Below are 94,283 nucleotides of genomic sequence, written 5' to 3'. Positions count from 1 at the left end.
ACTCGTCCTCGAGGCCATGAAAATGGAGAATGAAATCCCCGCGCCAAAGGACGGCGTAGTAAAGAAAATCCTCGTCAAAGAAGGCCAAACCGTCGACACAGGACAAGCACTCATAGAAATAGGGTGACGGGAGGAGCTCTTTTCTACCCCCTTTTTCCAGTTACGCTCTGCTTAAAGTTTTTTTCCGTCGAGTTGAGAGCAATATTTCCAACTTTTAGTTAAAAGTCGAAAAACTTTCAGCCCATCGCCGAAAAGCATTTATATGAACACAATTTTACACTACTCCGAAAACTTTCGTGGAGGTGCAACCATGAACTCCGCTGTAATAATCTTGATAGCAGCTGCAATATACGCCGGCATGTACGTTACCTACGGAAGGGGTCTCCAGAACAAGGTCGTTAAGGCCGACCCCAACAGACCAACCCCGGCACACAGGCTCTACGACGGCGTTGACTACGTCCCGGCACACCCAATGGTTCTTTACGGCCACCACTTCGCGAGCATAGCCGGAGCAGGACCAATCGTCGGTCCAGCAGTTGCTATGGCCTGGGGATGGCTGCCAGGACTCATCTGGGTCTGGTTTGGAAACGTCTTCATAGGTGCCGTCCATGACTACCTGGCTCTGATGTCATCTGTCCGCTACGATGGAAAGTCCATCCAGTGGATCGCAGGAAAGCTCATGAGCAAGAGGACGAGCATGGCCTTCGAGCTCTACGTCTGGTTCGCGCTGGTTCTCGTCATAGCCGCTTTCGCCGCGGTCATTTCAGGAATATTCGTCAGCACTCCAGAAGCAGCAACCGCTTCGCTGCTCTTCTTAGGCGTTGCAGTAATTCTCGGATACCTGCTTTACAAGGTGCAGATTGACTTCAAGCTGGGTACAATAATCGGAATAGTGCTCCTCATCATAGCAATATGGATTGGCTTCCAGTACCCGCTCGTCGCGAGTAAGGAGACCTGGTACATCGCCCTTGGAGTCTATGTCATTATAGCCTCATCGCTCCCGGTATGGATCCTCCTGCAGCCCAGGGACTACCTCAACGCCTACATCCTTTGGTTCGGCCTCATAGTAGGTGGTCTAGCGTTCATCGTCGTCGGCCTCAAGGGTGTTGGAACCTTCACCGCCCCAGCCTTCACCACCTGGTCCGCCAACGTAGTCGGCGGTAAGCCATCACCGTTCTGGCCAACGATACCGCTTGTCATCGCCTGTGGAGCGCTGAGTGGATTCCACTCCATAGTTGGCTCCGGAACCTCAAGCAAGCAGCTCGACAACGAGCTCCATGGCCTTATGGTCGGCTACGGCGGAATGTTCACCGAGGGTCTCCTCTCGACCATCGTCATCGCATCCATAGCCATCTACGGATACCAGGTCTTCGCCGATGCGGGAGTTAGCATAACCGCCTCCAACTGGGGTCAGATATACGCTCCACAAGTGGCGGGAACCATCGGTAAGGTGACCATCTTCTCCAAGAGCTACGCCTACGGTCTCAACGACGCCTTCGGCGTAGACGTCAAGACCGGAACCATCTTCGCCAGCCTCTGGGTCTCGGCCTTTGCCCTCACGACCCTAGACACGGCGACGAGGCTTGGAAGGTTCGCCTGGCAGGAGATTATAGAGATGGTCAACGGACCTGAGATCCTCAAGAACAAGTGGATTGCATCGTTTATTCTCGCCATCTTCGGTATCTACCTGGCCTGGGGCGGAAGCTGGCTCATCATATGGCCTGCCTTCAGCGGCATGAACCAGATGCTCGCGAGCATAGCCATGATGACGGCTTCGCTCTGGGTAGCAAAGGTTCAGAGGCCAGAGGGAGCCTGGAAATGGGCCGTCCTCATCCCAGCGCTCTTCCTGTGGATTACAGTTACGGCAGCACTGGCCTGGTTCCTCGTCGTCATCAAGCCAGGGTTCTGGGTGTCCCTCATAACCGTCGTTGGCCTGATCCTCAACGTGCTCCTCGTCTTCGACTGGTACGCGGCCTGGAAGAAGCCGGCCGAGGAGTATGCCACCGCTTGAACCTTTCCTTTTTAATTTTGTTTTTTCGGAGGTGTGAACATTGGAGCCAATAAAGCAGTTTCTCAAGGGGTTTATGGAGTCCCTCAGGCATCAGTCCACGGAATACATAGAGTTCGAGCTCAGGGAGCTGGAGAACGTCTTCGCCCTCGTCCTTATGGGAGCCTTCGTTGGCATACCCTCACCCCCAACGACGCTTGTGATTAGGCTTATGCCCCACATGGTCAAGGAGATGCACGTGATGCAACAGAGGGCAATAAATATGGATGACATATTTGCAGAGATAGCCGGGATGTTCGACATAGACTGAGGTGGTAGCATGAGGGAATATCTAATTCCAAAGGGAAAGTTTAGGACGGTGTTCGTCATCGGAAAAGGGGGAGTGGGCAAAACCACGACGAGTGCAGCCCTGTCCGTGGCCCTCGCTAAAAGGGGCTACAAAACGCTCATAGTCTCCCTCGATCCGGCACACAACCTGGGCGACGTCTTCATGGTGAAGCTCAACGACAAACCGAAGAAGCTGATGGAGAACCTCTACGCGAGCGAGCTGGACATGGAGAAGCTCATAAAGTCCTATCTCAAGCACCTGGAGAAGAACCTCAAGCACATGTACCGCTATCTGACCGTCATAAACCTCGAGAAGTATTTTGAGGTGCTCAGCTTTTCCCCGGGCATAGAGGAGTATGCCACGCTCGAAGCTATTAGGGAGATACTCTCTAATGGTGAGGAATGGGACGTCATAATCTTTGACACACCCCCCACAGGTCTAACACTGAGGGTTTTAGCTTTGCCAAAGATTTCCCTCATCTGGGCGGACAAGCTAATAGAGATAAGGAGAAAGATTTTGGAGCGCAGGAGGGCCGTTGCAAAGATACACGGAGAGCAGAAGTTCGTGCTTGAAGGTGAGGAGTTCACCCTGCCCAAGGAGGAGGAAGAGGATCCAGTTATGAGGGAGCTGAGGACTTACCGCGAGGAGGTTGCTTTCGTTGAGAAGGTCATAACCGATCCAGACAGGACGAGCGTAGTTGCAGTTATGAACCCAGAGATGCTACCGCTCTACGAAACAGAGAGGGCCTACGAGAGCCTCAAGAAGTTCAAGGTGCCCTTCAACATGATAGTCATAAACAAGGTCATCACGCTGGAGAGGGATATACCCGAACTTAAGGTCAGACTCGAGGCCCAGGAAAGGGTTCTGAGGGAGGTCGAAAAGAAGTTCAGGGGCGTTGATGTCGTGAAGGTCCCCATGTTCGCGGAGGAGCCGAGGGGGATGAAGTGGCTCGAAGAGCTTGGAGGAATGGTGCTTGAGGGCTGAGGAGATACTCAAACTGCTGAAGGAGGTGAAGAACCCCTTCACAGAGATGGACATAGTAAGTGAGGGCCTCGTGACAAAGATTATCGTCGAGGAAGATAAGACCGTCATATACGTGGCCTTCGCCCGCTTTACTCCTCGCAAACCTTTCGCAATGGCCGTCACCTGGCCGATCCAAGCGCGTATTGTGAGAGACATGGCAAAGGTTTTAGAGGACAAGTTGGGATACTTTGAAATAGTCGATGATATGACGTTCCAACGGTATTACCCACCCGAGGAGGTTTAATCATGGAGATAACATCCGGAGTTATACTCGCTTTGATGGTGCTCGCGGCCGTTTCGTCGATACAGTTCTTCAAGGGGAGGAAGCTGAACCTAGCGCTCATGCAGCACTACCTACGCTCCATAGAGGACGTCGTCAAGCCAGAGGACAAAGAATACATATGGCTCGGCGGCTATGTCGGTTTTAGGGCATTCTACAAGATAAACCGCGACAACATCAGAAAGTTCGAGTATACACTGACGCTTTTGCCGAGGCAGAGCATCCTCTACTTCCCGATAGCGCTCCTCACGAGCAGGCACGACAAGCTGTACATCATCATCAAGCCTCTCTCACAGATAAAGCACGAAGCGCACCTGATACAGAAGGGCTACTACAGAATGAAGCCCAAGATAGAGAACGAAGAGTTCCTCCAAAGGGAAATCGTCGAAATAGCCGGGAAGAAGTACGAGGCGCTCTACGAAAAGAAGAGGGACGTGGAGCTACTCAAATATCTCGTCGAGAGTCTCTCCAAGCCGCACAACGTCAAGCATGTTTCACTTACTCCCAAGACCAACGTTTTTTATATCTTCATGAAGCCCGAGCCAGACACTATAGAAGAGGACATCAAGAAAATCGTCGAGTTCGCAAAGAGGAAACTGAAAGAAAGCCCATTCACAAGCTAACCCTTTTCTTCTTTTCCGAAAGGTTAATGACTTAACCTGAGCATAATTAGGGGAAGGTGACCCCCCTATGGTATACACTGCCAAGTTTGGAGAGCCGATGCTCGGCTGGGTGGTTCTCGTTCACGGTCTTGGGGAGCACAGTGGGAGATACAGGCAACTCATTGCAATGCTGAACGAGGCGGGTTTTGCCGTATACACATTCGACTGGCCCGGCCACGGGAGGAGCGGGGGCAAGAGGGGACATACAAGTGTCGAAGAGGCCCTGGAAATAATTGATGAAATCATAGACGAAATCGGGGGGAGGCCATTCCTCTTTGGACACAGTCTAGGTGGCCTGGCGGTTATCAGATACGCCGAGACCAGACCGAATAGGATAAGGGGAGTAATAGCTTCCTCCCCAGCGCTGGCGAAGAGTCCCAAGACGCCAGGTTTTCTCGTGACCCTCGCAAAGCTGCTCGGAGATGTTCTTTCCAGCATCACCATAAGCAACGGTCTCGATCCGGAGCTTCTCTCCAGGTGTCCCGCGGCTGTTGTAGCATACATAAACGACCCCCTCGTCCACGACAGGATATCCTTCAAGCTCGGGAAGAGCATCTTCGTCAACATGGAGAAGGCTCACGAAGAAGCAGATAAGGTAACCGTGCCCGTTCTCCTCGTAGTTGGCACCGGCGACCAGATAACTCCACCGGAAGGCTCCAGAAGGCTTTTTGAGAGGCTGACTGTCAGAGACAAAACCCTTACGGAGTTCGAGGGGGCCTATCACGAGATATTCGATGACCCCGAATGGGGGGATGAGTTTCACATGCTCGTGGTGGAGTGGCTGAAGGCCCATGCAGAAAACGAAAAAAGGAAGGAATTGCTTATCACAATGGAGCAGGGACTCCAGAGGAGTCCAGCTCATCCTAAAAAAGAGGCTGGGTGAGTGAAGAGGACGAGTTCTGAGACGACCCCTTGTTCTTTCCTTCGTGGCTGTCCTTGGGAGTAAAAAGTAAAGAGTAGTCTTCAGATGTTCTCCCTCAGGTCTATTATGTGCTCCATCTCAGGACCGGTCTTTATCAGCCCGACCGGGACACCAACGCGCTCCTCAACCTCCTCGACGAACTCCTTAGCTTTCATGGGCAGCTTATCGTAGTCCGTAACGCCGAAGGCCTCTTTATCGTATTTATCGAGCATTGTGATGGCCAGCATTGTGGCCCCGTTGATTCTGGCCGAATAGCGGGCAAACTCGAAATCGAACCAGCCCACTCTTCTCCTCCTACCAGTTACAGTGCCGTACTCCACCAGGCCCAGCTTTTCCGCTTCCTCTTCGCTCATCTCCGTGGGGAACGGTCCCTCTCCAACGCGCGTCGGAAAGCTTTTGAAGACGACTATGACGTCATCGACCCTCGTTGGCCCGATTCCAACGTCGCTTGCTATGGCAGATGCCGTTGTGTCCTTGGAAGTAACGTATGGATAGGTTCCGTAGTAGAGGCTCAAGCCGAAGCCCTGCGTCCCCTCGACGAGAACTAGCTCCCCATCGTCGAGCGCGTCGTTTACTTCCTGAGCCACGTCGGTCAGATAGGGCTCGAGCTCCCTTATGTTCTTGGCCTGCTTTGCCACGCGCATTACCCTGTCGGCGTTTGCCGGCCCGCAGCCTGAGCCGGTGGTTCCTATTTTATCGTGCAGGTGGATGTTTTTCCTGTCGCGCTCCTTGTGATTGGGCTCTATAATGGCGCAGCGGTAGTCTATCCCAACCCTGTTGGCAACATTGAAATCCTTTAGTTGCTCGAGCTCGTGGAAGAAAACCTCTGGATCTACGAGAACTCCAGCCCCAACGAGAAGCCTGGCATTCCTCTGCATGAAACCCGTCGGCAACTGCCTCACCGCGTACTTCCTGCCGTTAATGAAGACACTGTGTCCTGCATTCGTTCCAACGCCGCCCCTCGCTATGATTTGGGGCCTGTCCTTCATGGCCAGATAGGCTATGAGGGAACCCTTGCCCTCGTCTCCCCATTGACCGCCAACAACGATGTAGCTCGGCATGGCTCCTTACCCATGTTTAAGTCAATAGGGGGCTTATAATGGTTTCGAATTAAACAGGTATATGCCAAAAAGTGGAGGAGAGAAACGGCAAAAGGTTAAAACCCACGGCAAACACTACTTACGGAGGTAGGGGAGATGAAAAACAAGCTGGTCGTCGTTACTGGTGGGGCAGGTTTCATAGGCTCGCATATTGCATGGGAGCTAAGCATGGACAATGACGTGGTGATTATTGACAACCTCTACATGGGAAAGAGGGAGAACGTCCCACCTGCGGCAAAGTTCGTTCAAGCTGACATCAGGGACTACGAGTCGATAGCCGAGCTGATAAGCCACGCAGATTACGTTTTTCACGAGGCTGCCCAGGTCAGCGTCGTCGAGAGCGTTAGGGATCCGGTTTTCACGGAGGAGGTCAACGTTATAGGCACACTCAACATTTTGAGAGCCCTGATGGAAGGTCATGGAAAGCTGATTTTCGCATCTTCCGCCGCTGTTTATGGTGACAATCCGAATCTGCCGCTCAAAGAGACGGAAACGCCAAAACCACTCTCTCCCTATGGCGTCACGAAGCTAACGGCCGAGCAGTACCTTAGAGTTTTCAACGAGCTCTACGGCATCCCAACGGTTTCCCTACGCTACTTCAACGTCTTCGGCCCGAGGCAGAGTGCCAACCAGTATGCGGGAGTTATAAGCATATTCATCAACCGTGCGCTGAAGAACGAGCCGCTTGTAATCTTCGGCGACGGGAAGCAGACGAGGGACTTCATTTACGTCAAGGACGTCGTTAAGGCCAACGTTTTAGCCGCTGAGAGTTCAAGGGCTAACGGTAGGATATTCAACGTCGCAACTGGGAGGCAGACAACGATTCTGGAGCTGGCGATGAAAATCATTGAGATAACTGGCACGACCAGCTCGATAATCTTCGACAAGCCGAGGCCGGGGGACATAAGGCACAGCCAGGCGGATATAAGCGAGATTAGAAAGCTCGGCTTCGAGCCAGAGTGGACGCTAGAAGAGGGGCTGAAGAAAACGGTGGAGTGGTATTCAGTTGGAATGAAGACCTAACTACTACGGCCTGAAGACTAAGTCAGCATAAACCCACCCAATAGACACCGCTGGTTCGGGATCAACGTACTTCCTCACCAGTATCCAGTCATACTGACTTGGCCCACCCGTGGCCTGTCCAAGTCCAATACTGCCATCCTCAAGGGAAGGAACAGTGTATGTACTAATTGGATTTCCATCTTGGTACGTCTGGATATTTCCTCTATCTACGACGATACTTATGATGCTCCAAGTGCCCATCGTGTAGAGGTTCCAGGCAGTTATCGTCCAAGTTCCCGAGCCGTTGTTAACGTTTATCTGGAGGAGTCCAATGACCGGCAGAGAATAATATATACCTATGCCCTCACCGTAGCCATCTCCCGTTGAATTTATGTACCAGAGGAAGAATGGACCCACGGCATATCCATAATTCTGGGCTATCCTCAAATCTGCATCGGCCAGACTGGTGTTCATCTCAATAACATACGAAACAGGGAATGTATTTACTGTCCATATCCACGTTGCCTGACCTCTTATGTTCCTACCCTGAGCGCGATATCCTTGGAGTGAAAGTATTCCTCCAGAAACAGTTGGGGTTCCGTATATGTTCCATTTTGACGTATCAAGATAGGTGCCAGTAAAGTCATCAAAAAATAGGAAAACTTTGGCGGGATTCATGTACGATAAGTAGGGATTCACCGACCCCCCATAGTGCAGGAATATTGTTGTCTTACTGTTAGCGGAGAGGTATGGTATTTTAACCCAGAATATCGTAAAACTACCGTCGTAGACATACCAGTAATATAGAGGGTTGCCATTTAGGTCTGTAAAATATGCGTTTGTGTATTGTCCGCCAAGAACAATTCTGACAGTATAATTGTAGAGATCAGTCCCACTCTGTTCGGTAATGTTTATGGGCCTCCTAAGACTCCCGACCCAGACTCCTTCTCCCACCGCTTGGATCTTGAGAGATATTGGTCCAGAAAAAGATGTGGTAAAATTGGGGCTTTTTATCACCACAGTTACATTACTAAACCGGTTCCAGGTAAAAGACACATTCACCCTCACGTCCTCACCTGCGGGGAGTGATGCCTGAAGGGTTGTGTTTCCAAGTGCCACAATGTTGCCTCTAGAGTCATATATTTTGACAATGATCGCTGTATATGCAGGTAGCGACCTGGAAACATGAACTAGTGAGTAATCTACTTGTGTCAATGTAGCAAAGTGAAAAGTAACTCCCCCCTCGGTGGCAGGGCTTTGCACTGGGCCTGCCCCCCAGCCCAGTCCCTGCACAGAAACGTTGATATTAGGCACGGCTAACCCAAACGTCGCGAGGAGAAGCATCAATGAAATTATCAATGGGGTCAGCTTCAACTTCCTCATCTTAAAATGCAATGTAGCGTGAAAAGTTTAAAATGTTATCTCTAAGTTTCGCTTTTCAAACTTCCAAAAGTGGGGAGAAAAGAAACTCAAAGGACATCACTTCTTCAAGCTGAAGCCCATTGCGGCCTCCTGCTGGAGCTTCTGGGCCTTCTGGGCGAGCTCCTGGAGCTGGCCCTCAAGCCTCTGAAGACCCTCCTGGGTCTTCCTTATCGCCTCGTCGTACTCCTTTATGCGGGCCTCGAGGTAGGCTATAGCGTCGTCGAGGCTCTTTTCGATAGCGTAGCCCGAGCCAACGCTGACTATCGCGTTGTTCTTATCCACTATCATTCCCCTGAGGAAGGAGCCAGCACCAATTGGCACGAGGATTTCAGGCTTCTCGTCTTCAACCTTCTTGAGCTCCTCAAGGGTCTCTTTTACCACCTGGAACTCGTTCCTTCCGAGGGTTAGGAGCTCGAGGTTCTGGGCTAAAAGCTGAGCCTGAGCCTGCAGGAGCTGGTACTCGTAAGCGAGCCTTTCGAGCTGCTCGTTTCTCTCCGCCATTTCGCACCACCGATTGGATTTGGGTGGGAGGCTTTTAAGGTTTGGGTTGCCTTTGCCACAAACTATGCGGAAGGTTACAGAACCAGCCCGCGCACGAGCTCAACAAGGATAAGAAATGGGAAGAGGGAATTCCGAAACTGTGGATTCATTTCAGTATTTCAACCTTAACCCTCTCGGCAATTTCTTTTATCGCCTGGGATGCCTTTGAGTCTGGGAAGACCTCTACGACAGGCTTAAGCATCGCCATGCTCCTCGGTATCGCCCTGTCATAGGGAACCTCGCCGAGTATCGGAATTCCCTCGCTCTCTGCCCACTCGTGGAGGGCTTTGAATCCAGGGTTGAAGTCGGCCTTGTTGATTATGAGGTAAGCCGGCTGCCTGAAGTGCTGGACGACCCTGTAAGCCCTCTGAACGTCGCTGAGAGATGCTGGCGTCGGCTCGGCAATGAGTATTGTCAAATCTGCACCGCCGATGCTCGCTATAACCTGACAGCCTATTCCCGCTGCGCTGTCCACTATCATGTGCTCCAGGTCGAGCTCGGCCATGAGCTTCTTGGCCCACTCCTTCTCTTCGGTTACCAGCTTACCGCTGTTCGGCCTTCCAACGTCGAGCTGGGCAGAGATGAGCGGAAAACCATAGGGTGTTGTGGTCTTGCGTACGATACCTGAGCGGACTTCCTCGAGGGTTATGGTTCCTGGCACTGGACAGACAAGCCCGCAGACGTTGCAGCCCTCACAGGTGAGCTCGCTCACGACGTAGTTGCCGTCTACGAACTTAATGCAGTCGTAGGGACACCTCTCATAGCAGATGCCGCAGTGGATGCAGCTGTCCTGATTGATGTGCGCAACCTTTGCTCCAACTAGCTCCCTCTCCTCTTCCCAGCGCTCGACGCCAAGAAGGAGGTCGAGGTTCGGCGCATCTGCGTCCGCATCCACAGCCACGAAGTTGTATTCATCCTTCAGAAGGTAGAGGAGCGAAGCAGTTACGGTGCTCTTTCCAACGCCGCCCTTGCCACTCGCAATTACGAGCTGCATCACTCACCACCTCCCAGGAACCCGACGATCCTCTCGGCGATTCTCCTGAGTATCTCGGCCTCGGGGTAATTGGTCAGGACTATCGGCCTTCCTTCCACGTAGCTCCGTATGATGTTCTCGCTGTAGGGAATCTCGGCAATTATCTCGGCGTTGTAGCGCTCGGCGATTTCCCTCACCCTTCCCACATCTCCGAGGTCGGAACGGTTGACAACTATCATCACCGGAATGTCCATGAGCTGGGCAAGCCTGAGAATCAGCTCGCCGTCGTGCAGACCGAGGGGAGTCGGCTCCGTAACGGCTATGATGAGTTTGGAATCCTCAAGTGCCTTCGAAACAGTATTGCTCGTACCTGCTGCGGTGTCCACCATGAGGAGCTCCTTGTTTAGGCTTTGGGCCCTCTTCTTGGCTCTGGAGACGACGGGCATGGCCCTCTCCTCGCCCTCCAAAAGCCTGCCCGTAACGAGTGGGAAGCCGTAGGGTGTCTCCGTTAGATAGGTGTGGCCCATAAGCTTCTTCCCCGGAAGTATCGCTCCGGGAACCGGGCAGACTATCTCACAGGCGGTGCAGCCGGAGCAGAGGTTGGGCATCAGGAACGGTGTCCCATCGCGCATGGTTATTATTGCGTGCTCCTCACAAACTTCCGCGCACTTCCTGCAGCGGGTGCACTTGGAGTAGTCGAAGCGCGGCATGAAGAGCTCCACCGGCTCCTCGTTCTGGAGCTCAACTCCAAGGAGCAGATGGTCGTTTGGTGCCTCAACGTCCAAATCGGCCAGCACCAGGTCAAAGTACTCGCTGAGGGCTATCGCGAGATTTATCGCAATGGTGGATTTTCCGGTGCCTCCTTTTCCACCGCTCACTGCAATCTGCATTACCTCACCTCCAGAATTAGGCTAACCTAAAAGTTTTTAAGCTTTGTGCATATGCTCACACGGTGGTGTAGATGAAGTGCCTGAAGGTTGCCTTTGGGATGGAGAACGATGAGACGCTCATCGATGCTCACTACGGCGATTCTAAGTTCTTCGCCATCTACGAGGTCTGTGAAGACGGGAGCGTCAAGCTCCTTGAGAAGAGGCACAACAAAGCCAAGGATATGCAGGAGCACGACGAGGGCCACGGCGACCCCAGGAAGTTCAAACTGATAGTGGGCCAGCTAATGGACGTTGACGTTCTAGCGGCATTCAGGATGGGGCCAAACTTTCTGAGGATAAGGGATCAGAGCGACAAGGTTGCCTTCTTCACGAGGACGAGGGACTTAAAGCTCGCCCTCCAGAGGGTTGCCGAGAACTTCGATGACCTCTGGGAGCAGGTGCAGGAAAAGAAAGCCAAGGCGGGAGGATGAGCTTCCGGGGAATAGCCCCGAGGGTCGGAAAAATTGTCCTCTCCTACGCGGCCCTCGCGCTTTTCCTCGATTTTCACCTAAACCTACTGACGTTTAAGTGCTACGCCGTAGGCCTGGCCGCTTTCCTCGTGGGGATTTCCCTATGGCTCCTCCGCTACTCCCAGATCAAAAGGGCATATGAAACGGAAAAGCTCCTGACTTCGGGCTGCTATTCTAGGGTCAGGCATCCAATATACTCCATTTGGGGGTTTCTTTATCGCTCCGGGATTTTCGCTGATGCTTGCGGAACCTCCCCCTTACAGTTCATATATCATATTGGCTCACGGTAGTGAGATTAATAGGTGAAGAGGAGAAGGAACTAGAGGGGCGGTTCGGGAATGAGTGGAGAGAATACACATCAAGAACGCCAAAGTTCATACCGCGGATTTGAACTCCTGCCAGTTCACCTCTACGTCCTGCTCCACCTGAAGAGGGCCGGGGTTGACTACGCCAAGATGATGGCCAGGATGACAGAGCTCGACGTTCAGACGATTAATGACGCCATAAGGGACCTCATAGAGCTCGGACTGGTTGAGAGGGACTCTGGGAGTGCGATAAAGAGGAGCAAGGCGCGCTTTAAGAAGGCCTTCGAAGTTCACAAACATCACACCTATTACAGACTCTCGAGGAGGGGCGATCTCCTCGTTCGCTCCATCGACGAGAGGTGGTTAAAAAGCTATTTCAACGGCCTCTTCACCGATGGGTGGAGGGTCTTCCGCGCCCTTGCCGAGAGTTCGAACTTTGGCGAAGCATGCAGGAGGTCTGGGCTGGAAGAATGCGACTGGCTCAGGGAGGAGCTTCTCATCCATCACTTCATAACGCCCGCTGGAAGGAAAACCAGCTTCTTCAAGCTCCTCTGCGAGTTTTTAGGATTATAACTCTATGATGCTACCAGTTCTTAGCCCGCAGATGGTTAGTAGTTCCCCTCGCCACTTACTGGATGCCCTCCCACTTATCCACATCAAGGATGTCTTCTGCTGACTGGTTCAACTTAAAACCCTGGCATCTAGTTACAGAAAGGGCAGGGAACATGCTAATTGATAACGACGAGGTATCAGGGTTTGAAGGTTCTCATAGGGCGCTTAGGTAAACAAAATCATTTTAATCTACGCCGAGCACTTGTCATTCTTCCAAAGGAGGAAGGAAAAAGCATAAATCCATTAAATACTCCCAAAAAACGGTGATACCATGCTTGGACTCAGATACTATGGAAGGGGTGATCTGAGACTCGAAGAGGTTGAAGAACCGAAAATCAAGCCAGGCTTTCTCAAGATAAGGGTTAGAACCTGCGGAATATGTGGAACCGACCTGAATGAATACTTAAGCGGACCAATCTTCGTGCCCAAAGATAAGCCCCATCCACTCACCGGAAGAACCGCACCGGTAATACTCGGCCACGAGTTCTCAGGAGAGGTAGTGGAAGTGGGAGCAGGAGTCAAGGGATTCAAAGAGGGTGATAGAGTAGCGGTTTTTCCCGTCATCCATTGTGGTGAGTGCTACTTCTGTCGCAGGGGGATGGAAAACCTCTGTGTTAACTTCGGCGTTACTGGACTGAGTGAGGATGGAGGATTCGCGGAGTACGCGCTGGTAAGGCCCAATCAGGCATACAAACTCCCGGAGAGTGTTTCGTTTGAAGAAGGGGCTCTCGTTGAACCTCTATCCGTTGGAGTGAGGGCTGTCAAGAAGGCCGAAATAATGCCTGGAGACAGCGTTGTAATAGTGGGCGCTGGGCCGATAGGGTTGTGCGTCCTTCTCGTGGCAAAGGCGAGCGGAGCTGGAAAGATAATCGTCGTTGAACCCTCAAAAGTGAGGAGAGAAAAGGCCAAAGAGCTCGGAGCAGACATCGTTATCGACCCCACAGGAAAGACCACTGAAGATGTTGTAGGGGAGATAGTGTCTGAGACAGATATTGGGGTAGATGTGAGTTTTGAGTGCGTTGGGATAAACGAGACGTTCAGGACAGCAGTTGAATGCCTCAGGAAGGGTGGGAAGGCCGTTATGCTCGGGGTCTTTAAATGTCTGACTCCCTTTGATGCCAAGGGACTAGTGGTCGGCGAGAAGGTGATAACCGGGTCGGTTTCCCACAGTGCTGACGATTTCCTCAGGGGGATCTCTCTGATCTCCTCGAATAGGGTTGACGTTAGACCGCTGATAACCTCGCGCGTCAGGCTTGGTGACATAATTGAAAAGGGGTTTGAAGAGCTTGTGAAGAACAAAGAAAAACACGTTAAGATACTCGCAACGATGGAGGGGTCAGCATGAGGGTGCTGGATTATGCCAGAGTTATCAGCATTATAGCCTCCTTCATCAGAGAGAAGGTCGAGGAGGCAAGGGCAGAGGGTGTCGTCGTAGGAGTAAGCGGTGGCATAGACAGTGCTACCACTGCTTATTTGGCAGTCAAAGCTCTCGGGAAGGATAAGGTCCTGGGCCTAATAATGCCCTACTACGAGAACGGCGACGTTGAAGACGCAAAACTCGTCTGCAAAAACCTCGGAATCGACTACAAACTCATAAACATAAAACCCATCGTGGACGAGTTTGAAAAAGCCGTTGGAGAGCTCGATGTTAAAAGCAAGGGGAACATCATGGCCAGAACAAGGATGATTCTCCTCTATGCCTATGCTAACTCCATGAACCGTCTGGTGTTAGGAACCAGCAACAGGAGCGAGCTTTTAACTGGCTATTTCACCAAGTGGGGCGATGGAGCAAGTGATTATGCACCGCTCATAAACCTTTACAAGACTGAAGTTTGGGAGCTGGCCAAGCGTCTGGGGGTTCCAGAGAAAATTATTCAGAAGAAGCCGACTGCTGGCCTTTGGGAGGGCCAGACTGACGAGGATGAACTGGGGATAAGTTACAGACTGCTCGATGAGGTCCTCTGGCGTCTCGTCGACCTCAAGATGCCCAAAGAGGATATTGCCGAGGAGCTTGGAATCTCGTTGGAGAAAGTTGAATACGTTGAACTGCTCGTCAAAAGAAGCGAGCACAAGAGACGCCTTCCGACCGGGCCAGAGTTCTGAAGTGGGTGAATTAATGCCATGGCCGCAGTAAGGTTTTAAGGTCGACCAAACAACTTGGTAGATATAAAGTAAACGGAGGTGAGAAAAAATGATGAGCGCAAGGAACAAGCTTGAGGGTATCGTCACGGACGTCAAGCTCGGTGAGGTCGCGGCGCTGGTTAAGGTGGAGCTCACGAACCCGGACGTTATAACGGCGATGATAACGAGGGAAGCCGTGGAAGAGCTCGGTCTGAAACCGGGGGACAAGGTTCGTGTCGTAATAAAGGCCACAGAAGTCATGGTGGAGAAGGAGTGAAGCCCCTCTCCGTTTTTACGACTTCTCAATCCTCGTCGTCAAATCGAGGGGCTTCGCGTAGTATGGCTCGCTCGTCACTATTATATCCGCCAGCCTTGCGTAGTCTTTAATGTTCTCCTCGGTGATGTTCCCAGCGACCGCTATCTCAAGCGATGGGTTTAGCTCCCTTAGCCTCGGGACGAGCCTTTCAAGCTCCTCCGGGGAGAAGTGATCCAGGAGGAGCACGTCGGCGAGCTTTGCGTATCTAAGCGCCTCTTCGACATTTCCCGGCTCGATTTCGATTTTCCTTAGGGATTTTAGGTTTTCGAGCTCCCTGACAACGCGGAGGTGGTTCTGCGTTATGAGAACGGAATCGCTCAGGGAGTTGCGATGGATTTCGCCGCCTCCTGCTCTCACGGCCTTAAGCTCGAAGTAGCGCATCCCCGGGTGGGCCTTGCGGGTGGTCGCCACAATCACGCGTGGATTGACTTCCCTGGCGAGCCCCAGAAGTTTTCTCGTTTTCGTTGCCACTGCGCACGTTATCGAGAGGAAGGTTTGGGAGACCCTCCAGAGCCTAAAGAGCTCCCTCAAATCGCCCTCAGCGCGGAACAGGAGGTCACCAGCTTTGAATTCTTTCCCGCTCTGTACGTACTCGACCACTCTCAGGCCCTTCCGCTCGTAAAACTTGGCAAGATCCTCCGTGCACGCCGCTATTCCCGCTTCCCTCGAGATTATCCGTAGCTCACCATCCCCTCTTATCCCCAGCAGTTCCGTCGTCTCGTCAAAGTACGGACAGTCCTCGTGGAGGTAGAGTTCGAAGGGATCAAACATTCCATCACCCCACTATCTTAACGTTCGAGGCCTTGAAGAGCACGTAAAATTCCTTCCCTTCTTCGATGCCCAGCAAATCGCAGGAGTTGGGCGTCACGACGGCTCTAAGCTCAACCCCATCCAGCCCAAGCCTCAGCCACACCAGGTGACCCCGCCGGATGACCTCTAGAACTCTGCCAACGAAGACGTTCCTCGCGGAGCTCTCGATGGGCTCCTTGGCAACTATCACGTTTTCTGGCCTTATGGACACAACGACCTCTTCCCCTACCCCGGCCGTATCGGAGCTGTAGAGCCTCAGCTTTCCTGCACTCAATACCGTCAAATCTCCTTCTCTCCCAACTATGCGGCACTTCAGGAGGTTGGTTCCAACGAAATCTGCAACGAAGTCGCTCGACGGCCTTGAGAAGACCTCCTCGGGGCTTCCAGTCTGAACGGCCCTTCCGTCTTTCATCACAACGACCCTAGTGGCCAAGCTAAATACGTCGTCGAAGTCGTGGGTGATGTGGAGAACGGTCGTCTGGTACTCCCTTATGGCCCTCTTGACGAGCTTCCGCAGCTCCTCGCGCGTCTTGACGTCCAGCGCGGAGAAGGGCTCGTCCATGAGGAGGAGCTTGGGCTTAACGACGAGGGCCCTCGCTATCGCCGCCCTCTGCTGCTCGCCGCCACTCAGTGTAGTGGGCCTCCTGTGGAGGAGGTGGTCTATGCCGAGGACCTCAGCTATCCTCTGAATCTCCTCCTGGATTTTTCCCTCGTCCTTCACCCTCTTCCTCAGGCCGTAGGCTATGTTGTCGTAGACGCTCATGTGCGGAAAGAGAACGTAGTCCTGATAGACCACGCTGATTCCTCTCCTCTCCGGGGGCAACTCCGTTATGTCCCGCCCTTCGAGGATTATCTGTCCCTTTTGGGGCTTATAGAAGCCCGCTATGGTCTCCAGGAGTATGGACTTCCCGCTGCCCGTGGGCCCGATTACAGTGACGTACTCCCCCTTTTCAATATCCAGGGAAACGTCCTCGAGCCTGAATTCCCCCAAGTCGATGCTCAGTTCCCTGATTTCAAGGAACACCGGTACCACCCTCCAGCTTTTCGAAGGCAAGAATGGCGAGGAAGGACACCACTATCAGCACTATGCCGCTCGTTATGGCCATCCCTATGTTGCCGTAGGAGATGTTCAGGTAGAGAGTCACGGGCAGTATCTCCGTGTTCATGTAAGAGCCGCCAGCAAGGATGAGCACGGCCCCAAAGGCTCCCATGCACCTCGCGAAGGTTATTATGGTGGAGGCAAAAAGGCCGTTCTTCGCCAGGGGGAGCGTGACGTTTCTAAACGTCTCAAACTCGGTGTAGCCGAGGCTCCTAGAGACGAGCTCGTACCTAAGGCTTACTGATTCAAAGGTCGAGTAAGCTATCCTAGTGGCGTAGGGCAGAGCGGTGAATATCTGGGCCACCACGATGCCGAGCTTGGTGAAGACAACTTTAATTCCAAGGCTCTGAAATGCCTCCCCAACGAGGGTCCTGCCAAAGAGGAGAAGCAGGGCGAGCCCCAGAACCAGCTCTGGAAATGCCATAGGGAGGTCGAGTATCGACTTGACAACGCTCTTCCCAGGGAAGGAGAACCTCGAAAGGGCGTATCCTATGGGGATGGCAATGAACATGACGATGACCGTAGAGATGGAAGCCGTCAGAAGGGACAGCCTGAGGGAGAAGACCATCTCCTCGGATTTCAGCGCCTCTAATATATCCTTTGGGCTCGGAACAACGAAGAGGGCCGCTATGGCCATGAAAAGGAAGAGGGTAAAAAGGAGGGAAACGGCAATGCAGAGCCTCCTGAAGTTCAGCCCTGCCATGGCCTGAACCCCCACTTCTCCCAGACCTCTGTGTGGTTCGCTATGAATTCGTTGAAGGCCTTTGCCACCTCCAGGTGCCCATCATTTTCGGCGCAGGTCGTCACGGCGGTTGGAATGGTCTTTATAATGTTCTGCTCCGGTGGAATCTGGATGACCTCGATCTTGCCCTTTGCCTGTGCCCACGTTGTCATGTCCTCCCAGATTATCGCCGCATCTGCCTGCCCAGTGGTGATGTAAATGAGCAGCTGATTGACCGTTGGCGTAAAAGTCACGACGTTCCTGCTCACGTTCTCCCAGAGGCCGTTATTCTCGAGGATTTTCTTCGCAACTTTGCCTATGGCACAGGCCTTCGGGTCGCCGAGGACAACCCTAACGCCGGGCCTTGCCAAGTCCTCAAGCGAGTGTATGCCTTTGGGGTTTCCGGCTGGAACCGCTATGACCGGGACGTGCAGGGTAACGTTCCTCACTGTGTCGTTCAGAACGTAGCCCTTCTCCATGCCGACCTGGGTGTAGTACCAGGCGCCGGGGATGAAGACGTCGCAGCCGCAGGTGGTCTGCAGAATCCCAAAAATCTCGCTGCTCCCACCATAGTGGACCTCGACCTCTGCCCCAGTTTCGTTCTCAAACATTCCTATCAGCTCGTTCATGGGCTTCATCAAGCCCGCTCCAGAGCAGACGACGAGGGTTTTGCCCTCAAACTTTTTCGTGCTTGTGCTCGTATTGTCCACCTTTTCGCTAATGCAGCCACTTGAAACCACTCCCAGGATCAGGAGTCCAATCAGGAGTAACGCTAAGCGCCCCTTCACGGAAACCACCGCGTGATACACAGGTTTGGGAGAATTTAAACATTTTGGGCAAACAATTTCATTAAAGTTAAATGATTTTCTTTGCGGAAAACCCCTCACTGAGGATTAGGGTGACCGAAAAGTTTATAATTGTGTGCATATGCACAAATACATGAAGAACGAATAGTGTGGAGGTGGTAAGTATGAGGATTGCGATACCCACCAACGGTGGAGGGCTTGAAGACACGGTCGCCCCTGTCTTCGCAAGGGCTCCGGCTTTCCTCATAGTGGACGTTGACGAGAACGGCAACGTCACGAACAGCAAGGTCATCCAGAACGGTGCAGCCATGGCCGGCGGTGGAGCCGGGCCGATGGCAGTGCAGACCCTCATCAACGAGGGCGTTGAGGCGGTTATAGCGCCACAGGTCGGACCAAATGCGCTCGGCGCCATTCAGGCAGCAGGAATAAAGCTCTATCAGGTAGCCCCAGGAACTCCAGTTGAAGAGGCCATAAAGGCCATTACCAGTGGAAGTGCCAGCCAGTTCAGCACTCCTGCTCCAGTTGCTCCAACGGCCCCAGCCTATGGACCAGCGTATCCAGTTGCTCCGGCCAGAGCTTACGGACCAGCCTACCCGGTCTACCCCGCTTACGGCTTTGGATGGGGCCGTGGCCGCAGTTGGGGTCGTGGCTGGGGAAGAGGTGGCAGAGGCTGGGGAGCTCGCCTGGGCTACTGCCCAGGGACGGGCCGACCAAGCAGGAGAACCCTCCGCTGGCTCTACGGCTGGTGGTGAGGCCTTTTTCTTTTTCTACCTTGGAGGTATGATAGATGCCGAGGGGAATGGGCAGGGGATACGGTAGAGGCTTCGGCAGGGGTTATTACCTGGGACCCTTTGGCTTCTACGGCCTGATAGACCTTCTCCTGCTGATAGGAATCCTATACTTCCTGGTCAAGCTCTTCATAGCCGCGGCTCCCTACGCGGTCGGTCTTCTGGTTCTGCTAATCCTGCGTGAGTTTATGAGACCAAGGTTCTGGAGGTCATTTTGAACTTATTTGAGCTTATGCAAACTTTTTTAAATTTGGCTTCCCTAATCCTAACTGGAGGTGGAAAGATGAGGATAGTGATCTCAACCATAAACGGAGGACTTGATGACAGGGTGAACCAGGCCTTCGGAAGGACTCCCGCTTTCACCATAGTGGACGTAGAGAACGGAGAGATAACCAACGTCCAGGTCGTCCAGAACCCGGGCTACAACCAGCCAAGGGGAGCAGGGGTGACCGCGGCCCAGTTCTGCATCGACCAGGGTGCGGAAGTGGTAATAGCCGGACAGTTCGGGCCGAACTCCTACAACGTTCTCCAGGCTGCGGGCATAAGGATGGCCTCGGCACCTTCGACGATGACCGTCAAAGAGGCCGTTGAAGCATTCCTCCGCGGCGAGCTCCAGGGTGCCGTGATGGGCAGGGAAGGCGGCGGAATGGGTCGTGGTATGGGACGTGGCATGGGGCACGGCAGGGGCGGCTGGTGATTGAACTCTCCCCTTCTTCATTTCCGATTTCTTAAGACATCAGCCCTAATCGAGTCCAGCACGTGCCCAACAAGTTTAATAGCCGGAGTTTTGGAATCGTCTCCACTACCCCGTGAGCAGTGGTTTTCTTCATAACAGCGAGCGTGGAATGATCGTCATGGACTGGCTCTTGGCAGTGTGGGCAATGAAAACCTTCAGGGGCATTGCCATTCCCGAGTTCATCGGCGTCTTTGGCATCATAACGGCACTACGTGCTCCCCCAACGCTCAAGCAGAATTCAGACTAACCGATACTCAAAAATGACCCGCAAACCCTTTATTCCCTCTCCGTGAGGGTTTTCTGGTGATCCCTATGCTGGGCATAGACCTTTCTGGAAAGCTCGCCTTTACAACGGCCTCGAGCAAGGGAATAGGCTTCGGCGTTGCGAGGGTCTTGGCCAAGGCAGGAGCTGACGTGATACTACTCTCTCGGAGCGAGGAGAGCCTGAAGAGGGCGAAAGAGAAGATAAAGGCCGAGAGCGACGTTAGCGTGGAGTATATAGTGGCCGACCTCACGAAGATGGAGGATCTCGAGAGAACGGTGAAAGAGCTTGAAAACATAGGAGAGCCAGAGATATTTTTCTTCTCCACGGGCGGCCCAAAGCCTGGCTACTTCATGGAGATGGAAATGGCGGACTGGGAGGGAGCTGTTAGGCTGCTCCTCTATCCAGCGGTATACCTCACCAAGGCTCTAGTCCCGGCGATGGAAAGGAAGGGCTACGGAAGGATAGTATACTTGACAAGCGTGGCTATAAAGGAGCCCATATCCAACATAGCTCTGAGCAACGTGGTGAGGATTTCCATGGCGGGTCTCGTGAGGACTCTGGCGAAGGAACTCGGGCCGAAGGGGATAACGGTGAACGGCATAATGCCAGGAATAATAAGGACGGACAGGATGATCCAGCTCGCCCAGGACAGGGCAAAGAGGGAAGGAAAGACTGTGGAGGAGGCCCTCCAGGAGTATGCGAAGCCAATACCTCTGGGAAGGCTCGGCGAGCCCGAGGAGATAGGCTACCTAGTTGCCTTCCTCGCAAGCGAGTTCGGCTCGTACATCAACGGCGCGATGATTCCAGTTGACGGTGGAAGGTTGAGCTCGGTGTTTTGAGAAGCGCTCTTCAGTATGCCCTTCTAGAATACAACACTCCCTCAAAAAACTTTTATTTTTTGGGCGGTATATCCTAGACGATGGGAGGGTGCGAATATCGAGTGAAAACGGGCATTCCTGGATTTGATGAAATAACCGGCGGAGGATTTCCTGAAAACTCCATAATACTGGTTACCGGCGAGACTGGTACGGGTAAAACTATATTCGGGGCTCAGTTCATCTACAAGGGGGCTGAGCTATACAAGGAACCTGGCATTTTTGTGAGTCTTGATGAGAGACTCAATGACCTGAGGAGAGAAATGCTGTCTTTTGGATGGGAATTCAGAAAGTACGAAGGAGAAGGCCGGATTATTCTCGTTGATTGGGCCAGCAAAATTTATAGATCATCCATAGAGGAAAAATTTGCCCCCGAAAAAGACATCACCGTTGATGGTTTTATAAGGCATATAATCCAACTTGTCAAATCAATCAACGCAAAACGCCTCGTAATTGATTCTATATCGCCGCTAACACTCGCATGGAAAAAAGAATTTGACGTTCGATCGGTGATGCTGAAGCTCAAGACAGCATTCTCCAGCATGAACGTAACCATCCTCCTGATAAGTGAAACTCCATACGAACTCAGCAAATACAGTGTGGAGGGCTACATTGCCGATGGCATTGTAACCCTTGGTCTCAAGGAAGTAGTGGATGATGGAATGGGTAAACTCAAACGCTATTTAGTCGTTAGAAAGATGTGTGGAACACGCCATTCGATGTACAAGTATCCATTCGAGATAACTGAAATGGGGATAATCGTATTTCCCTCGGGGAAAATCTACTAAGCAAAAGCCAACGATTTCAAAATATTAGAGTCCCGATCTCTGACTGCAAAAATGGTAAGATACTATTGTTTAGGTAACGGTGAGTAGACCCTTCAAGGTTGCTGAGAATTAAGGTTCTCCACACTCCAAAGCGCCAGTCCGTTTTCCTGGGGCTTCCTCTCAAGGGGCTCTCCGAGAAGTTCCTGGATGAAGACCTCGGCAACAAAAACTTCACCCTCAACCAGGTGGCCGCCCCAGAGCCGCCCCTCGGAATCGCCGAGGGCAACGTGGATGTGGGCGAAGGACTTCCCATCCTTGAGGCTTATGTTGCCCATGAGGGAGACGAGTTCATAAGTCCCTTCCAGCTCGATGATTTTGTACTCTCCTTTGCTTTCTTCAAAGTAGCCGATCTTAGGGTTCCTCAGACTCCCTATGGCACTAACTGTTCCAGTTAAGATGTTGTTCTTTCTCGCGAACTCGTTGATGAAGCCCAAAAGCTCCTCGCCCTCGGGAACCCTGAAGAGAAAGCTCCTTCCAGCGGAGAACTCCATACCACCACCCCAAAGCTAATAAGCGGGGGAGCATTTTAACATTTTGGGTGGTATCGTGGGCATTAAAGATGCCATTATGAGGATATTCCCCGAGATTCCGGAGCTTGATGACGTCGATTTCTCCCAGTACTCCACTCCATACGTGGGACTATTAACGGAGTTCGAAAGGAGTGGGGAGAAGGGCCTCGTGGAGTTCCAGAAGTTCGTCGAGGAGAAAGGAGGCAGTAAGGATGTAGTCGGAAAGCTCCTTATCTCTCTTCTCCAGTACCTGCTCATAAGGTATCGCAGGTACAAGGAAAAGGTCGTGGTTGTTCCAGTGATTAAGGTGTTCATCACCCTCAAAGGATGGCTCATCGAGAACGGCTACGAAAGGGACTGGCTCAACATACTCCACAACTTCCTCGGCTATCTCGTGGACATGATGCCCTATCTGGCTGAAAGCCAAGAGCGTGAAATGGCGGATGCATATTTGACCCTCATTTACAACTTGGCGCTCGAGGCGGAGGATACGTTCGGCGAGCCATATTTCAATGATTTGAAGATAGTGGCCAAAGAAAACCTGAAAAACCTCAGGGAGAGATATGGTATCAGCAGAGAAATAGCCGAAAAGTTAAAGAAGAATTGCTAAGCTTTCCCTTCCCCAGTCAGCCTTCTGAAGTGCACGTACACTGCGCCATGTAGTAGTTATGAATCACGACGGTCAACGCTCGAGAGTGACCTCCGCGTAGCTCCTTGGATCCTCCCAAATTTTCACTTTTATCTTTCTGACGTTGTCGCCAGCTTTTTCGGCTATTCTCTCTGCAAACCACTCAGCAATACATTCAGCGGTAACATTTCTCTTGTCCAGAATCACCGCCTCATCCTTAGGTAATTCAAGTCGCTTACCGTTCTTTTCAATGACCACAACTTGGTCAGTTTCCGTAACAACCCACTCCCTACTGACGAGGATACGGTGGTCAAGCAACTTGATTAACTCGCTTAGGTGGTTGAAGTCAAATATCATGCCGTTCTCGTTTACTTCACCCCATATCTCGACATCCACGTTGTATGTGTGGCCGTGAATCCTGAGGCACTTGCTTTCGTACGGGAGGGCGAGGAAGTGGGAGCTGTCGAAATCTTTATGCCAGCCTATCTTTCTTTCAATCAGACGAAAGCCCATTTTTCTCACCCATCCCATATAGAAGGCATAGGTTATAATCATTACTGGAAGGTATGAGACATTAGAAAAAACTATAAACGAATTCACTATCATTGTGTTGATAGCCATGCCGATGGGAATGGGACGTGGATGGGGTCGTGGCCGGGGAAGGAGGAGAAAGCTCAGGATGATAGGGTTCATTCCCCAGGTTAGACATTTCTATCCAGCCATACCCCCCGTTGGACAGCCAAAACCACCCATTTTTATGACTTATGAGGAGTTTGAGGCATTGAGGCTGGTTGATTACGAGGGCCTGACCCAGGAGGAGGCAGGAAAGAGAATGGGTGTTTCAAGGGGGACTGTCTGGAGGGCGCTAAGCTCGGCCAGGAAGAAGGTCTCCCAGATGCTAGTTGAGGGCAGGGAGCTCATAATCCTGGCCGAAGGAAATGAGGTTCCCAGGATGGACTCCTCTGAGGGCGAGTGAGACGGAATTTTCAGGCTATTTTGGGCGAATTGGGGTTTTTGGTAGCTGTTTTTGTCCACAAGGGCAGTTTTCTAGCTTTTCACATTTTTAGGTTAGACTAATTTTTTGTGTTGGTGTATCTCTCAAATTTTTCGGTGAATTATTTCTTAAAGCAATATTAAAATTGACTATTTCTCATAATGTAATTTTTTATTTTTGAGATAAAAATAAGAAAATACAAAATCAATAAAAATTGCAAAAAGTACTACTTTAAAAGGTTATTAGAACACACAATAAAATGTTAAAAATTAGCAAAAATTGACCCCACATGAAAGTAAAATTAAACACTAGTGCAAGATATAGCAGCCCGAGGATATATTTAGAGAGCACATACTCAGGGCAAATACTTAACCCCAAAGGCATCCAGAGAGAATGTAATTTTTCTGGAAATTTAGGCTGTATGATGCCCCGTCTAAACACTCAAATACATGGTTACAACTTAAGGTAGTTGGAGAGTGTGGGCATCGGACTTTATCACGTGAACTTTAGGATCCTTTGGCGTTCTCATGAAATTGTCGAGGCAACACTGCGAAAGGTTAACTTATATTGACGGCACCCCATTAGAGACCAGGGAATAAAAACAAAGCTTGTGGAGGGAGACATATACCACACTAATACTGACGTGGTTAGAAAGTCCCGGGTGCCATTGGTGTCTTACTGGGGCACCACCTTCATCTAACAGGAACACCCACAAGCCTCTTTATTCTCCTCCCCCCTATGTTCAGAGCTTCGGACTCCAGTATTTGTCCACTCGCTTGCAGCAGAGAATGCCAAAATCGGCGAACATTTATGTGCAGATGTTTTAGATATAAGGTACATTATATCTAAGATACATGAACAACAAAGTACAATAAGACAATGGCGGGTGAGTAGTATGAAGCCACTTCCTAGGAAATGGACAACACACTTAATCTGATTGTCCACATGCAATTAAAGTCCATAGAACTAGAGGTAAATGAAGGGGCAAATAAAAGCAACGGCCAAAACTAAATAACAAACCCGTTAGATTATCCTTCTCTCATAATGTTCTCCCAAAACACCATCCTCAAGTTAACATGTGCCTCATGCATATTTTTGACTGCAGAAGCCCGACCTCACGAACCAAAAATTAGTTACGAGCAAAGGTAGTTTAAAGGGGTGGAGATCACAACATATTTCTAGTGGCTCTATTGAGGGATAGGAAATGACTCCAATTGGCATCTCTCAGATACCCTCCATTGCAAAAAGGGTCGCGTGCTTGGATGTTTACTGGTGATTTACTACTAATTTACGAACAATACTTACAAACTTAAAAAGTCAGAAATTGCGATTTTTTAACATTTCAAACAGTTTAAAATAAGTCCAAAATTAAAAGTAAAAAATAAAAAATCAACAGAAGTTAAAATAAAGCAAGCTTAAAAAGTAAAAATTCCAAGAAAGAAAAACGTAAAGATTGGCCCTAAAATTTGAGAGACAACTCGAAACATAAAATGAAAAATAGCAAAGAGGAGAATAAAGCCCCAACTATCTAAATAACCACTCACAGACCCTATTTTTGCTCCTTCTCCTCTATATGGGCTATTATATTTTCAACTATCTGCGGCGCGAGTCCTATGTAATTCTCAGGCTTCAGGCTCTCAAGGTCCTCATCACTCAGGAACCTTCTAACTTCCTCGCTCTCCTTAGCCACCTCTATCAAGTCCCTCTTTTCGTAAAAGGCCCTCATGGCAATCTGCCGCACGAGTTCATGAGCCTCCTGCCGCCCCATGCCCTTTTCGGTGAGCTTGAGCATCAGTGGCTCGGCCATCACGAGGTTGTGAGTCATATAGAGGTTGCGCTCTATGTTCTCGGGGAAGAACTCCAAGCCGGAGAGAACCTTCTTCATGCTCTTAAGCATCTCATCAAGCAGTATAAAGCTCTCTGGAAGGATAACACGCTCAACAGAGGAGTTGGTAAGGTCCCTCTCGTGCCAGAGCGGATTGTTGAGCAGCGCTGGGATAACGTTGGAGTAGAGGACCCTCGCCAATCCGCTCACCTTTTCGCTCCTTATGGGGTTCCTTTTGTGAGGCATGGTCGAAGAGCCCACCTGCTTTTTCCCGAACGGCTCGCTGACTTCCAGTATCTCAGTCCTCTGGAGGTTTCTTATCTCAAGGGCAATCTTATCGAGGGTGGAAGCTATCAGGGCCAGAATCATTATGAGCTCCGCGTAAACGTCGCGTTGAATTATCTGGTTGCTTATTCTTACAGGCTTTAAGCCGAGGTCTTCCATGACGAGGCGCTGTATTTCGAGGCCCTTCTCGCCGAAGGATGCCATGGTTCCAACGGCGCCGCTCATCTGGCCAACCAGGAGGCGTTCCTTCGCCTGCTCAATCCGGTCAATGTGCCGCTGTATCTCATCGAGCCATATGGCGAACTTCATGCCGTAGGTAGTAGGAACAGCGTGCTGCCCGTGGGTTCTACCTATACAAACGGTGTATTTATGCTCCCTAGCGAGGTTCTTGAGAATCGAGCGAAGTTCCTCCAAATCCCTAAGAACGATGTCGAGCGATTCCTTTATGAGGAGAGCGTTTGCAGTGTCAATTATATCGTTGGATGTGGCACCAAGGTGGACGTATTTGCCGTGCTCGCCGCAGACTTCACTCAGGGCTTTAACAACGGCCATTATATCATGGTGTATCTCGGCCTCAATCTCCTTGACGCGCTCAAGCTTGACCCAATTGGTGTTCGCCCTCTCGCTTATGACCCGAGCACTCTCTTCTGGTATGTTACCAACCCTCGCATGTGCCCTCGCCAACGCTGCCTCAACGTCGAGGAGTTTCTGGAGCTTGTTCTTCTCATCCCAGATACGTCTCATTTCTTCACTACCATAGCGGTAATCAATTGGATGAACGGCCATTTTATCACCAAATCTATGGCAATGTTAAGATGTTAAAATATTTTGCTTTAACACCCACATGCAGCACGGAGAAGGACATTCAATAGATTTATCAGAGCCACAAGGTTGTCCAGTACCGTCAAGGAAAGACCGAAAAGTATTTAACCAATAGTCATGAGAAGCTAACGACAAAATTCCAGAGGTGCCAAAGATGGCAGAGGAGCATGTCGTCTACATCGGAAAGAAGCCGGTTATGAACTACGTCCTGGCCGTCATAACCCAGTTCAACGAGGGTGCCAAGGAAGTTAGCGTCAAGGCTAGGGGAAGGGCCATCAGCAGGGCTGTCGACGTCGCCGAGATCGTCAGGAACAGGTTCCTTCCAGAGGTCAGGGTCAAGGAGATCAGGATCGGCACCGAGGAGCTTCCGACCGCTGACGGTAGGACTGCTAACACCTCGACCATCGAGATCGTTCTCGAGAAGCCGTGAATCTGACTTCCTTTCCTTTTACTCTCGCGCTTTTCTGGATTGACTTCAACTCAGTTTGAAGCCGTGAAAAGCTCTAATATCGGCTCCACTGTATTTTCCAGGTGGTCCGCTTGGACTACGATACCATAGGCTTCGGACAGGCCCATTCTGCTTGTTCCCAGGAAAAGCGTGGCCAAAGTTAAGAAGGCCGTGCCCGGCTTTGAGAGGCTTCATCTGATAAGTTTGGCCATCGCGGGATGATGGCGGCTGGCGTCTACAAGGCCTCAACGGACTTGCTGAGTCCAAAGGACATACCCACTTATAGCAATACGACTCAATCGGGAACTTGCCGTGATGGAAGCGGGCAGGGAAATAACCGTGCTCACAGCAACACCACGCAACGAACAACCACCACACCGCTAATGCAGACTTCTACTTCGGCCCTTTCAGTGGTGCTCCCCCTTGCGGCGTTTATCTTAACGTTTCTCCTCGTCTCGTATCTTTTGAAGCGTAGGCGCTGAGGAAAGGTTTTTAAGTTTCTTCTCCAACCCCCGTTAGCGGGGTGATGTGATGGCATCGAGAATCGCTGTGGGACAAGTGGTTAGAAGGAAAGCAGTCATCGTCAAGCCGAGCGACACGGTTCACAGGGTCGCGCGGATTCTTTCCAAAAACAAGGTCGGGAGTGCCGTTGTAGTTGAGGACGATGAGATTGTTGGTATAATAACCGACAGGGACATACTCGACAAGGTCGTGGCAAGAGGCAGGGACCCCAAGGACGTTAAAGTCGAGGAGGTAATGACCAGGAACCCCGTAACGATCGAGGATGACTACGAGGTGCAGGATGCTATTGACAAGATGATGGACAAGGGCATAAGGAGGCTCCTCGTTACCCGCTTTGGAAAGCCGATAGGGTTCGTAACTGCTGCGGACCTTCTCGCGGCGCTCAATACCTATGCCACCGAAGCTGAGGAGGCGGCTGAGGAGGAGCCCGAGCCGGAGACAGACGTCTATGGAATCTGCGAGCTCTGCGGTCAGTACGGTTCGCTCTACAGGGTCTACATTGAGGGCGGCGAAAAGTGGGTATGCGAGAGCTGCAAGGACTCACTTAGGCTCTAAGCCCTTCAACTCTTTCATGACTTCATCCATCACCTCAGAGAACACGCCGTTTCTGTTCTCGACGCTCAGTGTGTAGAGTTTTCCAAGCGGTCTGAACTTGTCCGCAAAGCGTCTGTGAACTACCGCTAGAAGCGGCTTTTCTGACTTCAGGACTTCTCCCACAACCCTTACAAACTCGTCGCTCATATACTCCATCGGGCCGATTTCATCAATAACTATCAAATCTGCCTCGGTTAAGGCCCTCCTTATCGCGGAAACGCCAACGCGGTTGAGCTCGTCAACATGGACTACGTATTTTCCTATCCTTGGCCTTCCGTTGCCGATCCACGCGAGAGTTCCTTCCTCGCCTGTGTCGAGGGCAGTGATTTTAAATCCCATCCTCCTCCCCCGCTGGCGAACCTCCTGAGTTATCATGCCGCCGACGATATAGCCCCAGCGATCGACTTCCCTGGCAACTCTGCTCACGAGCGTCGTCTTCCCGACTCCCGCGGGACCGGTTACGAATATCCTCATCGTCACCACCGATTGAGTTTTAAGCACGATACTTAAACCCTTTGAGGTGGTGCGTAATGGAGCTCAGGTATAATCCAGAGGAACTCACGCGGCTTCCGAGAAGCGTTACCTATGAGAACGGAAAGGTTAAGCTGATCGACCAGAGGCTGCTTCCGAGGGAGTTCAAAGTCATAGAGCTCACGACGGTCGAGGAAGTGGCCAGGGCAATAGTTACGATGCAAGTACGCGGTGCGCCGGCGATTGGAGCCGCGGCAGCCTTTGGCCTGGCCCTCTACGCGGAGACGACGAAGGCAAAGACAAAGGACGAGTTCTTTGACGGCTTTTACGAGGCCTACGAGAGACTCAAGAACACGAGGCCAACGGCTGTGAACCTCTTCTGGGCCCTCAACAGGGTTAAAAAGCTGGTTGAGGAGCACAGAGAGGATTCACTTGATGAGATAAAGCGCCTTATAGTTGAAGAGGCCCAAAAGATAGCGGACGAAGACGTGGAAGCAAACCTCAGGATGGGGCACTATGGAGCAGAGGTTCTTCCCGAGGGGAACGTTCTGACCCACTGCAACGCCGGAAGCCTGGCAACGGTTCACCTGGGAACGGTTGGTGCCGTGTTGAGGGTCATGCACAAGGAAGGAACCCTAAAGCTCCTCTGGGTGGACGAGACGAGGCCCGTCCTTCAGGGCGCGAGGCTCTCAGCATGGGAGTACCACTACGACGGCATTCCGCTTAAGCTCATAAGCGACAACATGGCGGGCTTCGTGATGCAGCAGGGAAAGGTTGACGCGATTATAGTCGGCGCGGATAGGATAGTGGCAAACGGCGACTTCGCCAACAAGATAGGGACCTACACCCTCGCAGTTCTGGCCAAAGAGCATGGAATTCCTTTCTTCACCGTCGCGCCGCTCTCGACCATAGACATGAGCCTCAAAAGCGGAAAGGAGATACCAATAGAGGAGCGCAGCAAGGAGGAGGTTCTCACCTGCGGTGGCTGCAGGATTGCTCCAGATGTCGACGTCTACAACCCTGCCTTCGACGTGACGCCGCACAAGTATCTGACGGGCATAATCACAGACAGAGGAGTCGTTTACCCGCCCTTCGAGAGGAACCTCCGGAGGCTATTCAAGAGGGAGTGACTCTTCTCTTCTTTTACCTCCTCCACGAACACCCCATGAATCTCGCCGAGCTTTTCCTCAAAGGATGGTAGTAATAGGCCGAGGAGCTCAAGGGGTTCGAGGCATGGACAGTCCACGGAATAGGTAAATTCCTCGTCCGGAAAATCGACCTTTATCTCCACACCCTTCTTGTCCTTGCGAGCCGTAAACGGCACTGAGGCCTTATTCCCCGCGATTTTGCCCCTCACGAGCATCGATAATTGAAAAATGGCTCGAAATTAAAAGATTTCTCGAACAAGAGGTTAAGAACCGCTGGTTAAAGGGTTTTCTCTAGGATCAGTGCCCGCTCGGTGTAGCCCCTTTTTCTGTACCAGTCGATGGCGGGGTTGTCCTTTTCCACTCTCAAAGAAACTTTAAGGGCGCCCCGCGCTTTAGCCCACTCCTCTGCACTTCTCAGCAGGGCAGAGCCAATACCACGGCCTTTGGATTTTACCTCGATATCGTATATGTAGGCTGTCATGACGAAATCCACGGTATCCTCAAGCAGGCAGACCCACACGTGCCCGAGGTAGCGGTTTTTACCATCGACCGCAACGAAGAACTTGTGCCTGCCATAGGAGAGGAGCCTCCCAATAACCCGCGAATAGGAATCCAGGTATTCCTCCTCCCCAAGGGGGAACTTTGAAAACTCCCTGCTCACCTCCATGTCGTACTTCAGTATCTCGTCAAGGTACCGCTCACCGTCTATTACGGTAAAGCCCTCCAGATCCCTATCCGTTGGCTTCTTCTGGAGCACCCCTCACAGCCTCCCTCCGTGTGATCCTTCTCCACCTGTTTCCATTGAGGTAAACATACCCCTTCGTGTACCCTTCAAGTATTGAGTAGAGGCGCTCCCTGAACTCCGGGGGGATGCTATCAAAATGGGAGTTCCTGTCGTCGAAGTGGAGCATCTCAACGTGCCAGTGGGGCTTACCCTCCATAGGAAAGCTCCTGTCCCTTTTCTTTATCAGGTGTAGGGAGTGCTCAAGCTCGTCGGTATCGAGGCGTACCAGTCCAGCCTTTATCCGCTCGGGAAGTGTCTTCACGTGCTCGGACTTGTACTTTATCAACGCAGGGTCTATACTGTTTGCGAGGAGGAAAGTGAGGATGCCGTTGCACTTAAAGCAGGTGCCGCAGGGAACGTAGTCATTACCCTCCCTGTGGACGGAGTGACAGCTCCGCTGGAGCCTGAAGAGCTCGGGATAGCGGTGATAAAGGACGCGCTCGACTATCAGACCAGTTATCGGGCGCACTGCCGACCACTGCCTTATTCCGAGCCCGCGTTCAGCGAACCAGTGCGTCATGTACTTCTCAAACCACTGGCTCTGGTCAAAGACCGCATAAAAGTGGGGAATGCCGTGGAATTCATAGCTGAGCCCACGCGGGTCATCGTACTCGTTCCCGAAGAGAACATTTCCTATCCCGTACTTGTATATGAGTGGCAGGAAAGAGAACAGATAGTGCTCAAAGAAAAACAGCCGTATGGGGTAAATTTCGGCCTTCGGCTTACCAACGTTCTGGAGAATCCTCATGTTCTTCTCGATGAACGTGTAGAGCCTGTCAACGTTGCTCCATACCTTTTTTGTGTTGGGCTCGTTCTTCTCAAACCAGCGGTATGCAGGTAAGGCAACCTTCCAGTGACCGCCCGATTCATTGAAAAAGAGGGGATAGACGTCGCAACCGAGTTCCTTCATTAAGCCATAACTTAGAAGGCTTTCCTTACCTCCACTGAGCATGACGGCGCACTTTTCATAGTCCGGGATAAAATCTATGTCCTCAACGGTTATCTCCTCAGCCTCCACCCTCGCCATGGGTTCCGCCATTTCGGGGGTTACCGTTCTGGGTACGAACTCCTCCCTCACGAAGCCCGTTCTCCTGGCGATTCTATTGACGAAGATGTCCCTAGAGGTTACGTTCATCATTTCAACGAAAAACCTGAAATCCCTCGCATCGAGGGGAAACTCGAACCTTATAAGAGGTGTAAAGAGTCCGTAGTTCACCGCTGGTGCGATGCTCATGAGCTTCGCAAACGGCTCTATCCTGGGGATTTTCTCCCGGTAACTATGGATGAGCTTAAACTTAAGTTCCTCCCCATCGAGACCGAGGCGGTAAATCGAGCTTACTTGTTTTCTCCTAATCTTGGGGCTCCCCACAAGGATATAGTCAAAACATTTAAGGTCAGGGAGCGACAAGAGCCCCCACCTCCTCCGTGGCTCTAGCCCTTCCCTCTGCGTCGTCGAGTATCATCCTGGCAATGTCTTCTACCCCCTCATATAGCGGAACCCTCGTCAGTATGCCGTAGGTTTCCTCTATTTCCCTCGCCTTCTCTAAAGCTTCTTCCCTCGTGAGTCCTTGGGAGTTTATCGTTATGGCGATTGGCCTTCTACCCGAGAGCAGTTCCACGAGCTGAATATACCTGTCCAGCGGTGGCAGGGGATACTGCGGAAAATCGTCGAAGCTCTTCCTGGCCGGGGCGTGCTGAAGGACGATATAATCGGGCCTTCCAGCGGCTATCAGCTCGAAACCGCCTGGATATGCCGGGTGGAGCAGAGAACCTTCCCCATGGGTCACTATAACGTCGGGCCTCTCCTCGGCCCATGCCCTCCAGATGACGTCCTCTATCGCCCCTGCCACGAAGTCGTTGATTATGGAGTCCATAACTATCGCGTACCTGAAGCCCTGCATCCACCCAGTCTGGCCCATGGCGACGAAACTGCTCTTCTTTCCGAGCTTTTCAAATGCCTCCTGGAGCATTATGGCCGTCGTCCTTTTCCCTATCGCCGCATCGGTTCCGAGAACGGCCACTTTAATTGAGGAAACCTCCTCTATCTTACCGGTGAAGGGTATCCTCAGGTTGTAGAACATCTTCCTGACGTCTATCAGCTCGACTCCATACCTCTTCGCCAGCCGTCTGAGATAGGGGTCATCACTCAGGAAGCTGTGGAGTCCGCTGATGATGCTCAGTCCCCTCCGTATGGCCTTGGTGACTACCCTCCTGTAGTCTGGGGGAAGGTAACCGCCAGGGGTGGCAACGCCGATTATTAGATAACCCACGCCCGGGTTCTCAGCTAATGCCTCATCCAATGTTGCGTAGATGGGAATGCCCCTCCTGATGCCGTCTAGAACCTCACCGGCGTCCCTCCCCGTGAGGGTCGAGTCCACGAGGCCCACGATCCTAAACCTTCTGGAGTACCTCACCAACCCGTGCGCGGTCTTTCCATCCGTTGACAGATAGCGCCCTTCCGTCAAGAGTAGGGCCTCTTCCATTCTTTACACCTCCAGTAACCACGAGAACGAAGTTCTTTCCGTTAACACCGAACTTCCTCACGAACTTTACCAGTCCAGCAAGGGTAAGTGCGGACGCCGGCAGGGCGTTTATCCCAACCCCCTTCAGGAGGGATGCGTAATACAGCGCGGTGTCATCCGCAAACCCGAAGATGTATCCCCCCGACTCGTTCACGGCTTTGAGGGCCGCATCCCTGTCAAAGGAAACGATGGAGACGAGGGGCTCGTTAAATTCGGTCTCGGCGAAGTCATTCCCATCGACCCCGTAGAACTCCCGAAGAACCTGGTTTCCAAAGCTGGTGGTCACCCCAACCATCCTCGGTTTCAGGCCGAGCGCTTTAAAGCCATAATGAATGCCTGAAAGTGTTGTACCGTTTCCAACTGGAACAAAGACGGCATAGGGGTTTATTCTCAACGCTATTTCCTTCGCTATCTCAGCATAACCGAGGTAGTCTATCTCGGGATGGCTTCCGGGGTTGGCATCATAGAGACCTTTTTCAACGGCGAATTTCCTGCTCTCCAGGACGGCCTTCTCATAGGGCCCGTGAACTGGGATTATCCTTGCACCGTACCTGAGCATCTCCTCAGAGCGCCCGAGGGTGTAGCCGGCGGGGACGAAGATGTAAGCCTTGAGGCCGAACAGCCGTGCGTAGTAAGCCAATGCGACACCGTAGTTTCCACAGGTTCCAACCGTAATGCCAGAGAACCCCAGTGTCTTAGCGGTTTCAACATGAAGCCTGGCTATTCTGTCCTTGTGGGTTCCAGTGGGATTCCTCCCCTCAAATTTCACGAATATTTTTGAAATACCGAGGAGATCTTCGAGGGCTGGCACCCTCATGAGGGGGCCCTCGTCGTCATCGGGGCCTTTTTCGGCTTCCATATCTCCCACCACTTATCTCTAATTTGTGATTTCTCGATTGACAGCTCCCCAATTCTGGGTCCAACATGTGATTTCTCCCCATATTTTGATGGGGGCACTGTGGAATTAGACAAGGGTTTATAAATCTTTCTCCCAGGAGAGGCCATTTTTTGGGCCTAACAACGTTCAAAGCACCTAAAATTATTAGTAACTGGTGACAAGCCGGTTATGTACACGAAAAGTTTTTAAGCTCATTCTAACCGTGAAATAACGCCCCATGAGGGGGTGAAAGCCATGGTGCCGAAGAAAAAGAAGGTCCCGGAATCCAAGGTGATGTCTCCCGTCGAGGAGGACGAAGAGTTCGACCCCTTTGATGAGGTTGAGGAGGGGTACTACTACGAAGACGATTTCGAGGAAGACTGGGACGAGGAGTGGGACGAAGAGTGAGGAGCGTCCCGTTTTTGATATTATTCTAACCCCTCCCCCTTTTTTGGGTGTTACAAATGGCCCGGTATTCCCAGAAGCGCAAACGCACCACCCTTAAAACCCTGGAAAAGAGGCATCAAATGCACAAGCCCAACCATGAAAGCTGGTTCTACTCCTTTGTACCCTTCAAGGTGTCCGCTGGGGGAACGGCACCCCTAATACCCATCCTGACCCTCGAAGTTGGGGGCGGGCCCACCGAAGTCGGAGTGGTGAACGCCGTCGGAAGTCTCGCCTCAATGCTGGGCGGGCTCTTCTGGGGAAAGCTAAGTGACAGGCTCAACAGACGAAAGGCATTCCTAATACTGGGTTTTCTTGGTTCGGCCATTGCAACGTTCTTCTTTTCCCTTGCCCGTACCGTGCATCAGGTCATGCTCATCAACGCAGTTTATACCTTCTTCATCGCGGCCACCATCCCGATACCCATCCTCATCATCACCAAAACATTTCGGCTGGAGGACTGGGACCACGCCATTGGAAGATTCAACGAGATAGGTGGCTGGGCATGGGTGGCGGGAATGGTAATAGGCCTGCTGGTGGTTAGTGTCGCAGACCTAAGGGAGCTCTTCGTGATGTTCGGAATCATCGGGCTCTTCTCGGTCCCACTGGGGCTGAAAACTATCAGGGAAATTCCGCTGCACCTTAACAGGCATATTCTCGGAGCATACTTTGGCTACGTCATAGAGAAGTTCCGGTATCTCCCAAACATGATAACACACCTACCGCGCTTTTCAACGGGCGGTGTTGGGGAACTCTACATTTCCAGCCTCCTTTTCTGGGTAGGGGCCATGCTGTACTTCAGCCAGTTTCCAGTTCTGCTAAAGGCCAACGGCTTTGGAACGTTCACAATCTACGCGATGAGCATAGTGAACTCTGCGGTCTCGGCCTTCATGTACACCCGGGTTGGGAGGAGCATAAAACAGAACGGGGGGAAGAGCGCACTGTTCAAGGGGCTTTCGCTCAGGGCCTTCGCATTTTCCCTGCTGGCCTTATCAACCGTTTCTGAAGGGAGATCATTCATTTTCCTGGCGGCGGTTTCCTACTTCCTCGCGGGTTACACCTGGTCCTTCATCAGCATTTCAACGACCTCTCTAATCTCCCGGAACGCCCCGCCTAAGAAAAGGGGAGCACTCATTGGGACCTACAATCTAATAAGCTCTCTCGGAGCGATAGCTGGAAACTTCCTGAGCGGAGTCATAACCTCGACCCTCGGGTTCACGGTGAACTTTACGATAGCATCGCTTCTGCTTCTGTTGTCAATTATTCCTCTAGGGAAAGGGGCGAGAGGATTAAAAGCCTAAGGCCCCAAATCCACATGGTGGTGCCCATGTTCCGGCTGAAGACGAAGATAGTTGAGGGGGATGGGAGCCTGAGCTACCTCTCCAAGGCTGCAAAGGGTCACGAGCGCGTTTTAATCCTTTCATCAAGCTCGATGAAGAGACACGGCTTTCTAGAGGAGGCCGAGGACTACGTGAGGGACGCTGGAGCAGAGGTTTTCTCGATAGTGGGCCTTCCAGCCGAGCCGAGTGTGGAAGTCATCGAGGAGTTCCTACCGAAGGTAAGGGAGTTTAACCCGGATCTTCTGGTGGCATTAGGTGGCGGAAGCGTCATAGACACTACCAAGGCGCTGAAGGTCTTCTACGACGCTCCGGATGTTGAGTTCGAGGAGATAGCCTTCATCGACCGCTTTTCCAAGCCGAAGCCCGTGCCGAAGCTCAAAACACCGCTGATAGCCATACCCTCCACCAGTGGAGCCGGCAGCGAGGTTTCGGCCGCGAGCGTTCTCAAGAAGGGTGGCATAAAGTACAACATCGTTACTCCGGAGATAGCACCAGATATAGCCATCCTCGATCCCCGCTTGCCCAGAATGATGCCGGCTGAAGTGGCGAGGAATTCCGGTTTGGACGTCTTGGTGCATGGAATAGAGGCCTACACGACGAAGACAGCCAACCCCTTCAGCGACGCGATGGCGATAAATGCGATAAAGATCGTCTACAAGTGGCTGCCGCTCTCCGTGAAGGGCGATGCGGAGGCGAGGGCAAAGGTCCACTACGCGGCGACCATGGCAGGGATAGCGTTTCTCAACGCACGCCTCGGCCTCTGCCATGCCATGAGCCACAAGGCTGCTTGGATAGGTCCCCACGGCCTGCTCAACGCGATATTCCTGCCCTACGTGATGGAGTTCAACATGAGGAGCGACTACGCGAGGAAGCGCTACGCGGAGATAGCGAGGGAGCTGGGCTTCTCAAGCGCCAAAGAGTTAGTGGAAGTCGTTAAGGAGCTAAACGAGATGCTCGGCGTTCCGAAGCTGAGCGAGCTGGTTGACGAAGAAACTTTCGTGAGCAGGGTCGAGGAGATGGCGGAGAAGGCCTACCGCGACGGGCTGATAGCCTTCAACCCGGTGGAGCCCAAGCCTGAGGAGATAAGGGAGCTCTATTTGAAGGCCTTCTACGGGGAGTGATTTATAAACCTCCCCTCCCTTCTTCCACCATGCACCCCCTCCTCAAGAAGGTCATCAGGGAGCGCTTTGGAAGGCTCAACGAGCTCCAGATGAAGTCTTTTAAAGAGGTTAGCGCAGGAAAGAGCGTTTTAATCATAGCACCAACAGGCTCGGGGAAGACCGAGGCGGCCGTTCTGCCCGTCTTCAATGCGATCCTTGAGGAAGGCCTCAAGCCAATCTCTGCCCTCTACATCGCTCCCCTCAAGGCCCTCAACAGGGACCTGCTCGAAAGGCTCGAATGGTGGGGGGCAAAGCTCGGCATAAGCGTCGAAGTTAGGCACGGGGACACTTCTGCCTACAAAAAGGCCAAACAGACGAAGAACCCGCCTCAGATGCTCATCATAACTCCAGAGACTCTTGGCGTTATTCTAACGGTAAAATCACTCCGAAAAGCTCTGGAGAACGTCAAGTTCATCATCGTGGACGAGATAGCCGAGCTGGTGGACAACAAGAGGGGAGCCCAGCTACTGCTCAACCTGGAGCGTCTCGCGGAGATAGCGGACTTCAAGAGGATAGGCATGACGGCAACGGTGGGCAACGAGGAAGAAATCAAGGAGTGGCTCGGTGCCGAGACAATCGTAAAGCCGAGCTGGAAGAAGCTCTACCGATTCCACGTGCTCTGTCCAAAGCCAAGGGAGGAAGACCTCAAGCTGGCCGAGGAGCTAAGCCTAACTCCAGACGTCGCGGCACGCCTCAGAACGCTCTGGGAAATCGTGGAAAGGCACGGTAAGGCGCTCATATTCACCAACACGAGGCAGTTTGCAGAGATACTCGCCCACCGCCTGAAGGCCTGGGGGAAGCCCGTCGAGGTCCATCACGGAAGCCTCTCGAAAGAGGCACGCATAAAGGCCGAGAAAGCCCTCAAGGAGGGGAAGATAAAGGCCCTAATCTGTACCTCCTCGATGGAGCTGGGAATAGACATAGGAGACGTGGATGTGGTTATTCAGTACATGAGTCCAAGGCAGGTCAACAGGCTCGTCCAGCGTGTTGGCAGAGCAGGGCACAGGATAGGCGAGGTCAGCGAGGGTTATGTAATAACGTCCAACGTGGAAGATTACCTCCAGAGTCTAGTCATAGCCAAGCATGCGCTTGAGGGCAGATTCGAGGCAGTTGAGCCTATCGGAGGCCTTGACGTTCTGGCGCACTTCATCGTCGGCCTGCTCGTTGAGTACAAGAAGCTCCCGCGGGAGAGGCCCTATGAGATAGCAAAGAGGGCTTACGTTTACAGGGATCTGAGCTGGAGCGATTATCTCGACGTTCTGGCCGTTCTTGAAGAGGCTAGGCTCGTAGGTTATGACGAGGAGACCAACCTGCTCTACCTCAGGCGCGGGGCTTTCCAGTACTACTACGAGAACCTCTCGACGATCCCGGACGAGGTTTCCTGGCGCGTCTTCGACGCAGGGAGCGGACACATAATCGGACGGCTCGACGAGAGCTTCGTTATGGACCTGGAGGAAGGAATGGAGTTCGTGATGAACGGGAGGAGCTGGATTCTCCTGAAAATCGACGAAGAGGCCAGGCTTTTGAAGGTGCGCGAGAGCAAAAGCTTGGAAAGCGCGATACCGAGCTGGGAGGGCGAGATGATTCCCGTTCCTTTTGGCGTTGCGCTCGATGTTGGGAGGCTCAAGAGGGAGCTGGCCTTCGACTTCAAACGGGCCCTCGAACTTCTGGAGGGGGTTGAGTTCAGCGAGGAGGAGCTCAAAAGGGCCTTTGAGGAAATCAAGGAGGAGCCATTCTCAACCGATAGGGACATTGTAGTAGAGAGCACGCCCAAGGCCCTGATAATTCACGCGGACTTCGGGAACAGGACCAATGAAGCCCTTGGAAGACTGGTACACTCCTTCCTCATTATGCGGTACGGAAAGGTCTTCTCGGTCAGGAGCCAGGCCCATGCGATAGTGATAAAGACGCCCTTCCAGCTGAATCCAAGTGAGGTGAAGGGCTACCTCTACCAGGATCCAGAGGCGCTGCCCTTTATAGTGGCCAGGGTCTTAAGGGATTCGCACGCCTACCGCTGGAGGATGCTCAACGTTGCCAAGCGCTTCGGGGCTTTGAGGAGGGACGCGAAGATCAGAAGAATCGAGAGGCTCTTCGAGGGGACGGCGATAGAGAGGGAAACACTGAGCGAGCTCTACCACGACAAAGTCGACGTCGAGAAGGGGAAGCTTGTTCTGGCGATGCTCAAAGCCGGAAGTCTGCGCGTTAAAACGGAGCTGAGGAAAGAACCTTCGACCCTCGCGAGGCTCAACGTGAGCGTTGGAGGGGAGTTCTTAATCGGCGGAGAGCTCGAGAGGGACGAGATACTTGAGCTGTTCAAGAGCCGGATACTCGACCACGGGGTCGTTCTTGTGTGCACCAACTGCGGCTGGAGCTCAAAGACTAAAGTTTCCCGCTTGAAGGAGAGGCTTAAGCACTGGGAGTGTCCTAAGTGCGGCTCAAGAATGCTTGCGGTAGCTCATCCGATAGATGCGGAGGAGTTCTTAGGGGTTCTCAAAAAGGTCAGGCACGGCGGAAAACTTGAGCCGAAGGAGGAGAAGGCATACAGGAAGCTCCTGAAGGCTGCCGACCTCATTGAGGCCTACGGCTTCGACGCAGTTCTAGCCTTGGCGAGCTACGGAACAGGCCCAGACACTGCGGCGAGGCTTCTGAGCCAGTACCGGGGAGAAGCACTCCTCGTGGCCCTAATGGAGCGTGAGAGGGAGTTCGTAAGGACCAGGAGATTCTGGGTGGATGTAAAGAAGGAGGAAGAGAAGAAGTCCGAGGAATAATGGGTTCCACAAATTATCTGTTGGTGGACCAGTTATATAAAGGCCGTAATGCGAAGGGAAAGTAAAAAGAAGGGGAAACCTCAGCTCTTTCCAAAAATCTCATTCAAGGCCTTCAAAAACTCACTTGCTGTGACAACATCCCTGACATCAATGTGCTCGTTCTTTGTATGTGAGAGGTCAAGGTTGCCGGGGCCGAAGACTATTGTTCTCGTCCCGTTGTACATGAAGTTTATCGCATCTGTCCAGCTCCTCATGCCGCCGAACTCGTCTATCTCCGTAACCTCCATCGCCTTCTTGGCCAGCTGGACTATCTCCTCGTCAGGTTCGAGCTCGTAGCCGTCCCATATCTCCGTGTACTCGTACTTGAGGGTGTACTCCTCGAAGATCGGCTCCATAAGGTCAAGGATGTCCTCGACTTCCTGATCTGGCAGAAGACGCGCCTCCACACGACCGCGGCAGAGGGCTGGAATAAGGTAGTAGGGGTTATCACAGGTCAGCTCCTGGAGGCCTATGTGAGCGTCGAAGTATTTGCCTTTCGCGTTGAAAGGTTCGAGCTTCTTGAGCTCCTCGAGCATCTTGAAGGTCTGGTCTATGGCGTTGATTCCGCTCTCAGGGCAGGCTCCGTGGGCCTCTTTGCCGTCAACCTCAAAGTAGGCCTCTATGTTGCCTGCGTGGGCTATGTGAACCTCTAGATCAGTGGGCTCAAGCACAACGGCCATCTTGGGCCTGTACCGCTCCATAAAGAGTGCACTCCCGCGACCGCCGTGCTCTTCGTCGCTGACGAAGACAATGCCGACGTTGAGATCCTTACCCTCTTTCTTAAGTTCTTCGAGCATAAGCAGAATCGCAGCTATGCCGCCCTTTATGTCGCTCGCGCCGGTTCCGTAGACGATGTTGCCCCTCACAAAGGGCTCAGCCCTCATCGGTATCGTGTCCATGTGGACCTCGTAGAAGAGCTCAGCGTCGGGATTGACGACGAGGTCGATTATCTCCCCATCGCTCTCGATGTAGACGTCGTAGTCGAGCTTGTGGAGAAACTCCATGATGTGAAGGGCTATACGATCTTCGCTCCCTGAGGGGGACGGAATTTTGAGGAGGTTGAGAAGGATTTCCTTTGCTCTCTCAGTTTTCATTTGGGTCACCTAATAAAGCTCCGTGGTTGGGTTTATAAACATCCCCCACGTAGGTTGAGCGGGCGATGAAGAGATTCATCCCTCCCGACGAGACTCGCTCCCTCGGATGAGGACGCGGTCCCCCCTGGAGCCCCTTCGAGGTGAGAGCGATGCCTATAGAGGACTTCCGCATGAGAAATGTAATACCCATCGAGATTCCACCCCACACAGTCATGCTAAGGGGCATCGGCTGGGACTCAAACATATACCTCATCAGGGATGGGCGAGAAGCGTTGGTCGTTGATACCGGAACCGGGATCAACTGGCACGTTTACACTGAGGTTTGGGAGAGCGAGGGCTACACCGAGGGAATTGAGAGGGTTGTCATCTTCAACACCCACGAACACTTCGACCACGTGGGCGGGAACTTGGCTCTGAAACGCTACTTCGAGGAAAAAGGTGCCGAGGTCATCTTTGCCACCCATGAAATTGCAGCAAGAACCCTCGAAAGGGGCGACGATTACGTCATCCTCTCCCACTACTACGGCCGAAAATACGAACCCCACGAGATAGAGGTCAAGCTCAAGGACGGGAACAAGCTGAGAATAGGCTCGGTTGAGTTAAGGCTTATCCACACGCCGGGCCACACCGCGGGAAGTGCGTGTCTCTATGAACCAGAAGAAAAGCTGATGTTCACGGGAGACACGATCTTTGAAGGAACAGTGGGGAGGACGGATTTGCCAACGGGCAACGGATGGGAGCTCCGGGAATCTCTGGAGATGCTCATGGAGTTCGACGTTTACCTCGGTTTGCCAGGCCACGGCTGGGTGATAAAGAACTGGAGTGAAAACCTTAGGGAAATCTTAGGGTGGCTCTGATGAGAAAGGGCAGCGTTAAGGAAGTTCTGGCAAAGATAAAGTATGACCCGCGCGAAGATGAGGGGGACTATTACGTGGTCATTGAACACCGCGGTGCCTACGGCGACGTGAAAAAAATCCCAGTCGAGCTCATCGAGCTCGGACACGGTTACTTCTTCGTCGGCGAGGCCCAGATACCATACCACAGAATCCTCCGAGTAGTGAGAAATGACGGGAAAGTCGTGTGGGAAACGAGAAAGGACAGGAGGGGAGAAAGTGATTGACGCCCATGCTCACTTCGAGTTCTACAAGAAGGAAGCGCCCCAAGTAATCGAGGAGTGCAGGAAGGAGCTCAAAGCCGTGGTTGATTCCATCACCGAGTACAGAAAAACCCACGTCTGGAAGAGCTGGGAACTTTTAAAGCCTTACTTTGGCTTCATCTTTCCGACGCTCGGCTACCATCCGAACGAAGCACGCAGGGGCAACTGGGAGAAGGTGAAGAAAGTCGAGGACTTCATCTGGGAGCACAAGGACGAAATCGTGGCCGTGGGCGAGATAGGCCTCGACTACCACTACGCGGAAAACGAGGAGCAGAGGAAGAACCAGAGGGCGATTTTTGAGCACTTCATTGAGCTGGCGGTCGAGCTTAAGCTGCCGGTGGTGATACACGCAAGGGAAGCGGAAAAGGAGGCGTTTGAGATTGTCCAGAGGCACGGCGTGAAAGCTTACTTCCACTCCTTCGCCGGAAGCCCAGAGCTGGCCAGAGAAATCGCAGAAAACGGCCACCTAGTGGGCATAAACACGGGAATAACCTTCATCCCGGAGGTTAGAGAGGCCGCCAGGGTTCTCGAACCCGAGGAGATTCTTGTCGAAACCGATTCTCCCTACATGAGCCCCTTCAAGGGGCAGAGAAACAAGCCGTGCTACGTAAGGGTTGCCATCGAGGAGGTGGCAAAGCTTAAGGGGCTTGAGTTCGAGGAAGTCGAGAGGATAACGGAGAAGAACGCGGTTGAGTTCTTTGGGCTGGAGGTGTGAGAAATGAACGTTCCGGAGATTGAGGAGCTTAAGAAGCTCTGTGAAGAGCTTGGGGAGAAGGAGCTAATCGTGAGAATAGATTCATTCGTGGCCCTCAACGAGGGACTGGTGAGCAAGAAGGGGAAAGAGTTCATAGAGGTCTCCGTTCTGGGCTTCGCCGAGGGAGTTCTGACGACCCTCAGCGCGAAGTATCCAGGGGATAAAAGGGTTCTGGGCCTTCTGGAGAGGGTTCGCTCAAGGAGGGAAGAGCTCGACTCCCTCTTCAGGAAGCCAAAGCCACCAATTTTCGAGGGCTAAGGATTTTATCAGCCCTGGCTGTACTCATCATCGGGAGCCCTCAGGAGAGCTCCGCTCATCACTTCCCTTATTCTGAAGGTAGAAGTCCTTAAAAAGCTCAACCTCCTGGACGTAGCTTCTCCTCAGCCTCAGCGCGGTGTAAGCCTTCTCAAGCTCCCTGCCGAGGTAAAAGGCGTGCCTCGGGCTTATCTCAAAGCGCTCAAGGATTGTGTCGATTATAGCGTTCGGCTCGTTGCCGACGATGGTCAAGACAGCCTCTGTTCCATGGTGAGCGTTCACCCATATTTTTCCATCTTCAAGCCAGATGCGGAAGTAAACGGGCTCGAGCTCAACTGGCCTCTCCTTGGCCTTGACGATCTCTTTAGCAGGCTCAAAGCGCCAGTCATTGCCCCTCTTCTCCTTGAGTATCAGCAGGTCGAAGCCGAGGTCCTTTGGCATCTCAAAGAGGTTCATGTCCACAGCTCTCCTCAGCTCCCTTATCGAGCCCCTAGCCTTTGCGCTCGTCTCGGTGGTCAGAAGCAGGTTTATCGAAAGCTCCTTTGCGATTCCAGCCAGTAAAGCGTTCATCCCGACGCTGTCGGCATCGTAGAGCTCGACGACGTTTCCAACGCCGGCAAGGAGAACGTCGTCTGGATTTCTCTCACGGTAGAGCTGGAAGGCTGTTATCGAGCGCGCCAGATAGGGCACGTGCTCCAGGATTAGGTCCGGGATTATCCTTCTGTAACCCAAATCAAGGGCCCTGGCCTTAAGCTCCTCAAGGAATTCAACCCTTTTCGCAGGTCTCGTTGGAAAATATCCCTTCGCCTGGTTGGTGGGGATGAGAACGACGGGCTTATCGGTAACGAGGCTCTCCAGGTTGCTATCATCGACGCTCAGGAAGAGGTCGGCGTGGTCGAGGGCCCTTTCGATTTCAGCGGTGTTTAGAGAGTCGAAGCTTACGGGCACGTCGAAACCTTTCTCCCCCAGCCTCTCGCGTATTTCGGGGATGAGCTCGACGAAGTCAAGGTTCGTCTCGCCCGCGATCATGCCGATGTCAATTATATCCGCCCCCTCACGGAGGTAGTAGAGGGCCTTTTGCACGGTTCCTTCGACGCCCAGCCTCGGGGCATCAACGACCTCGCCGAGGATTCTGGTGGGAAAGTCCCTCCCAGCAGGAAGGTTGCCAATGAGAACGTTCCAGGGCTTTTTGAGGGCATCCTCTATGTAGCGCTTGTTTCTCGTCCGGTTCCTTATATCCTCAACGCGCTTTAGGGCATCGAATGAGAACAGCTCATCGGCCGGAACTTCCCTGCTCAGCTTGAAGCCTTCTCTTACAGCCTTCAATACCTGAGGAAGGTCCATCGCGCTCCTCGGCCCCTTGAAGGTTGGAATGCCAAGCTCTTCCTCGATTTCTTGGGCCGAGCCCCTCACGAGGCCAGGAATTAGAATGAGGTCATAGTCATCGCTTTTGATTTTGGCCTTTTTCAGATAGCCGACTATCATCTCGGGAGTCAGGAAAGCCGCTACGCTCACAGGCGTAACGAAAACGTCGCAGCCCTTACCGTACTTTCGAACGAGCGGTTCGGCGAGCCTGCCAGTAACGAGGAGGATTCGCTCGGGAGGGTTCATGGTGAAGGGTTGACGTTCCCGCTATTTAGGGCTTTCGTACAAACTTCGCCTTCACGAAAGGGCTAAATGCTCCCGGGACAAATTCTCTCCGGTGATGTTATGATCCACGTGGGAACCTGCGGCTTCTGCGAGGCTAAGGGCAGATACTTCCGAGACTTCGACACGGTTGAGATCCAGCAGACCTTCTATCGCATTCTCCAGGAGAAGACCCTAGAACGCTGGCGGAAGGAAGCGCCGGAAGGGTTCATCTTCTCGATGAAGGCCTTTCAGGGAGTCACCCATCCTCCGAACAGCCCCACCTGGGGGAGGAGCAACGTGAGGCCAAGCAAAGATGTCGGCCTTCTGAGGCCAACGAGCGACGTCCTTCACTTCTGGAGGCTCACCCTTCGGGAAGCAGAGATCCTCGGCGCGCGCTTCATACTCATCCAGCTCCCGAGGAGCTTCAAGGAGAACGAAGAGAGCTTTGAGAACGCCGAGAGGTTCTTCTCGATGATCGATAGGGGCGAATTTGAGATAGCCGTTGAGCTTAGAGGCTGGAGTGAGGATGGGATAAAACGCTTCGTGAGGGAGTTCGATGTCATAGACGTCACAGACCCGCTCGTGAGGATTCCGCTCCACCACGGCGATGTGAACTACTACCGCCTCCACGGGCGCTACGAGAAAGGGAGGATAGTCTACAGCCACGCCTACACGGACGAGGAGCTGGGAAAAATAAGGGAAAGGGTTATCGGGTGGAACAGAGGGGAGAGCTTCGTCTACTTCAACAACTCGAACATGTGCGCCGATGCGAAGCGCTTCAGGGCAATGCTCTAGGCTCAGGCACGGGTCCAGCTCATCACGCCGCCGCACGGAGCGCGGTTTCAGCCCGTCCCGTACGCCCCCTTCGGGGGCTCCCCTCAAGGGGGCTCATCATCGCTCCCCTACGGTTTTCACAGGATAGAGCCTCACTCGAATCCTGGCTTTCTGACGTTGAGCACGTCTCTGTTCACGAGAGTTAGCGGAACTTCACCGTTCTTGAAAGCTATTAAATTCCTCGCGACCAGCTCGGCCATGGCCTCGCGAGCTCCGTAGGTGGCGCTACCGATGTGCGGGGCCAAAACGACGTTATCCAGGCTGAAGAGCTCCTCGTTGTAATATGGCTCCTCCTCGAAGACATCCAAGCCAGCTCCAGCAATCCAGCCCTCCTTGAGGGCCTTGACGAGCGCCTCCGTATCGACGACCTTTCCGCGGGCGATGTTGACGAGTATCGCGGTCGGCTTCATCAGTTTCAGCCGCTCCTCGTTTATCATGTGATAGGTCTCCTTTGTAAGCGGAACTGCAAGGACAACGAAGTCGCTCTCCCTCAGGAGCTCGTCCAATGGCTTGAACTCAGCGCCGAGCTCCTTCTCAACTTCTGGCTTCCTCGTGCGGGAGTTGTAGAGTATCCTCATCCCGAAGCCCTTAGCGCGCCTCGCTATCGCCTGACCGATTCTGCCGAAGCCAACTATTCCTATGGTCTTGCCGTAGACGTCGTAACCGAGGAACATCAGCGGGTGCCAGGCAACACCGCGCTTCTTCCACTCACCGGAGCGGACGAACTTATCGGCCTCAACGAGCCTCCTTGCCGTTGCCAGGAGGAGAACCCAGGCCATGTCTGCGGTGGCATTGGTAAGAACGTCTGGCGTGTTGGTGACGTAGATTCCCCTCTTAGTTGCCTCCTCGATGTCTATGTTGTCATAACCTACCGCGTAGTTGGCCACAATCCTGAGCCTTGGGGCGGCATCGAAGACCTCGGCGTCAATCCTCTCGCTCAGCATGGTAACGAGGGCATCGACGTCCCTTACCTTCTCGAGCAGGACTTCCCTCGGAATCTCGTGCTCGTCCTCCCAGACCTCGACCTCAAAGTACTCCCTCAACATCCTTATTCCGTTCTCGGGAATCCTTCGGGTAATGAAGACCTTGGGCTTCACGTTATCACCCCCATCTAAATATAGGCGCTGGCTATAAAAACCCTAACGGTGAGCGTTAAGTATGCGCATCAGGGGAGAGATAACCGACATAAACGAAAACGGTCTCGGGGTCCTCAAAGGTGAGAAGCAGATTTACATTCCCTTCTCTTATCCCGGTGATTACGTTCTTGTCAGGCGAACGAAGAGGCGCTTCGGCAGGAGAATCGCCACTGATTTCGAGCTTCTTGAGCCCTCGCCGCTGAGGCAAATCCCGAGATGTCCTCACTTTGGGAGATGCGGCGGCTGCCTCTGGCAGGGGATGAAGTACAAGGAGCAGCTGAGGCTTAAAGCGGAGCTCTTCGAACGGATAACAGGGATAAGCGCCGATGTAAGGGGCTCTCCCAAAATCTGGGGCTTCAGGAACGTGAGCAACTTCATCGTTACAACCGCTGGGATCGGCCTCAAGGAGTACGGGAACCCGCTCGGCGTCGTGGATTCAGGGGAGTGTCCAATCTTCTCGAAGAGAACGCGCGAGTATCTGAATGCCCTCAGAGGTTTCCTCGAGGAGAGTGGCCTAAGGCCCTGGGACCTGCGGAAAAAGAGAGGCGACGTTCACTATCTCCAGATTAAGGAGGGCAAGTTCACGGAAGAAGTTATGGTAAACCTTATAGCCCATGTTCAACCCATCAGAGAGGTCCTGCAGGCCTTTAGTGACTACTTCTCTTTCGCGGATTCCCTCTACTGGAGCCTCAAGGCCGATGAGAGGGACGACCCGAAGGGAGAGCCGGGGCTTATAGCTGGCCAACCTTACATCCAGGAGAGGATTAAGGACGTGGTGTATCTCATCCATCCGAACAGTTTCTTCCAAACCAACAGCTACGCCTTAGCCCTCCTGCTGAAGGCCGTCGAGGGCTTCGCCGATGGGGAGAGAGTTCTTGACCTCTATTCTGGCGTCGGAACCTTTGGCGTCTGGCTGGCAAAGAGGGGTTTTGCCGTCGAGGGCATCGAGCTGAATCCTTTCGCAGTGGAGATGGCGAGGAAAAACGCTGAGCTGAATGGGGTTGATGCCGTCTTCAAGGTCGGCCGAGCTGAGGAAACGCCAATCGGCGATTACGACACCGTGATAGTTGATCCGCCGAGGAAGGGGCTGAAGGAGGCAGCGGAACTTTTGATTAAAAGCGGCGTTGAGAGGGTCGTTTACGTCTCCTGCAATCCCAGGGCGTTCAAGCTCGACTACGAGAACCACTTAAAGAAGGCATACCAAGTCGAGGAGGCAGTTCTGGTCGATATGTTCCCGCATACGCCGCACGTTGAGGCGGTGATCGAGCTGAGGCGTAAGATTTAAAAGCCAAATTCTTACGCTTAGTAGGGGTTCTCATGGTACTCGGAAGGAGGTCAAAGTTAAAACGTATCGAGGGTATAACCCATGGAAGCCACATAGACACGATTTATCCAGATCCTCTTTGGGTTGTGAGCTGGCTCATGAGAAAGCTGAACGAGGAGAACCCGGAATACAGAACCGTAAAAGCCGAGCTGAAGCGGGGAGGGCTCTTCTCCCGCACCAAAACCGTCGATGTGAGGATATACGACCTTCCCTTTGGTGACGACGTTCTCATGAGGACTGTCGTGATGGAAGATCCGGAGCCCCACCTCATCACGGCGTTTCCAGTCCTGAAGGCAGAGACAAGCGTCCAGTTCCAGATAGAGAAGGTCTTCGAGTGGACCAACGGGCTGGAAGGCAACGTCGCGGGCGATGTTCTCGGGGAGGTAAAGCCGAGCGTGAGCTTCTTCGCGGTTGATTACGTCGAGAGGAAAGCCGACTATCTAAAGCTGGAAACCGCCAAAGTAAGGTTGGCGTTTCTTGCCTACGGAGCTAGCGTTGGGCCTCTTGGAGACGACTTTGAGGTCGAGCTGCCCGATGCTGGACCTATGAAGATGAGCCTTGAGGAGGCCGAACTGCTCCTTCCCGCGACCTTTGGCGGTGCATTCATTGACGACTACACGATAACGGGAAAAGTACTCAGAGTTAGACCAAGCAGGACACTCTACGGCGACGGCTACCTAATCCGGCTGAAGAACCTCCCGCTGGGAGAGATAGACCTCTTCGCCCTCAAGGAACACCTGAAAGGGGAGGTAAAAGAGGGAGAAATGCTCACCGCTATTGGGTGGCTCCAGGGCGGGCTCGTTTAGATTGCCTTCCAGACGTTTGGAAGATAGAGCGTGCTCTCGCCCTTCCGCTCCTTTTCTAAGGCCATCACTATCTTCTCCCTGAACGGAATGTCTCCTCTTTCTGTTCTCTTTCCAAAGCCTGGATGGAAAGCAAGTATCCCGGGAACTTCGAATTTTCCCTTTCCTCTTTCCTCGATGACCTTCACGGGAATCTCAACATAGCGCCAGTCACCAAGGAAGAGCTTCTTCAAAGGAGATTCGAGGCCGTGAGGCAGTTTTTCCATGCTTCTTGGGTAGATGAACGGCACGAGCAGAACCGAAGAGTAACCAGCTTTAATCCACTCCGGCTTCAGCTTTCTCTCCAGTACTCTGGCCAAGACGTGCTCGTTTTTGTAGTTTAGCGGGTTGAAGTCCTTGCCGACTATTCCCAGGAGGATTTGAGCGCCTTCTTTGTATCTCTTATCGGACATCAGCTCTAAGAGCCTTTCTCTCTGGTCGCTGAAGTCCTTAAGCGGAAGAACCTCGAAGCCGAACTTCTTAGTAACATGCTCCCCTGCAATCTTGTAAACCCTGTACGGAATGGGCAGGTTCCAGTCCCTTTCGAGGGAAAGCTGGAGGTGAAAGGTCGGCCTGACGATAAAGCCCGCGGCGCTTAGTATGCGCTTGAGCTGGGGATAGTAGTCTCGAAGGAACGTCTCTATTGGCACTTCCCTTTTCTCACCTGTCCTCAGAGGCTGTTCTTTGGCACTGTAAAAGCTCCCGCTCTCGCTGGAGAACATGGGAAGTCTGACATGGAAGGAGCGGTTGGTAAGGATTTTCCTGATGAAATTCCTCGCCAGGTAGTAGTGCATGGACTCGTCTTCCTCCTTTTCCGCGAGGCCAACAAAAACTATGTGCTTCGGCTTTCCTTTATAGCCCCTAAGGCGCTTTATCACCTGCCTGTAAAGCTCCACGTTGTAGGCATTGTCGATGTACCTGTGGCCCGGATACGGCGGTATGAACACGAGGATCTCGTGATTCTCAAGGTTAGCCCCAAAGGCCAGGCTGGAAGTTCCAACGATATTGCCCTCTAACTTTGATGAATCCCTCTCTATGCCCGAATGGACTTCCTCAGCTTTAAATCCCTGTGAAAGCAGGAACTCCGTTAGGTCATCAACGTAGAGCTTATTGTCGGCGTAGAAAACGACCTTACCCCGTTCGAGGAGCTTCTTGAAATCGACATCCTTTTTGACCATCCTAGAGATTCTCTCTATGAGAGAATGCCAGTCAGGCAGTTTGCCCTCGACGCCAAAGCCAAGGGCATAAAACTTCAACTCAAAGTCAAGGTGAAGGCGGTAATAGGCCGCCGAAATGTTGTTTACATCAAACCTCTCAACAATTGGGTCGCTGGAAGACTCTGAGATGAGAACTTCAAGGGGAGTGTAGAGGGGCCCTTTTGCAGACAGGTGTTTTTTGAAGGCGTCGAGAAATAGCTTTGGTTCTGTTATGGAGGCATCGGTGATTATCACCTTCCTGCCGTTGGGATTTCGCGAGTAGAACCTCAAGAAGCCCAGAATACTTTCAACCGCTGGCGAGCCTGAGTTGGTGAACTCGTCGAAGACAATGACATCGATGTCTCTGAGGATGAGCTTCCATACGTTGCTCCTGAGCCACTGGAAGGTCGCCGTCGTAGTCAGGATTACGGAATACTCCTTCGATCGGATGTATTCTGTCAACTTTCCCGTCGCGCGCCACTCCCTCCCTTCTGGAGCGTTTAGACCTTCCTGGTAAGTTTCCACTTTTTCGATGCTCCTCTTGCCCTCAGATGTAACGATGATTAGCCTGATTCCGGAGTAGTTCTCCCTGAGCTTAGCTTCGGCTTCGTAGAGTATGTGTTTCCTTGGGGCTATTATAAGCGCTCTTTTTCCAGCCTTGGCGAGCTCGGCAATGTGTTTTAGGAGAACATGGTTCTTGCCAACTCCTTGATCAGACGCATCAATGAGGAGATCGACCTCTTCGATGAGCCTCTCCACGTCAGCCTTGTGGCGCTTCCTCCGCCCTTTAATGTCCGTGTATTTCGGCTCCCCGGTCTTCACGCTTCCGTACTTCCAAGAGGGATAGCACCCAGAGGACCAGAGGGGAATTTCAGCATTGCCGTTGTCAATAACGAGGTAGAACTTCTTCGAGTTCTCGTCCTTCCTTACGTACGCACTCCCATCGGTCAGGTACTTGAGAATGTCACTAGCATGTTCCTTGAATTGCTCCGGAAGCATCTTCCCAACGAGGTCTTTTAAGCTATATTTCATTTCGTCAAGCTCTTCTCTGGAGTTGAACCTTAGAATAGAAACTCCGAGCGGGAAAACAACGAGAACATCTATCGGGAACCTATTAAAAATGGTCGCGTAGTGGAAGGCCTTGAAGTACTTAGAAAGGGCTTTGTAGAGGGACTTGAAGTTGTCTGGGCTCAGGGGAATTGCTCTAAGGGCCAGTTCCTTGACGTTATAGTAATCAAAGTTGACGCTCCACACGACGCTTGAGAGGTCTGCACCCAGAAAGCCCACCGACACCTTGAAGTCTCCAATGGCGAGGGGCTCAATGCCACTGAAGGCTATGAAGTCCGGATAGAGGTATTTCTCGTAAGAAGTCGGTATTCTGAGCGGAGGCTGCAGCAAGAACTCGGGGTATCGTCTTTTGAGGAGCTCCCCTGTTTTTCTTCCAAGTTCAAGCAGGGCGAGGATGTTCATCTTGTCGGTTTTTGTCAAATCCAACTCTTCAACATTGATCTTTCTCGACCTCTTACCGGACTGAAATGTCTTGTAATATTCGAGGAACTCGGCCAGCGGTTCTTTGGAGGAGAGTATTCTATCGTAAAAGTCCACGTATTTCATTGCCAGCTCCCTTGCCTCAACGAGGAGCCCTTCATCCCGGGGTTCCTCCATAAAATCTTCGAGGAAAGCTTCCTCAGGCAGAACATATGCCTTCTCTGCAAGGGCTCTATTAACGCCCAGCTCAAAAGCCTCACCGTAGAGGATTGGGATATCTTTTCTACTCACCCTCAACACCTCCGAGGAGAAGGGAAGGACGCACGAGCCGTCTGGAAGTGTCGGGATAGGGGGAATAGAACAGCCGTTTTATCCCCGAAAAACTCGCCATTCCTTTTTCGTCTCCCATGCCAAGAAGGAAGAGCAGCTCTTCGTCTCTTGGCAGTGGCTTCGACGAGAATATCATTACTGGATGCCGGTAAAGCATCGAACGCTCACTTGGCTCTGGATCATTGGACTTCCTTCTCTTTCCCTTCTTTCCGACGGTGAGAAAGACCCTGCAGTTGTGGCCCTCGTAGCTTAAAACTGCAACATCCCATTTGTTGCCAAGAACATCCCAGACTCCATCAATACTAAGCATAAGACCATCCCAATCCACGAAAACGCCCCCAACCTGCCTCATTAGACCAAAGTACTCCGAGTTCGCGAGGTTTTGGATGTGAATGAGGTGTATATCCCCGGACGAGCCAATTCCCCTAAGAAGGTCGTTGAATATCTCGTTTGCGCTGTTCATATCTCCCCCAGGGTTATCTCTTCTGAAAACGAAGTCCTCAAGGAGGAAGCGAACCCTACCGCCCTTGTCGGGACCGTACTTGGAAGTCCTCAGGAGGCGAAGGTACTTTGCATTCTCTCCTCTGTCGAGAAATGCACTTGCAGAAACGCTGTGGGCCTTAGCGCTAACCTTCACTTCCCTATCGTTGATTTCCAGGATGTAGCCAGCTGTGGAAGTGTTTCTGAAGGACATAGCAGAATAGTATTCCTTGGAACTGGCGAGAGAACCCATGTTTGGCTTCTTTTCCTCAGAGTCACTCTTTTTGGATAGCTGATATTTAATCCTTTCAGCGCCGTAGTACCTCACGACTCTTTTACAGAGATTCCTTGAGACACATTTTTTTGAGACGTGCTTGAAAACGACTCCTCCGAAGCCCGTGTCAAATGTGTAGAGGTGAACCGGTTCTAGCCCATGGACCTCAATTTTTAGGGCCTCTTCTGTTGGGACTTTTGCATATGGGTAGTGATCCTTGTTGAAGTTTTGGACGTTCACTCTGGTTCTGGCCCTAGTTCTGTAAATCTTATCAAAGGTCTCAATGCCATCGAGGAGATGGTAGTAATAGTCGTGGAAGACCGTGTTGCGAACGTTTGGCCTTGTACCAAGGTAGTTGAGGAAAACTAAATGGCCAGTGAAGTTCTCAAAGCCATCAATGGTGATCCTTCCCTCAAGCATGGCGTATATTACGGCGGAGTCGAAGGTTGCCTTGACAACGTTCGGCCAGTCGAGTTCTGTCTTTCTCGTTCGTCCAATCTTATAGCCAGACTTCTGGAGTAGCACTAAGACCTCCTTGGGGAAGTAAAAGGAGTTAGCCATCAAAACGGTCAAAAAGCCCTCAAGACTCTCAGGTGCTTCCACCATCTTTCCTGCGACAGTTACGAGATATGTCGTTTTTGGAACTCTGTCAATCTTAGTTGGAGTAATCCTCGCCACTTTCTCCAAGCTTCCGCTCGCCTTTTGAATGTAGAGGGGAAGCACTTTAAGGCCAGAGCCGAGCCGTCCCCTAGGGATTATCTTGCCTAGCATCTTATTGACCCTTGAAATTACCTCCTTTTGCAAGCTGAACAGCTCATCAAGGTCTTCTAGTGTGAGCCAGCCTATCTCATAGTGCTCAAGGAACTCCCGGACGTTTCTGTCGTCGGCATTCTCAAGAAGAACTCGAAGAACGCTTTTCTCCCTATCCCAGCCCTCACCGTAGAGCGGAACGGAGTAGAATCGCTCGAAGATATCTCCAGCGGGAAACGTGGCCATGTGGGTTCTCCTCAAGATTCCAGGAAAAGATGGAAAGCCCTTGCCTTCGTAGGCGAACTTATCCAGCCCATCAACGATGTCCAAAAGAAGGTGATACTTTTCCGCGCCTTTTTTCTCCTTTGCTCTTCTTACCTCTCCAGAAAGGGATAGGTGCCCTAAATAGGCATCCCAGAGCTTTGGATAAACTTCATTGTCGAAAGCCTTCGAGAGAACTTCCTCATAATAAGCCCTAATCGCATCGCGAGAGTCCACGCTCTTTATGAAAAGCCCTGCGGGAGTTCCTTCCCCTTTGTGGGTCAGCCTTCCCCACGTCACGACAAACTCGACGTAGGGAGGCTCTATATCAGAGGTCTTGCGAACACCCCTAAATAGGGGCTTAATTTGTAGAGAATACTTGACTCTGTCTCTTCCAGCCAGAACCCCAAGAAGCTTCTCAGCGAGTCTGTACCTTTCGATGAGGAGTTTCTCCCTGTAGTTCTCATCTCTCGTCCCCTTCGTCGGGATTCCGTTTGCGCTAAGAATTTTCCGGAATTTCCACTCATATGTTGGTGCGAAGTAAACACCTGAATCTAAGTATTCCTTAAAAGCGTTCACGAGGCCCTCTTCAAAATTGGAACTTTCGGACGTAAAAACAACCCTATCCACCAACGGTGAATCACCAACGAACTTAGGCGAATAAAGGATAAAAAGCTTTTGAAGAGAACCTTAAACCGCCCTCCAGAACGGATCCTCCTGGGCTTTGACCTTCGCCGTCATCTTGAGGGCCTTTATGTCGGTATCTTCCAGCTCGTTCTTGAGCTGCTTGGCGAGGATTACCACGTCGTTCTTGGTCAGGTCAACATAGAGCGTCTCGCCAGGGTGGATGTGCCTGCCGACTATCGCGCCCTCTATGGCTATTGCCACCGCCTCGCCCTTCTTGGCCTCCTGCACGAAGTCGTTGCGGTTCTTGATGGACTTAATAACTCCAACTTTCTGGCCGTTCTGCTTGATGAGCGTGACGCCGGGCCTTATCCTGCCCTCGACTACCTCTATACCGACTATCGCCGGGTGGCTCCTCCTGAAGATGTAGCGCTCGTCCGGATAGAGCCTGATGACGCCCGGGAAGGTGACCTTGCTGAGCAGCTCGCGCTTCTTCTTCTCCTCCTCGGCCTTGACCCACGCCTCGTAGTCCTCGATGAGCTTGTAGATGATGTTGCCTGTGAATATGGGCACGCCCCTAGCCTTAGCAACCTCTTCAGCGTCCTCGTTCACCTTGACGTTGAAGCCGAGGACGACGCCGTACTTGGGCTCCTCATCCTTGACGCTCAAAGCTTCCATGACGTCGGTCTTGCTGATGTTCCCGACGTCGGCCTTCCTTATTGGGATGTTCTTCTCCTGGAGCTCCTTGCTGAGGGCCTCCAGAGAGCCGAGGGTGTCGGCCTTGACTATCACACCGACCTTGCCGGTGCTTATGACAACGCTCTGTATCTGGCTGAGTATCTCCTGCTTGGCCTTCTCGACCTCCTCATCGGAGCGGGCGGCGATGACCGGCGAGCCTGCAAGGGCCTCCTCAAGGCCGGGAGCGGCTATCTTGACACCCGCAGCAGCTGTAACCTCGTCAACCTGGTCGAAGCGGAAGCGCGGGTCGCGTATCTCGTCGAGAGGCTTGGGCTTGAGCAGAGCGCGGATTTTCGTCACTATCGCCTTGTCCTTGCCACCCACGACGATTGTATCATCTTTGTGGAGCGTTCCGTCGTAGATTATGACGTCTATGGTAGTTCCGAGACCGATCTCTTCCCTGACTTCGAGGATTGTGCCGCGTGCCGGGCCTTCAACTTCAATCTTGAGCTTCTCCTCCAGGTACTTCTGGCTGAGACCCGCGATAAGGACGAGCAGCTCGGGGACACCTATGCCGTACTTGGCCGAGATTGGTACTATCGCCAGCTCGCGGGTGAAGTTCTGGACGCGGTCAAAGCGGTTCGCCTGGAAGCCCATCTCGTAGAACTTGCCTATCAGCTCCCAGAGCTTGGTCTCAAGCTCCTGCTGGGCCCTCTGATCCTGCTTCTTGACGTTGACGAGGAAGGGTTCGTCCTCTTCAATCTTCCAGCCCTTTATCCTGTCTATCTTGTTGGCCGCAACGATGAATGGCGTCCTGTTCTTCCTGAGGATCTCGATGCTCTCTATTGTCTGAGGCTGGAAGCCCTCGTTTATATCGACAACGAGAACCGCCAAATCTGCCAGGCTACCACCCCTCGCGCGCAGGCTCGTGAATGCCTCGTGGCCCGGCGTGTCTATGAAGAGCAATCCTGGGAGCTTTATCTCGCCCTTCCATAGCTTGATGAGCGGGCCAGCGAGCTGCTTGACGACATCTATCGGCACCTCAGTTGCTCCTATGTGCTGGGTTATTCCGCCGGCCTCTTTGCCGGCGACGTTTGTGCGCCTGATCCTGTCAAGGAGCGTGGTTTTTCCATGGTCAACGTGACCGAGAACAGCTATGATCGGCTGCCTAATCCTCTTCATTTCCCTCACCTCTGGAAGATACTCCGGCGGGAGTTTTTAAAGGGTTCGTTCGGACGGAAAAATTAAAAGTCTCAGTGGTAATACTGCATAGTTGGTAGAATGCTCGAGGAGCTGGCAGCAGCACTCATCTGGGCATTCATTGGGTTTGCGTGTCCTCCGCAATCTGGAGAAAAGAGAATGAAGAAGGTTTAGCACCCATTCAGTCCATCTTGTCCATGTACTCCTTCTTTGCTTTGGCGTGGGTGTGGTAGAACCAGTCGGCGGCCTTCCAGTACTCGAATATCTCGTCCTCGCTGAAGTAGAGCTTTATCTCCCTCTCTGCGCTCTCCGGGCTGTCGCTGGCGTGGATAACGTTGTATATGGCGTCGCCAACGTCAAGGCCGTAGTCGCCCCTTATGCTTCCAGGCTCGGCATCCTTCGGGTCGGTTGCACCCGCCATCTTCCTAACGACGCTTATGGCATAGCGTCCCTCGACTACCATGACGACGCTCGGAGCCTTGGTTACGTAGTCAATCAGCGGCTCGAAGAAGGGCTTGCCTTTGTGCTCCTCGTAGTGCTTCTCCGCCAGCTTGCGGTCGATCCATATCATCTTCATGCCAACGATTTTCAGGCCCTTCTTCTCGAATCTGGAAATTATTTCACCCATCAAGCCCCTAACGACGGCATCGGGCTTGATAATGACCAGAGTACGCTCTATCTTCCTGTCCGCCATTGGCAACACCAAAAATAGTTGCTGGGTTGGTTAATAGGTTTTTTGGAAACAAAAGAGATTAGGAAAAAAGAAACGATATTTATCCAACCTTCACCATCCAAGTTACCGCAGCCCAGCTTTCGTGGCTGTCTATAATCCCTATTATTGTTTTATGTCTAAATTTTGCCCAGAGTTTGACGTTGATAACACTGTGCCAGTTTCCGTCATGGAGAACAGCTTCTTTAACTTCTCCTTCTGAAGCTGGCATAAACTCAATGGTATGATGTGAAGAATCTCCGTTGTAAGGTATGCTGAAATCCCACACAGCTTGGGGATCAATAGCGTCTCCGTAAACTTTGTATCCTCCAATTGCCAATGGATATGAAACCGGACCAACGTTCACTGTTACAGTCTCATATTCGTTGATTATCCCTGCTGGCTTCATCAGAGTTAGGCGTCCTTGAAGAGCGGACTCAACGCCCCAGTCGTGAGTTATTTTAATGTCATCAGTAAAGTAATCCCCGTAATTGTCACCTAAAGCAATTCCTGGAGTAACCCAATAAGTTCCTCTGTTATTTTCATCCCTAGTGCATGCAAACGTCTCGGTTGTTGGGTCATTGTCGTTCCAGAGGCCCCACATATAAAACTGAGCATATAACTTGCCATATGGGGGATCATCCTTCCTAAGTTCCACCTTGCCAAAGTTGTGCCAGTATGGTGAACTCTCGCTGGAATACACCCTGATATTCCCCTCACTGTCAACGCTCTTAGCTTCCCAACCTTCTGGAACTCCTATTTTCTCTTTAGGAACAACATCAGGCATAAACTTTGGCGCTGTTTTGCTCCACTCTATTAGCTCGTTCTGAATCTTCAGTGGTTGAACGGAAGCACTTTTTCTAGTGGCCAGTATGAGAATGTCAACCCGCCCATCTTTTGTCATCTTTATTCCATAGCCGGCCAGAACCGTATCACTTGGAAGCTCGGGGACAGCGTAAACATGCCACTTCGCCTTCGGCGCTTTTTCAAGGACGAACTCCTGCACTACTTTCTGAACATCCTCTACTTTCAGCGGGAGACCATTGGCACTGTAAATAAGGTAAGTGGTGTAGTTGTCCTTAACAATCTTCTGCAACTCTGGAGTGCCGTACTGAATGTTGTCGGTCGTCGGATACGCGGAGACTACAAACAGACTTCCAACTAAAACTCCAAGTATGAACCATACAACTTTCTGTCGCATCCGACCCCCCCAACGGGGTTATCATAAACAGTAACGTTTTCATAGTATTTAACTGTTTCGCCCACTCAAAATTAAGGACTGACAAAAAAGCACGTTGAGCTAAAATTACTAAGAAAAGAAAGAAATCACTTCTCCCTCTTGGCCCTCTGAAGGCGGGCCTCCTGGAAGGCCTTGGTCCACTTGAGCTTCCTTGGGTTCCTGCCCATGAAGTAGTACTTCTCGCACTTGCTGGAGCAGAAGAAGAGCACTCTGCCATCGTTCCTGACGAACATCTTTCCAGTTCCCGGCTCGAACTCCCTTCCACAGTATGAGCAGACGTTCCACCTGGCCATCGCCATTACCTCCTGGCCCTGATCTCCCTAGCTTCCCTCTCAGTCTCCCTGAGGATGACTATGTCTCCGACGCGGACAGGGCCCTTAATGTTCCTCCTTATGACACGGCCCTTGTCGCGGCCCTCAAGAACCCTGACCTTGACCTGAGTAACGCCACCAGTGACGCCGGTCCTGCCGACGATCTCAATAACCTCAGCTGGGTATCCTTCGTCGCTCATTTCTCACACCCCTTAGTCTAAAAATCCCCTCGCAGTGATGAACTTAAACCTTTCCGTGAGTGAAAGGAGGAAAAGGAGCTCACTTCATGAGCTCCCTAACCTTCATAGCGATTTCCTCAACGAGCTCCCTGCCCTTGCCGGGCTCAAGGATAGCGACGCTGGCAGCTGGAACCTCAATACCAGCGGCAGCGCCGAGCTCCTTCTTGCTCGGGACGTAGATGTACGGGATCTCCTTCTCCTCGCACAGCGGCGGGAGGTGGGCAACGATCTCCTCCGGGTCAACGTCCTCAGCTATAACAACGAGCTTAGCCTGGCCCCTCTCGACGGCCTTGGTGGTCTCGTTGGTACCCTTCCTTATCCTTCCAGTGTCGCGAGCGAGCTCGACAGCCTCAAGGGCCTTCTCAGCAAGCTCAGCTGGAACCTCAAACTTGACGTAGCTTGGCTTCGCCATCCTTCATCCCTCCGAAACTTCATCGTTCATCGAGTTTGCGTGCTCAGTTTCATGAGGATATTTAAAAGGCTTTCGATGGGCCTCATCACACCTCAGCAGCGGCCAAGGTCATCATCGCGGGTAGGATGAGGGAAGAGTGGGAAGGCTCACTCCCCCTCGTAACCGCGATAAATCTCGAGGCTCCTGCTGGCCCTGGCCCTTATCGGCCTGCCCATCAGTCTAACTATCTCGTCGGCCCTCGCCTTTCCGTGGCGGAGCATCTTCCTCTCGGTCTTTATCTTCTCTATTTTGAATGTGTAGCCGCCAACCTCGAGGACCTCGCCAATGACGAACTCCTCGTTCCTGTTCACCTTGACCTTGAATGACTGCGTGACACCCTTGGGAAGGTAGATGGAGACGCCTATAACCTTTGGGTAGGTCAAGCTCTCGCCCCAGAGGGTCTTTATCTCGCCTATCTTGGCCTTGTTCACCCGTTTATCGCCTTCGAGCTCTATGCCGGTAATTCTAACCTCATCGTCCTCGGTTTCAACTATGTCGCCGACCTTGATTTCCTCGCCTTCTGGGAGCTCCGCGAAGGTCTTGAAGCTCCTCTCGTGCTTGCTCACTATGAGCGGAACCTTTACGAGCTTGGGAAGCGTTATGATCCACACGTTGCCGCACTCGTTGCAGCGAAGGGTAAGCTCCCTTCCTCTCTCTTTGATGACTTCAACGTCATCGCTACCGCACTCAGGACAGATGAAATACTCCTCCATGTCTCTCACCAGTGGGAAGAAGAGAGGAGCGGTTTATAAAGCTACTCTTTGATATAGATGCGGTAGGTTCTGCCCTCTTTCACGCGCGTTATAAGGCCCTTCTCCTCCATCTCGCGGAGGATTATGCTGACCTTCGCTTTGGAAACGCCGAGCTTTTCAGCGAGCTCGCTCTGGAGAACTGGACCCTCACGGAGGATTGCCATAATCTTCTCCTCGTCGCTCCTCAGGTGCTCCCTTTCCCTCTCGCGCTTCTTCTCACGGTAGAGGACGTAGCCATAGACACCGCCCGCCCCGAGGAGCAGACCAAGAGCGAAAATACCAACGTAGCCCCATATTGAGGGCTGATTAATCTTGATCTCGCCTGAAAAGCCAACGATGAAGTAGAACTCGTCGCCAGCGCGTATGTTGCTGCGCGTCCACTCCAGGAGAAGCCTGTTCGTTGAGCTCTCCACTTTGTCGGGCGAGGGGATTATAGGTGAGAGTATGGCGTATCCCTTCGGGATGAGGAGCTGCATGTGGAACAGCCCGACGGGCTGGCTGAACTTTATGTAGTATGTGAACTGCTCCTTGCCATCGACCTCACTTATCATCCCCCGGGTAGTGAAACTGAGCCGTATCTTGGCGCTTTGGCCTGATTTCAGCGTCGGAAAGTTGAGGTAAATCGCGTTCGTTCCTCCGAGAACCTCCCGAACAGTCACGTTTATCAGGGATACCCCCTCACCAAAGTCCATCACGGCGCTCGGGTTCTCCACGGGGTAGTCCGTGTAGATGACGTACTGGCTCAGGTTCGTGTGGGAGGTGAGATCTATCTCGATGTCCTCCTTTATGAAGTCGGAGCTGACAACCTCAAAGTAGACGGCGTAGGCGTTTATTTCGTAGTCGTAGCCCTGCCCGTTAGCGAGGGGAAGCATTGAGAGAAAGAAAATCAAGAATAACCCGATTAGAGCTGGCTTCCTTCCTCGGGGTTTTTGATTTTTAAGAGGGGGCATACGTCCATACACTCCCTGCAGTGTGTGCAGAGCGAGCCGTCAACCACTATCTTCTTGCTCACGGGGTCTATGCTCAGCGCCCCTTCTGGACACTTGCCGACGCAAACGCCGCAGCCAACGCACTCGTAGGCCCTCTTGACGAGGTAGTAGGCCTGAACCCCTTCGTTGAAGTCTTCTGTGTAGGCGCCGTCTACTCTAAAGGTAACCTTCCCCGCCCTTATGTAGTTTTCGCCTTCCTCAACTTCCCCGAGGATTGGGACAACTTCACGAATCCTCTTGAGGTTAACGACGGTGTTGAAGCGGACGGTGAAGACGCCGTTTTCCTCTTCGATGGAGTACCTGACTGGCTCCCAGGAGCGCTCTTCCGGAATCTCAACGCCGAGCTTTTTCGCTATCGCCTTCTCACCCTTGCTCAGCTTCTTCCAGCGCCAGAAGCCGTAGGTTATCCACTCCTCAGGAAGGTTGAAGCGCCTCCTCCAGCGCTCCAGCTCGTTTTCCCACTTAGCCCAGAGCTCGGGCTTCTCCTCCTTCAGCGTGTAGATTTCCGCCAGAGATGAGCTCGGACAGAGGAAGCAGCCTATCCTATCGAGTCTCTCCTCGTAGAGGGGGTTGTATTTCAGCCCGCGGGAGAAGATGTAGAGCCACACCTCAAGGGCACGCCAGTGGAATATCGGCGAGGCCCCGGTCTCGTTGGGCACCCACGGGTTCTTCCACACTCTTGGCTGCTTGAAGCGCTTTATGCTCTCGTACTTCCTCTGGCCGACGAACATCAGGATGCCCTTCGGGTAGTTCTCCTTTATCGCCATCGTTATCGGACCAAGTTTTGTGACCTTACAGCACCAGCGGTAGTCCCTCCCAGGCGGGGAGAAGACATGAAGTGCCCTCCAGAAGGCGTCGCCGGCATCTGCAACGACGAACTTTATGCCCTTTGGCTCAAGCTCCTTCCTGAGCTCTTCGACGTATTCAAGCGTTTCGGGGAACTCTATTCCGGTGTTGTTGAAGAAGACGGTGAAGCCCTCATCTCCGAACTCTTCCAGGGCCAAGCCGAGAACGGCAAGGCTGTCCTTTCCTCCGGAGAAGGCCACCGCTATCGGCAGGTCAGCGTAGCGCATTGCGGTCTTCCTCATGAAGCGCCTTGCCTCTTCTACCTTCTTCTCCAGCTCGATGCTGTTGGCCCTGAGGACGTCTTCCATCGTGGCCTTTCTGCCCTCGCGGTAGGTTACGTTTTTTTGTCTGCGGACCTTCACTCCAGTTCCGCGCTCCTTGGCCACTAACGCCTCGTAGTCCTTCTTCGCTATGCCCGTCGCTACGACCTCGCCGTTTGGGGAGATGATAACAACGTCATCGTTCCGCTGTATGCTCTCTTCGGCCTCCAAGATGCCGACCGAAAGGAGGTTCGAGCCGCTACGGATGGGCTCTATCGCGCCCTCATCAACGATTATCCACTTCTTCATTGTCTTCCCAAAGCGCTTCCACAGGGCGATTGCACCCTCGACCTTTAAGCCCGGCTTCCAGCGGAGCTCGATGGGGTCAAAGCGGAGCCAGCCGAAGACGTAGCCGTCAAGGATTATCTCGTAGGCGTCATCTTCGCCTGGGGTCTTGTTGAGCAGGACGACCTTTCCATCGAAGAGCTCGCCGATATCCACACCGTAGTGCTCCTTAAAGACCGAGCGGATGAACTCGATGTCCCTCTCGAAGGCGAAGCGCAGGTCGCCGGGCGGAGTGATGTTGAGCTTGAAGACGCCCTCCTTTCCGTGAACCGCACAGCTCTCGCCGATGAGCGGAACGTTGCACTCTCCACACCAGTGAACGTAAGCCTTGCCAAGGAAGACTGGCCTTCCCATTTTCTCTCACCCGAGCTTATCGGGGCAAGGGGGTTTATAAAGTCGTCCTTCAACAGAAATGTTTATAAGCATTTTTATTCTTTTGAGTTTGAAAACTAACCGTGGGTGATGGTAATGTCTGCCTTCGCAAGTGCCGCCCTGCTGATTCTGGGAGTTTTTCTTTTGATAATGCTCCTGCTGAGCGTCAAAGTGATCCGACCGTACCAGAAGGGCCTCGTCGAGAGGCTCGGAAAGTTCAACAGAATCCTCGAGCCAGGAATACACTTCATAATACCCTTCATGGAACGCGTAAGAGTCGTGGACATGCGCGAACACGTCGTGGATGTTCCACCACAGGAAGTCATCTGTAAGGATAACGTCGTCGTCACCGTCGATGCCGTCGTCTACTACCAGATTCTCGACCCTGTTAAGGCCGTCTACAACGTCAGCGACTTCCTCCTGGCTATCGTCAAGCTCGCCCAGACCAACCTGCGTGCAATAATCGGTGAGATGGAGCTTGATGAAACCCTAAGCGGCAGGGACATCATCAACGCTAGGCTTAGGGAAGAGCTCGACAAGATAACCGACCGCTGGGGTGTCAAGATAACGCGCGTCGAGATACAGAGGATTGACCCGCCGAAGGACATCCAGGAGGCAATGGCCAAGCAGATGACTGCCGAGCGTGAGAAGAGGGCCATGATTCTCCTCGCGGAAGGTAAGAAGGAGAGCGCCATCAAAGAGGCCGAGGGACAGAAGCAAGCAGCAATATTGAGAGCCGAAGGTGAGAAGCAGAGACAGATACTCATCGCGGAGGGCCAGGCCGAGGCCATAAGGAAGGTCCTTGAGGCGCTGAAGATGGCAGACGAGAAGTACCTAACCCTCCAGTACATCGAGAAGCTTCCTGAACTGGCCAAGTACGGCAACCTCATCGTCCCGTACGATACCGAGGCGCTGATAGGCCTGCTGAGAATCCTCCAGAAGGTGAAGGACACCGAACTGCCAAAGGCACCGAAGAGCGAAAAGAAGCCCGTTGAGGAAGCAGGGAACTCCAGTAATCTTGACCTCGAAACGCTTAAGGACATTATGGGCTAACGGCCAATGGTGAGCGGCCATGGATGCCCTTCCCATCTCCCTCTTAATTTTGGGGCTGCTGATAATAGTGCTCGACATGATGGTCACTGCGTTCATAACGCCCATAGGCGTTGCCTTCGCCGTCCTCGGGCTACTCCTCGGCTTCGGCTGGGGCTTCACCGAGTCCTTCGTCGTTTCACTCGTGGCGGCAGTGATTTCCTACATGGTCATCGGGAAGTACATCAAGAGGGACGTCCAGGACGTCGGAAAGCCGAAGTACACCTTCGAGCTCAAAGGTAAAAGGGGAAAGGTTGTCGAGGTCGGAAAGGAGCACTACCTCGTCGAGCTCGAGGGGGATAAGTGGATAGCCCTCAGCGAGGAGAGGCTGAAGATAGGGGACACCGTCGAGGTCATCAACGTTGATGGCGTCAAGCTCATCGTTCGGAAGGTCTGAGTTCTTCCCATAATTCTTCCAGCGTTTTTCCAAGCTTTACCAGGACGCCGTTTTTATAGACTATTTCTCCGTTCACAACAACGAGCTCGACATCGCTTCCCCTTGTGGAGTAGACGATGTGCGAGTAGACTTCCCTTCCTGGAAGGAACTGGGACTTCCTCGCGTTTATGAGCACCAGGTCGGCAAGATAGCCGGGTTTTATCAGCCCAGCTTTAAGCTTCAAAGCCTGGGCCCCCCCGACGGTCGCCCAGGTTAAGGCATCTTTCGCCGTAACCACGTCCGTCCTTTTCCGCCAGACCTTGTTAAGCACGGCCGCAAAGCGCATTTCAGTGAACATGTCCATAACGCCAACGGGGTTTGGCGAGTCGTTGCCCAGTGCTATGTTCGTCCCTGCCTCGTAAAGCTCAATTATCGGAGCTATCCTGGCCTCAAGCTTCGCCATACTGAGGGAGCAGTGGACGAGGGAAGCGCCGCTCCTGGAGTAGATTTTAACTTCCTCGTCGCTCAGGTATATTCCGTGCACACCGATGAGGTCCCCATCAAGAACGCCAGCTTTAGCAAGGTATTCCACGGGAGCGAGGCCATAGCGCTCCTTAACGGCCCTGACCTCTTCTCTGCTCTGGGAAAGGTGGACGTGGATTAGAGCGTTTCTCTCGCGGGCAAAGTCGCCGATTTCACGCATGAGTTCAAGTGAGACCGTATTCGTTGCATGGGGAGCTAAAGTGGGCTTAACCAGTTCGTCTTTGCCCTCCCACCGCTTGAAGAATTTGAAGCCCTCTTCAGGCTCTGCCAAAGGAAAGTCCACCAAGTCCATCATCGTCTGCCCGATGAAGGCCCGTATTCCCAGTTTCTGAGCGGCCTTTGCTATCTCGTCAGCGAAAAAGTAGTGGTCGTTTATCGTTGTCGAGCCGCTCGCTAGGGCCTCGGCCATTCCGAGGAGTGCCCAGCGGCGAATCTCCTCTGGCTTCCACTCGAGTTCAGCGGGCCATATAACATCGTTCAGCCAGCGCTCTATTGGCAGATCCTCTCCAAGTCCCCGGAACTTGGCCATCGCAACGTGGGTGTGGGCGTTGATTAGACCAGGCAGAACGAGGTAACCATCGCCACCGTAGATTTCACCGACTCCGTATTCTCTGAGCCTATCTGAGGGAAGGACGTCGATTATTTCAGTTCCATCCACCAAAACTGCATGATTTTTCAAAACCTTCTCAGCATCGACCACCGTACCAATGAGCGCAAACATCCCATCACCCTTTGGATATCTGCCATCTGGATACTTAAAAGTTTTGACATAACGACATAAAATCGCCCAAAGAATTTAAATGCTGGAAATGAAAAGTAGGGCCATGCCGCCGATACTGATGATAAGGAAGGGAATAACTGCCCTCGAGCCCTGGATGAATTGACGCTCTTCTGAGTGGGCTATCGTTACCGTTATAAACGAAGTCTCAAAGCCTCTGGAGGTGGTAATGATGATTGATAAGATTTATTGCGCGGACGTTAGACCCGATATGGAAGGTAAGCGCGTCAAGCTCGCCGGATGGGTTTACAGAAAGAGGGAAGTCGGTAAGAAGGTCTTCATAGTGCTTAGAGACTCGAGCGGAATAGTCCAGACGATATTCAAGAAGGAGCTGAGCGAAGAGGCCTACGCCGAGGCCAAGAAGGTCGGAATTGAGTCGAGCGTCATAATCGAAGGTACCGTTAAGGCCGACCCCCGCGCTCCGACGGGTGTGGAGGTCCAGGCCGATAAGATTCAGGTCATCCAGAACGTCGAGTTCTTCCCGATAACGAAGGACGCGAGCGACGAGTTCCTGCTCGACGTGAGGCACCTGCACCTCCACTCGCCGAAGGTCGCGAGCATAATGAAGGTCAAGGCAACCATGATGCAGGCCGCTCGCGAGTGGCTCCTCCAGGACGGCTGGTACGAGGTCTTCCCGCCGATACTCGTCACAGGGGCAGTTGAGGGCGGCGCAACGCTCTTCAAGCTCAAGTACTTCGACCGCTACGCCTACCTAAGCCAGTCGGCCCAGCTCTACCTCGAGGCGGCCATCTTCGGCCTCGAGAAGGTCTGGTCGCTCACGCCGAGCTTCAGGGCTGAAAAGAGCAGGACGAGGAGGCACCTCACCGAGTTCTGGCACCTCGAGCTCGAGGCAGCATGGATGGACCTCTGGGACATCATGAAGGTCGAAGAGGAGCTCATCAGCTACATGGTGCAGAGGACGCTTGAGCTCAGGAGGAGCGACGTTGAGGCCTTCAGGAAGGACTTAACGACACTCAAGAACACGGTTCCGCCGTTCCCGAGGATAAGCTACGACGAGGCGATAGACATACTCCAGAGCAAGGGCATAGAGATAGAGTGGGGCGAGGACATGGGCGCCGACGAGGAGAGGATTCTGACTCAGGAGTTCGAGAGCCCGTTCTTCGTCTACGGCTATCCGAAGCACATCAAGGCCTTCTACATGAAGGAAGACCCGGAGGACCCGAGGAAGGTCCTGGCTGCCGATATGCTCGCGCCAGAAGGGTATGGCGAGATAATCGGCGGATCAGAGCGTGAGGACAACTACGACAAGCTCGTGCAGAGGATTCTCGACGAGGGCATGGATCCGAAGGACTACGAGTGGTACCTCGACCTGAGGAAGTACGGCAGCGTTCCACACAGCGGCTTCGGCCTCGGCCTGGAGAGGCTCGTCGCCTGGGTCCTCAAGCTCGACCACGTCCGCTGGGCCACGCTCTTCCCGAGGACGCCGAGCAGGCTGTATCCGTGAGATTTCTTTCTTTTGTTGATTCTTCTTATGTTGTATCCATTTGACTCGAATAAGCAAGACATTGAAAAAGAAAACTATGCATACCGGACAAGCTACCTAAGATTCAAGGATTTTCAGGATTTCTTCCTCTAACCTTTTATCACCCATCTCTTCAACCCTCTGGAAAATAGGCTCTGCAATTTTCAGAAGCTCCTCAGATCTCCTCCGAATAGTTTTCAAAAGTTGGCTATCTTTACCCCTGCCGTAGTTGGAGATTAAACCGTTATACTCCTTTATTTCCTGAGGTTCCAAACCATGTGCCTCAAGGAACCTCTCGATGAATCTTGAGATCCTCCGTATGAAACCCTCTTCTGCAGGAGAAAGAGAAGATGTGCCAATCCTATTCTTGTATCTCCTTGAGATAAACAGGTAAGGCTCTTCAACGTGTTGATAGCCACTTGTTGTATTTCCTTCCAATCTCAAGACAAGGTACCTAAGATATTCAACGAGATAGTTTTTGTATTCCTCAATATTCAGGCGCTGTTTTCTCATCTCAATAAGGGTTTCATTCATTAGTTCTGCCTGCTTTTTTGCCTGTTCTGTTGCTTCCGCAGTAGCCATTGCTTGAATGGCAACAACACCTGCCATTAAAATGTTCGCTATGACTAATATGAATTGCAAGGTAGTGTCATTTTGTGTTTTAGCACCAACCCACGCCCCAATAATTGCAATATAAACAAAAAGCACTATGAGGGGAATCACTACCCATGTTTTTGTGTTAGTATTCAATGTTACCACCTCACGACAGGCAGCCGCCTTCTTTTCCTTAAGACCTTCCTTCCAAGATACCTCTTAACTTGTGAACACACTCAAGCGCCCTGATGCCAAGGTAGCCCTGATTCCGATCCAGAATGGCTTTCAAGCAATTCTCTTCTATTTCATACAATAAATCTAACAACTTCGACTTGGTCTGAATATCCAGCTTTCTGAGATCCACGCCCCCCTTAACAAAGTGCCTGAGCTCAGAATACCCAACAGGCATAGAAGCTTCCTCTTCGAGCAATATGAGGATACCCAAGCACTTATCGATGAAGGCCTCCATATCAACCTTACTTATCCGCCCCTCGATTATGATCTTGGTCTCCTCAGAGACGATGCCCCTGCTTTCTGGCTTTACCTTCCAGACCTTAAACCGCACCTTCAGGGCACCACCCATCTTCTTGAGAACCTTCTCGTCAAAAGGCAAACCGGACATGGTCTCAATCTCAATCAGAGTGCCTGCAACAACCTCCTTGCCGAGCAACTGAGACTTTATTATCTCCTCCATGCCATAAACCTGAACAGTCGGCTCGTCAGGAATCAAATACACCTTCTTAGCAACCACTTTCTCGGTAGTCTCAATATGCTCCGGCAATTCTTTAGGTTCATCCTTCTTCCCGAACAACGGCACCGCCACCGCCCCCACCGAGTTAATTTCTTCCGATTGCCGAGATTGCTAAAACAAAAAGGATAGTGCTTAACGCATGAATCCCAACAGTTCCAGGATTTTTAGTGCATAGTTGCTGTGCCCATCATAGCACCAAGGACTAGCATTGTTATGATCAGTATTATAATGTAGAACACTATTCCTGCCGTGAAAAACCCAAGCCCAAATCGGAATCCATCACTAAACGTCAGCTTTTTCTCATCCGGCATGGATATCACCCCTATGATTTCTTATGGGATTATTACAACCATATATAAGAAAGTTTCGGCTTTTGTCCTAAGGAAAACAATCAAAAAGCTTGAATAAAACGCAGTGACGCAAAATTCCAGCAAAGGACTATGACCGCAGTTTTAATATCGACCTCCGTCCATTATCACAATGGTGGGCCATGTTGGGACAAAGTGGGCCTAAATATAGCGGGGCTCTCAACGGAGATAAGTCCGAAAAGAGGCGAAAGACGCGCGTTCATTTGTACCTTGATGAGGAAGTGGTCGGCGGTCTTAGGGAAGAGGGCTTTAACATCTCGGCCCTCACAAACAAGCTTCTTAAAGAGCATTTAGAGAAGGTGAGGCGCATGGAAGCGATTATTTCGAGAATGGCGGGCCCGGCGGGATTCGAACCCGCGACCTCCGGCTTAGAAGGCCGGCGCCCTATCCTGCTAGGCTACGGGCCCTCGGGTTAGAGGTTCAGGGGGAGTCTTATAAAAGTTACGGTATGGAGAAAAGAGGAGAAAGGCTCAGCCCCTCCTCCTGAGGAGGAGCGGGACAACTGCAAGGGCAACAATCAAAGCGGGCCCACAGATTCCACCGTTCTCACTGGTGCTCTCGGTAGTGGTCTTGCCGAGTATCTCGTCAGCGCTCTTGCCCTCGACCATGAGCTCGGTCCACTGCTTGAGCCAGGCCTCGTAGTTCTCCTCGATGGCCTTCGGGTCAACAGTAACAGGCTTGTCGATTTTCACTGCGTACTGGAAGACCTCCGGGAGCTGGACGTTCTTGTTGACTGGGTACATCCACTGGTTGACCGGAAGCTTCTCCTGGGCCTCCTCGCTGATGAGGAACTCTATGAACTTCTTGGCCAGGTCAGGGTGCTTGGCGCCCTTGACCAGTCCCACACCCTCAATCTGGAGGTAGTTGCCCTCCTTGAAGGCAACCGCGCCGATGTTGGTGTTGTTCTCGTAGTAAACGGTTGCGGCTGGCGAGGTGGCGTAGCTCAGCACAAGCGGATACTCACCCTTGGTGAAGGCGCTCCAAGCAGCACTCCAGCCCTCGACGATCTGAACGTCGTTCTCCTTGAGCTTCTCCCAGTAGTAGAGCCAGTCGTCACCGTAAACCGCTATTGTCCACAGGAGGAAGGCCATTCCCGGCGAGCTGGTCCTCGGATCCTCGATGATGAGCTTGCCCTTCCACTCGGGCTTGGTGAGGTCTTCAAGGCTGGTTGGCGGGTTCTGCACCATGTCCTTGCGGTAGTTGATGGCTATGTAGCCGTAGTCGTAGGGCGTGAGGTGGAACGTCGGGTCGAAGTTATCGATTATCCACTGGGGAATGACGTCGACGTTCTCAGGCTTGTAGGGCTCGAGAACGTCTGCATCTATAGCCTTCGCGAGGTAGCTGTTGTCTATTCCAACGACGACGTCAGCCTGGGGGTTGTCCTTCTCGAGGATGAGCCTGTTGAGGACCTCTCCAGCGTCGCCTATGAGGACGAGATTAACCTTAACGCCGTACTTTTCCTCGAATATCGGGATTATCTCCTTCATCCACCACTCTATGCTGTCATATGAGTAGACGGTAAGCTCCTCCTGAGCCTTTACGGGCCTTGCAGCACCGATGGCCCCAACGAGGAGCAGCAGGATGAACAGCGCGGCAAACCTTCTCATGATGTCACCTCCAGTAATTGGTTGTACGTTTCAATAAGGGGGTAATATATGGACTAAATAAAGCTTTGCTTCCCAGAAATGGGGAAAACAAAAATGTAACTCAAGTGCTGAACTGGACGTAGAGGAAGTAAGAGTATATCGCCAGGAAGACTACCCCAGTGATCCTGCTCACCTTTCCGGTGAGGCGCAGGGAGAGTGTAAGGATTACCATGACCACCAGCGTCAGTGGGAGGGTGAATGAGAATATGCCCGGATCAACCCCTATGGGCCTTATCACCGAGGCGATGCCTATGACCATGAGCACGTCGAGGATGTTGGCACCGATTATGTTGCCGACGCTGATGTTGGGAAGCTTCTTGAGCGTTGCCATGAGGGAGTTGGTGAGCTCCGGGAGGGATGTCCCTATTGAGACGAGGGTAAGCCCTATGACGACCTCCGGGACTCCCATTGCCCTCGCGAGAGTTACCGCGCTGTCGACGACCAGCCTCGCACCGACAACTACCACAAGACCACTGCCGAGCATTATGAGGACATCCCTCTTCGGATTGCCGCGCCCGGCGTTCATCTCCTCAAGGACCATGTGCTTCCGGTAGAGGTAGTAGAGGAAGCCGAAGTAGATAAGGATTAAGCTCGCCCCGTCGAGCCTGCTTATCGTCCCGTCATACATTAGGAAAGCGGCATATGCAGTAACGACGACCATGAAGAGGGAATTCTTCCAGGCGGTCGCCTCAACGTTGAGCGGAAGGATGAGTGAGGATATTCCAAGTATCAGGGCGATGTTCGCCAGCGCACTTCCGATGGCGTTTCCAAGGGCTATACCACTGTTTCCACCGTATGCTGCCAGCGCCGATACCGTTACCTCAGGCAGGGTCGTCGCTATGCTGGCCAGAACGAGCGCTATGATGAACTCGCTCACCCCAAAGCCCTTCGCCACGCGCGAGGCTGCTTCTACGAAGAAATCGCTTCCCTTGATTAGAAAGGCGAGCCCCACAATGAACGCGACGATTTCAACTATCACTTCTCCCACCAAGATAGGCTAGGAAAAGGATTTAAAAGCTATTTGCCCCCGGACAACTCTCCCCCTTTGCTTTCCATTTTGATAACGTAATCGGCGGCATTCTGAAGGGCCACAGAAAAGCCCGGCTCAACTCCTATAACTATCGTCTCCTTTCCCTTCCTCTTGGCCTCGTTGATTATGGGCAGAAAATCCGCGTCACGCGTCGCCAATGCGATTACCTCAACGTCAGAGTTGTATATGAGCTCCATAGCCTCTATCGCTATCCTCACGTCGGTGTCGCCGGCAACGATTATCGGCTCAAGCCCCTGGTTAACCACCGCCTCTATCAGCCCCTGGGGCGCGTACTGGTTGAGAACGACCTTGGCCACACGAATCTTGCCGATCCTATCGAGTGCCTCCACTATGTCCTCCAGCTTTATCCCGAACTCCTTCCTGAGGATGTTCGGCCCATCGATGATGAGGCCTATGCTCCTCTTGCTCTTCGGCTTTGGGGGTTTCTCGGGGGGTACTTCCTTCTCTCCACGCTTGAGAACCTTGAAGAGCGCCTCCTTCATTCTCCCTCACCCTTTGGAGTCAGGATTACTGTGTAATCCGCGGCATGCTTGAGCGCCGCACTGAAGCCGGGCTCTATTCCTATGACTATCGTCTCCTTTCCCTTCTCCTTTGCCTTGAGAATCACCGGTAGGAACTCCGCGTTTCTCGTGGCGAGGGCAATTACGTCGATGTTGGGGTTGTAGATCTCCCTCATTGCCTCAACGGCAAGCTTGACACCGGTCTCTCCAGAAACTACCACCACCTCAAACCCTTGGTTGGCAACTGCCTCTATCAGCCCCTGGGGCGCGTACTGGTTGAGTATAACCTTTGCAACCCTGAGGTCACCAATACCCTCAAGGGCCTCCACTATGTCCTCAAGCCTAACACCGAATTCCTTTCGGAGGATGTTTGGGCCATCTATGAGCAATGCTATCCTCTTACCCCTGCTTATCTTCCGCCGCATCATTCCAATACTTCTCATCCCCTCCTTGGTTATCGAAACTATCTTCTCCCAGTTGCTACCTGACATAGCTGTCACCGCTGTGATGGATGCATCGGATGAATTACGCGGCAATCCTATAAAAAGTTAGTTTAAGGCCTCAGCCAATTACCCGTTTATAGTAGTACCAGAGCCCCCTGATTATGTCGCGCACCTCTATCATGGTGAACATCTCGGTCCTGTCGATGAGCTTGGCCGTCTCTTCCCAGCTGTGGGCCTGCAGGACTCTGTAAATCAGCAGTTTTATCTGCCTCTCGTCGAGATACGGTTTCATCCAGCCGTCGAGGAAGTAGAGTTTAACTATGGGTTTCACCGCATCAACGACAGTATCGTATGTGAGCACCTTGCCCGTGAAGGCGTCGAGGCGCTTCTTCTGCGTCTCGGTCAGGTGTATCGGATAATCCACGGCCTCGCCGAAGGGACTCTCAAAGAGCCAGCGCGCTATTTCGGGCTCCAAATCCCTGTGAGTATCGCCGAGCCACTCCGTGAGGCGGATTCTGAACTCATCGTTGGCCTTCTTTATGAGCTTCTCCGCCCTCTCGCTGAGGGGCTTGAGCACTATGGCCGTGTATTCCCCGCTCACGGGGTTCCTAGCAGGGCTGAGATGTACAACCGCAAAGCCGTTCCTGACCCAGAACCGTATGAGCTCTTCACTCGCGCCAAAGCCCGAGCCTATCCAGTCGAGGCCCTTCTCCCTCGCTTCCTTTTCGAGGAGCTCCAGTGCCTTGCTTCCAAGTCCCATATCCATCGCGTCTGGATGCGTGGCGATTCTGACTATGCGGTAGCCCTTAAGCTTGGCAAACTCCTTCAGGTAGTGGTGCTTCACCATCATGTCGGGGATTATGTTGCCCCTCGGCTTGTAGCCCTTGGCCATCTTGTCTATTACTTTCTTCGGGATGTTTCCTTCTTTGGCTATCTGTATGGCAGTGACTATTTTCCCGTTCTTCAGCCGCAGAACGCGAGCCTCGTGGTGGGGGGCATCCGCGAGAAGGGCCACGTCGCTCGGTCTGTTCTTGTAGTGGGCGAGGATGTATATGCCGACGAAGTTCCTCAGGTCTTCCCTGTCGTTCTCGAACCAGTCATCCAGGTCGGGCTCCTCGAAGTAGACCTCCTTCTTCTTAATCAGCTCGTAGTCCTCCTCGGTGAGCTTAACCGGCTCCGCATCAAGCAGGAGAACGTCGAAGAGCCACTTCTCTATCGGGTCGCCTTCAGCATAACGTATCGGCTCGTCCATGTGGAGCTCCTTGAACTGGCGCTTCTCTTTTGCCCTCTTGAGGAACTTGACGGAGAAGCCCCTTCCAGCTCCTTCATAGCCGTGAACCGTTGAGGAGTAAACCACGCGGGGCTTGTTGAGGTACTTGTGGAGTATCGGCACGTGGATTCCAGCTGCCTCGTCGAGGATGTAGAGGTCGGCATTCTTTTTGTAGCCCTCGGTCGGCGGATAATAGCGCAGGCCTATCTTCCTCGCGTAGAGCTCCTTTATCAGACCCTTCTCCTCAACGACGTGGGGCTTGAAGCCGAGCTTTTCCAGAGCCCTCCTGGCGAAGCGGAAGAGGCTCTGAACGTTCTCTGGCTCGGGAGCAGTAACAACTATCCTTGTCCTCTTCTTCAGGGCCAAAGCCAGACCTATCGCCGCTATTCCAACGGAGACGCTCTTACCCCTGCCCCTGTCGGCGGTGAGAACGACCATACCCTCGTTCTCCACCAGCTCCTCAAAGGCCTTCAGAACTTCAACCTGGCCCTCAGTCAATGCCATCTCGTAGAGCTCGCGCGGGAAGACGGTCTCCTCTGGAATCTCGACGCCCTTTCTGGCCTTCACCTTGGCCTGGCTCTTGTTCCGTTTGGGCTTCTTCTTGGCCTTCCCGTTCTCGGTGATTATGTAGATGCCATCGTGCTCCGTGAACTTTCTTATGAGCCTCCTGTTGAAGCGCTTCTTGACGTCGTCGATGGTGTACGGGGGAGTAACGAGGCTCTTGTGGAAGCCCGTCCACATGTTCTTCCACTTCTCGAACGGGTGAGCCAGCACGAATATTAGGCCGCCTCCCCTGACAGTCTCGATTATCCTTCCGAGGTCGTTGGGGGAGTAGTCGTAGCTGAGGTCAAGAACGAGGAGGTCGTAGGTCCTTCCGAGTATGTCTCGGGTGTGCTTGAAGGTTACGGCCTTGACGTTAACGTCAGAACCTGCCAGAACGTCGAAGTGCTTTCTAAAAGCCTCGTAGCGCTTCCTTCCGAAGGTTTCCTCTCCAAGGGCATCGGTGGCGTAGAGAACCTCGATTTTATCCTCGCTCTCGTCGCGGAGCCTCTTCTCCTTCAGCTCGTCGATTATCTCGCTTAGAACCTTTGCAGAGGCTCCCGCGAGGATTCCAGCCAGTTCAGCCTTCCTCAGGCTGTCTCCTTCGATGACAATCATTCTCCTGTGGAACTTCTCAAGGGCCTGAGCGAGGGCCGTCTCGGTGAGCTTGAGAACGGAGTCCTTCACCTTCTCGCCCTTGGCGTAGTCTCTCACTTCTTTGTTAAAGCGGACCTTCACGGTCACTGCCTCACCCCCAGAAGAAAGGGAGAAGGGGGATTTAAAAAGGTTCAGTACTCGTGTTTAATAGTTTCTTTAGTGTCGCTACAAGAGTCCTTAGATGAGTCTTTTTCCTGACTTCTGAATTAACTCTCTTTCGCATCTGAGATTCCTTTGGTAGGAGAGTGATAGAAACTTTCCCTTCTAGTTCCTTTTGAACTCTTTGGATAATTCTCCGATATGCTCCACTCCCGATGTATGCAATAACGGGTTTAGTCTTCGCGTGATTTTCTAAGAACGTCTTCAACCGGGTAGATACCAAGTCTATTTGCTCTTCTGGAGTACGGGAAGACAGTATAAAGTCGTATTCTAGTACTGGGGTTTCTGTTTCAAAGTTTTGGGGGACGGGACCGTACATCCCAGAGAGAGTAACTTTTTCAATCTTTTCCAGATTGATGCCATGTTCCTGAAGATATCTGAAAATAATCTTGTGTGTCCGAGATTCAGAGTACGGCTTTTCGGGGGTGCACGCCAATACCAAGATAACTCTCTTCTCTGGAGAAATTTGATAAGGTAGCTTTGTGATGTCAAACTTAGTAGGATCACGCTTTAGGGAAATTTTACGAGTGTAAAATCGAGTCCCAGAAATCCGTGGAAGTCTAACCCTTAAGTCACTGGCAATTTCAGTAAAGTCGTTATCAATCGCGGACAACTTAGCGACTACTTTCAAAAGCTTGTTGTCGTTACTTGCATACTTAACAAGCCACTCTTTAAATTCGCGGGATTTGGGATTATACCTCTTTAGCTCTTCTAGAAGATTTAATTGAACTGACAGGTTATGAAGAGCGATTATACCATAAATATCTGACTTGATCACTTCTTGCCCACCAAGGGAATAGCGATAGTAACTTTTACTCTTCAATATTTTCTTTGCACTCTGGAGATTCCGACCCCTAATACGGTTACAGAATGGACATGAATCCAAGTCTTTGCTAGTTATCGTGTGGAATTTCTTTTTTTGAGTGTACGAAACAAAAAACTGAAGATTCTGAGCAGCTTTGACATAGGTATTACTATCAAAACTGTCTACCCCCAGATAATACATGAAGGGGGTTATCCTTCCAGAAATCCCAAAAACATGTATGGGAATTTTTTCTGGGTCAGAATGTATCTCAAGTAATGTGTCCTTGAGAGCTTTTATTATCTCAACGATTAGCTCATAATGGTTCTTTATTGGAACCATTGAACCAATGGCCAACCCAAAAGGATAGTGGGAATACTCATTAAATCCGGTTTCCTCAAGGAGATTGAACAATCTTTTGACATAATACTGAATTTCTTCGTAGGATCTGCCATGGACAGCAAGATACGGAAAAACCCCCACATCATGTGAATCATACACTAATTCCATCAGGCGTACAGCATTCATAATGCTCTTTTCCATTCTCTCATTAGTTTCTTCCTCATTTAGTCCAGGAGGTATTGGATAATCCAAAGATGCAACGTAGTCTGCACCAAGTTTAAGTTGCAAATCTAGAACGCTTTCGGGCGTTGCTTTAAGTTGGTACTTTGACAAATCATACTCCCGGTTATACAGAAGTTTAAAACCACCACTGTCTGCGAAGAGAATGGGAGAATAAGTCGGATTCTCTTGTATAATCCAGTCTTTTAACGTCTTTCCATCCTTAAACCATTCATTAAAGCTCTTTTCGTTGAGATCAAAATCCACAAAGTGAAGAACTTGAGTCATTATTGTAGACAATTTTAGCTCGTGTATTATTCCTCTTTTAATCGATTTCCATATACCCCCATTTCGGAGAACTCCGGGAGGACCTGTCATGAAATTGACTACTGGGAAAAATGTGAATTCTTGAGGAGGTTTTGGACGAATAGACATATTTAATCCCCAATTCAAAACTTCGCGATAGGTTTAAAAATATTGTCAGTATGAGTTTACTGACAGAGGGGGTATAGCCCTATGGCCAAGTCAGATTTAATTTTACGCCCAAGTCAGATAGCCAGATATTTTGAACTTGAGAAATGTCCGAAATATATTTACTGGCTGAGTAAGAAAGAGGAACTTAAAAGTGAGCTTTCTCAGTTAGATGAAAAGATACAAAACAAATTAAAAGGAAAAATTGACGAGATATTGAGAGAACAGGGAGAAAACTTCGAATTAGCACAATTGGATATCTTGAGTCAAATGACTGGTATTCCTGAAAATAACATAATTAAGTCTGAGAAAAAATTTGCAAACTTAATCTGGTATATATTGAATCCTCAGTTCTACAAAGAGAAGCAACGTATTTTCTTCCAGCCCCACATAGAGGGTCAAATTGGGATATACAAAATTGAAGGCAAGGCCGATATCATCTTAGTAAGGCATCTGCCCCACAAGGTCGAAATCTGGATTTTTGAAGCAAAGTTTACCAATCAAGAAAAGTTCCATCATAGAATCCAAGCAGTAGCATATGCAATGTTAATTTACAATGCGGTCAGGACTTCAATAAAGAATCGTGACATTAGTGTCTATGTTGCAGTCCTCACAAAAAAGAACAATCTCAACTCTGCATACGATTGTTTGAAAAAACGTGGATTTTCAGAAGAAATTAGGCCAAATGCTGATATTTTAAATGAACTCCGAGAACAAGGCTGCCTAAAAGCTCTTAAATTTCCCGAAGAAACGAGAACATATATTGAGATTTTAAAACAACACCTAAAAAAAGATGGGACATTTAGTAAACTAATAGAAGGGAAAGAAATCCCAAGGTTTTGGATCAGTAAGAGATGTCAAAATTGCCCATATGAAGCCCTGTGTATCAAAGAAGCTGTGGAAGAACAGAGTCTAGGATTATTAGGTATCCTGCCTGGAGACCAAGAACTTCTTGAAGAAATGGATATTAAAACATTAGAGGACTTAGCGAATCTATATGACTATCCGGAAAAATTAAGCCCGAAAAATTTTGAACCTCTTAAACCTAAGGATAGCGAAAAAGTAAATGCTATCTTAAAACGCCTGAACATAACAAACCTCCAGAAACTTTCCCAAGGTGCATACAGGCTTCTAAGGGAGATAAATCGCAGAGCTGGAGAGCCAGATTACTTCCCAGACTGGCTACAAGGTTCCGGATTCAACTTACCTAAAGACACTTACAGAGAAGATGATATCATAACCCCTAACTATCCATCAGGATCCCTTATTCGGACGTATATATTTGTCCAGCATGACCCGATTTACGACAGAATAGCAATCTTGAGTGCAGTCGTGGAAAACACTCTCTCCAATAAGCAGAAAGTGATCGTCAAGATTATTCAAGAGCTCTCTGAAGATGAAGATAAAATGGACGTGTTTGAAAGACAGCTACTTGATGAGTTCTTTGAAGAACTGTTCCGAGCAATAAAAGAGGTAAAACCACAGGAATTGAACCTTGATGAATTCTTTGAGAATAGAGAACCCGATAAGAAGCCTTGGAAATCCCCCGAAGAATCCCAAAAATATGGTTATGTACACCTCTATTTTTATAGCAGATTCCAAAGGAATTCACTAATGGACGCTATAAAGCGGCACTCTAACAAGCTAAAATACTATAAGGGAATTAGATGGATACTTGGATTAAGATCGGCTATTGATTTTAAGCCCCGTGAGCAAGACACGGTTTCTATAATACAAGAGGGTATAAAACGAAGAAAAGCTTTAAGGTTCCCCGGACTCGGCATAATTGTTACAACTGCCCAACACCGTATTCCAGGTCGTGGAGACGATTTATGGTTCCGGTGGGACAGCTCCCTAACGGGTAAATTCGAAAACATCTTCAAGATTGCCGCAAAGAAAGAAATTAGAGAATATCAAAGTGTGCATATAAATCTAAATCGGTTGATTGTTGCCAGTGGATCAGAGTTCTCAGGTGAGATTTATCCAGTTATTAACCGAGACTTAGAGCAAATACCATTAGAATATCTGTGGAAAGATATTAAGGATGAAAAAGGTCGGTTTGAATTAGCCGAACTTGCAAAATATTTTGCACTTGCAATCCGGCATCTAGAGAGGAGCGTTCCCGAATGGTACAAAGATGCCACCGTGAGAAAGGAACCAATCCCAATAGATGATTTAGAAGCCCAAGGATTTGAGGAAATATCCCTTGCGGAGGTGTTGATGGAGTATCAGAAGCTAGAGCATCATACTAAAAAAGAGCTTATGGAAGAATACTACAGACTCCCGCTTAAAGAACGCTGCAGTACTGGAAAGTCTCTCCTAATTAAAATCGAATCAATAGAAAGACCAGATAAGGATACCACAATAATACACGGTTATGCACTCCTCCCCGATGGGCAAAGATGGGACTTGGAGAGTGCCCCACCAATTTCTCTTTCTGAAGACTCCTTTGTTGTTGTTACTCCAGTAATTGAAGAAAATGGCGGATTTAGACAGATAACAAAGTATAAGGATCCCAAATCAATACAGCATTCAATCCCTGCAACTATTCAATTCCTTGATGAGAACTCTGGTAGAGTGTCTATAAAACTGCTACAACCATTTGGCATCGAGAGCTATGAATTTGTTGCAGAGGAACATTTATACTTAGATAATGAAAATAGGGTAAGGAGACTGAAAAATGGAGATATGACGTTACACCCTGGAGGATACTTGGTAATAGACGAGACTGTTGATGATATAAATTCTTCGAGAGCTTATGATACCTTGGACACATTACGAGAAAATACGAATACACACCCATTCTATTCCAAACTAAACTCTCTCTACAAATCCCAAAGAATAACAAAGGACAAAATTGATTTAATGAAGATCACACCTCCATGGACTAAGGGTGATATTGAAGAGTTCATTAATACCTTTTTGATTGAAAAAGTAAACGATGAACAGAGGAGTTTTATACTAGATTGGGACAAAAATTTAGTAAATCTCCAAGGCCCTCCCGGAACAGGAAAAACATCATGGGCTATATCTCCTGCAATATTAAGTAGAGTTTATTCATCCCTAAAACAGGGGAATGATATTTTGGTTTTGGTAACGGGAATTTCCCATAGGGCAGTTAATGAGGCACTAACTAGTTTTATGAAGCTATTTAGTTCCCTGAAAGAAGAGTTTGAAGGTAAGGACATTAACATATATCGGCTTGTAAACAGCTCCGAGCAGAGAGACAAAATAAGAAGAGAACTTGAAAATGAACTTCCAGAAGAAACATTCAGCAACGTTAAATTCATTAATTACAATAAAGATTCAATCCCCTTTAGCTCTCCCAAAAAGGATGACATACCTTTGTCAAAGTTTTTACATCATCCCAGAGCAGTTATAGTGTTCGGAACCACCGGTGCAATTTCGGGATTATCTAACAGGAAGCTTTCTAATGGAAACAAAATCAACATAGCTGCAGATCTAATTGTAATAGATGAGGCTAGCATGATGGATCTACCCATGTTCTTCCTAGCAACATCATTCCTAAAAGAAAATGGACAGGTCTTATTAGTTGGTGACCACAGACAAATGCAGCCCATTCAACAGCACGACTGGGAACATGAAGATCGTGAAACAATTGAACAGCATACACCATTCCTGTCTGCTATCAATTTCATAAGATTCTTACGTGGGGAACTCTCAGAGTCGGAAAGAGAAGATTTCAAGAGATTCCTTTATAGAGACCCTCCTTTGTGGGAAAATAGTGACCTAAGAGAAAAAATTCTACCGTTCCATAGGCTCAATGAAACATACAGATTGCCTCAGGTTTCTGCAGATATGCATACTGATTTGTTCTACAAGTATGATGGCATTGAACTAAAGAGTAAGAAAAATGAAATTGAGACATTAAGACAGCACTCTGAGAAGTTTAAAACAAAGTTGAAAGAACACATTAGAAAATTAAAAGGAAATCCTGCCACACACACAATTGAGCCTGAATACCCCATAACCTTGGTACTCCATGATGAAAATAAGTCCACCAAAGTCAACGAAGTTGAGAAACTCATTATCAGCAAAATTGTCAAAAGCTTGCCTGAAGAGTATACTACCAAAGAGAAGTTTGGAGTTGTTGTGCCGTTTAAGGCACAAAGAGCCCAGATTAAGAATCTCCTTAGGGAAGTCGGGTTAGAACATGTTCAAGTTGATACTGTGGAGAGATTCCAAGGGGGAGAAAAAGACATTATAATCATCTCCCTGACGGCAAGTGATCCTTCCTACATAAGCGCAGTCTTGGAGTTCCTGTTTAATCCAAATAGGCTTAACGTTGCTGCAAGTAGAATGAAAGAGAAACTCATAATAATCGGATCCCAGGAAGTGTTCAATGCGACAACTAAAGATATCCAGAAATTTGAAGAACTGATAGAACCTTGGAGGACTTTATTCAGAAAGATACGAGCCCACGGGGAAAAATTGTGGAATGGAACTCTGGAAGAATTCATAGGGGACGTAGAGTCAGAGAAGGATAGATACCAAAAAATACTCGAAAAATACCAAGTCACCAACCTGGAAGTTTTTGGAATAAAAGAATGGCCCAAAGATTTATAATTTTTAGATACCTATCGAAACGCTAAGCTTTTATACGAAAAGAACTCAAATCCATCGGTGGTTCCATGAAGGGGCTTGAGATTAAAGACCTCGGAAAGTTCAAGCTCGTCGGCAACATCGACGCCTTTGGCAGGAAGCTCGTCTTCCAGGTCACGGAGATAAACCTCAAAAAGGACGACTACTTCTCAAGGCTCTACCTCTACGACGGAAGGAAGGTTAAGCCCTTCACCTCTGGAAACAAAGACTCGAACCCGCGCTTTTCACCGAACGGAAAACTCATCGCATTCACATCGAAACGCGATAAGGAGAGCGAGGAGGCAGAACTATACATAATCCCGACCGACGGCGGCGAGGCGAGGCTCCTAGCGAAGTTCAAGTATGGCATTAAGGCCCTCCGCTTTACAGAAGACGGCAGCTCAATAGCAGTTGTAACGCCGATAGACATCGAGAAGAAGCCCAAAGATGACGTCCACGTCATCAAGGAGATTCCGTACTGGTTCAATGGCGTCGGCTGGGTCTACGGAAGGAGGAGCGTCGTTTACCTCGTTGATATCGAGAGCGGCAAAAAGAAGCGCCTAACTCCCAAGGAACTCGACGTTGGGACTATACGCTTCCACAAAGGGAAGCTCTACTTCATCGCCCAGGAGGACAGGGAAAAGAACCCGAAGGTGAGCGACCTCTACGTCCTTGAGGGCAGGAAAGCAAGGAAGCTGACGCCCGGAAAGTGGAGCATCAGCGACTTCATCCCGCTCGACGACGGAACGTTCATCCTCAAGGCCAGCACCCTTGAAAGGGGCTTCGCCACGAACACCCACATCTACCACTACAATCCCGAAACCGGAGAGCTGAGGAAGCTCACCGAAGATCTTGACCGCTCGGCCTACAACTCTCTCAACTGCGACGTTCGCGGTGCTCAGAGAGCTGAGCTGGTTTTCAAAGACGGCTGGATCTATTACGTTGCCACTGATGGGCCGAGGGCTAATCTCTTCCGCGTGAACCTTGAGGGCAAGATTGAGAGAGTCATCGGCGGCGACAGGAGCATCGAGAGCTTCGCGGTGGGAGATTACATAGCCTTCACCGCCCAGGATGCGGTAACTCCAACGGAGCTCTACATATTCAGGGACGGGAAGGAGAAGAAGCTAACCGACTTCAACGGCTGGATTAAGGACTACAAGCTCTCGAAGCCCGAGCACTTCAAAGTTAAGGCCAGCGACGGCGTTGAGATAGACGCATGGATAATGAAGCCCGTTGATTTTGAGCCCGGCAAAAAGTATCCAGCCGTGCTTGAAATCCACGGCGGGCCGAAGACGGCTTACGGCTATTCCTTCATGCACGAGTTCCACGTTTTGACGACCAAGGGCTTCGTCGTGATCTTCAGCAACCCGAGGGGAAGCGACGGCTACGGCGAAGAGTTTGCCGACATAAGGGAGCACTACGGAGAGCGCGATTATCAGGACATCATGGAGGTCGTTGACGAAGCCATAAAGCGCTTTGACTTCATTGACCCCGAGAGGATAGGCGTCACCGGCGGCTCCTACGGCGGCTTCATGACAAACTGGATAGTCGGCCACACGAAGCGCTTCAAGGCGGCAGTTACTCAGCGCTCCATCTCGAACTGGGTGAGCTTCTTCGGAACGACGGACATCGGCTACTTCTTCGCCCCGGACCAGATAGGCGGCGACCCCTGGAGCAACCTCGACGGCTACTGGGAGAAGAGCCCGCTGAAGTACGCTCCCAACGTTGAGACGCCGCTCCTCATAATCCACTCGACGGAGGACTACCGCTGCTGGCTGCCGGAGGCGCTCCAGTTCTTCACCGCGCTGAGGTATCTCGGCAAGACGGTGGAGCTCGCGATATTCCCGGGAGAGAACCACGACTTAAGCAGGGGCGGAAAGCCGAAGCACCGCGTTAGGAGGCTGGAGCTCATAGCCGGATGGATGGAGAGGTGGCTTAAAGAGTAAGCTCTTCTCTCTCCTTTTCCTTGGTTGAAAACATAAAAACGAAAATCGACGAAGTAAATCTCACAGCGTATAGTCCAGCACCCTCTCAGCCTCCTCGATGTGCTCCGGATAGACGTTCTTTATCTCCTGCCGTCCACCGCCGTGGGGTTTTTAAAGCCCCTGCTGAAAGGCAAGCCCATGAAGGCATACATCTTAGCTTACCCGGAAAAGCGCTGGGAGAACTACACAATACCGATAAACGACGAGCCGGTAGTTAAGCTCACCGAGCGTAGGCTTTTGCTGAGCAAGCGCATCGACGATGTCATCACGATAGTGCGGAAGGATAAACTGAAAACGTACTCGCTCCACGTGAGCAACCCGCTGCCGGTCAAAGGAAGAAACAAGCTTGAAGCCCTCCTAAACGCCCTTCCATCTGGAGAGCCAATCTTCTTGGTCGAGGGCAACATGCCTCTGATAATGCCCTTCCTGGTGAACTATCTGACAGGCCTGTTCTACGAGGACGGGCCTGAGGCACTCATTCCGGTCTGGAGGGACGGGACGGCAGAGGTAACGCACGCCGTCTATGAAGCCGACGCCCTCAGAGATGCCGTTGAAGCCGCGATTGCCGAGGGATACAAAAGCCTGAGCAGGGTTACGGAGTTCCTCGACTACGAGCCGGTTTCGATTGAGGAACTCGCCAAACGGAACGCGAAGGTGACTTTGAGCTTTTTTAAAGTCAGAAACCAGTTCGACGTCCGCTTTGCAGAGGAGACGCTGAGGAAGCTCTGAGCCCAGATTTGCCGGAAATTTTTCCAAATTTTTGTAAAAATCCTTAAATAGTAGCGGGGATTATAATATAGTAGGGTGGGAGTTCCCAAAAGTTCTTCTGCTCGGTTCGGACCATAAAGGAGAGATAATTATGAAAAAACTCTTAAGCGCAGCAATATCGCTGCTAATTCTATTTAGTGTGATGGCCGTATTTAGCCCAGGTATTGTTTCTGCTGGGCCCATGAGCGGCTACAATGTTCTGATTCTGAAAAACGTAGACGCCTGGAATTCCCCCACTGTGGAAAACACCCTAAGCGATATGGGGATACCCTACGAAGTTATGACATCTGGAGAGCTAAAGAACAGGACGGCTCAAGAGCTGATTGAGACCTACGACATGATAATCATCATCAGCGACCAGCCCCAGGAATTCTACGACGACCTCGGTACTCAGATGGACAAGCTCGATGAGTACGTGAGGGCGGGAAGAACCCTCGAGATACACGCCGCCAACTGGGGATGGCATGGAGGGGTATGGACAACACCCCTACCTGGAGGAGCGGAGATAGTGCAGAGCTACTCAAGTTACGATTACTTTATAGCCAACGGCACGACGCTGGTGAGCAGCTACGCAAGCCACGGCTACTTCATCAACCTGCCAGCTAACGCGGAAATAATTACAGTTCAGGCACCCTCGGGAACCCCCGATTACAACAAACCGAGCACAGCGATCTATTCGCTGGGAAACGGCAGGGTCTTCGTTACTGGACTAACCATAGAGTACAGCGTCGCAAGGAAAGGTCCGGAGTGGGAGGCATTCTTCAGGGAAATGCTCAGGAACAACTTGGGCTACTCCCAATTCGTGCCAGTTGCTCCCGTTATTGTTGGAGGAATAGACTTCATGACATTCAACTTCTACTACTACATCCAGTATAGGCGGGCGCTTGAGAAGTTCAACACGATGTACAGGGAGGCCGTGGCCGGAGGGATGGACAACGAAACGCTCGGGCTCGCGATGACTCAGAACGACACCGCGGCGGCTTACTATGCGAACGCAAGCAGATACGGTCTCGTTGTTGCGAACTTCCCCAGAATTTACATCTTCATAGACCTAAGGAAGGCCGCGCTGCACCAGAAGCAGGCAGTTGGAATATTGAAAGAAGCAATGGAAGACTGGTGATTTCTTTTCACCCTATTTCCACTGCTTTCCTGACCCTGTCCGCTATCACAATGGCAACGACGGCTTTAACTGCATCAACGGGCAGGAACGGGACAACGCCGAGGAGGAAGGCCTTTTCGAAGTCTCCTCCCATGAAGAGGCCGAGCCTCAGCCAGCCAAGGAGGTATATAACCCCAACCCCCAGGATGGAGCCGATGAGCATTCCCCTTCTGCCAAGCCTCTCTGTGAACAGCCCGGCAAGATAAGCCGCTATGGGAAACGCTACTATGTAGCCGCCAGTCGGGCCGTAGATAACTGCAAAGCCGCCATGGAAGTTGGCGAACACTGGGAGACCCACTGCCCCCATGACAACGTAGACCAGCTGGCTCAGTAATCCAAGCCTCGCCCCCAGAATCAGCCCGCTCATGAGTACGAAGAGCACCTGAAGCGTCACTGGGACGGGACCAATGGGAATGCTTATCTGGGCGCCAACCGCAGTTAAGGCTGCGAAGAGTCCAGCAAAGGCAACCTCCTTAGCCCTCATGCTACCACCTTGGAAAGCTTTTAAACTCGAAACTTGAAAATTCCCCGATGATTGAAGTTAAAAATCTTTGGCATATCTACGAGAACAAAAAGGAAGCGCTGAGGGGCATAGACTTCAAGATGGGCGAGGAGATAGTGGCATTAGTAGGTCCCAACGGGTCCGGAAAGACAACCCTTGCCAAACACCTGAACGGCCTCCTGAAGCCGACCAAGGGAGAGGTTCTCGTAGATGGCATGAGGACAACTGAACATACGGTCGCGGAGCTGTCCATGGTCGTTGGCTACGTCTTCCAGAATCCGGAGCACATGTTCTTCGAGGAGAACGTGTTCAAGGAGGTTGCCTTCGGGCCGAAGAACCTCGGCATGAGTGAGAGCGAGGTGGAAGAGCGGGTGAGGTGGGCACTGGAGTCCGTCAATCTCCAGGGATACGACGACAGGACGCCCTATTCCCTGAGCGGCGGTGAGAAGCAGCGCCTGGCCATAGCCTGTGTTCTGGCGATGAAGCCGAAGTACCTCATCCTCGACGAGCCGACGACCGGTCTGGACGCGAGGAGCTCGCGGAGCGTGGTTAAGGTCATAAAAAAGCTCAGGGAGGAGGGGCATGGAATTCTTCTCATAACTCACGACATGGAGCTAGTTTTAGAGCTTGCCGAGAGGGTAGTGCTTCTTAATGATGGAAGGAAGGTTTTTGATGGTTCAGTAGAAGAGTTCTTCTCCCTGCCCCTGCACGATTACGGGCTCGAGAAGCCCGAACTGCTGAGGGTAAGTGAGCGGCTCGGAGTGGGGTTCGTCAAAAGCGTCAGCGATCTCGTGAGAGCCATAGTGGGTGATGGGGTATGATGTACTCATTCTACCGCGAGGGGACTTCTCTCCTGCACCGCCTCGACCCGCGCGTCAAGATAATTGGCACGATAGTTGGGATAGCTGTCATAATGCTTTTCAACGACCCCTACTTCCTCATCCCGCTGTTCTTCGCCACTCTCCTCTACGGCCGCCTGCTTGGAGGGATTGAAATAAAAGAACAGCTCCGCCTTCTGAAGCCCCTCCTGCCAATCGTTACGATAACGATAATCGTATGGCCGATAATCTACAGACCCAGACTTATGGGCTTCCTCCTCGGAACCTCCTTCTCCTTCAGGCTGCTCACCTTCGGCCTACTGACCTTCATCCTGCTGATGACGACGCCCCAGAGAGACCTTATTCTTGGATTCGTTCGCTTGGGCATGCCCTATGAGTTCGGGCTGACGATCTCGATAGCCCTCCGCTACATTCCGACCCTCTACCTGCTGACGAGGAACATAATGGACGCCCAAATGGCACGCGGCTGGGAAATGGAGAAGGGCAACTTCATAGTCAGAACGAAGAGGATGACCGTTGTCCTGATTCCACTCCTGGTTTCCTCACTCAAGACCGCCCACGAACTGAGCATAGCCCTCGAGAGCCGCGCTCTGGGTGCGAGCAAGAAGAGAACGTTCCTATACGACATCAGGATGAGTGGGAGGGACTATGCAGCCACCCTGGCCGTTCTGCTCCTCTTTGCGCTGGCGCTCTACGTCAGGTACGGTCTTGGCCTCGGCCACATAAGGATATACGGTTAGAGGAGTGGTTTGACGAGTGAGTCAATCGGTATGGAATGATCTCCGATGCTCGAAACGAACTCGGCCGGAGCTTTGAGGACGGTCATGTTCAGCCGGTAATGGCCGCGGTAGGAGTTCGTTCTGAGAACGAGCAGGCTTTCGAAAAGCTCTGGGAGTGTGTAGAGTTCTCGGAATTCGCCGGGTAAGTCGAGTTCGTTCAGCTCAATCGTTGTATGTGTCAGTACGAGCATCAGACCCTTCCTATCGACGACCTTTCTTAGCTCCACAATATTCTCGGCCGTTCTGTTAAGGAGCGTTGGAAAGAGGGAAACGACCACGAGGGAGTTATCTTCAACGAGATTCAAAGCCTGAAGAAGCTCGTCCATTGAGTAGACGTTGCCGAGGTAGAGGTTCGAGACGTCCTCGGTGAGGCGCTTCAGGAGCTTAACCGAGAAGGAGCTGCCGGGTCCTACGTGATAAACGGGCCCTTCAGACAGGGCATTCGCCACCAGGTGGTACAGAAAAACCGTGCTGGCAAGTTCGTCAGTGGAGATTACCCCGGCTAGGCTCCCCTCGCCGAACCCGAGGGGAAACTCCTCGAAGGGCTTTATCTCCCTCAATTGAACCTCGGCCGGTTGGAAGAACATAGGCATCACGTAGTATAGCGTGCCCGGGATATTTATACCTTTCCGAAAATAATGAGAGTCAGAGGGTCATGCCAGGGCAACCAGACCGAGAAGCACGAGGAGCCCTACCACCACTACCTCTATTATCGCCGCCAGAATCCAGGCTAGAAACGCCCTGATCCAGTCGGTGTTGAAAATCGTCTTGATGACCCACACATAGGCCAAGATAAATACCACTACCGCGAGAAGGACATTCATGGGGGCTATCCAGATAAGCAGCACTGCAACCAGGGCGTACGCAACCGCTCCAACGATTCCGCCGCCAACTATTGCCAGCATCGCCTTAAGCGTTGAGGCCTCTTTTATCCCGACCAGATGGGCCGCTAGCGACAGAAAGAACCCTGCTATGAACAGGGAGAGCAGGAAACCGAGGAAATACACAGCCCCGAGTCCATATACAAATCCATGCCCGTAGGGCATTCTTTCACCTCCGATGAAAAATTAACTCCCAACTTATTAACCTTCCCAAAAGGCCTTTAAGTCGAAGGAGTTATTCCAGTCGGTGGAGAAAATGCTGGAGTCCCTGTGGAGTTTTATAAACCAGTACTTCATCGAACCGATGTACACGAGGAGCGGTTACAACCCATACAACACCCTCGTATATGCCCTTCTGCTCGGCTTCGGAATCATATATTCATATAGGTATATAATCAAGCCCCTCAAAATCAAGGTCGATGAGAGGCTTTTCCTGGCCGTAACGCCGATGGTAGTTTTTGGCGCAACCGTCAGGGCGCTGGTCGATGGAGGCGTCCTTCCCAAGAATCCACTCATTCTGACGCCCGGAATATTCTTCACAGCCTTCGTTCTCATAGTTCCAGCTCTCATAGCCGATGCAAAGCTCAAGACGTACCCCAAGATAACCGTTGCCTGGGGGACGGCTTTAGCGCTGTGGGCCAACTACCTTCTCGTCACCAACGCCAAGAGCTGGGAACCCTACGAGCTGACGCTGATTCACACGGCGGTGAGCTTCCTCGCGGTTTTTGCCTTCTACCGCTGGAGGCCCTTCGAGAGGCTCTACCTCTACCCAGTCTTAGCCCATTACTTCGACATAGCCTCGACGGTGGTGGCGATTCACTTCTACGGATACAGGGAAGTCCACTGGCTGGAGAATATCCTAGTCACCCACTTGGGGGCATACTTCTACTACCCGTGGATAACCTTCATCCTGGTCATCGTCTACTACGGCCTTAAATACCTAGTCCCAGACGAGGAGGAGCGCTACTTCTGGTACCTGGCCATCTACATCCTCGGCCTCGGCCCAGCCATAAGGGATCCGGCTCAGCTAGTGCTGCAGATAGGCTGAGCTCTGGATCTCCCGGTTTTATCTTTGCAGAAAGCTGAAGTCAAAAAAAGGAGAACGGTTATCCTTAAGGGCAGTCACCGGCGATAACCGTGTTCCCCTCTTCCCCTTTGGCCTTCTCTACTGAGCGTTCTTCCCTCTTCAATCTCCCTTCTCAGAACCTTCGCCTCGTTCTCCGCCTCCCTGACGCGGAAGACCCTCGCGATTCTCTCAATTGCCTCTAGCTTCCTGATTATGCCGTCCAACCACGTGAAGACGTCGCCGGGATAAACGATCAGCCCGTAGACCTTTCTGAAGTGGTCAGCTATCTGAGTGGGGTGCTTTCCTTGGCGCCTGAGCTCGATTATCAGATTGCTCACGCGCTCCATGGCGTAGTCGGTGCAGTCATCCTCGGGGCACATAAAGAACTCCTGGTAGATCGTGAAGAGCCTCTCTGCCGCGTTCGGGCTGAGTTCTGGGATAACTTTATCGAGCTCTTCCAGGATCGACGCGAAGCTCGGTGAGAAGACGTTGGCGCTCAGCCTTCCCCTCACGGCGCCTTCAAGCTCCCTCTGGAGGGTCCCGCTCAGATAGAGGTTCTCGAAGGGGAAGAGCTTGATTGCTATCCACCTTGATGGCTTCTTTCCGAGGCTCTCCCTTATGAAGCTCGCCTCCTTAGGCAGGAGGAAGCTCATGCTTACTGCCCTTCCGTAGGGCGTTACCTCGACGAGACTGCCCTTAAGCCTGACGAAGTCGAGTTCCTCTAACTTTTCCAGGACTTTTCCTGCACTCTGATTCGCGCCGAGGCATTTACTTTGCACGTCCTCGATGACGTCGAGACGATTGAAGACGCAGGCGTGGGCGAGAACGTTGTCCTGTTCGAGCTCGTCGCTCCACTCAACGATGACGGGCTCAATTGGAGCGGTGAGCAGCTTGAACGCAACCTCGTCTTCCGAGCCTTCCATCTGGGCCGAGTACTTCCTCCCCGGCTCGACTATGAGGTAGACCTTGCCCTTCTCGTGGTAGAGCGGCCTTCCAGCGCGGCCGAGCATCTGGTGGAACTCCCTAACGGTAAGCCACTTGTTGCCCATGGCGAGGCTCTCAAAGATGACCTGCGAAGCCGGGAAGTCAACGCCCGCTCCGAGGGCGGCTGTGGTAACTACAACGTCGAGCATCTGAGCCTGGAACTCCATCTCGGTGAGCTTTCTCTGTCTGTAAGGTAGGCCGGAGTGGTAGGGCTTGGCCTTTAGGCCTTTGCTCGTGAGGTATGCGGCAAGCTCATGCGTCCTCTTGCGCGAGAAGGTGAAGACTATGCTCTGACCCTTGTAGCCCTGCCGCGACTTTCTACTCGCCTCAGCACGGCAGAGATTCGCTATGTGCCTCCACTTCTCACCTTCGCTTCTGACAATGACTATGTGCCTTTCCAAATCGACGGGCCTTTCGTCGTAGAGAACCAACTTAAGCCCGAGCTCCTTGGCAAGCTCACCGGGGTTTCCGACCGTCGCGCTCAGGCCGATGAACTGGGCGTTGGGGTAGAGCTTCCTCAAGCGGGCTATTAACCCATCCAGCCTCGGCCCGCGCTCTTCGTCGTCGAGGGTGTGTATCTCATCTATGACAATGGTTCCCACGTTGCCAATCTTTCTCCCCGCCCTCAGGAGGTAGTCAATTCCCTCGTAGGTTCCGACTATTATGTCGGCATCGATGCCCGTATCTACAACTACAAGCTCGTCCTTCGTTTTAATCCTGCTCATGCCAACCCTTATCGCCACGCGAAGGCCGAGCTTTGAGTAGCGCCTCTTAAAATCTTCATACTTCTGATTGGCCAAGGCGACAAGAGGGACGAGGAAGAGCATCTTTCTACCTTCCATCGCCTTGGGAACGCCCGCCAGCTCGCCTATGAGTGTCTTCCCGCTCGCCGTGGCGGAAACCACAAGTAAGCTCTCACCTTCCAGAAGGCCGTGCTTTATGGCCAAGCTCTGAACGGGAAGGAGCTCGTTGACGCCCTCGCTCTTGAGGACATCCTTAAACTTCTCCGGGAGGGGGAGCTCCTCGAGCTTGAGCCTCTCAACCTTCACGTGCTTGGCCTTGAGCTCGTCCCACTTCGTGACCTCCGGGTGTTTAGTCGGGTCGAAGCGGGGATCGAAGGCGTAGAGAACCTTGTCAAGATCCCTAAAGCGTTCGAGAAGCTTCTTCGCCTGGTCGAACATGGCTACGCTGTTGAACCTGAAACGGAGCTCTCTCTTCAGCTCGTCCTCGGCGCAGCGCTCGCAGATGTACTCGCTGTGGTATTTTATCCTGTTGCCTTCGGTCAAAACGGTGATTTTACCCTCGAGGAGGCATAAACGGCACAGCTCGGCCCTCTCAACGCGTTTGTTCTGGAGTCTCCTTTTGAAGTAGTCCTCCCACTCGTCGGCGTTGACGAGGACTATCCTCGCTGTTCTCAGGGCTTTTTCAATCTCCTTCGGATTCCTGTACTGGCTGCCCTCCAGAACCTTGAAGAGTCTCCCGTCGCGCATTATGAAGCGGTAGATTTTATCGGCCTTGAGGTTCCTCATCTGGGATAGTTTTTCAGGTTCGTTCTCGATGAAAAACGCCTCTAATTCGTTCTTTTTTCTCCCTGGACGAAGAACGAAGAGCATGAGAATCACCTGAGGGTTACCCAGTTCTCCTTGAAGGTGTCGATGATCAGAGTTATCTCAATCCTCTCGAGGTTTTTCCCAAAGTACTTCCTCTTCAACAGCCCTGCGAAGTCCTTAACTTCGTCCGTGTTATGGAAGTTCGCCTGTATTAGTATCTGGTTCTCGCCGCTTCGCCTGTAAACGGCGCAGACATTGTCGAGCTTAGCTATTCTGGAGAGAATTGCATCAACGCTCCCGTCGTCGATGGCCAATCTGAGCTCAAAGAAAGCCCGGACGAACTCGTCCAGAAAAGCCGGGTCGATTACGGCCGAGTAGCCCTTTATTGCTCCCAGCTTCTCCAGCTTCTCCAGCCTGTTCTTCACGCTCGCGGGAGAGAGTTTAACTCGCTTACCCAGCTCGGTGAGGGTAATCCTCCCGTTCTCCCTCAGGATTCTGAGGATTTCTTTGTCCTTCTCGTCTATCCCTGGCATGTCGCTCACCAAAAGAAAAATAGAATCAGCGGGTAATCTTTATCTCCCTCATGAGCTCGAGCGGCTCTGGGTGCTTTTCGAAGTAGTCTCTGACCGGCTTGAGCAGCTCAATGAGGTACTCAGCCACCGCGTTCTTGAGGTCGAGCGGGTGGAGCTTTCCTTCCGCGAAGTCCCTCTTGAGCTCCTCGAAGGTCGTGTAGGTAACGTCGCCGCCGAACTTGGCCGGCCTGTGGATTGTGAACTCCGTTGGCTCCTCGCGGAAGATGATGTACTCAGCCCAGTCGAGAACGGGGTTGTACTTGACCTCCTTGGCCGGGCAGAAAGCCTTCCTGAGCTTCTGCTTAATCTCCTCTGGGGTGTCGTGGATGAAGACGGCCGAATAAGGCTTGCTCTTGCTCATCTTCATCTGGGTCTTGAGCTCCTTGAACTGCTCCTCGCTCTCTATCGGCCACACCGGCGGCTCCTGAAGGCCGAGCAGGAGGTGGTGGTGAAGAGCAACGGGCTTCAGCTTCTCGCCGTTGTGCTCTATCGCGTGGTACTTGAGCTTTTGGGCTACCTCTATAGCTATGACGTGGGCTTTCCTCTGGTCCATTCCGGCGTGCGCTATGGTAACACCCTGGTAGAAGATATCAGCGACCTGCATAGCCGGGTAGATGAGCTTTGCGAAGTCTATGCCCTCTCCCATCTGGCGGCCCATAATAGTTATGGAGCGCATCATCCTCGCTAGGGTAACGTTCTTGGAGATGTCTATGACCGTCTGCCAGTAGTCGCCCTTCTCGAGGATTTCACTCGCCAGCACGAACTCGACCTTGTCCGGGTCGCCGCCCATGACCTTTATGCTCTGCTTCATGCCCTCCTTGAAGTAGGTGAGAGCAACTTTCTGGATGACCTCCAAATCACCGCCGAGCTTGTCGTTTATCCAGCTGTGCCAGTCGGCAAGGAAAATCCTCGTCTTTATTCCCGCCTTCTGGAGGTCTGCTATCTTGGCACCGGCCATCAAACCAGTTCCCAGGTGAATGTAACCGCTTATTTCAAAGCCGATGTAGTGCTGCATCGGGGCACCTATCTCCAAAAGGTGTCTCAGGTTCTCAACGGTCAGTAGCTCCTCCGTGGGCTTCCTGGTTATCAGCTCTATCTTCCTCTCTATGTCCATGCTCACCACCTAAAGCCAGAATATCCTAAGCCTTTAAGGACTTTACGGAACTTTTTCTGGCCTGTTAAAGTTCGGATTCATAAGATTTATAACTTTCCGTGCAGTATAAGCGACGGTGATACCATGAGGAAGGCTGCAATAATACTTGCGGTTTTTGTTTTCTTTGGTGTTTTTGGATTTGCCATGGCCAGCGCCACCACCATTGGAGTCGACCTCTCCCACGGTGAAAGCGACAAGGGCCTTGCTGTTTTGACCGACAAGGACGGCAACGTCATCGCAGAGGGAATGGTCAAGACCATCAGCGACGTTAACTGGGTATACATTGGCGACCGGACCTTGCCGACACCCTTGGAATTCAGAACGTTGGCAACGAAATAACCTACGATGTTATTAAGGACATCGACTTCCTCATCCTCGGCCAGCCAAGCCAGGCTCTCAGCCCGGATGAAATCCAGGCCATC

Annotated in this window: 95 protein-coding genes and 1 tRNA gene; 47 read left to right on the top strand and 49 right to left on the bottom strand. The window is 51.7% G+C overall.

The window, feature by feature from the left end:
- The 7 genes from E3E23_RS08730 to E3E23_RS08700 all read left to right on the top strand — a co-directional run.
- Positions 1 to 127, top strand: a 127-nt coding sequence (locus E3E23_RS08730; protein WP_167908039.1) for a biotin/lipoyl-containing protein, incomplete at its 5' end; no start/stop codon positions are given.
- 183 nt (positions 128 to 310) lie between these two features.
- Complete coding sequence (locus tag E3E23_RS08725; protein WP_167908037.1) at positions 311 to 2,011, top strand: carbon starvation protein A; 1,701 nt, start codon at positions 311 to 313, stop codon at positions 2,009 to 2,011.
- 73 nt (positions 2,012 to 2,084) lie between these two features.
- A complete protein-coding gene (locus E3E23_RS08720; protein ID WP_167908063.1) occupies positions 2,085 to 2,318 on the top strand; it encodes a hypothetical protein in 234 nt (77 codons plus the stop codon).
- 9 nt (positions 2,319 to 2,327) lie between these two features.
- A complete protein-coding gene (locus E3E23_RS08715) occupies positions 2,328 to 3,320 on the top strand; it encodes an ArsA family ATPase (RefSeq protein WP_167908035.1) in 993 nt (330 codons plus the stop codon).
- On the top strand, positions 3,310 to 3,603 hold the full coding sequence (locus E3E23_RS08710; protein WP_167908033.1) for an iron-sulfur cluster assembly protein: 294 nt from the start codon (positions 3,310 to 3,312) through the stop codon (positions 3,601 to 3,603). The genes E3E23_RS08715 and E3E23_RS08710 overlap by 11 nt, the downstream gene beginning before the upstream one ends.
- Before the next feature lie 2 nt (positions 3,604 to 3,605).
- Positions 3,606 to 4,262 (top strand): hypothetical protein, encoded by a 657-nt coding sequence (locus E3E23_RS08705; RefSeq protein WP_167908031.1) that lies wholly within the window; start codon positions 3,606 to 3,608, stop codon positions 4,260 to 4,262.
- 67 nt (positions 4,263 to 4,329) lie between these two features.
- Positions 4,330 to 5,184: an alpha/beta hydrolase gene (locus tag E3E23_RS08700; RefSeq protein ID WP_167908029.1), complete on the top strand. Its 855-nt coding sequence runs from the start codon at positions 4,330 to 4,332 to the stop codon at positions 5,182 to 5,184.
- An 80-nt stretch (positions 5,185 to 5,264) separates the two neighbouring features.
- Here the strand turns inward: E3E23_RS08700 and E3E23_RS08695 are convergent, their stop codons facing one another.
- Positions 5,265 to 6,284, bottom strand: a complete 1,020-nt coding sequence (locus E3E23_RS08695) for an adenylosuccinate synthetase (protein WP_167908027.1) — start codon at positions 6,282 to 6,284, stop codon at positions 5,265 to 5,267.
- 135 nt (positions 6,285 to 6,419) lie between these two features.
- Between E3E23_RS08695 and E3E23_RS08690 the strand changes: the two genes are divergently transcribed.
- On the top strand, positions 6,420 to 7,346 hold the full coding sequence (locus tag E3E23_RS08690; protein ID WP_167908025.1) for an SDR family oxidoreductase: 927 nt from the start codon (positions 6,420 to 6,422) through the stop codon (positions 7,344 to 7,346).
- 3 nt (positions 7,347 to 7,349) lie between these two features.
- Here the strand turns inward: E3E23_RS08690 and E3E23_RS08685 are convergent, their stop codons facing one another.
- The 4 genes from E3E23_RS08685 to E3E23_RS08670 all read right to left on the bottom strand — a co-directional run bounded on the left by E3E23_RS08685 (position 7,350) and on the right by E3E23_RS08670 (position 11,150).
- Entirely contained in the window at positions 7,350 to 8,708 is a 1,359-nt protein-coding gene (locus tag E3E23_RS08685) for a DUF2341 domain-containing protein (RefSeq protein ID WP_167908023.1), read from the bottom strand.
- 96 nt (positions 8,709 to 8,804) lie between these two features.
- The gene (gene pfdA / locus E3E23_RS08680; RefSeq protein ID WP_167908021.1) at positions 8,805 to 9,248 is read right to left on the bottom strand and encodes a prefoldin subunit alpha; all 444 of its coding nucleotides are present in this window, start codon (positions 9,246 to 9,248) and stop codon (positions 8,805 to 8,807) included.
- A gap of 145 nt (positions 9,249 to 9,393) precedes the next feature.
- Positions 9,394 to 10,281 carry a P-loop NTPase gene (locus tag E3E23_RS08675; RefSeq protein WP_167908019.1) on the bottom strand — a complete coding sequence of 296 codons (888 nt, stop codon included), beginning with the start codon at positions 10,279 to 10,281 and terminating at the stop codon, positions 9,394 to 9,396.
- Entirely contained in the window at positions 10,281 to 11,150 is an 870-nt protein-coding gene (locus E3E23_RS08670) for a P-loop NTPase (RefSeq protein ID WP_167908017.1), read from the bottom strand. Before E3E23_RS08670 ends, E3E23_RS08675 begins: the two co-directional genes overlap by 1 nt.
- A 71-nt stretch (positions 11,151 to 11,221) precedes the next feature.
- Here E3E23_RS08670 and E3E23_RS08665 point away from each other — a divergent pair, with 71 nt between their 5' ends.
- From E3E23_RS08665 to E3E23_RS08640, 6 genes are all read left to right on the top strand, one after another.
- On the top strand, positions 11,222 to 11,620 hold the full coding sequence (locus E3E23_RS08665) for a NifB/NifX family molybdenum-iron cluster-binding protein (RefSeq protein ID WP_167908015.1): 399 nt from the start codon (positions 11,222 to 11,224) through the stop codon (positions 11,618 to 11,620).
- Entirely contained in the window at positions 11,617 to 11,949 is a 333-nt protein-coding gene (locus tag E3E23_RS08660; protein ID WP_240920781.1) for an isoprenylcysteine carboxylmethyltransferase family protein, read from the top strand. Before E3E23_RS08665 ends, E3E23_RS08660 begins: the two co-directional genes overlap by 4 nt.
- 48 nt (positions 11,950 to 11,997) lie before the next feature.
- Complete coding sequence (locus E3E23_RS08655) at positions 11,998 to 12,537, top strand: DUF2250 domain-containing protein (protein ID WP_167908013.1); 540 nt, start codon at positions 11,998 to 12,000, stop codon at positions 12,535 to 12,537.
- Between the two features lie 310 nt (positions 12,538 to 12,847).
- The gene (locus E3E23_RS08650; RefSeq protein WP_167908011.1) at positions 12,848 to 13,921 is read left to right on the top strand and encodes a 2,3-butanediol dehydrogenase; all 1,074 of its coding nucleotides are present in this window, start codon (positions 12,848 to 12,850) and stop codon (positions 13,919 to 13,921) included.
- On the top strand, positions 13,918 to 14,679 hold the full coding sequence (locus tag E3E23_RS08645; protein WP_167908010.1) for an NAD+ synthase: 762 nt from the start codon (positions 13,918 to 13,920) through the stop codon (positions 14,677 to 14,679). Before E3E23_RS08650 ends, E3E23_RS08645 begins: the two co-directional genes overlap by 4 nt.
- A gap of 88 nt (positions 14,680 to 14,767) precedes the next feature.
- Positions 14,768 to 14,974 (top strand): molybdopterin-binding protein, encoded by a 207-nt coding sequence (locus tag E3E23_RS08640; RefSeq protein WP_167908009.1) that lies wholly within the window; start codon positions 14,768 to 14,770, stop codon positions 14,972 to 14,974.
- A 15-nt stretch (positions 14,975 to 14,989) separates the two neighbouring features.
- On the opposite strand, the gene E3E23_RS08635 is transcribed toward E3E23_RS08640, so the two are convergent.
- The 4 genes from E3E23_RS08635 to modA are packed head-to-tail and all read right to left on the bottom strand — an operon-like array spanning position 14,990 to position 18,431.
- A complete protein-coding gene (locus E3E23_RS08635; protein WP_167908008.1) occupies positions 14,990 to 15,784 on the bottom strand; it encodes a nicotinate-nucleotide pyrophosphorylase in 795 nt (264 codons plus the stop codon).
- A gap of 4 nt (positions 15,785 to 15,788) precedes the next feature.
- Positions 15,789 to 16,847 (bottom strand): ATP-binding cassette domain-containing protein, encoded by a 1,059-nt coding sequence (locus tag E3E23_RS08630; protein ID WP_167908007.1) that lies wholly within the window; start codon positions 16,845 to 16,847, stop codon positions 15,789 to 15,791.
- Positions 16,837 to 17,625 carry an ABC transporter permease gene (locus E3E23_RS08625; RefSeq protein ID WP_167908006.1) on the bottom strand — a complete coding sequence of 263 codons (789 nt, stop codon included), beginning with the start codon at positions 17,623 to 17,625 and terminating at the stop codon, positions 16,837 to 16,839. Before E3E23_RS08625 ends, E3E23_RS08630 begins: the two co-directional genes overlap by 11 nt.
- Positions 17,613 to 18,431 (bottom strand): molybdate ABC transporter substrate-binding protein, encoded by an 819-nt coding sequence (modA, locus tag E3E23_RS08620; protein ID WP_167908005.1) that lies wholly within the window; start codon positions 18,429 to 18,431, stop codon positions 17,613 to 17,615. The genes E3E23_RS08625 and modA overlap by 13 nt, the downstream gene beginning before the upstream one ends.
- 182 nt (positions 18,432 to 18,613) lie before the next feature.
- On the opposite strand from modA, the gene E3E23_RS08615 reads away from it, so the two are divergent.
- The 6 genes from E3E23_RS08615 to E3E23_RS08590 all read left to right on the top strand — a co-directional run bounded on the left by E3E23_RS08615 (position 18,614) and on the right by E3E23_RS08590 (position 21,901).
- Positions 18,614 to 19,201, top strand: coding sequence for a NifB/NifX family molybdenum-iron cluster-binding protein (locus E3E23_RS08615; protein ID WP_167908004.1), 588 nt, complete (start codon positions 18,614 to 18,616; stop codon positions 19,199 to 19,201).
- 35 nt (positions 19,202 to 19,236) lie between these two features.
- On the top strand, positions 19,237 to 19,455 hold the full coding sequence (locus E3E23_RS08610; RefSeq protein ID WP_167908002.1) for a hypothetical protein: 219 nt from the start codon (positions 19,237 to 19,239) through the stop codon (positions 19,453 to 19,455).
- Positions 19,456 to 19,520: 65 nt separating this feature from the next.
- Positions 19,521 to 19,934, top strand: coding sequence for a NifB/NifX family molybdenum-iron cluster-binding protein (locus E3E23_RS08605; protein WP_167908000.1), 414 nt, complete (start codon positions 19,521 to 19,523; stop codon positions 19,932 to 19,934).
- A 148-nt stretch (positions 19,935 to 20,082) separates the two neighbouring features.
- Positions 20,083 to 20,220, top strand: coding sequence for a hypothetical protein (locus E3E23_RS08600; protein WP_167907912.1), 138 nt, complete (start codon positions 20,083 to 20,085; stop codon positions 20,218 to 20,220).
- A gap of 65 nt (positions 20,221 to 20,285) precedes the next feature.
- A complete protein-coding gene (locus E3E23_RS08595) occupies positions 20,286 to 21,077 on the top strand; it encodes an SDR family oxidoreductase (RefSeq protein WP_167908062.1) in 792 nt (263 codons plus the stop codon).
- A gap of 80 nt (positions 21,078 to 21,157) precedes the next feature.
- Positions 21,158 to 21,901, top strand: a complete 744-nt coding sequence (locus E3E23_RS08590; protein ID WP_167907998.1) for an ATPase domain-containing protein — start codon at positions 21,158 to 21,160, stop codon at positions 21,899 to 21,901.
- Positions 21,902 to 21,993: 92 nt separating this feature from the next.
- On the opposite strand, the gene E3E23_RS08585 is transcribed toward E3E23_RS08590, so the two are convergent.
- Positions 21,994 to 22,431, bottom strand: coding sequence for a PPC domain-containing DNA-binding protein (locus tag E3E23_RS08585; protein WP_167907996.1), 438 nt, complete (start codon positions 22,429 to 22,431; stop codon positions 21,994 to 21,996).
- Positions 22,432 to 22,486: 55 nt separating this feature from the next.
- Between E3E23_RS08585 and E3E23_RS08580 the strand changes: the two genes are divergently transcribed.
- A complete protein-coding gene (locus tag E3E23_RS08580) occupies positions 22,487 to 23,059 on the top strand; it encodes a hypothetical protein (protein ID WP_167907994.1) in 573 nt (190 codons plus the stop codon).
- 72 nt (positions 23,060 to 23,131) lie between these two features.
- On the opposite strand, the gene E3E23_RS08575 is transcribed toward E3E23_RS08580, so the two are convergent.
- Positions 23,132 to 23,590, bottom strand: coding sequence for a 6-carboxytetrahydropterin synthase (locus E3E23_RS08575; RefSeq protein ID WP_167907992.1), 459 nt, complete (start codon positions 23,588 to 23,590; stop codon positions 23,132 to 23,134).
- Between the two features lie 106 nt (positions 23,591 to 23,696).
- On the opposite strand from E3E23_RS08575, the gene E3E23_RS08570 reads away from it, so the two are divergent.
- Entirely contained in the window at positions 23,697 to 24,053 is a 357-nt protein-coding gene (locus tag E3E23_RS08570) for a DUF134 domain-containing protein (protein WP_167907990.1), read from the top strand.
- Between the two features lie 1,567 nt (positions 24,054 to 25,620).
- On the opposite strand, the gene purB is transcribed toward E3E23_RS08570, so the two are convergent.
- Complete coding sequence (gene purB, locus E3E23_RS08565; RefSeq protein WP_167907988.1) at positions 25,621 to 26,967, bottom strand: adenylosuccinate lyase; 1,347 nt, start codon at positions 26,965 to 26,967, stop codon at positions 25,621 to 25,623.
- 190 nt (positions 26,968 to 27,157) lie between these two features.
- Here purB and albA point away from each other — a divergent pair, with 190 nt between their 5' ends.
- Both albA and E3E23_RS08555 read left to right on the top strand, forming a co-directional pair.
- Positions 27,158 to 27,433, top strand: coding sequence for a DNA-binding protein Alba (gene albA, locus E3E23_RS08560; RefSeq protein ID WP_014789603.1), 276 nt, complete (start codon positions 27,158 to 27,160; stop codon positions 27,431 to 27,433).
- A gap of 549 nt (positions 27,434 to 27,982) precedes the next feature.
- On the top strand, positions 27,983 to 28,528 hold the full coding sequence (locus tag E3E23_RS08555; protein ID WP_167907986.1) for a cyclic nucleotide-binding/CBS domain-containing protein: 546 nt from the start codon (positions 27,983 to 27,985) through the stop codon (positions 28,526 to 28,528).
- Here the strand turns inward: E3E23_RS08555 and E3E23_RS08550 are convergent.
- Positions 28,514 to 29,041 carry an NTPase gene (locus E3E23_RS08550; protein ID WP_167908061.1) on the bottom strand — a complete coding sequence of 176 codons (528 nt, stop codon included), beginning with the start codon at positions 29,039 to 29,041 and terminating at the stop codon, positions 28,514 to 28,516. The genes E3E23_RS08555 and E3E23_RS08550 overlap by 15 nt on opposite strands.
- Before the next feature lie 56 nt (positions 29,042 to 29,097).
- Between E3E23_RS08550 and mtnA the strand changes: the two genes are divergently transcribed.
- Entirely contained in the window at positions 29,098 to 30,168 is a 1,071-nt protein-coding gene (mtnA, locus tag E3E23_RS08545; RefSeq protein ID WP_167907984.1) for an S-methyl-5-thioribose-1-phosphate isomerase, read from the top strand.
- Here the strand turns inward: mtnA and E3E23_RS08540 are convergent.
- From E3E23_RS08540 to E3E23_RS08520, 5 genes are all read right to left on the bottom strand, one after another.
- Entirely contained in the window at positions 30,120 to 30,401 is a 282-nt protein-coding gene (locus tag E3E23_RS08540; RefSeq protein WP_167907982.1) for a hypothetical protein, read from the bottom strand. The genes mtnA and E3E23_RS08540 overlap by 49 nt on opposite strands.
- Positions 30,402 to 30,463: 62 nt before the next feature.
- The gene (locus E3E23_RS08535; RefSeq protein ID WP_371807537.1) at positions 30,464 to 30,943 is read right to left on the bottom strand and encodes a GNAT family N-acetyltransferase; all 480 of its coding nucleotides are present in this window, start codon (positions 30,941 to 30,943) and stop codon (positions 30,464 to 30,466) included.
- A complete protein-coding gene (locus tag E3E23_RS08530) occupies positions 30,918 to 32,378 on the bottom strand; it encodes a hypothetical protein (protein ID WP_167907980.1) in 1,461 nt (486 codons plus the stop codon). The genes E3E23_RS08535 and E3E23_RS08530 overlap by 26 nt, the downstream gene beginning before the upstream one ends.
- Positions 32,365 to 33,453 (bottom strand): DUF1611 domain-containing protein, encoded by a 1,089-nt coding sequence (locus E3E23_RS08525; RefSeq protein ID WP_167907978.1) that lies wholly within the window; start codon positions 33,451 to 33,453, stop codon positions 32,365 to 32,367. Before E3E23_RS08525 ends, E3E23_RS08530 begins: the two co-directional genes overlap by 14 nt.
- Positions 33,362 to 34,351: a pyridoxal-phosphate dependent enzyme gene (locus tag E3E23_RS08520; RefSeq protein ID WP_167907976.1), complete on the bottom strand. Its 990-nt coding sequence runs from the start codon at positions 34,349 to 34,351 to the stop codon at positions 33,362 to 33,364. Before E3E23_RS08520 ends, E3E23_RS08525 begins: the two co-directional genes overlap by 92 nt.
- 273 nt (positions 34,352 to 34,624) lie before the next feature.
- On the opposite strand from E3E23_RS08520, the gene E3E23_RS08515 reads away from it, so the two are divergent.
- The 4 genes from E3E23_RS08515 (at position 34,625) to E3E23_RS08500 (ending at position 40,081) form a co-directional block, all read left to right on the top strand.
- Positions 34,625 to 34,777, top strand: a complete 153-nt coding sequence (locus E3E23_RS08515) for a hypothetical protein (RefSeq protein WP_167907974.1) — start codon at positions 34,625 to 34,627, stop codon at positions 34,775 to 34,777.
- 119 nt (positions 34,778 to 34,896) lie between these two features.
- Positions 34,897 to 36,114 carry an MFS transporter gene (locus tag E3E23_RS08510; protein WP_240920780.1) on the top strand — a complete coding sequence of 406 codons (1,218 nt, stop codon included), beginning with the start codon at positions 34,897 to 34,899 and terminating at the stop codon, positions 36,112 to 36,114.
- A 26-nt stretch (positions 36,115 to 36,140) separates the two neighbouring features.
- Positions 36,141 to 37,274, top strand: a complete 1,134-nt coding sequence (locus E3E23_RS08505; RefSeq protein WP_167907970.1) for an iron-containing alcohol dehydrogenase — start codon at positions 36,141 to 36,143, stop codon at positions 37,272 to 37,274.
- A gap of 29 nt (positions 37,275 to 37,303) precedes the next feature.
- A complete protein-coding gene (locus tag E3E23_RS08500; protein WP_167907968.1) occupies positions 37,304 to 40,081 on the top strand; it encodes a DEAD/DEAH box helicase in 2,778 nt (925 codons plus the stop codon).
- A gap of 80 nt (positions 40,082 to 40,161) precedes the next feature.
- Here the strand turns inward: E3E23_RS08500 and E3E23_RS08495 are convergent, their stop codons facing one another.
- Positions 40,162 to 41,214 (bottom strand): M20/M25/M40 family metallo-hydrolase, encoded by a 1,053-nt coding sequence (locus E3E23_RS08495; RefSeq protein WP_167907966.1) that lies wholly within the window; start codon positions 41,212 to 41,214, stop codon positions 40,162 to 40,164.
- A 149-nt stretch (positions 41,215 to 41,363) separates the two neighbouring features.
- On the opposite strand from E3E23_RS08495, the gene E3E23_RS08490 reads away from it, so the two are divergent.
- From E3E23_RS08490 to E3E23_RS08475, 4 genes are read left to right on the top strand one after another with little or no spacing between them, the layout of a single operon-like run.
- Positions 41,364 to 42,071 carry an MBL fold metallo-hydrolase gene (locus E3E23_RS08490; RefSeq protein ID WP_206205693.1) on the top strand — a complete coding sequence of 236 codons (708 nt, stop codon included), beginning with the start codon at positions 41,364 to 41,366 and terminating at the stop codon, positions 42,069 to 42,071.
- On the top strand, positions 42,071 to 42,334 hold the full coding sequence (locus E3E23_RS08485; protein ID WP_167907962.1) for a DUF504 domain-containing protein: 264 nt from the start codon (positions 42,071 to 42,073) through the stop codon (positions 42,332 to 42,334). Before E3E23_RS08490 ends, E3E23_RS08485 begins: the two co-directional genes overlap by 1 nt.
- A complete protein-coding gene (locus tag E3E23_RS08480; protein WP_167907960.1) occupies positions 42,327 to 43,085 on the top strand; it encodes a YchF/TatD family DNA exonuclease in 759 nt (252 codons plus the stop codon). The genes E3E23_RS08485 and E3E23_RS08480 overlap by 8 nt, the downstream gene beginning before the upstream one ends.
- A gap of 3 nt (positions 43,086 to 43,088) precedes the next feature.
- Positions 43,089 to 43,382 (top strand): DUF3216 domain-containing protein, encoded by a 294-nt coding sequence (locus E3E23_RS08475; RefSeq protein ID WP_167907958.1) that lies wholly within the window; start codon positions 43,089 to 43,091, stop codon positions 43,380 to 43,382.
- A gap of 27 nt (positions 43,383 to 43,409) precedes the next feature.
- Here the strand turns inward: E3E23_RS08475 and E3E23_RS08470 are convergent, their stop codons facing one another.
- Positions 43,410 to 44,990, bottom strand: coding sequence for a dihydropteroate synthase-like protein (locus E3E23_RS08470; protein ID WP_167907956.1), 1,581 nt, complete (start codon positions 44,988 to 44,990; stop codon positions 43,410 to 43,412).
- Between the two features lie 99 nt (positions 44,991 to 45,089).
- Here E3E23_RS08470 and E3E23_RS08465 point away from each other — a divergent pair, with 99 nt between their 5' ends.
- Positions 45,090 to 45,803, top strand: coding sequence for a DUF72 domain-containing protein (locus E3E23_RS08465; protein ID WP_167907954.1), 714 nt, complete (start codon positions 45,090 to 45,092; stop codon positions 45,801 to 45,803).
- Positions 45,804 to 45,934: 131 nt separating this feature from the next.
- Here the strand turns inward: E3E23_RS08465 and gyaR are convergent, their stop codons facing one another.
- Positions 45,935 to 46,939, bottom strand: a complete 1,005-nt coding sequence (gyaR, locus tag E3E23_RS08460) for a glyoxylate reductase (RefSeq protein WP_167907952.1) — start codon at positions 46,937 to 46,939, stop codon at positions 45,935 to 45,937.
- A gap of 61 nt (positions 46,940 to 47,000) precedes the next feature.
- Between gyaR and rlmD the strand changes: the two genes are divergently transcribed.
- A complete protein-coding gene (gene rlmD, locus E3E23_RS08455) occupies positions 47,001 to 48,263 on the top strand; it encodes a 23S rRNA (uracil(1939)-C(5))-methyltransferase RlmD (RefSeq protein ID WP_167907950.1) in 1,263 nt (420 codons plus the stop codon).
- A gap of 32 nt (positions 48,264 to 48,295) precedes the next feature.
- Positions 48,296 to 49,108 carry a hypothetical protein gene (locus E3E23_RS08450; protein WP_167907948.1) on the top strand — a complete coding sequence of 271 codons (813 nt, stop codon included), beginning with the start codon at positions 48,296 to 48,298 and terminating at the stop codon, positions 49,106 to 49,108.
- On the opposite strand, the gene E3E23_RS08445 is transcribed toward E3E23_RS08450, so the two are convergent.
- From E3E23_RS08445 to E3E23_RS08395, 11 genes are all read right to left on the bottom strand, one after another.
- Positions 49,105 to 52,119 carry a DEAD/DEAH box helicase family protein gene (locus tag E3E23_RS08445; protein ID WP_167907946.1) on the bottom strand — a complete coding sequence of 1,005 codons (3,015 nt, stop codon included), beginning with the start codon at positions 52,117 to 52,119 and terminating at the stop codon, positions 49,105 to 49,107. The two genes, E3E23_RS08450 and E3E23_RS08445, sit on opposite strands and share 4 nt — an antisense overlap.
- A complete protein-coding gene (locus E3E23_RS08440; protein ID WP_167907944.1) occupies positions 52,112 to 54,502 on the bottom strand; it encodes a hypothetical protein in 2,391 nt (796 codons plus the stop codon). The genes E3E23_RS08445 and E3E23_RS08440 overlap by 8 nt, the downstream gene beginning before the upstream one ends.
- A gap of 111 nt (positions 54,503 to 54,613) precedes the next feature.
- Positions 54,614 to 56,407: a translation initiation factor IF-2 gene (gene infB / locus E3E23_RS08435; RefSeq protein WP_167907942.1), complete on the bottom strand. Its 1,794-nt coding sequence runs from the start codon at positions 56,405 to 56,407 to the stop codon at positions 54,614 to 54,616.
- A 199-nt stretch (positions 56,408 to 56,606) separates the two neighbouring features.
- On the bottom strand, positions 56,607 to 57,119 hold the full coding sequence (gene ndk, locus E3E23_RS08430) for a nucleoside-diphosphate kinase (protein WP_167908058.1): 513 nt from the start codon (positions 57,117 to 57,119) through the stop codon (positions 56,607 to 56,609).
- Between the two features lie 79 nt (positions 57,120 to 57,198).
- Positions 57,199 to 58,335, bottom strand: a complete 1,137-nt coding sequence (locus E3E23_RS08425) for a hypothetical protein (RefSeq protein WP_167907940.1) — start codon at positions 58,333 to 58,335, stop codon at positions 57,199 to 57,201.
- A gap of 125 nt (positions 58,336 to 58,460) precedes the next feature.
- Positions 58,461 to 58,667, bottom strand: coding sequence for a 50S ribosomal protein L24e (locus tag E3E23_RS08420; RefSeq protein ID WP_167908056.1), 207 nt, complete (start codon positions 58,665 to 58,667; stop codon positions 58,461 to 58,463).
- 5 nt (positions 58,668 to 58,672) lie between these two features.
- Positions 58,673 to 58,885 (bottom strand): 30S ribosomal protein S28e, encoded by a 213-nt coding sequence (locus E3E23_RS08415; RefSeq protein WP_012571913.1) that lies wholly within the window; start codon positions 58,883 to 58,885, stop codon positions 58,673 to 58,675.
- Between the two features lie 79 nt (positions 58,886 to 58,964).
- Complete coding sequence (rpl7ae, locus tag E3E23_RS08410) at positions 58,965 to 59,336, bottom strand: 50S ribosomal protein L7Ae (protein ID WP_167907938.1); 372 nt, start codon at positions 59,334 to 59,336, stop codon at positions 58,965 to 58,967.
- Positions 59,337 to 59,482: 146 nt separating this feature from the next.
- The gene (locus tag E3E23_RS08405) at positions 59,483 to 60,088 is read right to left on the bottom strand and encodes an HVO_0476 family zinc finger protein (RefSeq protein WP_167908054.1); all 606 of its coding nucleotides are present in this window, start codon (positions 60,086 to 60,088) and stop codon (positions 59,483 to 59,485) included.
- A gap of 41 nt (positions 60,089 to 60,129) precedes the next feature.
- Positions 60,130 to 60,999, bottom strand: coding sequence for a winged helix-turn-helix domain-containing protein (locus E3E23_RS08400; RefSeq protein WP_240920779.1), 870 nt, complete (start codon positions 60,997 to 60,999; stop codon positions 60,130 to 60,132).
- Positions 61,000 to 61,028: 29 nt separating this feature from the next.
- Positions 61,029 to 62,921 (bottom strand): phosphoadenosine phosphosulfate reductase family protein, encoded by a 1,893-nt coding sequence (locus E3E23_RS08395; protein ID WP_167907934.1) that lies wholly within the window; start codon positions 62,919 to 62,921, stop codon positions 61,029 to 61,031.
- A 114-nt stretch (positions 62,922 to 63,035) separates the two neighbouring features.
- Here E3E23_RS08395 and E3E23_RS08390 point away from each other — a divergent pair, with 114 nt between their 5' ends.
- Together E3E23_RS08390 and E3E23_RS08385 are read left to right on the top strand one after the other, a co-directional pair.
- The gene (locus tag E3E23_RS08390) at positions 63,036 to 63,992 is read left to right on the top strand and encodes an SPFH domain-containing protein (RefSeq protein ID WP_167908053.1); all 957 of its coding nucleotides are present in this window, start codon (positions 63,036 to 63,038) and stop codon (positions 63,990 to 63,992) included.
- A gap of 19 nt (positions 63,993 to 64,011) precedes the next feature.
- The gene (locus tag E3E23_RS08385; protein ID WP_167907932.1) at positions 64,012 to 64,425 is read left to right on the top strand and encodes an NfeD family protein; all 414 of its coding nucleotides are present in this window, start codon (positions 64,012 to 64,014) and stop codon (positions 64,423 to 64,425) included.
- Here the strand turns inward: E3E23_RS08385 and E3E23_RS08380 are convergent.
- Positions 64,406 to 65,668, bottom strand: a complete 1,263-nt coding sequence (locus tag E3E23_RS08380; RefSeq protein ID WP_167907930.1) for an amidohydrolase — start codon at positions 65,666 to 65,668, stop codon at positions 64,406 to 64,408. The genes E3E23_RS08385 and E3E23_RS08380 overlap by 20 nt on opposite strands.
- A gap of 229 nt (positions 65,669 to 65,897) precedes the next feature.
- Here E3E23_RS08380 and asnS point away from each other — a divergent pair, with 229 nt between their 5' ends.
- Positions 65,898 to 67,190, top strand: coding sequence for an asparagine--tRNA ligase (gene asnS, locus E3E23_RS08375; protein WP_167908051.1), 1,293 nt, complete (start codon positions 65,898 to 65,900; stop codon positions 67,188 to 67,190).
- Positions 67,191 to 67,286: 96 nt separating this feature from the next.
- Here asnS and E3E23_RS08370 read toward each other — a convergent pair whose 3' ends face one another.
- The 10 genes from E3E23_RS08370 to E3E23_RS08325 all read right to left on the bottom strand — a co-directional run bounded on the left by E3E23_RS08370 (position 67,287) and on the right by E3E23_RS08325 (position 76,985).
- Positions 67,287 to 67,931, bottom strand: coding sequence for a hypothetical protein (locus E3E23_RS08370; RefSeq protein ID WP_167907929.1), 645 nt, complete (start codon positions 67,929 to 67,931; stop codon positions 67,287 to 67,289).
- 64 nt (positions 67,932 to 67,995) lie between these two features.
- The gene (locus E3E23_RS08365; RefSeq protein ID WP_167907928.1) at positions 67,996 to 68,625 is read right to left on the bottom strand and encodes a hypothetical protein; all 630 of its coding nucleotides are present in this window, start codon (positions 68,623 to 68,625) and stop codon (positions 67,996 to 67,998) included.
- Positions 68,626 to 68,717: 92 nt separating this feature from the next.
- A complete protein-coding gene (locus E3E23_RS08360; protein WP_167907927.1) occupies positions 68,718 to 68,864 on the bottom strand; it encodes a hypothetical protein in 147 nt (48 codons plus the stop codon).
- Positions 68,865 to 69,251: 387 nt separating this feature from the next.
- Positions 69,252 to 69,328, bottom strand: a tRNA-Arg gene (locus tag E3E23_RS08355).
- Positions 69,329 to 69,391: 63 nt separating this feature from the next.
- Positions 69,392 to 70,528 carry a thiamine ABC transporter substrate-binding protein gene (locus E3E23_RS08350; protein ID WP_167907926.1) on the bottom strand — a complete coding sequence of 379 codons (1,137 nt, stop codon included), beginning with the start codon at positions 70,526 to 70,528 and terminating at the stop codon, positions 69,392 to 69,394.
- Between the two features lie 100 nt (positions 70,529 to 70,628).
- Positions 70,629 to 71,546: a calcium/sodium antiporter gene (locus tag E3E23_RS08345; RefSeq protein ID WP_167908049.1), complete on the bottom strand. Its 918-nt coding sequence runs from the start codon at positions 71,544 to 71,546 to the stop codon at positions 70,629 to 70,631.
- A 38-nt stretch (positions 71,547 to 71,584) separates the two neighbouring features.
- Positions 71,585 to 72,100: a TIGR00288 family NYN domain-containing protein gene (locus E3E23_RS08340; RefSeq protein WP_167907925.1), complete on the bottom strand. Its 516-nt coding sequence runs from the start codon at positions 72,098 to 72,100 to the stop codon at positions 71,585 to 71,587.
- Positions 72,097 to 72,609, bottom strand: a complete 513-nt coding sequence (locus E3E23_RS08335; RefSeq protein ID WP_167907924.1) for a TIGR00288 family NYN domain-containing protein — start codon at positions 72,607 to 72,609, stop codon at positions 72,097 to 72,099. The genes E3E23_RS08340 and E3E23_RS08335 overlap by 4 nt, the downstream gene beginning before the upstream one ends.
- A 70-nt stretch (positions 72,610 to 72,679) precedes the next feature.
- On the bottom strand, positions 72,680 to 75,115 hold the full coding sequence (locus E3E23_RS08330) for a tRNA(Met) cytidine acetyltransferase TmcA (protein ID WP_167907923.1): 2,436 nt from the start codon (positions 75,113 to 75,115) through the stop codon (positions 72,680 to 72,682).
- 34 nt (positions 75,116 to 75,149) lie between these two features.
- Positions 75,150 to 76,985, bottom strand: coding sequence for a tRNA-guanine transglycosylase (locus E3E23_RS08325; RefSeq protein ID WP_167907922.1), 1,836 nt, complete (start codon positions 76,983 to 76,985; stop codon positions 75,150 to 75,152).
- 81 nt (positions 76,986 to 77,066) lie between these two features.
- Here E3E23_RS08325 and E3E23_RS08320 point away from each other — a divergent pair, with 81 nt between their 5' ends.
- From E3E23_RS08320 to E3E23_RS08305, 4 genes are all read left to right on the top strand, one after another.
- Positions 77,067 to 81,608: an ATP-binding protein gene (locus tag E3E23_RS08320; protein ID WP_167907921.1), complete on the top strand. Its 4,542-nt coding sequence runs from the start codon at positions 77,067 to 77,069 to the stop codon at positions 81,606 to 81,608.
- A gap of 65 nt (positions 81,609 to 81,673) precedes the next feature.
- The gene (locus E3E23_RS08315; protein WP_167907920.1) at positions 81,674 to 83,569 is read left to right on the top strand and encodes a S9 family peptidase; all 1,896 of its coding nucleotides are present in this window, start codon (positions 81,674 to 81,676) and stop codon (positions 83,567 to 83,569) included.
- Positions 83,570 to 83,746: 177 nt separating this feature from the next.
- A complete protein-coding gene (locus tag E3E23_RS08310; protein WP_167908047.1) occupies positions 83,747 to 84,337 on the top strand; it encodes a molybdenum cofactor guanylyltransferase in 591 nt (196 codons plus the stop codon).
- A 181-nt stretch (positions 84,338 to 84,518) separates the two neighbouring features.
- A complete protein-coding gene (locus E3E23_RS08305; protein WP_240920778.1) occupies positions 84,519 to 85,496 on the top strand; it encodes a pyrolysin in 978 nt (325 codons plus the stop codon).
- 7 nt (positions 85,497 to 85,503) lie between these two features.
- Here the strand turns inward: E3E23_RS08305 and E3E23_RS08300 are convergent, their stop codons facing one another.
- Positions 85,504 to 86,019, bottom strand: a complete 516-nt coding sequence (locus tag E3E23_RS08300; RefSeq protein ID WP_167907918.1) for a biotin transporter BioY — start codon at positions 86,017 to 86,019, stop codon at positions 85,504 to 85,506.
- A 47-nt stretch (positions 86,020 to 86,066) separates the two neighbouring features.
- Here E3E23_RS08300 and E3E23_RS08295 point away from each other — a divergent pair, with 47 nt between their 5' ends.
- Together E3E23_RS08295 and E3E23_RS08290 are read left to right on the top strand one after the other, a co-directional pair.
- Entirely contained in the window at positions 86,067 to 86,858 is a 792-nt protein-coding gene (locus E3E23_RS08295; protein WP_167907917.1) for an energy-coupling factor ABC transporter ATP-binding protein, read from the top strand.
- Entirely contained in the window at positions 86,855 to 87,616 is a 762-nt protein-coding gene (locus E3E23_RS08290; RefSeq protein WP_167907916.1) for an energy-coupling factor transporter transmembrane protein EcfT, read from the top strand. Before E3E23_RS08295 ends, E3E23_RS08290 begins: the two co-directional genes overlap by 4 nt.
- Here the strand turns inward: E3E23_RS08290 and E3E23_RS08285 are convergent.
- Together E3E23_RS08285 and E3E23_RS08280 are read right to left on the bottom strand one after the other, a co-directional pair.
- Positions 87,613 to 88,248, bottom strand: a complete 636-nt coding sequence (locus E3E23_RS08285; RefSeq protein ID WP_371807536.1) for a hypothetical protein — start codon at positions 88,246 to 88,248, stop codon at positions 87,613 to 87,615. The two genes, E3E23_RS08290 and E3E23_RS08285, sit on opposite strands and share 4 nt — an antisense overlap.
- A 60-nt stretch (positions 88,249 to 88,308) precedes the next feature.
- Entirely contained in the window at positions 88,309 to 88,701 is a 393-nt protein-coding gene (locus E3E23_RS08280; RefSeq protein WP_167907915.1) for a hypothetical protein, read from the bottom strand.
- Positions 88,702 to 88,792: 91 nt separating this feature from the next.
- Between E3E23_RS08280 and E3E23_RS08275 the strand changes: the two genes are divergently transcribed.
- Complete coding sequence (locus E3E23_RS08275; RefSeq protein WP_167908043.1) at positions 88,793 to 89,584, top strand: DUF63 family protein; 792 nt, start codon at positions 88,793 to 88,795, stop codon at positions 89,582 to 89,584.
- A 74-nt stretch (positions 89,585 to 89,658) separates the two neighbouring features.
- Here E3E23_RS08275 and E3E23_RS08270 read toward each other — a convergent pair whose 3' ends face one another.
- The 3 genes from E3E23_RS08270 to E3E23_RS08260 are packed head-to-tail and all read right to left on the bottom strand — an operon-like array spanning position 89,659 to position 93,822.
- Positions 89,659 to 92,199 carry a DEAD/DEAH box helicase gene (locus E3E23_RS08270; RefSeq protein ID WP_167907914.1) on the bottom strand — a complete coding sequence of 847 codons (2,541 nt, stop codon included), beginning with the start codon at positions 92,197 to 92,199 and terminating at the stop codon, positions 89,659 to 89,661.
- 5 nt (positions 92,200 to 92,204) lie between these two features.
- Positions 92,205 to 92,669, bottom strand: a complete 465-nt coding sequence (locus E3E23_RS08265; RefSeq protein ID WP_167907913.1) for an Lrp/AsnC family transcriptional regulator — start codon at positions 92,667 to 92,669, stop codon at positions 92,205 to 92,207.
- A 25-nt stretch (positions 92,670 to 92,694) separates the two neighbouring features.
- Positions 92,695 to 93,822, bottom strand: coding sequence for a tyrosine--tRNA ligase (locus E3E23_RS08260; RefSeq protein ID WP_167908041.1), 1,128 nt, complete (start codon positions 93,820 to 93,822; stop codon positions 92,695 to 92,697).
- A gap of 123 nt (positions 93,823 to 93,945) precedes the next feature.
- Here E3E23_RS08260 and E3E23_RS08255 point away from each other — a divergent pair, with 123 nt between their 5' ends.
- Entirely contained in the window at positions 93,946 to 94,200 is a 255-nt protein-coding gene (locus E3E23_RS08255; RefSeq protein WP_240920777.1) for a hypothetical protein, read from the top strand.
- Positions 94,201 to 94,283 lie beyond the last annotated feature (83 nt).

The organism is Thermococcus sp. CX2 (assembly GCF_012027555.1).
Lineage (GTDB): Archaea > Methanobacteriota_B > Thermococci > Thermococcales > Thermococcaceae > Thermococcus.
The sequence above is the reverse complement of the archived record's forward strand: the minus strand, read 5'-3'. Positions and strand labels throughout refer to the sequence as shown.

Coding starts and splice junctions, on each gene's coding strand:
- E3E23_RS08725 (WP_167908037.1), top strand. CDS start 311: ATGAACTCCGCTGTAATAATCTTGATAGCAGCTGCAATATACGCCGGC.
- E3E23_RS08720 (WP_167908063.1), top strand. CDS start 2,085: ATGGAGTCCCTCAGGCATCAGTCCACGGAATACATAGAGTTCGAGCTC.
- E3E23_RS08715 (WP_167908035.1), top strand. CDS start 2,328: ATGAGGGAATATCTAATTCCAAAGGGAAAGTTTAGGACGGTGTTCGTC.
- E3E23_RS08705 (WP_167908031.1), top strand. CDS start 3,606: ATGGAGATAACATCCGGAGTTATACTCGCTTTGATGGTGCTCGCGGCC.
- E3E23_RS08700 (WP_167908029.1), top strand. CDS start 4,330: ATGGTATACACTGCCAAGTTTGGAGAGCCGATGCTCGGCTGGGTGGTT.
- E3E23_RS08695 (WP_167908027.1), bottom strand. CDS start 6,284: ATGCCGAGCTACATCGTTGTTGGCGGTCAATGGGGAGACGAGGGCAAG.
- E3E23_RS08690 (WP_167908025.1), top strand. CDS start 6,420: ATGAAAAACAAGCTGGTCGTCGTTACTGGTGGGGCAGGTTTCATAGGC.
- E3E23_RS08685 (WP_167908023.1), bottom strand. CDS start 8,708: ATGAGGAAGTTGAAGCTGACCCCATTGATAATTTCATTGATGCTTCTC.
- pfdA (WP_167908021.1), bottom strand. CDS start 9,248: ATGGCGGAGAGAAACGAGCAGCTCGAAAGGCTCGCTTACGAGTACCAG.
- E3E23_RS08675 (WP_167908019.1), bottom strand. CDS start 10,281: ATGCAGCTCGTAATTGCGAGTGGCAAGGGCGGCGTTGGAAAGAGCACC.
- E3E23_RS08670 (WP_167908017.1), bottom strand. CDS start 11,150: ATGCAGATTGCAGTGAGCGGTGGAAAAGGAGGCACCGGAAAATCCACC.
- E3E23_RS08665 (WP_167908015.1), top strand. CDS start 11,222: ATGAAGTGCCTGAAGGTTGCCTTTGGGATGGAGAACGATGAGACGCTC.
- E3E23_RS08660 (WP_240920781.1), top strand. CDS start 11,617: ATGAGCTTCCGGGGAATAGCCCCGAGGGTCGGAAAAATTGTCCTCTCC.
- E3E23_RS08655 (WP_167908013.1), top strand. CDS start 11,998: ATGAGTGGAGAGAATACACATCAAGAACGCCAAAGTTCATACCGCGGA.
- E3E23_RS08650 (WP_167908011.1), top strand. CDS start 12,848: ATGCTTGGACTCAGATACTATGGAAGGGGTGATCTGAGACTCGAAGAG.
- E3E23_RS08645 (WP_167908010.1), top strand. CDS start 13,918: ATGAGGGTGCTGGATTATGCCAGAGTTATCAGCATTATAGCCTCCTTC.
- E3E23_RS08640 (WP_167908009.1), top strand. CDS start 14,768: ATGATGAGCGCAAGGAACAAGCTTGAGGGTATCGTCACGGACGTCAAG.
- E3E23_RS08635 (WP_167908008.1), bottom strand. CDS start 15,784: ATGTTTGATCCCTTCGAACTCTACCTCCACGAGGACTGTCCGTACTTT.
- E3E23_RS08625 (WP_167908006.1), bottom strand. CDS start 17,625: ATGGCAGGGCTGAACTTCAGGAGGCTCTGCATTGCCGTTTCCCTCCTT.
- E3E23_RS08615 (WP_167908004.1), top strand. CDS start 18,614: ATGAGGATTGCGATACCCACCAACGGTGGAGGGCTTGAAGACACGGTC.
- E3E23_RS08610 (WP_167908002.1), top strand. CDS start 19,237: ATGCCGAGGGGAATGGGCAGGGGATACGGTAGAGGCTTCGGCAGGGGT.
- E3E23_RS08605 (WP_167908000.1), top strand. CDS start 19,521: ATGAGGATAGTGATCTCAACCATAAACGGAGGACTTGATGACAGGGTG.
- E3E23_RS08600 (WP_167907912.1), top strand. CDS start 20,083: ATGATCGTCATGGACTGGCTCTTGGCAGTGTGGGCAATGAAAACCTTC.
- E3E23_RS08595 (WP_167908062.1), top strand. CDS start 20,286: ATGCTGGGCATAGACCTTTCTGGAAAGCTCGCCTTTACAACGGCCTCG.
- E3E23_RS08590 (WP_167907998.1), top strand. CDS start 21,158: ATGGGAGGGTGCGAATATCGAGTGAAAACGGGCATTCCTGGATTTGAT.
- E3E23_RS08585 (WP_167907996.1), bottom strand. CDS start 22,431: ATGGAGTTCTCCGCTGGAAGGAGCTTTCTCTTCAGGGTTCCCGAGGGC.
- E3E23_RS08575 (WP_167907992.1), bottom strand. CDS start 23,590: ATGGGCTTTCGTCTGATTGAAAGAAAGATAGGCTGGCATAAAGATTTC.
- E3E23_RS08570 (WP_167907990.1), top strand. CDS start 23,697: ATGCCGATGGGAATGGGACGTGGATGGGGTCGTGGCCGGGGAAGGAGG.
- purB (WP_167907988.1), bottom strand. CDS start 26,967: ATGGCCGTTCATCCAATTGATTACCGCTATGGTAGTGAAGAAATGAGA.
- albA (WP_014789603.1), top strand. CDS start 27,158: ATGGCAGAGGAGCATGTCGTCTACATCGGAAAGAAGCCGGTTATGAAC.
- E3E23_RS08555 (WP_167907986.1), top strand. CDS start 27,983: ATGGCATCGAGAATCGCTGTGGGACAAGTGGTTAGAAGGAAAGCAGTC.
- E3E23_RS08550 (WP_167908061.1), bottom strand. CDS start 29,041: ATGAGGATATTCGTAACCGGTCCCGCGGGAGTCGGGAAGACGACGCTC.
- mtnA (WP_167907984.1), top strand. CDS start 29,098: ATGGAGCTCAGGTATAATCCAGAGGAACTCACGCGGCTTCCGAGAAGC.
- E3E23_RS08540 (WP_167907982.1), bottom strand. CDS start 30,401: ATGCTCGTGAGGGGCAAAATCGCGGGGAATAAGGCCTCAGTGCCGTTT.
- E3E23_RS08525 (WP_167907978.1), bottom strand. CDS start 33,453: ATGGAAGAGGCCCTACTCTTGACGGAAGGGCGCTATCTGTCAACGGAT.
- E3E23_RS08520 (WP_167907976.1), bottom strand. CDS start 34,351: ATGGAAGCCGAAAAAGGCCCCGATGACGACGAGGGCCCCCTCATGAGG.
- E3E23_RS08515 (WP_167907974.1), top strand. CDS start 34,625: ATGGTGCCGAAGAAAAAGAAGGTCCCGGAATCCAAGGTGATGTCTCCC.
- E3E23_RS08510 (WP_240920780.1), top strand. CDS start 34,897: ATGCACAAGCCCAACCATGAAAGCTGGTTCTACTCCTTTGTACCCTTC.
- E3E23_RS08505 (WP_167907970.1), top strand. CDS start 36,141: ATGTTCCGGCTGAAGACGAAGATAGTTGAGGGGGATGGGAGCCTGAGC.
- E3E23_RS08500 (WP_167907968.1), top strand. CDS start 37,304: ATGCACCCCCTCCTCAAGAAGGTCATCAGGGAGCGCTTTGGAAGGCTC.
- E3E23_RS08495 (WP_167907966.1), bottom strand. CDS start 41,214: ATGAAAACTGAGAGAGCAAAGGAAATCCTTCTCAACCTCCTCAAAATT.
- E3E23_RS08490 (WP_206205693.1), top strand. CDS start 41,364: ATGCCTATAGAGGACTTCCGCATGAGAAATGTAATACCCATCGAGATT.
- E3E23_RS08485 (WP_167907962.1), top strand. CDS start 42,071: ATGAGAAAGGGCAGCGTTAAGGAAGTTCTGGCAAAGATAAAGTATGAC.
- E3E23_RS08475 (WP_167907958.1), top strand. CDS start 43,089: ATGAACGTTCCGGAGATTGAGGAGCTTAAGAAGCTCTGTGAAGAGCTT.
- E3E23_RS08470 (WP_167907956.1), bottom strand. CDS start 44,990: ATGAACCCTCCCGAGCGAATCCTCCTCGTTACTGGCAGGCTCGCCGAA.
- E3E23_RS08465 (WP_167907954.1), top strand. CDS start 45,090: ATGATCCACGTGGGAACCTGCGGCTTCTGCGAGGCTAAGGGCAGATAC.
- rlmD (WP_167907950.1), top strand. CDS start 47,001: ATGCGCATCAGGGGAGAGATAACCGACATAAACGAAAACGGTCTCGGG.
- E3E23_RS08450 (WP_167907948.1), top strand. CDS start 48,296: ATGGTACTCGGAAGGAGGTCAAAGTTAAAACGTATCGAGGGTATAACC.
- infB (WP_167907942.1), bottom strand. CDS start 56,407: ATGAAGAGGATTAGGCAGCCGATCATAGCTGTTCTCGGTCACGTTGAC.
- ndk (WP_167908058.1), bottom strand. CDS start 57,119: ATGGCGGACAGGAAGATAGAGCGTACTCTGGTCATTATCAAGCCCGAT.
- E3E23_RS08425 (WP_167907940.1), bottom strand. CDS start 58,335: ATGCGACAGAAAGTTGTATGGTTCATACTTGGAGTTTTAGTTGGAAGT.
- E3E23_RS08420 (WP_167908056.1), bottom strand. CDS start 58,667: ATGGCCAGGTGGAACGTCTGCTCATACTGTGGAAGGGAGTTCGAGCCG.
- E3E23_RS08415 (WP_012571913.1), bottom strand. CDS start 58,885: ATGAGCGACGAAGGATACCCAGCTGAGGTTATTGAGATCGTCGGCAGG.
- rpl7ae (WP_167907938.1), bottom strand. CDS start 59,336: ATGGCGAAGCCAAGCTACGTCAAGTTTGAGGTTCCAGCTGAGCTTGCT.
- E3E23_RS08405 (WP_167908054.1), bottom strand. CDS start 60,088: ATGGAGGAGTATTTCATCTGTCCTGAGTGCGGTAGCGATGACGTTGAA.
- E3E23_RS08400 (WP_240920779.1), bottom strand. CDS start 60,999: ATGCTTCCCCTCGCTAACGGGCAGGGCTACGACTACGAAATAAACGCC.
- E3E23_RS08395 (WP_167907934.1), bottom strand. CDS start 62,921: ATGGGAAGGCCAGTCTTCCTTGGCAAGGCTTACGTTCACTGGTGTGGA.
- E3E23_RS08390 (WP_167908053.1), top strand. CDS start 63,036: ATGTCTGCCTTCGCAAGTGCCGCCCTGCTGATTCTGGGAGTTTTTCTT.
- E3E23_RS08385 (WP_167907932.1), top strand. CDS start 64,012: ATGGATGCCCTTCCCATCTCCCTCTTAATTTTGGGGCTGCTGATAATA.
- E3E23_RS08380 (WP_167907930.1), bottom strand. CDS start 65,668: ATGTTTGCGCTCATTGGTACGGTGGTCGATGCTGAGAAGGTTTTGAAA.
- asnS (WP_167908051.1), top strand. CDS start 65,898: ATGATTGATAAGATTTATTGCGCGGACGTTAGACCCGATATGGAAGGT.
- E3E23_RS08360 (WP_167907927.1), bottom strand. CDS start 68,864: ATGCCGGATGAGAAAAAGCTGACGTTTAGTGATGGATTCCGATTTGGG.
- E3E23_RS08350 (WP_167907926.1), bottom strand. CDS start 70,528: ATGAGAAGGTTTGCCGCGCTGTTCATCCTGCTGCTCCTCGTTGGGGCC.
- E3E23_RS08340 (WP_167907925.1), bottom strand. CDS start 72,100: ATGAAGGAGGCGCTCTTCAAGGTTCTCAAGCGTGGAGAGAAGGAAGTA.
- E3E23_RS08335 (WP_167907924.1), bottom strand. CDS start 72,609: ATGTCAGGTAGCAACTGGGAGAAGATAGTTTCGATAACCAAGGAGGGG.
- E3E23_RS08325 (WP_167907922.1), bottom strand. CDS start 76,985: ATGTCTATTCGTCCAAAACCTCCTCAAGAATTCACATTTTTCCCAGTA.
- E3E23_RS08320 (WP_167907921.1), top strand. CDS start 77,067: ATGGCCAAGTCAGATTTAATTTTACGCCCAAGTCAGATAGCCAGATAT.
- E3E23_RS08315 (WP_167907920.1), top strand. CDS start 81,674: ATGAAGGGGCTTGAGATTAAAGACCTCGGAAAGTTCAAGCTCGTCGGC.
- E3E23_RS08310 (WP_167908047.1), top strand. CDS start 83,747: ATGAAGGCATACATCTTAGCTTACCCGGAAAAGCGCTGGGAGAACTAC.
- E3E23_RS08305 (WP_240920778.1), top strand. CDS start 84,519: ATGGCCGTATTTAGCCCAGGTATTGTTTCTGCTGGGCCCATGAGCGGC.
- E3E23_RS08300 (WP_167907918.1), bottom strand. CDS start 86,019: ATGAGGGCTAAGGAGGTTGCCTTTGCTGGACTCTTCGCAGCCTTAACT.
- E3E23_RS08295 (WP_167907917.1), top strand. CDS start 86,067: ATGATTGAAGTTAAAAATCTTTGGCATATCTACGAGAACAAAAAGGAA.
- E3E23_RS08290 (WP_167907916.1), top strand. CDS start 86,855: ATGATGTACTCATTCTACCGCGAGGGGACTTCTCTCCTGCACCGCCTC.
- E3E23_RS08285 (WP_371807536.1), bottom strand. CDS start 88,248: ATGCCTATGTTCTTCCAACCGGCCGAGGTTCAATTGAGGGAGATAAAG.
- E3E23_RS08280 (WP_167907915.1), bottom strand. CDS start 88,701: ATGCCCTACGGGCATGGATTTGTATATGGACTCGGGGCTGTGTATTTC.
- E3E23_RS08275 (WP_167908043.1), top strand. CDS start 88,793: ATGCTGGAGTCCCTGTGGAGTTTTATAAACCAGTACTTCATCGAACCG.
- E3E23_RS08270 (WP_167907914.1), bottom strand. CDS start 92,199: ATGCTCTTCGTTCTTCGTCCAGGGAGAAAAAAGAACGAATTAGAGGCG.
- E3E23_RS08265 (WP_167907913.1), bottom strand. CDS start 92,669: ATGCCAGGGATAGACGAGAAGGACAAAGAAATCCTCAGAATCCTGAGG.
- E3E23_RS08260 (WP_167908041.1), bottom strand. CDS start 93,822: ATGGACATAGAGAGGAAGATAGAGCTGATAACCAGGAAGCCCACGGAG.
- E3E23_RS08255 (WP_240920777.1), top strand. CDS start 93,946: ATGAGGAAGGCTGCAATAATACTTGCGGTTTTTGTTTTCTTTGGTGTT.